The following is a 111,437-nucleotide window of genomic DNA, read 5'->3' as shown; positions in this document are numbered from 1 at the left end:
GCTGGGCGTCACCCGGCTCTTCGAGGTGTTCGAGGACCTGTCCGCGGCGCTCGCGGGCGGACCCGTCGCCATCCCGCCGCAGGCCGGGCCTACCCTGCTGCCCCCGGGGCCCCCGCTGTCCTCGGTGTCCCCGCCGCCCCCGGTGACGCCGCTGCCCCGAACCGCTCCCTGAGCCGGTACTTCAGCACCTTCCGCAGGGTCTCGTTGCGCGGCAGGGCGTCCACCACCTCCAGCTGCTCCGGCAGCTTGTGGACGGAGAGCCCGGCCGCGCGCAGGAAGGCCGTCACCGCGTCCAGGGTGAGCGGCGGGGCGCCCTCGGGCTGCTCGACGACGGCGCAGACCCGTTCGCCCCGCTCGGGGTCCGGGAGGCCGATGACGGCGGCGTCACCGACGGCCGGGTGCGCGTGGAGCAGGTCCTCGATCTCCTTGGCGGAGATGTTCTCGCCCTTGCGGATGATGACGTCCTTCGCCCGTCCGGTGAGGACGAGGTGCCCGCTGGAGGTCAGGTGGCCGAGGTCGCCGGTGATGAGGAAGCCGTCCCCGTCGAAGGCGGCGGCGGTCTGCGCCGGGCCGGACGCCCGTGCCCTACAGCCCGGCGGCGCAGCGCTATGCGCGGTCGCGCAGTGCGCCGTCGGTGAGGACGCGGTTCTCCTGGAGCAGGACGGGCCGGTCGGGGGTGAGCGCGGCTCGGCGCTCGACGAGCTCCCAGAGCGTCCGGGAGGCGCCGAGGGCGTGCGCGGTCCCGGTCTCGCCGCCGGTCTCGGCCTTGGTCACGCTCTCGGTCACGGCGGCTCCCTGGACGACTCGATCTGACTGCTCGTCAGGTGATGGGGAGAGCGTAGGGGGTGGACCCCGGCCGGTCCAGAGGCGCGGAGGGGGCTCCGGGTCCGGCCGGTGCGACCCGGCGGCGGGCCGGCCCGCGAGCCCCGGCCGCGGCCCCCGGCGACCGGGAGAGCAGCGCGGTGGAGGCGATCAGGGGGCCGAAGCGCAGCTGCGCGGGGTTGGGGCCGGGGAGCTTCCTGGAGGCGCGGACGTGCGTCATGGGTGGTTCCGATCGGGTGGGGGGCGAGAGGGGCCGCTCGGGAGTCTCCCCGGACCACTGCGGGCTTTCCAGGGACGGATCGTGCAGACAATCCGCGCGGCGCGCGGCGCGGGCGACCGGCGCCCGGGTCGCGCCCCCGTGCTCCGGCAGGTACTACCCATGCCCGTCCGGAGGCGATGGCTTGAGGGGGCTAGTATCTGACGGTCCATCAAGTATGGGGAGGGGTCATGACGGAGCTGCCCCGCATCATCAGCGTCGACGACCACGTGATCGAGCCCGCCCACCTCTTCGACACCTGGCTGCCCGCGAAGTACCGCGACCGGGGGCCCCGGGCGCTCACGGCCGGGATCGGCGAGCTCGCGTACCGAGGCCACCGTTGCTCACGCGGGGCGCCGGGAGCAGTTCGGGCAGGTCATCGGCGGGTTCCGGGCCGTGAAGCACATCTGCGCGGGAATGCTCGTGCGGACCGAGCTCGCCCGGGCGGCCGTGCACGCAGCCGCCGTCACCGCCGACCCGGTGGAGATCGCGGGGGCGAAGCTGCTCGCCGACGAGGCGGCCGTCGCCAACGCGCGGGACTGCCTCCAGGTGCACGGCGGGATGGGGTTCACCTGGGAGGCGGACGTCCATCCGCATCTGAAGCGGGCCTGGGTGCGGGCCGCCCTGGTGCCGCCGGCGAGCGGGCGGCGGAGGCCGTGACGGCCGCGCTCTGAACCCCCGAACTGGTGACGGAGCGTGTTCGAATCCCGGTGGTCGTGGACGGAATGTCGATACCGGGTTGTGTCCTTCGGAGGGTCGCCACGAGCCGGAGTGGGCCCTCCGCTCCGGTACTCTCCGTGGGATGCGAGTGCTTGTGGGTCCGGGTCGCGCCCCGCGTTCGACTCCCCGCCGCGTGCGTCGCACAGTATGGACCATGCGTACTCCTTCGCGCTGGAATATGCCCGAAGCGCTTGTTGTGGTGACTGTACGTCAACCATGCTGTCCCGCAAGGGAATCACGTTCCGTAAAGGTGTGTTCGCCGGTTCGGATGGTGTGAACGGTGCAGGTGCTTCAGGTTCAGTTGGAGGTCGGGCCCGACCCGGCCGAGGTGGGGCGTGCGCGTCGGTGGGCGCGTAAACGGCTGGCCGGCTCCGGGATAGGCGACGACGAGCCGCTGGCGGAGACGCTGGTGCTGCTCATCTCCGAGCTCGTCACCAACGCGGTGGTGCACACGGGCTGTCCCGCCGTGCTGCGGATGCTCTTCGCGGCGGAGGGCGGGGTGCGGGTCGAGGTCGCCGACAGCAGCGAGCTGCCGCCCCGGCCCCGGCGCGCCGCGGGCGAGGACACCAACGGGCGCGGCCTGGAACTGGTCGACGGCCTCGCCGACCGGTGGGGCTGGCAGTCCGAGGGGCGGGGGAAGAGCATCTGGTGCGAGGTCGACCGGACTCCCTCGGCGATGCCCCTGGCCATGCCGGGGATCGGTGAGGGCATCGGTTCCCCCGGACGGGTGCGCTGTTGACGGTTCGTTCCGTTTTGCCCACCCTGGGGTGAGCGATTCGTGGCGAGGGGAGTCGAGGGCCGCGTGCCCTCGGCATGTGCGGGTCGTGGTCGGGTGGCGGCGGTCCGCGCCGTGCTCGGGGCGCGCGCGGGCGCGCCGCCACCCGTGAACCCATGGCGCGGTGGCGCGCGAACGCCCGGGCCGTGGCCCATGGGTGCGAGGCGCCGTCGGCCTGTCGGCCCGTGATCCCGCGCATCCGTGAGTCCGGGCGCGCGGAGGGGGGCTCAGAGGACGGCGACCGGGGCGACCGGTGTGCCCGTGCCGCCGACGAAGGGTTCCGGCATGGTGGAGAGCGGGAAGGCGTAGCGGCCTTCTTGTGCACAGGCTGTGGACAACTCCTCCAGGTTCCAGTTCTGGCCCTGGAGCATCCCCATCTCGACCAGGTCGAGCGCGTGCACGCCCAGCCACAGGTCCTCGATCTCCGGCGGGAAGATCTCGAAGGTGAGCGTGTCGTTGGCGACGGCCGCGACGTCCCGGGCGTGGAACCACTCCGGCGTGCGGATCGAAAGCCCCGGCGACGGGAAGGCGTACGCGTGCCGGTCCCCGGCCAGGTACAGCCGCAGCTGCCCGGTCCGTACGCGGCGCGGACGTGCGGGGTGACGGTGCCGGCGGGGCGCCCGTTGCAGATCAGGCCCGAGTGCGAGGCGTGCGTGAGGGCGTCCCAGTGGGTGCCCGCCTGCAGGCCGAGGGTCACCGCGTCGTCGCCGGTCGCGACCGTGCCGGGGCCGAAGAGCTCCTGGTTGACCTGGACCACCCGTCCTGCTGGGGATGACCGCGCCCCGGGCGGAGGCGAGCTTCCTGTCGGCCGCGATGTTCCTCGACAAGTCGATCCTCGGCTGCCGCTACGGCTCCTCCCGCCCGCAGAAGGACATCCCGCTCTACGCCGAGCTGTACCGGACCGGCGAGCTGCTCCTCGACGAACTGGTCACCGCCTCCTCTCCGGTGGAGGAGTTCGGCCGGGCCCGGGAGGACGCGGAGGCGGGGAAGGTGGCCCGGGGCGTGCTCCTGTTCTCGAACCCGGCCCGTTCCCCGGCCCGTTCGGGTCCTCCGGAACCCGTTCGAGTTCCCCGCCCCCGCGGCGGTACGTTCGCCGGATGTCGTACCGCTCGCTCCTCACCCGCCCCGTCCTCACCTGGTGCGCCGTCACTACGGCCGCCCGGATGCCCGTCGCCATGGCGCCGCTGGCCCTGGTGTTCCTGGTGCGGGAGAGGCCGGGCGGGTACAGCCTCGGGGCCGTGCTCGCGGCCGTGTACGTGATCGGGGAGATCATCGCCGCGCCGGTGCTGGGCCTGCGGATGCGGGCCGAGCGGGCGCGGCCGCAGATGGCGGGCGGGCTGGCCGTGGGCGCGGCCGGCTTCGCGGGGCTCGGGCTCGCGCCGGGCGCGCACCCGGGCGTCCTGGGGGCGCTGGCGTTCCTGGCGGGGGCCGGGCCGGTCGCCGTGTCGGCGGGGCTGCGGGCCCTGCTCACGGGGATGGTGCCGGAACGGTCCGTCACCCAGGCGCTGAGCCTGGAGTCCATGCTGACCTTCGGGATCTGGGCGGCCGCGCCCGCGCTGACGACCGGCCTCGCGCTCGGCGCGGCCCCCGCCGTACCGCTGCTCCTCCAGGCCGCGCTGATGGCCGCCGGGCTCGCGGGGTTGTGGCTGCTGCCCGCCGGATGGTCGGCGGAGGCGGCGGAGAAGGACGCGCCGGGCAGGCGGCGGGCGTTGCTGGCGGCCTGGCCGGTGTACGTCCTCGGAGCGGCGTCGCTGACGCTCCTGGCGCTCGCCGAACTGATCCTGCCCGCCCTCCTGGAACAGCGCGGGATCGGCATCGGGTGGGCGGGGCCGTTGCTCGCCGGCTTCTCGCTCGGGTCGGTCGCCGGTTCCTTCCTGTACGGGCTCCGCTCCGACTGGCCCGGGCCGCTCCCGGCGCAATCGCTCCTGCTCGTCCTCGGGGTGACCGCGGGGGTGGCGGCGGTGGCGCTGCTGCCGGGCGCCGTCGCCCTCGGCGTCGCGCTCGCGGCGGCCGGGCTGCTCCAGGCGCCGGCGATGCTCACCCGGAACCTGGCCCTGCGGCGGGTGCTGCCGCCGTCGGCGCTGGCCGCCGGGTACTCGATCATGTACGCGGCCGTCGGCGCGGGGTACGCGGCGAGCGGCACGCTCGCGGGCGGGCTGCTGCGGGTGGTCGCCCCTTCGACGGCGATCCTGTGCGGGGTGGGCCTGACCCTGCTGCTCGTCGTGGTCGCGGCGCTCGGCGAGCTGAGGCTCGTACGGAACACGGAGCGGAAGAGGGAGCGGAACCGGGAGCGGGAGGCGGCACGTCCGCAGGAGGAGAAGTCCGGGTCCGCCGCCGTCGACACGAGGAACCCCTGATGCGACTCCGCAAGCCGTCCGTGCTGCTCGTGCCCCTCGCCCTGGGGTCCCTGCTCGTGTCCGGGTGCGGGGGCGGCGACCAGGAACCGCCCGCCCCGAAGAAGCCCGCCCCCACGGCTCCGGCCCCCGAGGCGACGGCCACACCCGCGGCCGCGGTGGCGGAGGAGCAGGCCGAGCGCGCGCGGGAGGCCGTCGGCTCGGTGGACGACCCGGGGTTCCTGGAGGGCGGGAGCGCGCCGGTCGCGGAGGGTGCGCACGTCCGTGCCGTGCTGGAGCCGGGGGAGGCGTACGGGCTCGCCGTGGCCTGCGTCGGCACGGGCGCGGTGACGGTCGTCGTCGAGGACCGGGAGCCGGCGACCGTGCCGTGCGACGGGGTGCCCGTCCGCCGGCGCGTGGCGGACGCCCCCGCGGAACTGCCGGTCGCGATCACCGCCGTGGGCGGGGCGACCGGCGTGGTCGCCTGGCGGATCGACTCCGTCGACCTCGACCGGAGCACGCCGTCCGGGACCCCGGACGGCGCGGGTCAGGCCGCCACGGGTCAGGCCGACGGCACCGACGACGATGACGACGACTCGGGGAAGCCGAGGCGGAAGGTGCGCCGGTAGGCGGTCGGGGTGACGCCGATCGCGGTCATCAGGTGGACCCGCAGCGACTGGGCGGTGCCGAAGCCGGAGTCCTGGGCGACCCGGTCGACGGGCAGGTCGGTGGTCTCCAGGAGGTGACGGGCCCGCTCGATCCGCTGCTGGGTGAGCCACTGGCCGGGGCTGATGCCGACCTCGTCGCGGAAGCGGCGGGTGAAGGTGCGGACGCTGGTCGCCTCCCGCTCGGCGAGGTCGCGGAGCTGGATCGGCTCGTGGAGGTGGGCGAGGGCCCAGGCGCGGGCGGCGGTCGTGCTCTGGGTGCCGGTGTCGGGGACGGGACGGGCGATGTACTGGGCCTGGCCGCCGTCCCGGTGCGGGGGGACGACCGTGCGGCGGGCCACGTCGTTCGCGACCGCCGAGCCGTGGTCGCGGCGGACGATGTGCAGGCACAGGTCGAGGCCGGCGGCGACGCCCGCCGAGGTGAGGACGTCGCCGTCGTCGACGAAGAGGACGTCGGCGTCGACCCGCACGGTCGGGAAGAGCCGCTGGAAGTGGTCGGCCGAGGCCCAGTGGGTGGTGGCGGGGCGCCCGTCGAGGTATCCGGCGGCGGCGAGGACGTACCCGCCCGTGCAGATCGCGACGAGCCGGGTCCCGGGCCGGACGCGGGCGAGCGCGGCGGCCAGTTCGGGGGTGAGCCTGCCCTCCTCGTAGACCGGGCCCAGTTCGTACGAGGCCGGGACGACGACCGTGTCCGCGGTGGCCAGCGCCTCCGGGCCGTGCTCCACGTGGATCGCGAAGTCGGCGTCGGTCCGCACCGGTCCGGCGGCCACGGCGCACGTCACGATCTCGTACAGCGGGCGCCCCTCGGGGTCCAGGGCGCGGCCGAAGATCCGGTGCGGTATGCCCAGTTCGAAGGGGAGGAGCCCCGGCAGGGCGAGGACGGCGACGCGGTGCGGCCGGTGGGGCGCGGTCTCTCCCATGGGCCTCTTCCTCGGTAAAATCAATGGTGGTCCAGACCAGCCGGTGGTACGACTGGCTGCCCGTGACGGACAACACGTACAAGCCCGGGGCCGACGCGCTGATTCCCCTGCCGGCTGCTCCCCCCGCGCTCTGGAACCGTAACTTCAGGCTCTTCTTCACGGCCAGGGCCGCCGCGGTCCTCGGCGAGGGGATGGTCCCCGTCGCGTTCGCCGCCGGACTGCTCGGCGCGGGCCGGCCCGGCTCCTCCGTCGGCTACGCGCTCGGCCTCTGGACGGCCGCCTTCGCCGTCTTCGTCCTCCTCGGCGGCGTCCTCGCCGACCGCTTCACCGCCCGCCGCATGATGATCACCGCCGATCTGCTGCGGCTGCCCGGGGCGGCGCTGCTCGCCGTCGCCTTCGCGGTCGGCAGCCCGCCGCTGTGGGCCGTGTACGGGCTCTCCGTCGTCGCCGGCGTCGGCGCCGCGCTCTTCCAGCCGGGGGTCGCCTCGACGATCCCGCGGATCGCGTCCGACGTGCAGCGCGCCAACGCGGTCCTGCGGGTGGTGGAGGCGCTGATGACGATGGCGGGTCCGGCGCTCGCGGGGCTCCTCGTCGCCGCCTGGAACGCGGGCGCGGCCTTCGCCGCGAACGCCGCCACCTTCGCCGTCAGCGCCGTCTGCCTCCTGCTGATGCGGATCCCGCCGATCGCGGACGGCGGCCGGGTCCGCGGCTCGTTCGGCTCCGAACTCGCGCTCGGGTGGCGGGAGTTCCGTGCGCGGAGCTGGCTGTGGGGGGTCATCTCCATCTGGACGGTGTACGGGCTGACCGTCGCCGGTCCGATGGTGCCGCTCACCGCGAGCCTGGTCACCGGCGGGCACGGCTCGGCGGTGTACGGCGCGCTGATGGCGGTCAACGGCGCGGGCAGCGCGCTCGGGGGGCTGCTCGCGCTCCGCATCCGTCCGCGCCGGCCGCTCGCGTCCGGGGCGGTCGCGCTCCTCGGCCTGCCGGTGAACCTGGCGCTGCTCGGCCTCGGCGCGCCGGTAACGGCGCTGGCGGCCGGGCAGCTCGTGGCGGGCACGGCGTTCGCGTACTGGCTCGTCATGTGGTCCACGGCGGTCCAGACGCACGTCCCGCAGGAGGGGCTGAACCGGATGCACGCCTACGACGTGGCCGGATCCCTGCTGATGATGGGCGTCGGACGCGCGCTGTCCGGGCCGGTCGCGGGGGTGGTCGGCACGGAGGCGGTGCTGCTCGCGGGGGCGGGGATCGCGGTGCTCGTGGTGGCGGCGCTGCTGGCGGTGCGGCCGATCAGGGACCTGCCCAGGGTGTCCTGAGGGCGGGGGACGGCTCGATCGTACGGGGTTGGCCCGATCCGTTGGAAAGCTGGCAGTCGGGCCAATGGCGGGGGCGGGCGGACGGCCGGAATCCTCGATGGCATGGCCCAGACAACGGAGCACCGAGCCTCCCCCTCCACCGCCCGCACCCCGCGCTTCCACCGTGCCTGGTCCGTCGCCGCGGTCACCTTCGTCACGATCATCGGCGCGGCGGCCTTCGCCTCGCTGCCGGGCCTGCTCATCGAACCGCTCCACGGGGAGTTCGACTGGTCGCGCGGCACGATCGGCTTCGCCGTCTCCGTCAACCTCGCCCTCTACGGCCTCACGGCGCCGTTCGCCGCGGCGCTCATGGACCGGTTCGGCATCCGCAGGGTCGTGGCGGTCGCGCTGTCGGTGATCGCGCTCGGCTCGCTCCTGACGGTCTGGATGACGGCCGCGTGGCAACTCGTCCTCTACTGGGGGATCCTCGTGGGCCTGGGCAGCGGCTCCATGGCCCTCGCCTTCGCGGCCACCGTCACCAACCGCTGGTTCACCGCCCGCCGGGGCCTCGTCACCGGCATCCTGACGGCCGCGGGCGCCTCCGGCCAGCTGGTCTTCCTCCCCCTCCTCTCCTGGCTGGTCGAGAACCACGGCTGGCGCCCGGCGGCGGTGACGGTCGCGCTGTCCGCGCTCGCGGTGGTCCCCTTCGTCTGGCTGCTGCTGCGCGACCACCCGGCGGACGTGGGGCTCGCCCCGTACGGTGGCGTGTACGCCGAGAAGCCCGCCCCCGCCACGGGCGCGGCCCGCCGCGCGGTCGCGGTCCTCTTCAAGGCCGCCCGCACCGGGCCCTTCTGGCTCCTCGCCGGGACGTTCGCGATCTGCGGCGCCTCCACGAACGGCCTGGTGAAGACCCACTTCGTGCCGGCCGCCCACGACCACGGCATGCCGGTGACGGCCGCCGCGGGGCTCCTCGCGGTCATCGGCGTCTTCGACGTCGTCGGCACGATCGCCTCCGGCTGGTTCACCGACCGCTTCGAGGCGCGCCGCCTGCTGGCCGTCTACTACGCCCTGCGCGGCGTCTCGCTGCTCTTCCTCCCCATGCTCCTGGCGCCCTCCGTGCACCCGCCGATGCTGTTCTTCATCGTCTTCTACGGCCTGGACTGGGTGGCGACGGTCCCGCCGACGATCGCCCTCTGCCGGGAGCACTACGGCGAGGACTCCGCGATCGTCTTCGGCTGGGTCCTCGCCTCCCACCAGATCGGCGCCGCCGCCGTCGCCTTCGCCGGCGGCGTCGCCCGCGACGTCTTCGGCTCCTACGACCCCGTCTGGTACGCCTCCGGCGCGCTGTGCGCCGCGGCCGCCCTGATGGCCCTGGTCATCCGCCGCCGCGCGGCATGATGGGGGCATGGGGAGTCGGGGGAGGAAACCGTGGGCGCTGTGGGCGGCGCTGGCGCTGCCCGCGGCGGCGACGATCGCGGGGATCGGTACGTACGCCGGAGCCTTGGGCCCGGAGGACCCGCCGAGGCCGTCCCGGGCGGACATGGTGGGGCGGTACGAGGACGGCGAGGGCGGCGCGGTGACGCTGCGGGCGGACGGGACGGCGGTGGTGAGCGGCATCGAGTACACCGCGTACGAGGACGCCACCACGAAGCGGTGCGCGAGCACGGGGACCTGGGCCTTCGAGGAGGCCCTGCCCCGCTGGCACAACAAGGTGCGGGTCTTCACCGCCTGCGGGTACTTCCAGCCCTGGGACGTGGACGGACCCCCGTCCGCCTCGCGGATGACCCACTGGACGGATCCGGGCTACCCCCACGGCCGCCGCGCCCTCACCCGTCGCTGAACCGTCCGAACCGTCCCCGGTGGAAGAGCAGGGGTTCCGTGTCGGTCCCGGTCGCGCCCAGGGCCTCCGCGCGGCCGACGACGATCAGGTGGTCGCCGCCCGTGTGGACCGCGGTGATCGCGCAGTCGATCCAGGCGGGGACGGCGGGGAGGCGGGGGGCGCCGGTGACGGGGGCGGGGGCCACTCCACCCCCGCGAACTTGTCGGCGCCCGGGGCTATTTCCTGGCGATGCGCCGGGCTATGCGTTCCGCGTCGCGGGAGAGTTCGCGGAGCATGCCGCTGATCGGGTTGGTGAAGCCGGTGAAGTAGAGGCCGGGGTAGCCCTCCGGGCAGCGGGGGCCGCGGGCCAGGGGGCGGCCCAGGTCGTCGAGGACGCCGCCGAGGTGGCCGACGAGGGGTTCGAGGGCGCGGCGGTAGCCGGTGGCGGCGATCACCGTGTCCGGGGCGATCCGGGTGCCGTCGGCGAGGACGACCTCGCGGCCGTCCAGGGCCTCGACCGCGGCGACGACCTCGACCTTGCCGGAGCGCACGGCGTCGACCAGGCCGACGTCCTGGACCGGTACCGCGCCGGCCCGGGCGCGGGTGGCGAGGCCGGTGTCCGGGCGGGGCAGCCCGTGCGCGGTGAGGTCGGGCGCGGCGAAGCGGGCGAGGCCCCGGCCCATCAGGTCCACGAGCCCGGCAGGCAGCCGCCGGACGAGGATGCCGGTGCGCTGGGCGGGCCAGCCGGCCGTGGTGCGGCGCACGATGTGCGGGGCGGTGCGGACGGCGATCCGGACCCGGGCCGCGCCGCCCTCGGCGAGGTCGGCGGCGATCTCGGCGCCGGTGTTGCCGATGCCGACGACGAGCACGTCCTCGCCCGCGTACGGCTCCGGGTTGCGGTACTCGCGTGCGTGCAGCAGCCGGCCCTCGTAGGTGTCGAGGCCGGGCCACGCGGGGACGGCCGGCGTGTGGTTGTGGCCGGTGGCGACGACCACGGCCCGGCCGGTGAGCCGCCGGCCGCCGCTGGCGTGCAGCGTCCAGGACCCGATGCCGTTCCGGGCGGGTTCGATCCGGTGCACCTCGACGCCGGTGACGACGTCCAGCTCGTGCTTCTCGGCGTACGCCTCCAGGTAGCGGACGACGTCGGCGCGGGCGACCCAGCGGCCGTACGCGCGGGGGATCCGCATCCCGGGCAGGCCGGAGAGGCGCCGGGTGGTGTGCAGCCGCAGCCGGTCGTAGTGGCCGCGCCAGGAGGTGCCGACGGACCCGGACTTCTCCAGGACCACGGCGCGGACGCCGCGGGCGCGCAGGGTGGCGGCGACCGCGAGCCCGCCGGGGCCGGCGCCGATGACGTACACCGGTTCTTGGGGGGTGGTGACCATGAGTGCTGAGCGTAATGACGTGTACACGCAGTGGGTCTCGGTCGAGAAGGGATTTCGGTTGCGAATCGGTCACGCGCTCCGGCCCGCCCCGCCCCCTTGCGGAGGGCGGGGCGCTCGCGTTGAGCTGACGTATCGTCAGATATGCCCGTGCCCCGGAAGTGGACCCGCCGAGGAGGAACGCCCATGCGGACCGTCTGGCTCACCGGCGCCGAATGGCTCGCCGTCCTCCGCGTGGGCCTCGGCCTGGGGTGGCTGGAGAGCCGGTGCCACAAGGACAGGAAGGGCTGGTTCGAGCGCGGCACCGGCATCGCCTGGGCGGCGGAGGTGGCCGGCGGGCACCGCTGGGGCGCCGTCCGCACCGGCTTCGACAAGGTCGTCGCACCGCGCCCCCGGCTCATGGCGCACGTCGTCGTGTACGCCGAGCTCGCCCTCGGACTCGGCCTGGTCTCCGGCTTCCTCACCCCGGTCGCCCTGGCCGGCGGCCTCCTCCTCAACCTCCTCTACCTCGTCCTCATGATCCACGACCGGGCCGAGCAGGGGCAGAACGCGATGATGGCGCTGATCTCCCTCGTCGCCCTCTTCGCGATGTCCTGGCAGACCTGGTCCCTCGACGCGGCGATCGGACTCTTCCCGTGACGGCCACCCCCCGACATCGACGCCTTCACCCGCGCCTACTGGGACGCCGCCGCCGACGGCCGCCTCCTGATCCGCCACTGCCGGACCTGCGACCGCCCCCACCACTACCCCCGGGAGTTCTGCCCCCACTGCTGGAGCGAGGACGTCGACCGGGTCCCGGCGAGCGGCCGCGCCACGCTCTGCACCTGGTCCGTCGTCCACCGCAACGACCTCCCGCCCTTCGGCGACCAGGTGCCCTACGTGGCCGCCGTCGTCGACCTGGCCGAGGGCCCGCGCATGATGACCCGGGTCGTGGACGTGCCGGAGGCCGACCTCCGGATCGGCATGCGGCTGACGGCCGCCTTTCGGAAGGACGAGGCCGGCGTCACGGTCCCGGTCCTCACGGTCCCGGTCCTCACGGCGGCGCCGCCGGACGTGTAGGCGGCGCCGGGGTCACAGTGCGCCGATGTTGCGCCAGAGCTGGGACGCGTAGCCGCTGGTGCACGTGTAGGACATCACGGCGCCCGGGTTGGCCGTCAGGCACTGGCCGTTGCTCGCGTTCCTGAACTGCCGGCCGGCCGTCGTGGAGGACACGACCTTCCAGGACTGGGAGCTGGAGCCGTTGCACGCGGCGACCGTGACGGCGACGCCGCTGCTGGGCTGGAGGCACTGGCCCGACCTCCTGCTGACCAGCCGGAACGAGCCGTCGGCGTTGGCCCGGTACGTCCAGGAGTAGTTCCCGGCGCTCGGATCGGACCCGCACTCCATCGAGTTGACCGTGACCACCCCGTACGGCTGCTTGTACTCCGTCAGGCAGTTGCCGCTCGTCCCGTTCTCCAGGGAGTACGTCCCCGAGGGCGCCGAACCGCCCCCGCCCGAGGTCGGCGGCGGCTTGGGCGCGGTCGTGGTGGGGCGGGGCGCGGTGGTGGTCGTCCCGCCGGAGGTCGAGCCGCCCGAGGTCGAACCCCCGGACGTCGAGCCTCCGGAGGTCGAGCCGCCGGAGGCCGAACCTCCCGATGTTCCTCCCGACGTGCTCCCCGAGGTGCCTCCCGACGTCGTGGAGGAGCCTCCCGTGGAGCCTCCGGACGTCCCGCCCGAGGAGCCGCCGGAGGTCGACGTACCGCCCCCGCCGCCCGTGGACGAGCCCCCGGCCCCACCGCCGGCCACCGGCGGCAGGGGGGCGCCCGGCGGCACGGAGGCCGCGGGCGCCGAGGCCGAGGCGGACGCGGAGCCCGACGGCTTCGCGGACGCGGACGGCTTCGCCCCCGGGACGGCCGCGGACGGCCGCGGTCCCGCCGGGGAGAGCACGGCCGTGGGCGAGGCGGAGGCCCGCCCGTCCGCGCCCGCCTTGCCGATCTCGTACGGCCCCAGGGTCAGCGTCAGCGTCGTGCCCGTCGTGATGACCACGGGCACGGCCAGCATGACCAGCCGGTTGCGCCGCCGGGGCTCCTTGCCGCCCGCCTGCTTCCCGCCGAGCACGTACGCGGGATCCGTCGCCGGGGTCTGCGGCGTCAGCGGAGCCGTGGCCACGTCCTCCGACGGATCGGCGGCCTCCAGCTCGGCCAGCGCCTCGGCGGTCGGCGCGCCGGCCGCGAAGGCCGTCCGCTCGGCGATCCGCGCCCTGACCGCCTCCGGCCACGCCACCCCCGCCGCCCGCGCGTCCGCGTGCCCGACGAGCTCCGTCGCCGTCGGCCGGTCCGCCGGGTCCTTGGCCAGGCACGTGCGGACCAGGTCGGCGAGGTCCGGGTCGGTCTCCGGGAGCCGTCCGAAGTCCGGCTCCCCGTGCACCACCCGGTACAGCAGGTCGTGCCCCGAACCGTCCCCGAAGGGCGGCCGCCCGTTGGCCGCGTACAGCACGAGGCTGCCGAGGGCGAAGACGTCCGCCGCGCCCGTCAGCACCTTGTCCGCGACGGCCTGCTCGGGCGCCATGTACGCGGGCGTCCCGATGATCATCCCGGTCTTGGTCAGCCGGCTCTGGTCGGCCGCGCGCGCCACGCCGAAGTCGATGAGCGACAGCCCGTCCTCGGTGAGCATCACGTTCGACGGTTTGAGGTCCCGGTGCACCATCTCCGCCGCGTGCACCGTCCGCAGCCCCGCCGCCGCCTCCCGCAGCAGCCGCCACAGCGCCTCCGCGGGCAGCGGCCCGCCGTTGAGCCGCAGCGCGTCGTTGAGCGTCACCCCCGGGATGAACTCGGTCGCGAACCACGGCGGCTTCGCCAGCCGGTCGCTCGCCAGCAGCTTCGTGCTCGCCCCGCCGGGCAGCCGCGCCAGGTTGTCCAGTTCGTGCCCGAAGTGGCTCAGGAAGTCCTTGTCCTCCGCGAGCGAGGGCAGCACCCTCTTCACGGCCGCGTACGTCCCCGGGACCGCGCCCAGGTAGACGCGACCCATCCCGCCGGAGCCCAGCACCCCGAGCAGGCGGAACGCGCCGATGCGGCGCGGATCGTCCGCGTCGAGCGGTATCGCGCCGCTTCCGGCCAAATTAGAGTCGTTTTCCAATTCCCCCTGCATGGGCCACAGGGTAGCCCAGGGAGATGGCCATCTGAATCGCCCCCAACGCCTTGGCATGTGCCGGTCGTTGAACGCCGAGAGCCTCCCTGGCCGACGCCCAGGGAGGCTCTCTCGGAAGGGGGTGGCGCTACACCTGCGCGGTGCCCTCGACGAATGTCGCCCAGGCCGCCGGGGCGACGGTGAGCTGGGGGCCGTGGGGGACCTTGGAGTCACGGACGTGGATGAGGGCGGGGTGAGCGGCGACCTCGACGCACTCGCCGCCCTCGGAGCTGCTGTAGCTGGACTTGCGCCAGTTGTAGGCGACTTCGATGCAGTTGCCGCCCTCGCTGCTGCTGTAGCTGCTTTTGAACCAGGCCAGATCCGCGGTGCTCATCGTTCTCCCAGCAGTTTCTCGATCCAGGTCAGGGACTCCCGCTTGGTGAGTGCCTGTGAGCGCAGGATTCCATACCGCTCGGAGAACAGGCGAACCTCATCCGGGTCGGTGATCAGGCGGGCGTGACCGTAGATCTCCGTGTACGCGACCTCCCGGCGCTTCGGGGGCGTCAGTAGGGTGAAAGCGCCGTCCAAGTAGGGGTGTTCGTCTCTGTCCAGCGGCAGGATCTGTAGCTCCACCGTCCGGCGTTGGCCCACCTCCAGGATGCGCCGCAGCTGTTCCCGGTGGATCTCCGGTCCACCGAATGGCCGGAGCAGAACGGCCGCTTCCAGCAGGAAGGTGAGGGTCGGCGCCGGCCAGCGCTCGAAGAGCGCCTGTCGCGAGATGCGGTCGGCGATTCGTGTCTCGATCGTGGCCTCGTCCAGCATGGGACGGCGGTGTTCGAAGAGCGAGCGCGCGTACGCAGGCGTCTGAAGGATGCCCGGCACCGCCTGCACCTCGTAATAGTGGGCTGCCAGCGCCCGCGCTTCCTCGTTCGCGAAATCCTGGAACCAGTCCGGATGCCGGGTCCGCGCCCGCGAGATCGCCTGCTCCGTGTCCTCCACCGTCGCCGTCAGCACCCCCGTCCCGCCCAGCGCCGCGTCCGCGAGCAGCAGGAAGTCCGGCTGCGGGGTCCGCACGCCGCGCTCGATCGCGGAGATCAGGTCCTCGCTGCAGTGCGTGATCGACGCGAGCTGCGCCTGGCTCAGGCCCGCGTTGGTGCGCAGGACCTTGATGATCTTGCCCAGCGCCTTGAACAAGTGCGCCGTGCCGTCCGATTCGGAGGGCTTCTCGGGCCGCTCCTCGTGTTTCCCCGACATCCGTACCGCCCTCTTGGCGTACCCGTACAGTTACCCAGCGTCGTGGTGTCGCTGCTGTTCAGCGTAGGTCGCGAGCCGCATCCTCGGAGCCATGAAGCCCGAAATCACCACTCCGACAAGTGAGTACGCGCCGGATTTCGCTCTCCGTCTGACACCCACGCCCCGGGGCGCGCGCCTGGCCCGGCTGCTGGCGGCGCACCAGTTGCGGGCGTGGGGGCTGGCGGGGGCCGCGGCGGAGGCGGCGGAGCTCGTGGTGGCCGAGCTGGCGAACAACGCGGTGCGGCACGGGCGGGTGCCGGGGCGGGACTTCGAGCTGCGGATGGAGCGGGAGGGCGGGCACGTACGGGTGGAGCTCTCGGACGCGCGCGGCGAGTCCCGGCCGTTACCGGTCCGGGAGCCGGACGAGGGCGGCTACGGGCTGCTGCTCGTGGCCACCCTCGCGACGGCGTGGGGCGTCAGGGACCGAACGGTCGGCAAGACGGTCTGGGCGACCGTCCCGCGTCAATAGACGTGCACGGTGCCGAGGTCGCTGGAGCTGTACAGGGCCTTCCGGCCGGCGAACGGCGCCAGGCGGTTGCCCGTGCCGGTGTAGACGTAGGGGTCGCCGCCGTAGGGCGTGATGCCGACGAGGTCGGCGTATCCGTCCCGGTCGAGGTCGCCGAAGCCGGTGACGTGGTGGTACGTCCGCCAGCCGCCGCCGATCACCCGGAGGGCCCGGAGGAGGCCACGGTCCGGCCGTCCTCGATCAGCGGGACCGTCGCCTCGGCGTCGGCGGCCGGCAGTGCTCCGGCCGGGGCGGCGGGGGCCGTCACCGCCGACGGGACGGCCGCGACCGCCGGAGCGGTCAGGGCGCCGCCCGTCACCGCGAGGGCGACGGCCACGGCCGCGGTGAGGAGACGGGGGGCGGTGGCTCTGGGGTGGGTCACGGAGGCGTGCCTCTCAGGAGGGAGGGAGAAGGCCGGGGTCAGGACATGAGGTCGTGCTCGTACTGGCCGCCGTTGGTGCGGTAGCTCCGCTGGAAGGGGGCCTTCCAGTCGGCCGTGCCCTGGTGGACGAAGGTCTCGCCGAAGCGGTCCATGGCGACGAGGTCGTTGCGGCCGTCGTTGTTCATGTCCGCCGCACCGGTGATGTCGGTGTACGCGTTCCACCCGCCGCCGATCCTCGTGCGGGGCGCGAAGGTGCCGTCGCCCTTGCCGAGGTACAGCCAGAGGACGCCGGTGCGGTCGCGGGCGACCAGGTCACCGGCGGCGCCGCCGGCGAGGTTGCCGGTGGCTGCGATCCGGTCGTACGCCTGCCAGCCGCCGCCGATCCGCTTGCGCGTGGCGAAGGGCCGGGTGGCGCTGCCGGTGCCGGGGTAGAGCCAGAGGACGCCGGACCTGTCCGTGGCGAGCAGGTCGTTGCGGCCGTCGCCGGTCACGTCGGAGCCGCCGGCGATCTTGTCGTACGCCTGCCAGCCGCCGCCGACCCGGACCCGGCCGAGGAAACCGCCCCGGTTGTTCCCCTGGTACAGCCAGAGGACGCCGTCCTTGTCGCGGGCCACGAGGTCGCCGACGGCGGTGCCGGCGACGTCGCCGGTCGTCTCGACGCGGTCGTAGACCTGCCAGCCGCCGCCGACGGTGGAAGGGACGTGGCCGAAGATCCGCCGGTCGGCGGGGACGTGGTAGGTGTCCAGGCGGGTGAGCGTGCCCACACCGCTGCGCACCAGCAGGTCGGGCGAGCCGTTGTCGTTCAGGTCGCGCGGGTTGACCTTGCGGGTGACCGTGAAGGAGCCCGAGGAACTGACGGCGGGGCCGAGCCCGTCCAGCGGGGTGGCGGTCAACTTCCAGTCGTACGCGCCGTTGAGGGCCCGCTCGATGCCGTACGAGCCGTCCCAGCGGAGGCGGACGGTCTGGGGGCCGGCGTAGTCGTTGTAGGGCGGGAGGAGCGTGGTGGTGAACGTCTTGCCCGTGCGCCGGTGGCGCAGGGTGACCTCGGCCTCCACGTTGATCCGGGACAGCTTCCAGTCCAGGTTCGCCGTGCCGCCGTTCCTGTCGAGGTCGACGACGGAGGGGATCGCCGGGGACCCCAGGACGAGCTTCACCGGCACCTTGTTCGTCGCGATCATGGTCGCGACGGGCTTGCCGTCCGCCCCGGCCCGGATCCGGAACAGTCCCTCGCCCAGGGCCAGCGTCCCGCCCTGCACGAGGAGCGTGCCGTCCGGCTCGCGCACCCCGGCCGCGAAGGTGTCGAGCAGCTTGAACTCGGTCCCGGAGAAGGAACGGGCCCGGAGCGCCTGGAGCGGCGACGGCTCGACGAACGACTTCTGGGCGTCGGCGTACAGCGCCCAGCCGCCGACCACGTGCACCGAGGGGCGGTAGGCGTCACCCAGCTGGTGGGAGCGGGTGGCCATGGTCTTCGGGTCCTGCAGGGTCAGGCCGTACCGGGAGGAGTCCTCCTTCAGCCACGCCCGCAACGTCGCGGAGGAGTCCGCGGACGTGGCGTCGGCGGGGAGCGTCGCCTCCTGCGCGCCGCTCACCACGCCCGAGGCGAGGTCGAGCGAGGCCGTGTACCGCTTGCCGCCGGACGAGTAGGAGAGGCCGACGGACGAGCCCGCCAGGGACCCCGCCCCGATCTCGGTCGCGTCGGCGGGCAGCCCGGTCGCCGAGGAGGCGACGGCGCGCGCGGCGGCGTCGGCGCCGGGGCGGTACAGGACGAGGGTCTCGCGGCCCGTCGCCTCGTTCGGGAAGGCGGCGAGAAGCGTGGATCCGGCCGCTCCCAGGACGTCGGCGCCGTACAGCCGGTTGTTGTCGACGGTCAGGACGACCGCGCCCGTCACCATGTCCCGTACCCTCGCCGGGCCGTAGTGCGTCGTCTCCACGACGCTGTCCGCGCCGTGCACGTACGGGATGAGGCCGTACGGCAGTTCGGTGACGGCCCCGGTGTCGAACCGCACCCAGCTGTACGTGCCCGCGGCGAGGTCGCGGACCAGGTAGCCGGTGGTTCCGGCCCCGGCGACCGTTCCGGCGGGCAGGGGGAGAAGCCGCTCCTCCGTCGCCTCGGCGACGGCGGCCGGCAGTGCTCCGGCCGGGGCGGCGGGGGCCGCCAGGGCGGGGGTGGACGAGCCCGTGGCCAGGACGACGGCGAGCGCGGTGGTGATCAGGCGGGACAAAGGGAACGTTCCTCCCCATGGGTGCGGGCGTGGCGCGACACGCCACGCCCGCATGACCCACGAGGAGATCGAAAGGTTGTACGCCGACGTCAGAAGACGGTCTTGAACGTGTCGTCGGACCGGTGGTGGAGGGAGGTGGGCTTCCCGTAGGGGCGGTCCACCGAGCCGGTGGTCGGGTAGGCGCGGGAGCCGCCGGGACCGATGGCGTACAGGTCCGTCCGGCCGTCGTCGCCGCCGTCCCGCCTCGCGTCGCCGAAGGGCGCGAGGTGGGTGAACTGCTGCCAGCCGCCGCCGATCTTGCGGCGGGCGGTGAAGGTGCCGTCGCCCTTGCCGAGGTAGAGCCAGAGGACGCCGTCCTTGTCGCGGGCGAGGAGGTCGCCGCCGGTGGCTCCGGCGATGTTCCCGGGGGCGATGAGGAGGTTGTAGGTCTGCCAGCCGCCGCCGATCCTGACGCGGGGCTTGAAGGGGCGGGCGGTGTCGCCGGTGGAGGCGTAGAACCACAGGACGCCGGAGGTGTCGGTGGCGAGGAGGTCGCCGCGTCCGTCGGCGTCGAGGTCGGAGCCGCCGGTGATCTTGTTGTAGACCTGCCAGCCGCCACCGACCTTGGTGCGCGGCAGCAGCTTCTGCTTCTCGCCCTTGTGCATCCACAACACGCCGTCCCGGTCCCGGCCGACGATCGTGCGGTCGGAGGGCGAGGCGACCAGCGAGTACGTGTTCCAGCCGGTGTGCAGGACGGTCGGGGTCGGCTCGGCCGTGTCGACCTCGCGCAGCTGCTTGGTCTCGTACGCGGACAACCGGCCGTCGGCGTCGCGGACGAGGAGGTCGGCGAAGCCGTTCTCGTCGTGGTCGCGGGCCACCGCGGGACGCCTGAGGGTGAGGGTGCCGGTCCGCTCGACGTCCGGGCCGACGTTGCCCACCTCCTTGGCCGTCATCTTCCACGTGTACTCGCCGCTGTAGTCGGCCGTCTCCTTCCACCCGCCGAAACCGGCCCACGTGAAGCGGTAGGTCGGCGGCGGGCTGTGGTGGCCGGACGTGAGGATCCGCTGCCTGCCGGTGGCCCTGTGGGTGAGGGTGAGCGTGGGAGACGCGGGGAGGTTGAAGTCCCAGGCGAACACCGCCCAGCTCTCCGCGCCGTCGAAGTCGACGACCGACGGCACCTCCTGCGTGGTCACCGCGAGGTCCGGGAGCCGCCCGCTGCTCGCCACGAGCTCCGCGACCGGCTCGCCGTCCGCGCCGACGGTGACCCGGTAGACCCCCTCCACGCGGTCGAGGGTGCCGTCCACGAGGAACGCGCCGTCCGCCCCGGGCCGCACGTCGCGGACGCGGTCGAGGAGGGCCACGGTCCGGCCGTCGGCGAGGGAGCGCAGGACGAGGCCGGTGTCCCCGCCCGCCAGCCACTCGTCCGAGAGGGCCACCCGCTGGCCTCCGCCGTAGCCGCTCAAGATCTGGACCTTGCCCGTCCGGACGTCCATGAGGTGGAACGATCCGCCGTCGTCCGCGGGCGTGTAGTCGTACCAGGCCAGATGGGTCTTCGACCCGGCGACGGACTCGAAGCCGAGGACGTGGTTGCGGGCCTGGACGGTCCTGACCGCCTTGGCCGTGGCGACGTCCACCAGCGAGAGGAATTCCGCCGAGTCCGTGGACGTCGAGACGGTCAGCACCCCGGCTGCCGTGCCGCGTACGTACGCGCGGCCCGACGGCAGACCGGTCACCGAGCGGCGGACGACCTTGTCGCCCTCCTTGCCCACCAGGTGGATCCCCTGCGCGTCCCGCATGACGAGCGTCGCGTCCACGACGCCCAGGAGCATGCCGGGCGTGGGGACGACGACGAGCTCGGCGTCCGACCCCATGTCGCGCAGGACATAGGTGCCGGCGCCCCGGTCCTCCACGACCGTGTCCGTCCCCGCGGCGGCGAGATAGCGGGCGCCGGGCAGCGGGGTGACGGTCCCGTCGAACGCCGTCCAGAAGTACGGCGCCGCGGTCGTGCCCGCCTTCGCGAGGAAGCCGGTCCTTCCGCCGCCGATCAGCGTGGCGCCCTTCGGGAAGGACGCCACGGACCGCGCGGCCGCCGGGGTCCCGACCGCGGGGGCGACCGCTGCCGCCGGCAGCGTGCCGGTCACCGCCGAGACCGTGGCCAGGGTGAGCAGGGCGGCGGCGAGCCGGCGCCCGAACAGCACGGGTGCGGAAGGCACGGGGTCTCCTAGAAGAAGGTCTTGAACCGGGTGGAGTCGGTGCGCAGCGGCAGGGTGTACGCCGGCTCGAAGGGACGGGTCGTGCTGTCGACGGTGCGGTAGTACGCGGAACCGGAGGGGCCGATGGCGTGGAGGTCGACCGTGTCGGCGCCGTAGGCGTTCCGCCCGGCGGAGATGACGTGGCTGTACTTCTGCCAGCCGCCGCCGATCTTGCGGCGGGCGGTGAAGGTGCCGTCGCCCTTGCCGAGGTAGAGCCAGAGGACGCCGTCCTTGTCGCGGGCGAGGAGGTCGCCGCCGGTGGCTCCGGCGATGTTCCCCGGTGCGGTGAGGAGGTTGTAGGTCTGCCAGCCGCCGCCGATCCTGACGCGGGGCTTGAAGGGGCGGGCGGTGTCGCCGGTGGAGGCGTAGAACCACAGGACGCCGGAGGTGTCGGTGGCGAGGAGGTCGCCGCGTCCGTCGGCGTCGAGGTCGGAGCCGCCGGTGATCTTGTTGTAGACCTGCCAGCCGCCGCCGACCTTGGTGCGTGGCAGCAGCTTCTGCTTCTCGCCCTTGTGCATCCACAGCACGCCGTCCCGGTCCCGGGCGACGACGGTCCGGGCCGAGGGCGTGGCCATCAGGGTGTACGCGTTCCACCCGGTGCCCAGGACCTCGCCGGTGGGGTCGTGCACGACGGGCGGGCAGCCCTCCTCGTAGCACTCGGTGTCCCTCATGCCGATGAGCTGGCGGATGCCGTAGGCGGAGACGTTGCCCGCGCCGTCGCGGACGAGCGCGTCGGCACCGCCGTTGTCGTTGAAGTCGCGCGGCGGGACGGCGCGCCGCACGGTGGTGGTGCCGGTCTGCGACCCGGACGCGCCGTCGCTCGCGCGCAGCGTCCAGGTGTACTCGCCGTTGTAGGCGTCGAACAACTGGTCGAGGTAGCCGTTCCAGCGGATGTAGGGGTTGTAGTAGTTCCAGAGGTGGACCGTGCGGCCGGTGGCCACGTGCGTCAGCTCCAGCGAGACGCCCGGCTCTCCGGGAAGATCCCACGTCACCCGCGGGTCGCTGCCGTCGAACCGGAACACGGACGGCACGTGCGCCCCCGGAGAGGGCTGCTCGGCCGCGGCGGCGGGGGGTGCCGACAGGGCCCCCGCGCCGAGGACGGCGGCGAGGCCGGTGGCCGCCGAGACGGCGAGGCGGCGGCGGGTGTGAGGCACGGGAAGCAAGAGGCCCTCCGGATGACGACGGGATGGCTCGCGAATGAACACGAACCATCCCGTATGACAACCGGTCAGGAGAAAAGGTTGTACGACCCGCTTCGGGACCTCGTCACCGCCCCGTCGCCGCCTCCGACCCCGTTCCCGTCACCTGCCCACGTGTCAGGCGACGTTGGTGAACTTGGTGCCCTCGCCGGCGTAGAGGTTGGTGGCCGTGCGGGTGAAGGGCCGGGTGGTGGAGCCGGTCGCCCGGTACACGTACGTGCCGCCCGCCCCGTACGCGATCAGGTCCGGGCGCCCGTCGCCGTCGACGTCACCGCCGCCGACGAGTTGGGAGAAGGCGCCCCAGCCGCCGCCGATCTGCTTGCGGGCGGCGAAGGTGCCGTCGCCCTTGCCGAGGTAGAGCCAGAGGACGCCGTCCTTGTCGCGGGCGACCAGGTCGCCGGCCGCGGCGCCGGCGATGTTGCCGACGGCGGTCAGCTGGTTGTAGGCGCCCCAGCCGCCGCCGACCCTCGCGCGGGTGGCGAAGGGCCGGGCGCTGTCGCCCGTGCCCCTGTAGAACCACAGGACACCGGAGGTGTCGGTGGCGAGGAGGTCGGAGCGCCCGTCGCCGTCGAGGTCCGAGCCGCCGGTGATCTTGTTGTAGTTCTGCCAGCCGCCGCCGACCTGCTTGCGGGCGGTGAAGGTGCCGTCGCCCTTGCCCAGGTAGTGCCACAGGACGCCGGACCCGTCGAGCGCGACGAGGTCGCCGTGGGCGGCGCCCGCGATGCTCCCCACCGCCTCGATCTGCTTGTACGTGTTCCACCCGGAGCCGATCCGGGTCCGCTGGGCGGTCCTGACCTGGCCGTTCACCGGCCGGTCCCGCAGGTCGTCCCGCCACAGGACACCGGCGGCGTCCCGGGCGAGCACGTCGGTGGAGCCGTTGTTCGTGTAGTCGTGCGGGTTGGACGTGCGGGTGAGGGTCATCTGCCGCGTCGCCTGGTCGCCCGCGCCGGCCCCGTCGTTCGGCGCGGACTCGGCGCGCACGGTGTAGGCGCCGTTCGGCGCGTCCACGTCTTCGAGCAGGCCGTCCCACTCGAAGGTGAAGTTCTCGTCGCCGGCGGGGGAGTGGACGTACTGCTGGTACCACTTGCCCGTGGCGTTGTGGGTGAGGGTGACGGTCAGATAGGCGTCGGCGCGGGACAGCGTCCAGCCCAGGGCCACCCGGCCGCCGGTCGCGTCGAGGTTCACCGTGGCGGGCACCTGGGACCGCAGGATCGCCACGGGCTCGCCGAGGACCTCCTTCGCGACCTGGGTGACGGCCGGGGTGCCGTCCTGCGCGAGCGCGATCCGGAACAGGCCCTTGCCTTCGGCGGCCCGCTCGCCCCGCAGCACGAGGGTGCCGTCGCCGGCGGGCGACGCGGAGGTCGCGCGGTCGGCGACGACCTCGGTCGCGCCGGTCCTCAGGTTGAGGGCCCGGGCGGTGGTCCCGGGCTCGCCGTGGACGAGCCACTCGCCGACGAGACCGGCGTAGGCCTCGCTGTCGCGGGCGCCCAGGAGGGTCTTCTTCCGCTCCTTCGAGACGCGGTCGACGGTGGTGAGGTGCAGGCCGTCGGTGCTGTTGTAGTCGAGCCAGGCGACGTGCGAGTCGGAGAACTGCAGCGAGCTGAAGTCGTAGCCGGACTCGACGGAGGCGTACGTCTCCGACGCCGTCCCGGCCGCCACGTCGACGAAGGCCCGGCCGCCGGTCCGCGCGCCCTGCGGGCCCGTCGCGTAGCCGACGAGCACCTTGCCGCCCTGGACCCGGGAGGCGAGGAAGTCGGAGGCGTCCGCCGGCAGGCCCGTGACCTTGCGGTGGGTCGTCCCGGTGCCCTCCTTGGTCACCACGTGCAGTTCGGTCGTGCCGTCGGCCTTCGCGAGCTGCGCGAGCACGCTGGTGGGGCTCAGCACCGCCACGTAGCGGCCGTTCAGCGGGCCGAGGTCGATCTCCACGCCCGGGGACGACGGGTCGGCCATGTTCCGCAGGGTGACCGCGGTGAACTCGGCGGTCCAGCTCTGGTTGCCGAGGACGACCACGTCGCCGCCGCCGAGGCTCCAGCCCTCGGGCTCGCCGAGCGGGATCGGGGCGCCTCCGTCGAACGGCGTCCACCGCAGCTGCCGGCTGCTGTCCTCGAAGGAGTAGGTGAGGAACCCGGAAGGCGCGACGCCGCCCATCTCGGCCGCCTCCGCGTAACCGGGAAGCTCCTCGGCCTGCGCGGGAGATTCCGCCACGGGACCCGCGGTCGCCGCGAAGGCGGCCGGCGCGGTGGCGAGCGTTCCGGCGCCGAGGGCCGTGACGGCGAGGACCGCCGCGACGGCGGTGGCGAGGCGGGCGCGGGTGGTGCGGTGCTGCAAGTGAAACCCCCAACAGGAAGACCGGGCACGGCACGTACGTGTGTGCCGTGCCCGATCAGACTCACGAGGAGTTCAAGGGGTTGTACGGGTCGCGCGAGGTGGTGGTGCGCCGCCCCGGCGACGGTGACCGGTGAGGGGTCAGGAGAAGAGGTTGTACGACCCGCCCTTGAAAAGAGGCGTGGCGGAGCGGTACAGGTCGAGCGGGGTGTACCGCTGGCCCGTCCCCCGGAAGACGTACGTGGTCCTGGTGCCCGGTTCGACGGCGAGCAGGTCGTTCTTGCCGTCGCGGTCGTAGTCGCCGGAGCCGATCAGCTCGGAGTAGCGGCCGAAGCCGCCGCCGATGCGGGTGCGGGCGGTGAAGGTGCCGTCGCCCTTGCCGAGGTACATCCAGAGGACGCCGTCCTTGTCGCGGGCCAGGAGGTCGCCCGCGGCGGCGCCGGCGATGTTGCCGGTGCCGACGAGCTGGTTGTAGGCGCCCCAGCCGGAGCCGATCTTCTTGCGGGTGTCGAAGGGCTTGGTGGCGCTGCCGGTGGACCGGTACATCCACAGGACGCCCGTCCTGTCCGCCGCGACGAGGTCGGGGCGGCCGTCACCGGTGTAGTCCGAGCCGCCGCTGATCAGGTCGTACGTCTGCCAGCCGCCGCCGACCTTCACCCGGCCCGCGAAGCCGTTGCGGCCGTTGCCCTGGTACAGCCACAGGACACCCGCCTTGTCGCGGGCGACGATGTCGGCGAAGCCGGAGCCGGCGATGTTCCCGGTGGCCTCGACGCGGTCGTAGATCTGCCAGCCGCCGCCGATGGACCCGGAGTCGTGCGTCCGCAGCACGCCGGAGGCGTCGCGGGCGAGGATGTCGGGCGAGCCGTTGTCGTCGAAGTCGTGCGGCTTCTGCGCGCGGGTGACGGTGAGGGTGCCGGACCGCTTGATCGGCGCGCCGAAGCCGCCGCCGGACTCGGCGACCGTCTCCCAGGTGTAGGCGCCGTTGAAGGCGGCCATCGACCCCTTCGGGTCGGAGGCGTTCCCGTCGTTGAGGGTGCCGTCCCAGCCCCAGCCCAGGGGGATGCCGTCGGGGTAGTAGCCCTCGTCGCCGGCACCGACGTAACCGTTCTGGACCAGGGTGTAGGTCCTGCCGGTCCGCACGTGCTTGAGGGTGTAGCGGTACTTCACGCCCATGTGGTTGAAGTACTGCGTGAAGGGGGCGCCGTGCGTCTTGTCGAAGTCGGCCGTCCCGGACGGCAGCCGGGGCGCGCTGACCTCCGCGAGCTCGGCCGGGTAGCCGCCTTCGGCGAGGAACGTGGCCGCGGGCGTGCCGTCCGCGCCGGCCGAGACGCGGAAGATGCCGTCGCCGGTGCCGATCTTCCCGCCGCTGACCAGCAGGTCGCCCTCAGGGGTGGCGGTGATCTCCCGCACGTGGTCGAGCAGCCGGGTCGTGGCGCCGGTCTTCAGGTCCACGACGGTCAGCCGGTTCAGCGGCGACGGGCTGAGCGCCGCGGTGCCGTCCGGGGCGGCGTGGACGAGCCGGTCGCCGAGGAAGGCGATCTGAGCGCGCTCGGCCGCCTCGACGACCTGCTTCTCGGCCGTGCCGCGCGTCTGCACGACCACGGTCGACTTCCCGGTCGCCGGGTCGTGCTCGGTCCAGGCGATCCGGGTGTCGGAGAGCGCGGCCTCGAAGTCCCACTTGTCGGCGAGCGGCGTGGCGTGGTCCTCCGCGACGGCGGCCGAGGCGAGGTCGACGGTGCCCCGGTGCTGGACGCCGTCGGGCCCCCGGTAGCGGAGCAGCGCGTGGGTGGCGGTGCCCTGCCGCACCCGGATGTCCCTGGAGCCGTCCGGGATGCCGGTCACGAAGCGGCTGCCGTGCTCGGCGTCGTACATCCGCAGCTTGCCGGCCGAGGTCCACGGCGTGAGGAAGACCGCGCCGCCGGCGAGCCCGGCGGCGTGCTCCCCGTCCTCCACGGGCACGGTCAGGAGCGTTGCGCCCGTGGTCAGGTTCCGCACGGTGGCGACGCCCACCTCGAACAGCACGGCGGTGTCCCCGACCAGGTTGTTCTCGGTCACGACCTCGTACATGCCGTCCGTGACCGGGGTCCGCTTCCCGGTGTCGTACCGCACCCAGAACTGCTGGTCGCCGCGGTAGCGGTTCGTCGCGAGGAGGAAGCCCGTCGAGCCGGCGGCGACGGCCTCGGACTGTGACTCGACCCGGAGCGGGGCGGGGGCGTCGGCCGCGCCCGCCGACGGGGCGGAGAGGGCGCCGGCGCCGAGGGTCGTGGCGAGGACGACGGCCACGGAGGCGCCGAGGCGGCGTCCGGTGGAGCGGTTGGGCATGAGGTGTTTCCCCTGTCTGGAACGGGCGGCGCACATGCGGGGCGCGCCGCCCTCGTGGACCGGTGGTCAGGCGAGGTGGTTGTACGAACCCCCGGCGAGAACCGTGCTCGCCTGGCGGGCCTTGAAGGGCTCGGCGCGGGCGCCGGTGCCGCGGTAGAGGTAGGTCTTCTTCTCCCGGGCGCTGTAGGCGAACAGGTCGGCCCTGCCGTCGTGGTCGACGTCCCCCGCGCTGGTGATCTCGCTGTAGACCTGCCAGCCGCCGCCGACGCGGGTGCGGGCGGTGAAGGTGCCGTCGCCCTTGCCGAGGTGGAGCCAGAGGACGCCGTCCTCGTCACGGGCGACGAGGTCGCCGCCCGCGGCGCCGGCGATGTCGCCGGTGGCGGTGATCTTGTCGTAGCCGCCCCAGCCGCCGCCGACCCTCTTCCGGTTCCGATAGGGGCGGGTGGCGCTCCCCGTGCCCTCGTAGAGGTACAGGTCGCCGATGGTGTCGACGGCGGTGAGGTCGGCGATGCCGTCGCCGGTGAGGTCGCTGCCTCCGGTGATCTTGTTGTACGTCTGCCAGCCGCCGCCGACCTTCACCCGGGGACGGAAGCCGCCGCTGCCGTTGCTGTCGTGCAGCCAGAGGACGCCGGAGGCGTCCCGCGCGACGACGTCCGCGGCGAGGGCGCGGGAGGGGGAGTACTTCTCCACCGCGCCGACGACCTCGATCTTGTCGTAGCCCTTCCAGCCGGTACCGGTCGACACCGGCGCCCGGCCGTCCCCGGCGCTGTCCCGCCACAGGGCCCCGGCGCCGTCCCGGCCGAGGAGGTCGGGGAAGCCGTCGGCGTCGATGTCGTGGACGAAGGAGGAGGCGGTGCCCTTCCTGGCCAGGAGCCGGGCGGCGGGCCTGCCGTCCGCGCCGAGCGCGACGCGGTGCAGGCCGGCGCCGTCCCGGACCGAGACGCCCTGGACGACGCTCGCCGTCCCGTCGGGCGCGGGAAGCAGGGTCTCGACGCGGTCGAAGAGGGTGACGGTCTCGCCGGTCCGCAGGTGGCGGGCGGACGTGCCGTGCAGCAGCCAGTCACCGAGCAGGCCGACCGGGACGAAGGCGTCGGCCGGGACGCCGGGGAGCGGGACGACGGTCTCCGCGCCGCCGGCCCGGTCGCGGACGACCACGCGGCGCGGGGCGGTGGCGGTGGCCGCCTCGCTCCAGGCCACCCGGGTCGCCGAGACGGCCTCCACGCGCGCGTGCGTCTCCGTGACGGTGGCGGTGGCCAGGTCGACGAGCGCCACGCGCCGCTCGCCCGCGGCGGTCACGTGGTCGAGCAGCCCGACGGTGGCGGTGGCCGGACGCAGGTCCCCGTACACGGTCCCCTGGGGCAGCCCCTTGATCTCGCGGGGGGCCGCGTCCTTCGTGTCGAGCCACACCTTGTGGTGCGCCCGCACGCCGATGGCCGACCCCGCGGTGCCCGCGTACTCGGCGTCCAGCCAGCCGGGCACGCCCTCCATGGAGAACGACTCCCCGCTCGCCATGTCCGTGAGCGAGCCGTCGTACCCCTCCAGCGAGGCGGCCACCCTGTCGCCGGACGTCCAGGTCCTCCACTCGAAGGAGCGGACGTCGTCGCGGGTTTCGCCGCCCGCGTACGGGATCCAGCGGAGGAACTGGTCGTCGTCCGTCTCCGTGGGCATCACGACGATGAAGCCCCGCGTCCCGGCGCTTTTCAGCGAGGAGCCGGGAGGAAGCGAGCGGACCGGCCCCAGGACCGTCGAACCGGCCGTCGGACCGGCCGACGAGGCGGGGGCCGCGAGGGCGGCGGGCGCGGCGAGCGTCCCCGCGCCCGCGGTCAGCGCCAGGACCGTCGCGGCGGCGACGGCGAGGCGGGCGGTGCCGGTGATGCGGTGCTGCAAGGTGAGCCCCCCCGGGAGGGGCCGGGCACGGAGGCACCGTGCCCGGCCGGTGTGCGTCGGTCAGCCGTCGAGGGTCCGCCACGCGCTTGAAGAAGGAGCGGACCGTGTCCCGTACGCGGGTCAGCAGGTGCCCGAGTACGAGACACACAGTGGACTCCCGGTGAACGCGAAGGGTTGTACGGGACCGGCGCCGGTCCTCCTCCCTCCCCCGGCGGGACTCACCCCCCCCGCAGGACTCAACCGCCCCCGCAGCGCTCGACCTCCTCGCAGGACTCACCCCGCAGGACTGCCCCCAGGACTCACCCGCCCCGCCGCTCCAGCAGCCCCCGCACGTACGCCGCCTGGCCCGCGTGCTGGAGGTCGTCCGCGATCACCGAGACCAGCCGGACCCCGAGGGTGACCGGCGGGTCCCAGGCGGTGTCGACGACCCGGTCCAGGTCCGCGTCGGTGACGGGGGCGAGGAGCGAGGCCGTCCGGTCGTGCACGGCGTCGTGGTAGCCGAGCAGCAGCGCCGCCGGTGCCCGGACGGCTCCGGCCTGCGCGGACGTCTGGCCGTAACCGGTCGCGGCGGGCGGGAACGGCAGGCCGAAGCGGTCTCGCCAGCCGTCGGAGCGCCACAGCTGCTCCGTCCCGAAGGCACCCGCGAGGTGGTCGTCCTGGATGCGGGTGAGGTGCCAGATGAGCCAGGCGATCGAGTTGGCGTCCGGGTCGATCCGGGCGGCGAGGTCGTCCTCGCCGAGGCCTTCCACGGCCTCGTGGACCGCCTCCCGGATCCTGCCGAAGGAGTCGAGCAGCAGACCGGCACTGTTCATCACGCCCCCTTGGGGTCGCGCGCCTTCCGCCACCGGGCCAGCTCCGCCTCGACGTCGAACGGCGTCAGGCGCAGCGGCGGTCCGGCCGGCGGGCGGCGCAGGGCTTCCGCGATCTTGGTGTTGATCTCGCCGAGGATCCGCCGGACCTGCGCCTCTGAGGCGGCCGCCGCGACGGCCTCGGCCGCCTCCTCGGCCTCCTTGCGGAGCCGGAGGGCGGGCGGCAGCGCCCCCATGCCCTCGCGGTGCATCTTCTGCTTGATCCACCACAGCTCGTCGTAGGGCGCGGCGTCGTCCGGGAGGGGCTTGCCGAAGCCGGAGAGGCGGCGGAACTCGCCGCGCTCGGCCGCCTCCCGGATCTGCTTGTCGACGAAGGACTCGAAGCTGACGCCGGGCGGTTTCCGATCGGTCATGTGTCCAGCGTACGTATGGGGGCCGGGTCGCATGTGGGCAACGCCGTCTACTGCGGCGGCCGGTCTTCCGGCACCCTGTGGTCGGTCAACGCGCGTAAACCCTTGCCCCCTCACGTCCCGGAGGACGCATGCGTCACCTGCGTACGACGAAGACCCCCGCCCGGTCCACGGGCCGCACCCCCGGCCGGTCCCTCTCCCGGACCCCCGGCCGGTCCCTCTCCCGGACCCCCGGCCGGACCCCCGGCCGGACCACCGCCCGGACCACCGCCCGGACCCTCACCCGGATCCCCGCCCTCGGTGCCCTGCTCGCCCTCCTCGCCGGGCTGCTCACGGTCCTCGGCACGGCCGGCACCGCGCACGCCGCGCCGCTCTTCAAGGCCCCGTTCCCGTGTGGCCAGAAATGGACGTACAGCCACCACTCGGCCGAGGTCCGCCAGGCGCTGGACTTCGTCCGCTCCGACGGCGGCGCCACCGCCGGCGCGCCCGTCCTGGCCTCGGCCTCCGGCACCGCCTACCGGTACGCGCAGCCCTCCGGCGCCGGGAACTACATCGTGGTCGACCACGGCGGCGGCTGGAAGACGTACTACTTCCACCTGGCCGCCTACTCGGTCGCGAACGGCGCCGCCGTCGCGCAGGGGCAGCAGATCGGCACCACCGGCTCCACCGGCAACAGCTCCGGCGCCCACATCCACTACGAGCAGCTCTACAACGGCGTCGGCCAGTCCATCGTGATCAACGGCGTCTCCCTCGCGCCCTACCCGGGCTCCTACGGCTCCAAGCACGTGACCAGCGACAACGGCTGCTCGGGCGGGGGCGGCGGAAAGTACTGGGTGGACACCTTCGCCCAGGCCACCGGTTACGCCGCCGCCAACACGAACGACCCCCAGGGCGTCCTGAACGCCGGCACGAACTACGTCTACTGCAAGGTCTGGGGCCAGGAGATCCGCGACGCCTCCGGCAACTACAACCACTGGTGGCTCCGCACCGACCTGGACACCGTCTACGCCGGCAAGAACGGCTACGGCGCGTACGTCTCGGCGTACTACCTCTCCCGCTGGGGCAACGACGAGGCCCGCGACAACAACGGGACCGTCATCCCGAACTGCTGAGCCCGCCCCGGAAGGAAACGGGCAGGAGCCCCGCTCGTACCGCACCTGCGGCACGGAGCGGGGCTCCTTGGGTACTGCTCTAGAAGATCGAGATCGCCACTACGGCGTTCAGATCGTGGTGACGTTCTCCGCCTGCGGACCCTTCGGGCCCTGCGTGACGTCGAAGCTCACCTGCTGGTTCTCCTCAAGCGAACGGAAGCCGTTCGCGTTGATCGCGGAGTAGTGGACGAAGACATCCGGGCCGCCGCCTTCCTGGGCGATGAAGCCAAAGCCCTTTTCAGCGTTGAACCACTTGACGGTTCCGGTAGCCATGAGCCCTCCTATGGGCCAAAGGGTCGCCCTGCTCCAGAACCTGCAAACAAGTCTGAAAACTACAAAAGCCTGCGGGTCACATGCTCCGCAGGCTCTGTACTGCAAGGGAAACCAAACTGCAACTTGCGTCGAGCCTAGCACGCAGGGTGCGCGCAGCGATAGAGGGAAAGATCACGTCACTCTCATGTTTGATCCCGCTCCCCGCGAGCAGACGCGCCGACCCGATCCGTCCCGAAGTGCCCCGGCGATGTCCACGGTGCGAGACGGAGCTAGCCTCGCGATGTGGACAATGCGAACGAGAACGACGAGAGCCCGCGCAGCCGGCCCCGGGTCGGCCACATCCAGTTCCTGAACTGCCTGCCCCTCTACTGGGGGCTCGCCAGGACCGGGACGCTCCTCGATCTGGAGCTCACCAAGGACACCCCGGAGAAGCTGAGCGAGCGGCTCGTCCGGGGCGATCTGGACATCGGTCCCATCACCCTCGTCGAGTACCTCCGCCACGCCGACCGGCTCGTCGCCCTCCCCGACATCGCGGTCGGCTGCGACGGCCCCGTCATGTCCTGCGTGATCGTCTCCCAGCGCCCCCTGGAGGAGCTGGACGGCGCCCGGGTGGCCCTCGGCTCCACCTCCCGGACCTCGGTCCGGCTCGCCCAGCTGCTGCTCGCGGAGCGTTACGGGGTCGAGCCGGCGTACTACACCTGTCCGCCCGACCTGGGGCTGATGATGCAGGAGGCCGAGGCGGCGGTGCTCATCGGCGACGCCGCCCTGCGCGCCTCGCTGCACGACGCGCCCCGGCTCGGGCTCCAGGTGCACGACCTCGGGCTCATGTGGAAGGAGTGGACGGGGCTGCCCTTCGTCTTCGCCGTCTGGGCCGCCCGCAAGGACTACCTGGCGCGCGAGCCGGAGACCGTCCACGACGTCCACCGGGCGTTCCTCGCCTCCCGCGACCTCTCCCTCGACGAGGTCGCCAAGGTGGCGGAGCAGGCCGCCCGCTGGGAGGCGTTCGACGCCGAGCTCCTGGAGCGGTACTTCCGCACGCTCGACTTCCGCTTCGGCCCCGAGCAACTCGCCGGAGTGCGCGAGTTCGCCCGCCGCACCGGTCCCACGACCGGATTTCCGGCCGACGTCGCCGTCGATCTGCTCCCGCCGGAATAGGACCCCCGTCCGGGGGCCTCCGCCGCCCCGGCAATTCGCCCCGCAATTCCCGTCCGTCGTCCGCCCGGCGCGTTCCCCCGCGAATCCCGGCCCCTCCCCGGGAATCGCGCAATTGAACGTTCACCGGGAATTCACGCGGACGCGGACCCCGGCCCGGCCGCCCACCCCCGCTGGCGTACGCTGGGCCGGTCCGTCGACAAGCCTCCGAAAGGGACGAAACGGTGACCGAGAAGGCCGCGCTCCAGTCCGTTCTCGACCGCGCCGCCGCGGGCGGTCGCATCACCCCCGAGGAGGCGCTCGACCTGTACCGCTCGGCGCCGCTGCACGCGCTGGGCGCCGCCGCCGACGCCGTACGCCGCCGCCGCTACGCCGGCACCGAGCACATCGCGACGTACATCATCGAGCGGAACATCAACTACACCAACGTCTGCGTGACGGCCTGCAAGTTCTGCGCCTTCTACGCCGCCCCCAAGGACACGAAGAAGGGCTGGACCCGCGACCTCGACGACATCCTGCGCCGCTGCGCGGAGACCGTCGAGCTCGGCGGCACCCAGATCATGTTCCAGGGCGGCCACCACCCGGACTACGGCGTCGAGTACTACGAGCGGCACTTCTCGGCCATCAAGAAGGACTTCCCGCAGCTCGTCATCCACTCCCTCGGCGCCTCCGAGGTCGAGCACATGGCGCGGATCTCCGGCGTCTCCGTCGAGGAGGCCATCACCCGCATCCACGCCGCCGGCCTCGACTCCTTCGCCGGCGCCGGGGCCGAGCTCCTCCCCGAGCGCCCCCGCAAGGCCATCGCGCCGCTCAAGGAGTCCGGCGAGCGCTGGCTGGAGATCATGGAGATCGCCCACCGGCTGGGCGTCGAGTCGACCTCCACCATGCTCATGGGCACCGGCGAGACCAACGCCGAACGGATCGAGCACCTGCGGATGATCCGCGACACGCAGGACCGGACGGGCGGCTTCCGGGCCTTCATCCCCTACACGTACCAGCCCGAGAACAACCACCTCAAGGGCCGCACCCAGGCCACCCTCTTCGAGTACCTGCGGATGATCGCCATCGCCCGCCTCTTCCTCGACAACGTCGCCCACATCCAGGGCTCCTGGCTGACCACCGGCAAGGAGGTCGGCCAGCTCTCCCTGCACTACGGCGCCGACGACCTCGGCTCGATCATGCTGGAGGAGAACGTCGTCTCCTCCGCCGGGGCCAGGCACCGCTCCAACCGCCTGGAGATCATCGACCTGATCCGCAAGGCCGGCCGCGTCCCGGCCCAGCGCGCCACCACCTACGAGCACCTCGTCGTCCACGACGACCCGGCGAACGACCCGGTCGACGACCGCGTCGCCTCCCACATCTCGTCCGTGGCGATCGAGGGCGGCACGGCCCACCCCGAGCTCAAGCTCCTCGACGCCAACTGAGGCCCCCGGTGCTCACCCTGCACGCCGCCGAGGGGTCGCCGGAGACCGCCGTCCTCGTCGACGGCGCGCGGATCGCCGCCGTCGGTCCGTACGAGGAACTGGCGGAGGCGCACCAGGACGCCCGCCTCCGCCGCTGGCCGGGCATCCTGCTGCCCGGCCTCCTCAACCCGTACGCACCCGAGCTCCTGGAGCGGACCTACCACCCGGACCCGCGCGAGGCCGACACCTACGGCACCGAGCCGGTCACCGGCGAGCGCGCGGCCGAGATCCTCCGCTCCGACCCCGCCCGCCTCGGCGCCAGCGCCCGCCGGGGCGTCCAGCGGATGCTGGCCCACGGCACGGTCGCCGTCGCGGGGGAGCTGCGGTCGCGGGCGGCGCAGGACGCGGTCCGCCGCGCCGGCCTGGCCGTCGGACAGCGCCCGCCCGGGCTCACCGGCCCGCCGTCCTTCTCCCCGGCCCCTCTGATCCTCCTCCCGCGCCCCGCCCCCGGCGCCCGCGCCCGCTTCGCCGTCTTCGACGTCCCCACCCCGGCCGACCTCGTCCGCCGCGGGGCGTCGACCTGCGTCGCCACCGTCATCGACGGCCGCCTGACCTACCGGGCCCGCTGAGCGTCCCGCCGGGTCAGCCGCCCACGACGGGCGGCGCGTCCTTCTCCTCCACCGGCCGCGCGTCCGCGTCCCGCACCACGTCGAGGAAGCGGGGATCCTCCGCGACGGCGAACAGCTGGCGCGGCGTCAGGCGCGACGGTACGCCCTCGGGCTCCACGGAGATCCGCACGCGGCTCCCGCCGTACAGGAACCGCACGTACGCGGCCGATGTCCCCGGCAGCTCCGTCGCCATCGACTGCAGCCGTGCCTCGCGGTCCCCGTCGAAGGCGACGGTCTCGCAGACGATCCTCGGGTCCGGCCGGTCCGGGCACGGGTCGAGGGCCTTCTCGTCGGTCGGCCGCACCAGCACGGTCAGGCGCAAGGGCGTGCCGTCGGCCGTGATCCGGTACGCGGACACCTCGTCCTTGACCGGCCGGATCTCGGTGACGTACGCGGGCAGCAGCTCGTCCAGCAGCGCGGCCACGCGCTGCTGGTGGACCGCCCGGCGCTCCCGCTCGGCCTCGGACAGCCCGTCGGGGTTGTCGGGCGGCGGGACGCCCGGCGTCTCCTCCACGACCACGGGGGGATAGCTCGCGTCCGGGCGCGCGCTCACCTCCGGGCTCGCGCTCGCCGCCGGCGACGAGGGCGGGGCGGCCGGCATCGCGGGCGCCGGGCCGTTTCCCGGCAGCAGCGTGAGGCCGAGGGCTCCCGCGGTGACCACGCCGAACGCGGCCGCCGCGGTGGCGAACCGGGCCCTGGCACGCCGCCTGCGCCCCTCGCGCACGGCGAGCGGCACGAGGTCGGGCAGCGGCGGAAGCTCCTCGGCCGCACGGTTCAGGGCGGCGCGGAGCGGAAAGGTCTCATCGGTGTCCACAGCGGACCTCAGCTTCCTGTGATCGAGAGCCCGGCGTCGGCCAGGCGTACGCGGAGACGGGCGAGGGAACGCGAGCACTGGCTCTTCACGGTGGCCTCGCTGCACCGCAGCAGCGCGGCGACGGAGGCCACGCTCTGGTCGTCCCAGTAGCGCAGCACCACCATGGCCCGGGCCCGCGGCGGCAGTTCGGCGAGCGCGGCGAGCAGCGTCACCCGCAGCTCCGGATGGTCGGCGGCCGGCTCCGGCACGGTGCCCCCGGTGCGGGTGAGGAGGAGCAGGTCCCGCAGCCGCCTGCGGCGCTCGGCCAGGAAGGTCCGGGTCAGCACGGTCTTGGCGTAGGCGTGCGGGTGCTCGGCCGCGCCCGCCTTCCGCCAGTGCTGGTACAGCTTCGCCAGTGTGGTCTGGGTCAGGTCCCGCGCATGCTCCGCGTCCCCGCAGAGCAGGTACGCCGTCCGGTACAGCCGCTGCTGCGCGGCCCGCGCGAACGCCTCGAACCCGGCGGCCGACCCCACGTCCGGCCCACTGCCCGCGGCCACGTCCGCTCCCGGGTCCCGTTCGGTCGTCAATGCCATCGCACCCCTGCTCTCCTCGCTGCCGTACGGCGCTTCCGCCCCTCCTTGAGCGCGCCCGGGGCCGAAAGGTTGAAGCGGTACGGGAGGAGATTCGGGCGGCTGCTTGAATGGGACGCGTGACCCGAGCCAATCTGGACAAACAGCCGCACGAAGTCGCCTCCATGTTCGACGACGTGGCGGCCAACTACGACCTCACCAACGACGTGCTGTCGCTCGGCCAGGACCGCCGATGGCGCAAGGAGGTCGCCAAGGCGGTCGACGCGCGGCCCGCGCAGAGGATCCTCGACCTCGCCGCCGGCACGGCCACGTCCTCGCAGCCGTTCGCGCGGGCGGGCGCGTACGTCGTCCCCTGCGACTTCTCGCTGGGCATGCTGCGGGTCGGCAAGCAGCGGCACCCGTGGATGCCGTTCACGGCGGGCGACGGCACGAGGCTGCCCTTCCGGGACGACGTCTTCGACGCGGTCACCATCTCCTTCGGCCTGCGCAACATCCAGGACACCGAGCAGGCGCTTCGCGAGCTGTACCGGGTCACGAAGCCCGGCGGCCGGGTCGTCATCTGCGAGTTCTCCCACCCCACGTGGGCGCCGTTCCGGACGGTGTACGAGGAGTACCTGATGCGGGCGCTGCCGCCGGTGGCCCGCGCGGTCTCCTCCAACCCGGACGCGTACGTGTACCTCGCCGAGTCCATCCGGTCCTGGCCGGACCAGCCCACCCTCGCGGGCCTCCTCCAGAAGGCCGGCTGGTCCAGGGTCGCCTGGCGCGACCTCACCGGCGGCATCGTCGCCCTCCACCGCGGCTTCAAGCCGCAGTGACCCGCCGCCGTTCCGTGGGGGGACCGGTCCCCGCCGGTGCGGTGCCCGCCCGCCGCCCCGGCGGGGTGCCGGACCGCGCCGGGCGGGGCGGGGGGTGGGTCTTCGGCGGAGGGCGTGGGGGGCCGTCCTAGACTTCGCTACGACCCTCTTCGCCGACCTTTCGGGAGATCCGCCGTGACCGAGACCCCCCTCTCCGAGCACAGCGCAGACGTGATCGTCGTCGGGGCGGGCCCGGCCGGCTCCACCACCGCGTACTACCTGGCCAAGGCCGGCCTCGACGTGCTGCTCCTGGAGAAGACGGCGTTCCCGCGCGAGAAGGTCTGCGGCGACGGCCTCACCCCGCGCGCCACCAAGCAGCTCGTCGCCATGGGCATCGACATCTCGGAAGAGGCGGGCTGGCTGCGGAACAAGGGCCTGCGGATCATCGGCGGCGGCGTCCGCCTCCAGCTCGACTGGCCCGACCTCGCCTCGTACCCGGACTACGGACTGGTCCGCAAGCGCGACGACTTCGACGAGATGCTGGCGCGGCAGGCGCAGAAGGCCGGCGCGCGCCTCTACGAGCGCTGCAACGTCGGCGCGCCGGTCGTCGACGAGCGGACGGGCCGCATCACCGGCGTCCACGCCAAGCTGGGCGAGGAGAAGACGGAGGTCACCTTCCACGCCCCGCTGGTCGTCGCCGCCGACGGCAACTCGACGCGCCTCTCCCTGGCGATGGGGCTGCACCGCCGCGAGGACCGTCCGATGGGCGTCGCGGTCCGCACGTACTTCACGACCCCGCGGCACGACGACGACTACCTGGAGTCGTGGCTGGAGCTGTGGGACAAGCGCGGCGCCGAGGACCGGCTGCTGCCCGGCTACGGCTGGATCTTCGGCATGGGCGACGGCACGTCCAACGTCGGCCTCGGCATCCTGAACTCCTCCTCCGCCTTCCGCGAGCTGGACTGGCGCGAGGTCCTGAAGGCCTGGTGCGCCTCGATGCCGGAGGACTGGGGCTTCACCCCGGACAACATGACGACGCCGATCCGCGGCGCCGCCCTCCCGATGGCGTTCAACCGCCAGCCGCACTACACGAAGGGCCTGCTGCTCGTCGGCGACGCGGGCGGCCTGGTCAACCCGTTCAACGGCGAGGGCATCGCCTACGCGATGGAGTCCGGCCAGATCGCCGCCGACGTCATCGTGCAGGCCCACGCCCGCGCCACCCCGGCCCAGCGCGAACTGGCCCTGCACAACTACCCGAAGATCCTGAAGGACACCTACGGCGGCTACTACACCCTGGGCCGCGCCTTCGTGAAGCTCATCGGCAACCCGAAGGTCATGAAGATCGCGACCCAGCGCGGCCTCAGCCACCCGGTGCTGATGAGGTTCACGCTGAAGATGCTGGCGAACCTCACGGACCCGACGGGCGGGGACGCGATGGACCGCATCATCAACGGCCTGTCGAAGGTCGCGCCGAAGGCCTGACCCCCGCGCCCGGCACGACGAAGGGCCGTCGCTCCCCCGAGGAGTGACGGCCCTTTCGTACGGTTCCGATCGCGGGGATCAGAGGATGCGGACGGCGCCCGACGGCGTGTCCCAGTCCAGGGAGCGCTCGACGACGCCCGTGGACGGGTTCTGCGCGCCGACGTACTTGCCGCCGCCGACGTAGATGGCGACGTGGTACGAGCCGCTGCGGCTGCCCCAGTAGAGGATGTCGCCCGGCTGGAGGTTGCTCAGGGAGACGGAGGTGCCCATGCTCGACTGCTGGTACGAGATGCGCGGCAGGTCGATGCCCGCGGCGGCGTAGGCGGCCTGGACGAGGCCGGAGCAGTCCCAGGAGTTGGGGCCGGTGCCGCCGGAGACGTACGCGTCGCCGACCTGGGCGCGCGCGAAGGCCACGATGGAGGCGGCGGTGCCGGAGGAGACCTGGGTCGACTCGGAGGAGGAGCCGGCCGAGGAGCCGCCGTCGTTGGACGAGCCGGCGCCCGGGTTCGCGTCCGAGGAGGACGCGGAGGTCGAGGCGAGCTGGGTGCGGGCGGCGTCGCGGGAGGCGCGGGCCCGGGCCTCGGCGCGGGCCTCGGCGGCGACGCGCTCGGCCTCCGCCTTCGCCTCGGCCTCCTTGCGGGCCTTCTCGGCACGCTCGGCCTCGGCCTTGCGGTCGGCCTCGGCCTTGGCCTTCTTGGCGTCCTTGGCGGCCTTCTCCAGGGCGGCGGCCTCCTGGGCCTCCAGGCTCTGGTCGAGGGCCTCCTGCTCGGAGGCCTCGGCGGAGGCGGCCACGGCGCTGGAGAGGTCGGCACCGAGGGAGCCCAGCGTGGGCATCTCGATGGTCTCGGTCACCGGCTCGGCATTCGCCGGTCCGGCAGCACCGGCCACCGCGATGGTGCTGAGGACGCCACCGGCGACACCGGCGCGGAGCGCGAGCTTCGAGGCGCTGCGGCGGGGCTTCCGGTGGCTGGGTATGTGAGCGGTCTGGGACATGGGTACAACCGCTATCAGGGCTTCACGGTTCCCTTCAAGAAACGTGGGTTGCGCCACAGTTACGACCGGAACCCCTCAATCCGCTTGACTGTCGCCCTTATTGACGCCGTAACGGGCAAATCGGGCGCGGCTCATTGTGCCCTTGATCATGGGTTTTCAATGAGATGCCCGAATTGCCCCTCGCTTACCACCTCTTCACACCGTTGGCCAAGCCCCGTTCTTTTCCGGCCTCGCCACGGTGACGCAGGTCACACGCCCGTCTCGTGAACGCGTGCACACGGAGTCGGGCCGTCCACTTGGATCCCGCCGACCCCCCCGGACGGGCGAGGCGGATGTCTATATCACCCGGATGCGTCCACCTCCAATTTGCTTGTACAGCCCATCTCTTGATAGAGCGCCACCTCTCTCACCAGCGATTTCCGGTCCGAATGTCACACCTGGTGATCACCTGGGCGCTTCACGCGACAAGATCACCGCTCATCCGACTTCATGATCCTTCGTCAGGTGGTGGAGATCACAAATCCGTTGGGGACCCCCGTGTCGCAGATCACAGAGGGGCGGGCTTAAGATACGCGGACGTCGGGCTTGTGAACTGCCTCACATGGGGGCGATCTTTCACGGGGCCGACGGTGCGGTCCAACGGTCAAGGACGACTGGAAGGAGCGAGGAGCGTGAATGCGTACGCGCCCGTCCTCGTGCTCGGTGCCCTGGGTGCGGGGTTTGCGATCTTCTCCGTGGTCATGGCCACGCTAATCGGGCCAAAGCGGTACAACAGGGCAAAACTTGAGGCGTACGAGTGCGGCATCGAGCCGACACCCACGCCCGCCGGAGGCGGCCGTTTCCCCATCAAGTACTACCTGACGGCGATGCTCTTCATCGTCTTCGACATCGAGATCGTCTTCCTCTACCCCTGGGCCGTCACCTTCGACGCCCTGGGGCTTTTCGGGCTCGTGGAGATGCTGCTCTTCGTGCTCACCGTCTTCGTCGCCTACGCCTACGTGTGGCGGCGCGGCGGCCTGGAATGGGACTGAGGGGCTGAGGAGCACCCATGGGACTCGAAGAGAAGCTGCCCAGCGGCTTTCTGCTGACCACCGTCGAGCAGGCCGCGGGCTGGGTCCGGAAGTCATCCGTCTTCCCCGCGACCTTCGGCCTCGCCTGCTGCGCCATCGAGATGATGACGACCGGCGCCGGCCGCTACGACCTCGCCCGCTTCGGCATGGAGGTCTTCCGCGGCTCCCCGCGCCAGGCCGACCTCATGATCGTCGCCGGCCGGGTCAGCCAGAAGATGGCGCCCGTCCTGCGGCAGGTCTACGACCAGATGCCCAACCCCAAGTGGGTCATCTCCATGGGCGTCTGCGCCTCGTCGGGCGGCATGTTCAACAACTACGCCATCGTGCAGGGCGTCGACCACATCGTGCCGGTCGACATCTACCTGCCCGGCTGCCCGCCGCGCCCCGAGATGCTGATGGACGCGATCCTCAAGCTCCACCAGAAGATCCAGTCGTCCAAGCTCGGCGTGAACGCCGAGGAGGCTGCCCGCGAGGCGGAGGAGGCGGCGCTCAAGGCGCTGCCGACCATCGAGATGAAGGGTCTCCTGCGGTGACCGACGCACGCGCGGCCACCGGGCCGCAGCCGACGACGAAAGCCGCGCCATCGTGCCGCGCGGGCGGAGAAGGGACCGGGACCACACGGTGAGCGACGAAACCCCGAACCCCGAGAAGGAGCTCTCCGAGCAGAACCTGCCCGGACAGCGCGGCGAGCACGGGGAGGAGGTACGGCTCCAGCGCGGCATGTTCGGCGCGAACAACGGCGGCGACACCTCCGGCTACGGCGGCCTCGTCCGCTCCATCCGCCTCCCCGGCCCCGCCGTCCGCCCCTACGGCGGCTGGTTCGACGAGGTCGCCGACGAACTCGAAGGCGCCCTGGAGGAGCAGGGGCTCGTCCCCGGCAACGCCATCGAGAAGACGGTCGTCGACCGCGGCGAGCTCACCTTCCACATCGAGCGCGAGCACCTCGTCCGCGTGGCCCGCACCCTGCGCGACGACCCGGCGCTCCGCTTCGAGCTCTGCACCGGCGTCTCCGGCGTCCACTACCCGGGCGACAAGGGCCGCGAACTGCACGCCGTCTACCACCTGCGCTCGCTCACCCACGGGCGGCTGATCCGCCTGGAGGTCTCGGCCCCCGACACCGACCCGAGGATCCCGTCCCTCGTCGCCGTCTACCCGACGAACGACTGGCACGAGCGCGAGACGTACGACTTCTTCGGCATCGTCTTCGACGGCCACCCCGCCCTCACCCGGATCATGATGCCGGACGACTGGCAGGGCCACCCGCAGCGCAAGGACTATCCGCTCGGCGGCATCGCCGTCGAGTACAAGGGCGCCCAGATCCCGGCTCCGGACCAGCGGAGGTCGTACTCGTGAACAGCACAGCGTCAGGCCCCCGCGAGACCACCGAGGGGTCCGTCTACACGGTCACCGGCGGCGACTGGGACGAGGTCGTCCAGTCCGCCGCCAAGGCCGACGACGAGCGCATCGTCGTCAACATGGGCCCCCAGCACCCCTCCACCCACGGCGTGCTGCGGCTCATCCTGGAGATCGACGGCGAGACCGTCACCGAGGCCCGCTGCGGCATCGGCTACCTCCACACCGGCATCGAGAAGAACCTCGAATACCGGACCTGGACGCAGGGCACCACCTTCGTCACGCGCATGGACTACCTCACCTCGTTCTACAACGAGACGGCGTACTGCCTCGGCGTGGAGAAGCTGCTCGGCATCACCGACGACGTCCCCGACCGGGCGAGCGTCATCCGGGTCCTCCTCATGGAGCTCAACCGGCTCTCCTCGCACCTGGTGTGCATCGCCACCGGCGGCATGGAGCTCGGCGCCACCACGATCATGATCTACGGCTTCCGGGACCGCGAGATGATCCTGGACCTGTACGAGCTGATCACCGGCCTGCGCATGAACCACGCCTACATCCGGCCCGGCGGCCTCGCCCAGGACCTCCCGCCGGGCGGCGTCGACGCGGTGCGCGAGTTCGTGAAGACCATGAAGAAGAACCTGCCGGAGTACGACAAGCTCGCCACCGGCAACCCCATCTTCAAGGCCCGCATGCAGGACGTCGGCCACCTCGACCTCACCGGCTGCATGGCCCTCGGCGCCACCGGGCCGATCCTCCGGTCGGCGGGCCTCCCGCACGACCTGCGGAAGACCGACCCGTACTGCGGCTACGAGACCTACGACTTCGAGGTCCCCACCGCCGACAGCTGCGACGCCTACGGCCGCTTCCTCGTCCGCCTGGAGGAGATGCGCCAGTCGCTGCGGATCGTCGAGCAGTGCCTCGACCGCCTGGAGCCCGGCCCGGTCATGGTCGGCGACAAGAAGATCGCCTGGCCCGCCCAGCTCGCCCTCGGCCCCGACGGCCTCGGCAACTCCCTCGACCACATCAAGAAGATCATGGGCACCTCCATGGAGGCCCTGATCCACCACTTCAAGCTGGTCACCGAGGGCTTCCGGGTCCCGGCCGGCCAGGCGTACGCGGCCGTCGAGTCCCCCAAGGGAGAGCTCGGCGTGCACGTGGTCTCCGACGGCGGCACCCGCCCCTTCCGCGTCCACTTCCGCGACCCGTCCTTCACCAACCTCCAGGCCATGGCCGCGATGTGCGAGGGCGGCCAGGTCGCCGACGTCATCGTCGCCGTCGCCTCCATCGACCCCGTGATGGGAGGCGTCGACCGATGACCGAGAACGTCAGCCTCGGGATGCCCCAGCTCCCCGCGGCCCCGTACCCGGCGGACGTCCACGCCCGCCTGACCGCGGACGCGAAGGCGATCATCGACCGCTACCCCGACTCCCGCTCCGCGCTCCTGCCGATGCTGCACCTCGTGCAGTCGGAGGAGGGCCACGTGACCCGCACCGGCATGCGGTTCTGCGCCGACATGCTCGGCCTGACCACCGCCGAGGTCACCGCCGTCGCCACCTTCTACACCATGTACCGCCGCAAGCCGTCCGGCGACTACCAGGTCGGCGTCTGCACCAACACCCTCTGCGCGGTCATGGGCGGCGACGCCATCTTCGAGGAGCTCAAGGAGCACCTCGGCGTCGGCAACGGCGAGACCACCGAGGACGGCGCGATCACCCTCGAACACATCGAGTGCAACGCGGCCTGCGACTACGCCCCCGTGGTGATGGTCAACTGGGAGTTCTTCGACAACCAGACCCCCGAGTCGGCCAAGCGGATGGTCGACGACCTCCGCGCGGGCCGCACCGTCGAACCCACCCGCGGCGCTCCCCTCTGCACCTTCAAGGAGACCGCCCGCATCCTCGCCGGCTTCCCCGACGAGCGCCCCGGCGCCGTCGCGGCCACCGGCGGCGCGGGGCCCGCCTCCCTCGTCGGCCTCCGGCTGGCCAAGGGCGAGACCCCGCAGCAGACCCGGATCGTCCACCCGCGCGGCGAAACAGCCGGTCAGGAGGGAGAGTGATGACCTTGACCGCCGAGATCGACTCCAGCAGCCCCGAGAAGCTCCTCTCCCCGGTCCTCTCCGCCTTCTGGGACCAGCCCGACTCCTGGACCCTGGAGACGTACGAACGCCACGAGGGCTACCAGGGACTCCGGCGCGCCCTCGCCATGAGCCCCGACGACCTCATCGCCTACGTGAAGGACTCCGGCCTCCGCGGACGCGGCGGCGCCGGCTTCCCCACCGGCATGAAGTGGCAGTTCATCCCGCAGGGCGACGGCAAGCCGCACTACCTCGTCGTCAACGCCGACGAGTCCGAGCCCGGCACCTGCAAGGACATCCCCCTCCTCTTCGCCAACCCGCACTCCCTCATCGAGGGCATCGTGATCGCCTGCTACGCGATCCGCTCCCACCACGCCTTCATCTACCTGCGCGGCGAGGTCGTCCCCGTGCTGCGCCGCCTCCACGAGGCGGTCCGCGAGGCGTACCAGGCCGGCTACCTCGGCCGGAACGTCCTCGGCAGCGGGCTCGACGTCGAACTCACCGTGCACGCCGGCGCCGGCGCGTACATCTGCGGTGAGGAGACCGCCCTCCTCGACTCCCTCGAAGGCCGCCGCGGCCAGCCCCGGCTCCGGCCCCCCTTCCCCGCGGTCGCCGGCCTCTACGCCTGCCCCACCGTGGTGAACAACGTCGAGTCCATCGCCTCCGTTCCCGCGATCCTCCAGCGCGGCAAGGAATGGTTCACCTCGATGGGCAGCGAGAAGTCCCCCGGCTTCACGCTCTACTCGCTGAGCGGGCACGTCGCCTCGCCCGGCCAGTACGAGGCCCCGCTCGGCATCACCCTGCGCCAGCTCCTCGACATGAGCGGCGGCATGCGCCCCGGACACCGGCTCAAGTTCTGGACCCCTGGCGGCTCCTCCACCCCCATGTTCACCGACGAGCACCTCGACGTGCCGCTGGACTACGAGGGCGTCGGCGCCGCCGGCTCCATGCTCGGCACCAAGGCCCTCCAGTGCTTCGACGAGACCACCTGCGTCGTCCGGGCCGTCACCCGCTGGACCGAGTTCTACGCCCACGAGTCCTGCGGCAAGTGCACCCCCTGCCGAGAGGGCACGTACTGGCTCGTCCAACTGCTCCGCGACATCGAGGCCGGCAAGGGGCAGCTGTCCGACCTCGACAAGCTCAACGACATCGCCGACAACATCAACGGCAAGTCGTTCTGCGCCCTCGGCGACGGCGCCGCCTCGCCGATCTTCTCCTCGCTGAAGTACTTCCGCGAGGAGTACGAGCAGCACATCACGGGCAAGGGCTGCCCCTTCGACCCGGCCAAGTCGACCGCCTGGGCGGACAACCACAAGGAGGTGACGGCATGACGGTCACCACGGCCGGCCCCGTCGGCGGCGGTTCCCCGGCGCTACCGCCCGAGGACCTCGTCACGCTGACCATCGACGGCGTCGAGATCTCCGTCCCCAAGGGGACCCTGGTCATCCGTGCCGCCGAACAGCTCGGCATCGAGATCCCCCGCTTCTGCGACCACCCCCTCCTCGACCCCGCCGGCGCCTGCCGCCAGTGCATCGTCGAGGTCGAGGGCCAGCGCAAGCCGATGGCCTCCTGCACCATCACCTGCACCGACGGCATGGTCGTCAGGTCGCAGCTGACCTCGCCGGTCGCCGAGAAGGCCCAGCACGGCGTGATGGAGCTGCTGCTCATCAACCACCCCCTGGACTGCCCGGTCTGCGACAAGGGCGGCGAGTGCCCGCTGCAGAACCAGGCCATGTCGCACGGACAGGCCGACTCCCGCTTCGAGGGCGTCAAGCGGACCTACGAGAAGCCGGTCCCGATCTCCACCCAGGTGCTGCTCGACCGCGAGCGGTGCGTGCTCTGCGCCCGCTGCACCCGCTTCTCCAACCAGGTCGCCGGCGACCCGATGATCGAACTGATCGAGCGCGGCGCCCTCCAGCAGGTCGGCACCGGCGAGGGCGACCCCTTCGAGTCGTACTTCTCCGGCAACACCATCCAGATCTGCCCGGTCGGCGCCCTCACCTCGGCCGCCTACCGTTTCCGCTCCCGCCCCTTCGACCTGGTCTCCTCGCCGTCCGTGTGCGAGCACTGCGCCGGCGGCTGCGCCACCCGCACCGACCACCGGCGCGGCAAGGTCATGCGCCGCCTCGCGCAGAACGACCCCGAGGTCAACGAGGAGTGGATCTGCGACAAGGGCCGGTTCGGCTTCCGGTACGCGCAGCAGCGCGACCGCCTGACGACCCCCCTCGTCCGCAACGCCGACGGCGTCCTCGAACCGGCCTCCTGGCCCGAGGCGCTGGAGGCCGCCGCCCGCGGACTCGTCCGCGGCCGCACCGGCGTCCTCGCCGGCGGCCGGCTCACCGTCGAGGACGCCTACGCCTACGCCAAGTTCGCCCGCGTCGCCCTCGACACCAACGACGTCGACTTCCGGGCCCGGATCCACTCCGGCGAGGAGGCCGACTTCCTCGCCTCGCACGTCGCCGGACGGGGACGGGACCTGGACGGTTCCGGCGTCACGTACACCTCCCTCGAAGCCGCGCCGGCGGTGCTGCTCGTCGGCCTGGAGTCCGAGGAGGAGGCCCCCGGCGTCTTCCTGCGGCTCCGCAAGGCCTGGCGCAAGCACGGGCAGAAGACGTACGCCGTCGCCACCCACACCACCCGGGGCCTGGAGAAGGCCGGCGGCACCCTGCTCCCCGCCGCCCCCGGCACCGAGACCGAGTGGCTCGACGCCCTCACCTCCCGGGTCGGGCTCGACTCCACCGGCTGGGCCGCCTCCGAGGCCCTCCGCGAGGAGGGCGCCGTCATCGCCGTCGGCGAGCGGCTCGCCGGAACGCCCGGCGCGCTCACCGCCGCCCTGCGGGCCTCCGCCGCCACCGGCGCGCGGCTCGTGTGGATCCCGCGCCGGGCCGGCGAGCGCGGCGCCGTCGAGGCCGGCGCGCTGCCCAGCCTGCTGCCCGGCGGCCGGCCCGCGACCGACCCCCGCGCGCGGGAGGAGGTCGCCGCCGCCTGGGGCGTCCGCGAACTCCCGCACGGCTACGGCCGCGACACCGGCCAGATCGTCGAGGCGGCCGCCTCCGGCGAACTCGCCGCACTCCTCGTCGGCGGCGTCGACGTCGACGACCTGCCCGACCCGGCGCGCGCGCGTGAGGCCCTCGACGCGGCCTTCGTCGTCTCCCTCGAACTGCGCCCCGGCGCCGTCACCGAGCGCGCCGACGTCGTCCTGCCGGTCGCCGCGGTCGCCGAGAAGCCCGGCACCTTCCTCAACTGGGAGGGCAGGGCCCGGATGTTCGAGGCCGCGCTCAAGCCGGAGCAGATGACCCGCCCGCTCGCCCCCGCCGACCTGCGGGTGCTCCACATGCTCGCCGACGCCATGGACGCCCACCTCGCGCTGCCCGACCTGAAGGCGGCCCGGCGCGAGCTGGAACGGCTCGGCCGCCGCGCCGGGGACCGGGCCTCCGAGCCCACCGCCCACGCGGTCCCGGCCCCCCGGCCCGGCGACGGCGAGGCCGTCCTCGCCGGCCACCGGCTGCTCCTCGACCTCGGCCGCCTCCAGGAGGGCGACGCCGCCCTGGCCGGCACCCGCCACGCGGCGGTCGCCCGGCTCTCCGCCGGCACCGCCGCCGACACCGGCGTCAAGGACGGCGACCTCCTGGAGGTCACCGGCCCCACGGGCTCCGTCGCCTTCCCCCTCCAGGTCACCGAGATGCCCGACCGCGTCGTCTGGCTCCCGCTGAACTCCACCGGCCGCGGCGTCCTCGCCGACACCGGTGCCCGCCCCGGCACCGTGGTCCGCATCGGTCCGGCCGCCCCTTCGACTTCGACGGAGGTGCAGGCGTGAACACCCTCCTCGCCGCGGAGGACCTGTCCATGTTCGGGACGGACCCCTGGTGGCTCGTCGCGATCAAGGCGGTCTTCTGCTTCGCGTTCCTGATGGTGACCGTGCTCTTCTCCATCGTGTGGGAGCGCAAGGTCGTCGCCTGGATGCAGCTGCGCATCGGCCCCAACCGGCACGGCCCCTGGGGCCTCCTCCAGTCCCTCGCGGACGGCATCAAGCTGATGCTGAAGGAGGACGTGATCGTCAAGCGGGCCGACAAGGTCGTCTACGTCCTGGCCCCGATCGTCGCCGCCATCCCCGCCTTCATGGCGATCGCCGTGATCCCCTTCGGGCCGGCCGGCAACGAGGTGTCGATCTTCGGGCAGCGCACCACGATGCAGCTCACCGACCTGCCGATCGCGATGCTGTACATCCTCGCGGTCGCCTCCGTCGGCATCTACGGCATCGTCCTCGCCGGCTGGTCGTCGGGCTCGACGTACCCGCTCCTCGGCGGCCTCCGCTCCTGCGCGCAGATGATCTCGTACGAGATCGCCATGGGCGCCGCGTTCGCCTCCGTCTTCCTCTACTCCGGCTCCATGTCGACCTCGGCGATCGTCGAGGCCCAGCAGGACCGCTGGTTCGTCGTCCTGCTGCCGGTGTCGTTCCTCATCTACATCGTGACGATGGTCGGCGAGACCAACCGCGCCCCCTTCGACATGCCGGAGTCCGAGGGCGACCTCGTCGGCGGCTTCAACACCGAGTACTCCTCCATCAAGTTCGCGATGTTCATGCTCGCCGAGTACGTGAACATGGTGACGGTCTCCGCCGTGTCGGTCACCCTCTTCCTCGGCGGCTGGCGGGCCCCGTACCCGGTCTCCACCTTCTGGGAGGGCGCCAACCACGGCTGGTGGCCGATGCTCTGGTTCGTCCTCAAGGTGCAGCTGCTGCTCTTCTTCTTCATCTGGCTGCGCGGCACCCTGCCCCGCGTCCGCTACGACCAGCTGATGAAGCTCGGCTGGAAGGTCCTCATCCCGGTCTCCGTGGTCTGGCTGATGCTGGTCGCCACCGTCCGGGCGCTGCGCAACGAGAACATCGCCTTCACCGAGATCGTGCTGTACGTGGCCGGTGCCGTCCTGGTGGTGCTGCTCCTCTCCTTCGTCGCCGACCTCTTCCGCGACCGGAAGAGGGAGGAGACGGCGGGCGCGGCCGAGCCGGTCGCCTTCGACCCGATGGCCGGCGGGTTCCCCGTACCGCCCAAGCCCGGACAGACCCTGCCGCCCGTGCCCCGGCGCAGGCCCCGCCACCAGCGGGACCTCGTTGTCAGTGGTGGCCCCGATACTGCTACCGAGAGTGACGAAAGGGGGACGGATCGTGTCTGACTTCCAGAATCCGGTGGCCGGCTTCGGCGTGACCTTCAAGGCCATGTTCAAGAAGCGGCTGACCGAGCAGTACCCCGAGCAGAAGAAGACGACGGCGCCCCGCTTCCACGGCCGGCACCAGCTCAACCGCCACCCGGACGGCCTGGAGAAGTGCGTCGGCTGCGAGCTGTGCGCCTGGGCCTGCCCCGCCGACGCCATCTACGTGGAGGGCGCGGACAACACGGACGAGGAGCGGTACTCGCCCGGCGAGCGGTACGGCCGCGTCTACCAGATCAACTACGCCCGCTGCATCCTGTGCGGGCTGTGCATCGAGGCGTGTCCCACCCGCGCGCTGACGATGACCAACGAGTTCGAACTGGCCGACTCCTCCCGCGAGAACCTGATCTACACCAAGGAGCAGCTCCTCGCGGGCCTCGACGAGCAGATGGTCGACACCCCGCACGCGATCTTCCCCGGCATGACCGAGCAGGACTACTACCGGGGCCTGGTCACCGAGGCCGCGCCCGGCACCGAGCGCCAGGTCGCCGTCTCCAAGGGCGAGGAGCCGCAGGAGGCCGCGTCGACCACCGGCGAGAACGAGCCCGCGTCGGGGAAGGTGGTCGGCCGATGAGCGCGCTCGCCGCCTACGCCACCTCCACCGGCGAGGCGTTCCAGTTCTGGGTGCTCGGCACCGTCGCCGTCGTCGGCGCGCTGTGCACCATCCTCATGAGGAAGGCCGTGCACAGCGCCCTGTGCCTGGCCGGCACGATGATCGTCCTCGCGGTCTTCTACCTGGCCAACGGCGCGTACTTCCTCGGCATCGTGCAGATCGTCGTCTACACCGGCGCGATCATGATGCTCTTCCTCTTCGTCGTCATGCTGGTCGGCGTCACGGCCGCGGACTCGCTGAAGGAGACCATCAAGGGCCAGCGCTGGTGGGCCGCCGCCTGCGGCCTCGGCTTCGGCGTCCTGCTCTTCGCCGGGATCGGGAACGCGGCGCTGACCGAGTTCGCCGGCCTCGGCGCGGCCAACGCGGCCCACGGGGGGAACGTGGAGGGACTCGCCGCCCTCATCTTCACCAAGTACGTCTTCGCCTTCGAGATCACCGGCGCCCTGCTGATCACCGCCTCCGTCGGCGCGATGCTCCTCACCCACCGGGAGCGCACCGAGCGGGCCAGGACCCAGCGCGAGCTGGCCGAGCGGCGCGTGCGCGAGGGCAAGCACCTGCCGCCGCTGCCCGCCCCCGGCGTCTACGCCCGGCACAACGCGGTGGACATCGCGGGCCTGCTGCCCGACGGCACCCCGTCCGAGCTCACCGTCATCTCGACCCTGCGCAAGCGGGGCCAGGTGCGGGACGTGTCGACGGAGGCGCTCGCGGACCTCAAGGCCCTGGAGCAGCGCTCCGCGGAGCGGCTCGGCCGCGACCGGGAAGAAGAGGAGGCCGGACGGTGAATCCCGTCAACTACCTGTATCTCGCCGCCCTGTTGTTCACCATCGGCGCGGTCGGGGTGCTGATCCGGCGGAACGCGATCGTGGTCTTCATGTGCGTGGAGCTGATGCTCAACGCCTGCAACCTCGCGTTCGTCACCTTCTCCCGCATGCACGGCAACCTCGACGGCCAGATCATCGCCTTCTTCACGATGGTCGTGGCCGCCGCGGAGGTCGTCGTCGGGCTCGCGATCATCGTGTCCGTCTTCCGATCCCGCCACTCGGCCTCGGTCGACGACGCCAGCCTGATGAAGCTGTGAGGGGCTGACCGTGGAAAATCTCATCGCGCTCCTCATCGGAGCACCTCTGCTCGGCGCGGCGGTCCTGCTGTGCGGCGGGCGGCGGCTCGACAGGACCGGGCACTGGCTCGGCACCCTCCTCGCGGCCGTCTCCTTCGTCATCGGCCTCGCGCTCTTCGCCGACATGCTCGGCAAGGGCGCCGAGGACCGGACGATGCGCCAGCACCTGTTCTCCTGGATCCCCGTCGAGGGCTTCCAGGCGGACATCGCCTTCCAGCTCGACCAGCTGTCGATGACCTTCGTCCTGCTGATCTCCGGCGTCGGCACGCTCATCCACGTGTACTCGATCGGGTACATGGAGCACGACGAGCGGCGCCGCCGCTTCTTCGGCTACCTGAACCTGTTCGTCGCCGCGATGCTGCTGCTCGTCCTGGCGGACAACTACCTGCTGCTGTACTTCGGCTGGGAGGGCGTCGGCCTCGCCTCGTACCTCCTGATCGGCTTCTGGCAGCACAAGCCCAGCGCGGCGACCGCCGCCAAGAAGGCCTTCCTGGTCAACCGGGTCGGCGACATCGGCCTGTCGGTCGCGATCATGCTGATGTTCACCACCTTCGGCACCTTCGCCTTCGGTCCCGTGCTCGCCTCCGCGGGGGAGACCTCCGAGGGCAAGCTGACCGCGATCGGCCTGATGCTGCTCCTCGCGGCCTGCGGCAAGTCGGCCCAGGTGCCGCTGCAGTCCTGGCTCGGGGACGCGATGGAGGGCCCGACCCCGGTCTCGGCCCTCATCCACGCGGCCACCATGGTCACCGCCGGCGTGTACCTGATCGTCCGCTCCGCCGACATCTTCAACGCGGCCCCGGACGCGCAGCTCGTCGTCACCATCGTCGGCGCGGTCACCCTGCTCTTCGGTGCGATCGTCGGTTGCGCGAAGGACGACATCAAGAAGGCCCTCGCCGGATCCACGATGTCGCAGATCGGCTACATGATCCTGGCGGCCGGACTCGGCCCGATCGGCTACGTCTTCGCGATCATGCACCTGGTGACGCACGGCTTCTTCAAGGCCGGCCTCTTCCTCGGCGCCGGTTCGGTCATGCACGGCATGAACGACGAGGTCGACATGCGGAGGTACGGCGGCCTCAGGAAGTACATGCCGGTCACCTTCGTCACCTTCGGCCTCGGCTACCTCGCCATCATCGGCTTCCCGGGCCTGTCCGGCTTCTTCTCCAAGGACAAGATCATCGAGGCGGCCTTCGCCAAGGGCGGCACCGAGGGCTGGATCCTCGGCGCGGTCACCCTGCTGGGCGCCGCCATCACCGCGTACTACATGACCCGCGTGATGCTGATGACCTTCTTCGGCGAGAAGCGCTGGCAGCCGGACGCGGAGGGCCACGAGCCCCACCCGCACGAGTCGCCGAAGTCCATGACCGTCCCGATGATCCTGCTGGCCTTCGGCTCCGTCTTCGCGGGTGGCTTCTTCGGCATCGGCGACCGGTTCGTGAACTGGCTGAAGCCCGTCACCGACTACGAGCACGGCCACCCGCCGATCAGCGCCATGGCCGTCACCTCCGCCACCGTCGCCGTGATGGTGATCGGCGTCGGCCTGGCCTACCTCCAGTACGGCCGCCGCCCGGTGCCGGTGGTCGCGCCGCGCGGCTCGCTGCTCACCCGGGCCGCCCGCCGCGACCTGCTCCAGGACGACTTCAACCACGCCGTCTTCGTGACCGGCGGCACCCACCTGACCCGCTCGCTCGTCTACGTCGACCACAGCCTGGTGGACGGCGTCGTCAACGGCACGGCGGCGGGCGTCGGCGGGCTCTCCGGCCGGCTGCGCAAGCTCCAGAACGGCCACGTCCGCTCGTACGCGGTCTCCATGTTCGGCGGTACGGCGGTCCTCATCGCCGCGACCCTGCTGATGAGGGCGGTGTAACTGCTATGTCCTTCCCGCTCCTGACGGCGACGGCAGCGGTACCGGCGGTCGGTGCGATCCTCACCGCCGCCGTGCCCGCCGCCCGCCGCACCGCCGCCAAATGGCTGGCGCTGCTCGTCTCGCTGGCCACGCTGGTGCTCGCCGCGGTCGTCTTCGTCCGCTTCGAGCCGGGCGGCGAGCGCTACCAGCTGGTCGAGTCCCACTCCTGGATCCGGGACTTCGGCGTCCGGTACGAGCTCGGCGTCGACGGCATCGGGGTGGCGCTGATCGCGCTGACCGCGCTGCTGATCCCGTTCATCGTGCTGGCCGGCTGGCACGACGCCGACCCCCTGGAGACGCAGTCGAAGCGCTGGCGTCCGACGCAGGGCTTCTTCGCCCTGATCCTCATGGTCGAGGCGATGGTGATCCTCTCCTTCGAGGCCACCGACGTCTTCCTCTTCTACATCCTCTTCGAAGCCATGCTCATCCCGATGTACTTCCTCATCGGCGGCTTCGGCGACCGGGCGCACAGCGGCACCGACGAGAACGCGGCGGCGCAGCGCTCGTACGCGGCGGTCAAGTTCCTGCTGTACAACCTGGTCGGCGGCCTGATCATGCTGGCCGCGGTCATCGGCCTGTACGTGGTCGCGGGGAACTTCTCGCTCACCGAGATCGCCGAGGCGCGGGCGAACGGCTCGCTGGAGATGGCGTCCGCCACCGAGAAGTGGCTCTTCCTCGGCTTCTTCTTCGCCTTCGCGGTGAAGGCGCCGCTGTGGCCGCTGCACACCTGGCTGCCGAACGCGATGGGGGAGGCGACCGCTCCGGTCGCCGTCCTCATCACCGCGGTCGTCGACAAGGTCGGCACCTTCGCGATGCTCCGCTTCTGCCTCGGACTCTTCCCCGAGGCGTCGAAGTGGGCGACGCCCGCGATCGTCGTCCTCGCCCTGATCAGCATCGTCTACGGCGCGCTGGTCGCGGTCGGCCAGCGGGACATCAAGCGGCTCGTCGCCTACGCGTCGATCTCCCACTTCGGCTTCATCATCCTGGGCATCTTCGCGATGACCAGCCAGGGCCAGTCGGGCGCCACGCTCTACATGGTCAACCACGGCATCTCGACCGCCGCCCTGATGCTCGTCGCCGGCTTCCTGATCTCCCGGCGCGGCTCGCGGCTCATCGCCGACTACGGCGGTGTGCAGAAGGTCGCCCCGGTGCTCGCCGGCACCTTCCTGATCGGCGGCCTCGCGACGCTCTCGCTGCCCGGACTCGCCCCGTTCGTCAGCGAGTTCCTGGTCCTGGTCGGCACCTTCGCCCGCTACCCGGTGGCGGGGATCGTCGCCACCACCGGCATCGTCCTCGCCGCCCTGTACGTCCTCGTCCTCTACCAGCGGACGATGACGGGCCCGGTGAAGGAGGAGGTGCGGTCGATGCCCGACCTGCGGCCGCGCGAGCTCGCCGTGGTCGCCCCGCTGATCGCCCTGCTCCTCTTCCTCGGCGTCTTCCCGAAGCCGCTGACGGACGTCGTGAACCCGGCGGTCCGGCACACCATGTCGGACGTGCAGCGGACCGACCCCCAGCCCGAAGTCCCCGTCCAGAACGTGGAGGCGGCCAAGTGAACGCCCTCGCTGTCCACAGCCTGTGGACGACGGCTGCCGAGCCGCTGAACAAGATCCCGGCACCGAAGATCGAGTACACCCAGCTCGCCCCGGTCCTGATCGTGGTCGGCGCGGCCGTCCTCGGCGTCCTCGCCGAGGCCTTCGTGCCCCGCAAGGGCCGCTACCTCGCCCAGGTCGTCCTGTCGGTGCTGGCGCTCGCCGCCTCGTTCGCCGCGGTCGTCGGCCTCGCGGCCGGCGGCTACGGCACCACCAAGGCCGGCATCGCGGCCATGGGCGCCATCGCCGTCGACGGGCCCGCCCTGTTCCTGCAGGGCACCATTCTCCTCGCCTCGATCGTCGCGATCCTCACCTTCGCCGAGCGCAGGCTCGACCCGGCCGACCACGGCCACAAGGTCGACTCCTTCGCGGCCGAGGCGGCCGCCGTCCCCGGCGGCGACCACGAGAAGGCCGCCGTCAGGGCGGGCTTCACCACCACCGAGGTCTTCCCGCTCGCGCTCTTCGCGATCGCCGGCATGCTGGTCTTCCCGGCCGCCAACGACCTCCTCACCCTCTTCATCGCCCTGGAGGTCTTCTCCCTCCCGCTGTACCTGCTCTGCGCCGTCGCCCGCCGCAAGCGGCTGATGTCGCAGGAGGCGGCCGTCAAGTACTTCCTGCTCGGCGCCTTCTCCTCGGCCTTCCTGCTCTTCGGGATCGCCCTGCTCTACGGCTACGCGGGCTCCGTCTCGTACGCCACGATCGCGGACGTCGTCGACGGCGCGGTCACCTCGGTGAACCCGGCGCTCGCCGACACCATGGGCAACGACGTCCTCCTCCTGATCGGCTTCGCCCTGCTCCTCATGGGCCTGCTGTTCAAGGTCGGCGCCGTCCCCTTCCACATGTGGACCCCGGACGTCTACCAGGGCGCCCCGACCCCGGTGACCGGCTTCATGGCCGCCGCCACCAAGGTCGCCGCCTTCGGCGCGTTGCTCCGGCTCCTGTACGTCGTCCTGCCGGGCCTCACCTGGGACTGGCGCCCGGTCATGTGGGGCGTCGCGATCGTCACGATGCTGGGCGGCGCGGTCGTCGCGATCACCCAGACGGACATCAAGCGCCTGCTGGCGTACTCGTCGATCGCCCACGCGGGCTTCCTGCTGGCGGGCGTCATCGCGGCGACGCCCAGCGGCATCTCGTCGGTGCTGTTCTACCTGGGTGCCTACTCCTTCGTGACGATCGGCGCGTTCGCCGTCGTCACGCTGGTGCGGGACGCGGGCGGCGAGGCCACCCACCTCTCCAAGTGGGCGGGTCTCGGCCGCCGTTCGCCGCTCGTCGCGGCCGTCTTCGCGGTCTTCCTGCTCGCCTTCGCCGGCATCCCGCTGACCTCCGGCTTCTCCGGCAAGTTCGCGGTCTTCAAGGCGGCGGCGGAGGGCGGCGCCGGCGCGCTCGTCGTGGTCGGCGTCATCGCCTCGGCGGTGGCGGCCTTCTTCTACATCCGGGTGATCGTGCTGATGTTCTTCAGCGAGCCGAAGGCGGACGGCCCCACGGTCGCCGTGCCCTCGGCCCTGACCACCGTCACCATCGCGGTGGGCGTGGCCGTCACCCTGGTCCTCGGCCTCGCGCCGCAGTACTTCCTGGACCTGGCGAGCCAGGCGAGCGTCTTCGTACGCTGACCGCACACGGACGGGGCCCGGCTCGGGGGCGAGCCGGGCCCTTCCGCGTCCCCGCTACTTCTCCGGGCAGGGGCCGCAGTGCACCCGGGGGTTGTACGGGGCGAAGACCCCGGCCGGGTTCTTCTTGTAGATCCAGGCGTGCAGGGAGTAGACCTCCCCGAGCCCCGGGATCGGGTCCGGCCCGTCGAAGTCCCGGTCGAAGGCCCGCGGCACCGGCTGCCCGGTGTCCGGGACGACCCACTCCAGGGCGACCAGCTCACGCTTCCCGGTCCCGTGCTCCTCCGCGTAGATCACGGCCGCGGGCCGCGTCGGGTCGGTGGAGCCGATGTTGGCGGGGTTGACGTAGTGGTACCCCATCCCGCCGAGCCGCGCGTCGCTCTGGTCCTCGACGCACACGTCGGTGCGCCGGAACCCGTCGGCGACGGCCTTCTGCTCCGACCGGTACTTCTTCGTCGCCTCGTACGACTTCGCCAGGTCCGGGTGGGGCCACCCGTGGTCGCCCCCCGCCACCGGGGCGACGGGACCGGCCGAGACGGCCGGAGCGGCGGCCCCCAGGGCCAGCGCGACGGAAGCGGTGAGGGCGAAGGCGGCCCTGAGGGCGCGGGGTCGTGCGGACATCACGGATGTACTCCTCTGGAAGGGGGAAGCGCCCACCGGGCGCCGGGTCCACGGGCGGCTCCTCCCCGAAGCCCGCCGCAAGGAGCATCGAACGCCCGCCTCCCACCCGCACCCGGGGCTGACCCAGCGGAGTGGACACGGGGGGTGACGCCGGGACTCCTGACAGGGCGGGGTTCGCGTGGGATCGTGGAGGGGGCGAATGGTCTGTACCTGTGGGAGGGTTCCGTGCGCGAGACCACCGTCTTACCCGGGACGCCGTGCGAAGCGCCCCGGGACGGGGAGCCGCCGGTGCATCGGCTGGAGGTGCGGCTGCCCGAGCGGGTGCCGTTCGCGGCCGGGGGGTTCGACGCGATGGGGCCCATGTCGCGGGCCGACCATCCGCACCGGCACACCTTCTACGAGATCGTGCACGTCGTGGAGGGGACCGGCGCGCATGTGATCGACACCGAGTCCTACGCGCTGCGGCCGCCGCAGCTCGGGGTGATCCTGCCGGGGCAGGTGCACTGGTGGGAAGGGGTCCGGGGGCTCGAAGGATCGCTGGTGCTGTTCACGCCGGAGTTCCTGGTGGGCGGGGCGGGGGACGAGGAGCTGCTGCGGCGTCTCGGGGAGCGGCCCTGGGTGGATCTCGACGCCGCGGCGCACGCGCGGACCTCACTGCTGATGGGGGAGTTGGCGGAGGAGTACCGGGGCGGGGACGACGGCTTCGCGGGGGTGCTGCGGTCGCTGCTGCACGTGCTGCTCGTGCGGGCCGCGCGGATGCCGGGCGGGCGGGCCGTGGTGCCGCCGCAAGGGGTCGCCCGGGAGTTCCTGCGGCTCGTGGCCGACGCCGGGAGCGGTGGGCTGTCCGTGCGGGAGTGCGCCGGGCGGATCGGGGTCACGCCGGGGCACCTCAACGAGGTCGTACGGGCCGCCACCGGGCGGACGCCCGCCGCGCTGCTGAGGGAGGCGCGGGCCCGCGAGGCGCAGCGGCTGCTGGTCGCCACCGGACTGTCCGTGCGGCAGGTGGGCGCCCGGGTCGGGTTCGACGATCCCGCGTACTTCTGCCGGTTCTTCCGGAGGGAGGTGGGGATGAGCCCGGGGGGCTTTCGAAAACACCATGAGCGCCCTGTTCCGTCCATCGAAGCGGACGCCCCGCCGCCCTAGGTTCGTGCCGACCCCCAGACCCCACCTGAGGAGCCAGGCACATGGACAGCGAAAGCACGACCAGTACCGGGCACGTCACCCGCAAGACCGTGCTGCGGGCGGCGCTCGCGGCCGGGATGGCCGCACCGGCCGTCCTCATGGGCGTTCCGGCGCTCGCCCGCACGCTCGGCGACAGCGACAGCCTCGCGCTCACCCCCGAGTGCGACGACGGCGACGACCTGACCGTGCCGCAGATGGAGGGCCCCTACTTCAAGCCCAACTCCCCGCTGCGGAGCACCCTGCAGGACGGCCCGGGGACCCGGCTGACCGTCAGCGGCTACGTCTTCGGGCGCGCCTGTCGCCCGGTGTCCGGCGTGCTGCTGGACTTCTGGCAGGCCGACGCCAACGGGGCGTACGACAACACCGGGTTCAAGTTCCGCGGGCACCAGTTCACCGGTGCCGACGGCTCGTTCAAGCTCACCACCATCGTCCCCGGGCTCTACCCGGGCCGCACCCGGCACCTCCACGTGAAGGTGCAGGCGCCAGGGCGGCCGATCCTGACCACCCAGCTGTACTTCCCGAACGAGCCCCGGAACAACACCGACACGATCTTCGACCCACGGCTGCTGATGACCGTGCGGGACGCGGGCGGGGGCCGCGAGGCGGCCTTCGACTTCGTCATCGACGTGCCGCAGACCCCCGGCCCGACGCCCACGCCGACCGGCACCCCCACCACCGCCCCGCCCGGCGGCACGTGGACCGCCGGACGGTCGTACGCGGCCGGGGACCGGGTCACGTACGGCGGCGTGGGCTACGTCTGCCTCCAGGCCCACACCGCCATGGCCGGCTGGGAGCCGCCGAACGTGCCCGCGCTCTGGCGGGTCGGCTAGCTACGCCACCGCGGGGGCGATCCGGCCCCGGACCTCGCCCAGGCCCACCCGGGTGCCGTCCGGGCCGGGCGCCCACGCGGTCAGCACGACCTCGTCGCCGTCCTCCAGGAACGTCCGCTTGCCGCCGGAGAGTTCGAGGGCGTCCCGGCCGTTCCAGGTCAGCTCCAGGAGCGAGCCGCGCTGGTTCACCTCGGGGCCGGAGACCGTGCCGGAGCCGTAGAGGTCGCCGGTGCGCAGGGAGGCGCCGTTCACCGTCATGTGCGCGAGCTGCTGCGCGGCCGTCCAGTACATGGTGGAGAACGGCGGCTCGGCCACCACCTCGCCGTTGATCTCGACGGTGATCCGCACGTCGTAGCCGCCGGGCTCCTCCTCCGCCGCGTCGTCCAGGTACGGCAGGAGGGGGAAGTCCCGGGCCGGCGGCGCGACACGGGCCGCGTCCAGGGCCTCCAGGGGCGTCACCCACGCCGACACCGAGGTCTGGAAGGACTTGCCGAGGAACGGGCCGAGCGGCACGTACTCCCACGCCTGCACGTCCCGCGCCGACCAGTCGTTGAGCAGCGTCAGGCCGAAGACGTGGTCCCGGAAGGCGGAGAGCGGCACCGGGGTGCCGAGCTCCGACGGGGTGCCGACGAGGAAGCCGACCTCCGCCTCGATGTCCAGCTTCACCGACGGGCCGAAGACCGGCGCCGCGTCGGCGGGCGTCTTCCGCTGCCCGGAGGGGCGCACCACGTCCGTGCCCGAGACGACGACGGTGCCCGCGCGGCCGTGGTAACCGATCGGCAGGTGCTTCCAGTTGGGCGTCAGCGGGTCGCCGTCCGGCCGGAACATCCGGCCCACGTTGGTGGCGTGGTGCTCGCTCGCGTAGAAGTCCACGTAGTCCGCGACCTCGTACGGCAGGTGCAGCGTCACCGCGTCGAGCGGGTGGAGCAGCGGCTCGATCTCCGGGCGGTGGGCCGGCACCGTCACCCAGGCGGTCAGCGCCCGGCGCACGTCCCGCCAGGCGGTCCGGCCCGCCGCGAGCAGCGGGCCGAGGCTCGGCCGGTCGAGCAGGGAGGCGTACGGCGACCCCAGCGCGTGCGCCGCGGCCCCCGCGTCCAGCACGTACCCGCCGATCCGGACACCGAGCCGGCGCCGCGCCGGCTCGTCACCGGTGGAGAAGACGCCGTACGGGAGGTTGTGCGGGCCGAAGGGATCGCCCTCGGCCAGGTCGAGCGGGCTGTGCTCGGACATCGGTGCGTGCCTCGCTTTCGCGTGATGGGTGAGGGACACGTTACGGGTCGGGGCGGCGGGCGCGGATGACATGGATCACAGAGAAAGCGGCCGGGAAGAGAGCAACTGTCCGGGTGCGGACGGTTTGTGTCGGGGGAGGCGCAGGTACCGGTTCCGAGCTGCGGAAACGGCCCCTGCCGACGGGGTCTTCCGGGGCCTACGATCACGGTGGCGTCGCCCCCGCGTGAGGACTTCCGCGGGCGCGCGCCCCCCTTTCTCTCTTCCCTGACCAGGAGAAGGTCCGCACGTGAAGATTCGCCGCTTGCTCGCGACCGCCGTCGCCGCCGCCGTCACCACCCCCGTCGTGCTCCTCTCCGCCGGGCCCGCCTTCGCGGAGACCCCGAAGCCGGCCGCGTCGAAGGGCGCCACCGCCCGGGACGCCGGCCAGGAGGACCCGGACGGGCTGGACCCGGACGGGCTGGACCTGGCGGAGCTGGAGCGGCTGGAGGCCGCGTACGCCGCCGCGGAGCAGAAGGTCGAGGACCTGAAGGCCGAGCTGAAGCAGCGCCTCAAGGACGTCGACGCGAACGCCGTCGACCCGGCCCTCAAGACCGAGCTGGACGCCGCCTCGGAGGCCGCCGAGGCGGCCGTCACGGCGAAGGAGACCGCCGCGGCCGAGCTGACCGCGGCGAAGGACGCCCTGACCGCGGTCGAGGCCGACCCCGAGGCCACCCCCGAGGAGGTGGAGGCCGCCACCGCGGCCGTCACCGCCGCCGAGACGAAGCTCACCGAGGCCACCGGGGCGGCGGCGGCCGCCGACCTCCGGCACAAGGCCGCCGACAAGGCCTACGAGGAAGCCGTCCTCGAACTGACCAAGGCGTACCACAGGACCGAGGAGAAGCTCCGGGCCGCCGAGCGGGAGCTCGCCGACGCCGAGGCCGCGCTCGACGCGTTCTGGGACGACCAGGGCGGCTTCGAGGAGTGCGTCGTGGACCGCTCCCTCGTCTCCAGGCTCACCGGGCCCAAGAAGGTGGCCGCCGGGTCCAGCGCCGACTTCTCGCTGACCGTGAGGAACGCCTCGGGCGAGGACCTTGACGCGGTGAGCGCCGTCGTCTCCGCGATCCAGCTGCCGGAGTCCTGGGACGACGTCGACGAGGAGCACCCGAACCTCGACAAGTACTTCACCCTGGAGTGGCAGACCGCCTCCGACGGTGAGTGGAACGACCTGACCTCGCAGTTCGACCCCATCGAGCTGGGCCCGATCGCCGAGGGCGGCAAGGCCGACGTCACGCTGCGCCTGACGGTGGACGCGGCGGCCCCGGCGGGCGAGGGCGTCGTCTCCGCCAGCGGCGAGTACGGGAACGAGGACGGCTCCTGCGGCATCAGCGAGCAGTACGCCAGGTTCGACTTCGACGTCGTCGAGCCCGTCGAGGCGACCCCGACGCCGGCTCCGACCGCGACCCCGTCGCCGTCCGCGTCGAGCGCCGCCCCGGCCCCGGTGCGTACGTCGACCGCGTCGAACGCGCCGGTGCAGCAGGGCGGCACCCGTGGCCAGCTCGCCGCGACCGGTGCCGGTGACCGGCTGCCGGAGCTGGGCGCCGCCGCCGGTGCGGCCGTGGTGCTCGGCGCGGGTGCCGTGTTCGTGGCGCGCCGCCGGAAGGCCGACGCCTAGGAATCCCCGCGATCCCCCGTACGGCCCGGGTTCAGCCCGTCGTGCGGGGGATCCGCTTTTCCCAGGTGCGGTGGAAGACGACCTCGCCGCCCTCCTTGCAGACGACCTCGTCGGAGGTGTGGAAGGCGTCGGCGTCGCAGGTGATCTCGGAGCGGGTGTCGACGGTGACGTCCCAGGCGAGTTCGGGGCGGTGGAGCCGGATGTGCCACTCGGAGCGGGTGCGGGCGGAGAGCGGGTCGTCCTCGGTGATCGTGTACGTCTCGACGGCGTCCTCGGTGTACTCCAGGCCGTCCGGGTACACGCGCGTGCCGCCGTGCCGCGGGTCGACCCGGAGGGTCCATTCGCCCTTGGCGACGTCGCGGAGGACGAGCCGTTCGGGGCGGGCCTCCTCGGGGGTCTCCAGGGGCGCCGGCGTCGACACCCCGAGCGGGGCGGACTGCTCGGGCTCCTCGAAGGCGACGGCGTCGTCCGTGTGGGCGCGGACCGGAAGGGTGAGGGAGGAACCGGCGGGGTCGAGGGTGAAGCCGGCGGCGTCGGGCCGGGGCCAGAGCCACGGCCAGTACGCGGAGGAGACGGCGAGCCGGACGCGGTGGCCGGGCGGGAAGGCGTGTCCGATGCCGTTCAGTTCGAGGTCGACGTCCTCCCGTGCGCCGGCCTGCGCGTCGGCGGACCGGTCGCGGTCGTCGCGGGCGGAGAGGTTGAGGGCGCCCCGGGTGACGAGGGTGGAGGAGCCGTCGGGGGCGATGTCGCAGAGCCGGACGGCGACCTGGCCGGTCGGCGCGGGCGCCATGAGGCGCAGGGTGACGCGGGGCCGGCCGAGGATCTCGATCGGCTCGCCGTCGGGAGGCACGGGGAAGTCGAAGCAGGCCGAGTGGGCGTCCTCGTCGCGCTGGTCGGGCGGCAGGTCGGCGTCGTTCCCGGAGGGGAGGAAGCGGCCGGCGTCGATGCCGGTCTGCTGCGGGGAGGCGACGACGACGGGCTCGCCGCCGAAGCCGTACGTGACGGGGACGACGTGCGGGGACGGCCAGGACGGCTCGGCGACCCAGCGGCCGGGCAGCTCCTCGTACACGGTGGCCGGCGGGTGGGACTCGCTGATCCAGGCGCGGAGCAGCGGCTCGGCCATGACGTCGCCCGCGCCGTCGGACGCCGCGGCGCCCTTGAGGTGGTGGTCCCACCAGCGGAGGGTCTCCTGGAGGAAGCCGATGGCGGGGCCGGGCGGCAGGCCGCGGTCGGGGTACTGGTGGGACCAGGGGCCGATGATGCCGCGGACGCGGTCCCGGGGGAGGTGCTCGACCAGCCGGAGGACGGTGTCGCGGTAGGGGTCGTGCCAGCCGCCGACGGCGAGGACGGCGGCCTCGATCGCCCCGTAGTCCTCGCGGACGCTGCCGTGCCTCCAGTGGTCGTCCCGGGTCTGGTGGGAGAGCCAGGTGTGGACGAGGGGCTCGACGGCCTCCAGGCGGCGCGCCCACAGGTCGCGCCACTCCTCGCCGGCGTACCGGGGGTCGGGCGGGCGGCAGACGGAGGCGAGCAGGGCGGCGGCCCAGGCGTGCATGCCGGCGCCGAGGACGGAGCCGCCCAGGTAGTGGACGTCGTTGTCGTAGCGGTCGTCGGTGGAGCAGACGGTGACGACCGCCTTGAGCGGCTCGGGGGCGAGGGCGGCGATCCGGAGGCTGTTGGTGCCGCCCCAGGAGATCCCGAACATGCCGACCCTGCCCGTGCACCATTCCTGCTCGGCGAGCCAGTGCACGACGGCGACGCCGTCGGCGAGCTCGGTGGCGTCGTACGCGTCGCCGGGCAGGCCCCCGCTGTTGCCGTGGCCGCGGACGTCGACCCGTACGGAGGCGTAGCCGTGGCCCGCGTACCAGGGGTGGCGCTGCCAGTCGCGGGGCGCGGTCGCGTCGGTGAGCCGGTGGGGGAGGTATTCCAGGAGCGCGGGGACGGGTTCGTCGGTGACCGGCCGCCACACGCGCGCGTAGAGCGGGGTGCCGTCCGGCATCGGGATGCGGAGGTCCTCGTGCCGGGTCTCGTACGGGAAGTCGGTGCGGATCTTGGTTCGGGACAAAACGCCTACTCCTGGTCGTATGAGCTGATCCCGAACATACCGGGGGTGACGGGAAGGCGCCCACGGTGATCGAAACGTGACCGGATACGCTGGCTTGAGTGAATGGACCGACACATCGACAATCCCAGTCGTCGGCGTGCGGTCCGGAGCGTCAAGGACCAGCGTCAGCAGACGTCAGCAGACAGGAGATCCCCTCGTGACCGTCGTCGGGCCGTTCGGTCTTAGCGTGCGGGACCAGGCTCTCGAGGCCGATGTCCAGACGGGGTTGGCGGCCGTCGAGGCCGGCCTCCTCGACGCCACCAAGAGCGATGTCCCCTTCATCACCGAGGCCGCCCAGCACCTGGTGCTCGCCGGTGGCAAGCGGTTCCGGCCGCTGCTCGTGATGCTCGCCGCCCAGTTCGGCGACCCCTACGCGCCCGGCGTCGTGCCCGCGGCCGTCGTCGTCGAGCTCACCCATCTGGCCACCCTCTACCACGACGACGTCATGGACGAGGCGGCCGTGCGCCGGGGCGTGCCCAGCGCGAACAGCCGCTGGGGCAACTCGCTCGCCGTCCTGACCGGCGACTTCCTCTTCGCCCGCGCCTCGCACACCCTCGCGGACCTCGGGCCGGAGGCCGTACGGATCCAGGCCGAGGCGTTCGAGCGGCTCGTCACCGGCCAGATCCTGGAGACCGCGGGCCCCGTCGACGGCCGCGACCCCGTCGACCACTACCTCGACGTCCTCGGCGGCAAGACGGGCTCCCTCGTCGCCGTCTCCTGCCGCTTCGGCGCGATGATGTCCGGCGCCGACGAGTCGGTCGTCGACATCCTCACCCAGTACGGCGAGCGGCTCGGCGTCGCCTTCCAGCTCGCCGACGACGTCCTCGACATCGCCTCCGAGGGCCACGAGTCCGGCAAGACCCCCGGCACCGACCTCCGCGAGGGCGTCCCCACCCTCCCCGTCCTGCGCCTGCGGGCCGCCGCGGCCGCCCACGGCCGCCCCGAGGACCTGGAGCTCGTCGCCCTCGTCGACGGCGACCTCACCGACGACGAGCGGCACGCCGAGGTGCTCCGGCGGCTCCGCGCCCACCCCGCCCTGGAGCAGGCCCGCCGGGACACCGTGCGGTACGCCGAGGAGGCCAGGGCCATGCTGGCGCCGCTGCCCGACGGCTACGCCAAGTCGGCCCTGATGGAGCTGTGCGACGCGGTGGTGCACCGGGCGGGCTGACGCCCCCCGACGCCCCTCCCCGGGGGATGTCGTCCCGGACCCTAGGGGACGTCATCCCGGAGGGGTACGCGAGGTTGATCCCCCGGGCTGACGATTCCCGGCGCCCGTCCTGGTGGGATGGAGACATCGAGAAGCAGTCCGCCAGGGCACGGAGGGATCACAGACCATGGCAGCACAGCGCAAGGCAAGCAGGTACGTCGTCCCGGTCGCGGTGGCCGGAATCGCCGCCGCGACCATCGGACTCGTCCCGGCGCTCGCCGCGTCCGGCGACCCGGACCTGCCGGAGATCACCGCCCAGCAGCTCATCGAGAAGATCGCCGCCTCGGACACCCAGACCCTGTCCGGCACCTTCAAGATCTCCACCGACCTCGGCCTGCCGGCCCTCGACGGCCTGCTCGGCGGCATCGCGGACGGCATGGCCTCCGGCGAAGCTTCCGGCGCGGGCGAGGGCACCGCGGACCCGTCCGCGCAGCTCGGCAAGCTGGTCGCCGGCACGCACACCCTGAAGGTCGCCGCCGACGGCCCCGAGCGCCAGAAGTTGACGCTGCTCGACGGCAAGGAGCAGTACAGCCTCGTCCACGACGGCGACGACGTGTGGGCCTACGACTCCCGCTCGAACACGGTCTTCCACGAGAAGGGCGGCGCGGGCGCGGAGGAGGAAGGCGGTCCGGCCGCCGGGAAGGAGCTCCCGGCCTCCCCGAAGGAGCTCGCCGACGAGGTGCTGAAGGCCGCCGGGGACACCACCTCGATCACGGTCGGCGGCACGGCGAACGTCGCGGGCCGCGACGCGTACCGGCTCGTCGTCGAGCCGAAGCAGCAGGGCTCGACGGTCGACTCGATCACCATCGCGGTGGACGCGGCCACCGGCACCCCCCTGAAGTTCACCCTCGACTCCACGAGCGGCGGCAAGCCGGTCGTCGACGCGGGCTTCACGAAGGTCGACTTCGGCAGGCCGGCGGCCTCGGAGTTCGACTTCACCGTCCCGAAGGGCGCGAAGGTCACCGAGGGCGACCGGCTGGAGAAGGAGCTCGGCGAGGGCCGCGGCGACCACGGCAAGGCCCCGGAGGACCTGGAGAAGGCCCTCGGCGACTTCGGTCTCGGCGGTCTCGGCGGCGCGGACGCGAACGGCCCCGAGATCATCGGCGAGGGCTGGACCGCCATCGCCGCCTTCGACTCCGGCGCGCCCGCGCCGAAGACGGAGGAGGCGCCGAAGGAGTTCCAGGGCTTCCTGGACTCGCTCGGCGACGAGGTGAGCGGGAAGTTCGGCTCCGGCACCGTCTTCAAGACCAAGATCGTCAACGCGCTGATGACGGACGACGGCAAGGTCTACGTCGGTGCCGTGACGCCGCAGGCGCTGGTGGCCGCCGCCGACGCCGCCGTCTCCGCGAAGTAGCGGAGACGTTGGTGCCCCGGGTGGGCCGGGAACAGGTCACCGGCCCACCCGGGTGGCTGGGTGTCGCTTCGTCGCCTACGGGAACGTCAGCTTGAACCCGTTGACGTAGCCGACGTCGGCGGACGCCACGTCCTGCGCGCGCAGCTTCCACACGCCGTTGGCGACCTCGCTGGAGGCGTTCACCGTGTAGGTCTGCTGGATGTTGTCGGCGCTGCCGCCGCTCCGGTTGTGCAGGTTGTAGACCGTGCCGTCGGGCGCGACGAGGTCGACGACCAGGTCACCGCGGTAGGGGTGGACGATGTCCACGCCCACGGCGAGGGTGGCCGGCGCGTTGCCCGCGACGCCGGAGACGGTCACGGAGGAGGTCACCGCGGCGCCGTTGTCCGGGATGGAGACGTCGGCGGTGTTCTCGAAGACCGTGCCGGTGGGCGGCGTGGCGGTGCCGGACAGGGTCCAGATCGCGTGCGCGATGGCGTCGCTGTTGCGGTCCAGGGCCGTGTCGTTGATGTTCGCCGTGGTGTCGCAGGACGAGTGGTAGCAGCGGTCGAAGGCCGTGGCCGTACCGCCCCACTTGGAGACCTGGGCGCTGGTCTTCACCCGGCTGGCGCCGGTGAAGAGACCGCCGACCGGGATGCCGACGTTCTTGAAGGACGCGTGGTCGGAACGGCCGTCGCCCTCGGTCTCGATCTCGGTCGGGACGCCGATCCCGGCGAAGTAGTTCTTGAAGGTCGCCTCGATCGTCGGGTCGTCGTCGTAGACGAAGTAGCCCGGGTTCGGCGAGCCGATCATGTCGAAGTTGAGGTAGCCCTTGAGCTTCGCCCGCTCGGTGGAGGCGAGGTTGTTCACGTAGTACTTCGACCCGACCAGGCCGAGCTCCTCCGCGCCCCACCAGCCGAAGCGCAGGTGCTTGGAGGGCTGGTAGCCGGAGCGGGCGACGGCGAGCGCGGTCTCCAGGATCGCGGCGGAACCGGAGCCGTTGTCGTTGATGCCGGGGCCCGAGGAGACCGAGTCGAGGTGCGAGCCGGCCATGACGACCTGGTTCGGGTCGCCGCCCGGCCAGTCGGCTATCAGGTTGTAGCCGGTGGTGCCGTTGTACGTGAACTGCTGGACGCTCGTGGTGTATCCGGCCGCGTCCAGCTTCGCCTTCACGAAGTCGATGGAGGCCTTGTAGCCGGGCCGGCCGTGCGCGCGGTTGCCGCCGTTGGCGGTCGCGAGGGACTGCAGGTCGGTCAAGTGCTGCTTGACGTTGGCGACCGGGATGTCCGGTGCGGCCGTGGCGCCGGCGGGCGCGGCGACCGCCGGGACGGCACCGGCGAGGGCACCCAGGACCAGGGCGGAGGATCCGGCCAGGGCGGCCAGTCTCGCGGAGAGCTTCATGTGGGGGCTCCGGATTCCGAACGGGGATGGGACGGAACGTGCGAGCGCCTCGCGCCGTGGGTGACGCGAGGCGTTGGAGCTGTACAGGTGGCACGTGGGGCGCAGGGGTGTTGACGGGGATCCCTACAGCCGGTGTGCGTGTGCTGAATGCTCAGTGACGTGACGATGTCCCGTCAAGACCTGATTCCGGTCAGGCGCGTTCGCTGAACGGACGCCTCTGGGCGCTGACTTGGCGGAGGTACTGCCTCCGGTGGGGTGCCCGGCGGGCGTCGCGTGGGTGTCGGGGTTCGGCGGAGGTACTGCCTCCGGTGGGGTGCCCGGTGGGCGGCGTGTGTGTGGGGCTCGGCGGAGGTACTGCCTCCGGTGGGGCGGGCGGTGGGCGCCTCGCCGGGCGGGAACGCACCGCCGCCTCGGGGGCTGCGTGGCCTTGGGGCGGCGTGGTGCGGCGGTGCTAGGCGGCGGCCGATGCCCGGCAGCCGCCGCACAGGCCCGGTTCCGGGGCGCGGAAGGCGCGGTCGCAGTCGTCGCAGTTCTGGAAGGGGTCCGGGGGTGGTGGGGCGACGGGCCCGGCGGGCAGGGGCGGCGGCATGAGCGCCGCCAGCCGGTGCGCCAGGAGCCCCGCCGGATGCGCGAGGTCGTGGGGGATGGCCGCGCAGAGCGTCCGGCTCACCGCCTCCGGATGCGCCCCGCGCTCCAGCCACTCGGTCACCCCCGGTGCGAGCCGCCGCACGTCCCGCTCCGACAGCAGCAACCGGGGCTCCCGCACCCGAAGCGCGGCGAGGAGCGCGGCGGCGGGGAGATGCCGCTCGGGAAGGGGGGAGGGCGGGGGCGGCGAGGGGGTGGGTGCGAGCGCGAGCGGCGCGGCCGTGTGGGCGGGCGACGTGGGCCGGGGCGTGGGTGGGGGCGGCGTGGTCGTGGGCGCGAGTATGGGCGGCGCGGGCGTGGTCATAGGTGGTGCGGCGGGTGCGGGGGTCGGTGAGGGTGTGGCCGCCCGGGGGACCGGCCGCGGGTCAAGGGCTTCTGGGGCCGGAGCCTTCTCCTGGGCCTCTCGCGCTGCCTCGGGGGCCTGCCGGGTTGCCGGGGTCTCCCGTACGGCGCGGGGCTCAGCCCCCGGCCGGTTGTACGAGATCGTGCGCGGGATGAACCGCCCGTCGGCCAGCCGCTCCCGGGTCCGCGAGAGGAACCCGGCCGCCTCCAGCTCCCGCAGGGCCGCCGCGATCCTCACCTCGCTCAGCCCCTTGGTGCGGGCGGCGAGCGCCTTGATCCCGACGGGCGTGCCGGCGGGCAGCGACTGGATGATGACGGCGAGCCCGACCGCCGGGACGGTCAGGTCGGGGTGCTGGGCGAGGTCGTTGCTGATGACGACGTAACGGCTGGTGAGCCGGACGTTGCGGTGAATGAGCCCACGGTCGTGCGGGCGCGCGTTAGGGTGCTCGGAAGCCATCGGGAAGGGTCTACTTCCTCGTTGGTCAGGCCCTCGGCAGGGATGCCAGTCCCCGCCGGGGGCCGTCGCATTTCAAGTGGAGTGGTGGCTGGAGCATATGCCACGCAACCCGCCCCGAATCCAGGCCAGTTGTCGCAGATCACCCGGGAGAGTGACGGGGCTCCGGCGGGGAGGCTGGAGGGGTTGGGTAGGGGCTTTCCCCGGGATTTGTCTTTTACGTCGCGCACCGCCGCGACGCGAGCCCCCACGTCGCGGCGAAGCCTCATGGCAGCGGGAGTTCGGCCCAGACGGTCTTCTGCGGCGCGGGCCCCTGCCGCACTCCCCACTCCCGGGCCAGCGCCCCGACGAGCAGGAGCCCCCGCCCGCTCTCGGCGTCGGGGGACGCCTCCTCGACACGGGGCGCGTCGTCACCCCGCGTGTCCGTCACCTCGACCCGCACCACCGCGCCGGTCGCCGCGACCCGCACCCGGAAGTCCCGCCCCGGCACGTGCCCGTGCGTCACGGCGTTGTTCGCCAGCTCGGCCACGACCTGCTCCACCGCCTCCCCCATGTGCCCCAACCCCCAGTGACGCAGCTGCTCGACGGCCAGCAGCCTGGCCAACCGCGCCCCTCTGGGCGTCGAGGAGAGCTGGAGGGTGAAGTGGCGTGCGGTCGCCATGAGTTGGCTGGTTTCGGGGTTCATGTGACCAAGCGTGAGGGGCGGTGTCTACGCTGCGCACCGGAAATGTCCTTACGTACGGTCACTGTCCGGGGGGCGTCCCGGGCTGTCCCGGCTTGTCCCGGGGGTCAGAGAGGCGGATACGCGTGGACGCAAACGCGGCCGGGCGAAGCGGTGCGAAGACCGAAGGGCCGACCTGGGACTTGGCGCCCGGTGACGACTCGGGCGCCGCGATCGTGGTCATGGTCGGGCGCCAGATCAAGTTGTGGCGGGAGGCGAAGGGGCTGCGTGCGGTCGAGCTCGGGCGGCTGATCGGATACGGCGAGGACATCGTCCGGAAGGTCGAGCGCGGGGCCCGTATCCCGCGTCCCGAGTTCCTGGACAAGGCGGACGAGGCCCTGGGAGCGAACGGCCTCATCTCGGCGATGAAGCCCGACGTCCTGGCGGTCCGGTACCCCAAGAGACCGCGAGACCTTGCGAAGCTGGAGGGTCAGGCGGTCGAGTTCTCCATGTACACGATCTTCTGCCTGCACGGTCTGCTCCAGACCGAGGACTACGCACGAGCGATCATGCGGACATTCCGCCCGCTGTACCAGCCGAAGGAGCTGGAACGGTACGTGGCCATCCGAATCGGGCGACAGCGGGTGCTGCACCGGCTGCCCGCACCGGAGTTCAGCTTCGTGGCGGAGGAGTGGGCGCTGCGGCGCCCCGTCGGCGGGAGAGCGGTGATGGCCCGCCAACTGGAGCACCTCCTGGAGGTCGCGGACCTCCCGAACGTGGAGATTCAGGTGATGCCGACGGCGAATGCGCAGCACCCGGGCCTGTCGGGCAGCCTCCACCTCCTGAAGTTCCCTGACGGCTCGGCAGCCGGCCGCTCCGAGGACCTCAACGGCAGTCGCCCGACGACCGATCCCAAGGTCCTCAGGCTGCTGGATCTGCGCTACGGCATCATCCGCAGCCAGGCATTGACCCCCACGGAGTCCCGTGACTTCATCCGCAACCTCCTGAAGGAGGCGTGACCGCCCGGCCAGACGCTTGCCTCCGTTACCGGCACGGTGAGGGGTGAGGGGTTCGGGGCCTGTCTCAGCGGGCGGCTGCCCGCGCGGCCTGTTCCACCTTCGCGTAGTGCGCGTCGCGGGTGGCCGCGTCGTGGTCGGTGGCGTGGTGGGGCGTCAGGCCCGTGGTGCCGTCCAGTTGTTCGCGGAGGATGTCGGCGTGGCCGGCGTGGCGGGTCGTCTCGGTGAGCATGTGCGCCAGGACGGTGAACAGCCGGACGTCGGGGTGGGGCCACCACGGGACGTGGCCGGGGGCGTCGAGGGGGAGGGCGGCGATCGTCGCGTCGGCGTGCGCCCAGGCGCGGCGGTAGCGGTCGACGATCTCCTCGCGCGTCTCGTCCTCGGTCGCCCACAGGTCGGTGCCGTGCGTCGACGGGTCGTCCCAGCGGGGCAGGGGCTCGGGGAACGGGCGGTCGAAGACCATGCCGAAGTACGCGGACTCCAGCAGCGCGAGGTGCTTGACCAGGCCGAGGAGGTTGGTGCCCGTCGGGGTCAGGGGGCGCCGGACGTCGTACTCGCCGAGCCCGTCGAGCTTCCAGAGCAGCGCCTCGCGCACCCTGCGGAGGCGGTCGTGCAGGTGTTCCTTCGCGAAGTCGTCGATCACCGTCAGAGCCTCCCAGGCCCGGGGGGCGGCCTCAACCCCCCGCGGCGCTACCAGGGCAGCGGTTCCCCGTCGCGGAAGAAGCCGCCGGTCGGGCCGGAGTCCGGCAGGGTGGCCGCCCAGACGACGCGAGTGGCGCCCTGGTCGACGGGGGCGCCGCCCGGGCCGCCCATGTCGGTGGCGATCCAGCCAGGACAGACGGCGTTGACCAGGATCCGGTCGGCGCGCAGTTCGTCGGCGAGCTTGCGGGTCAGGGCGTTGAGCGCGGCCTTCGAGACGCCGTAGGCGGGCGTGCCGCCGGACATGCCCTCCAGGGAGCCGGATTCGCTGGAGACGTTCACCACGCGCGCGCGGGGCGAACGGCGGAGCAGCGGCAGGAACTCCTGCGTGGTCCGCCAGGCGCCGAAGACGTTGGTCTCCAGGGTGCGGCGGACCTCGTCGAGGTCGACGGAGACGGCCCGGCGGGCCGTGTCGTAGTTGACGGCCGCGTTGTTGACGAGGACGTCGAGGCGCCCGAACTCCTCCTCGACGCGCCGCGCGAGAGCCCGGACGGAATCGGTGTCGGTCACGTCCAGCCGGCACGGCAGCAGCGTGCCGGACCCGCCCGGGGCGACCGGCTCTGCGGCGGCCCGTTCGGCGTCCTCCGAACGGCGGGCGGACAGCAGGACCGTGTGCCCGAGTCCGGCGAGCTGCCGGGCGGTCTCCCGGCCGATGCCCCTGTTGCCGCCCGTGACCAGCGCTACCGGTGCAGCCGTGTTCATGCGCGCTCCCCTCCGGCGGACGATCCGCCGTCGGGCAGCACGCTATGCCGTCGTACCGCCCCGGGAGATCAGGCCCGGGCCGTGGACCGTCCGGGCCTTCGGGCGTACTCCGGAGGTCAGAGCGGGCGTACCGCCTCGGCCTGCGGGCCCTTGGTGCCCTGGGTCACCTCGAACTCGACGCGCTGGTTCTCGTCGAGGGACTTGTAGCCGTCGGTCTGGATCGCCGAGTAGTGGACGAACACGTCCGCGCCACCGCCGTCCGTCGCGATGAAGCCGTACCCCTTCTCCGCGTTGAACCACTTCACGGTCCCCTGCTGCGGCATCCCCGACGCTCCTTCTCCCGGTCGAGCCCGCGGTGCCGATCACCCCGGACGGTCCGTGTCTCCCCATCCGCATGGCCGGTTACACCTCGTCCGTTCGACGGCTCGCAGCTCGGACTGCCTTTGCCTGAAAGGGAGTTGACGGATACGGGAGGAGGTCGTCCAGGCGTCGGAGAAGGGGGGCGGGTGGCCTCCGCCCTCGTCGCCGTCCGGTTCCAGCCCCCTCTACTCCCAGGTCGCCGCGTCCGGGTCGACGCCGTGGGCACGGGCGCTCGCGTCCACGATCCCGCTGAACCAGGCCGCCAGGCCCGGGCGGACCCCGTCGTAGTGCGCGGCGAAGCCCGGATCCGAGGCGTACATGCGGGCGAGGCAGACCTGCCTCTCCCTCGTCAGCGGGAAGTAGGCGGCGAAGACGGCGCGGTGGCGGTCGACGAGGGCGTTCGCCTCCCGGCTGCCCGGCGCGACGCCCGCGTCCAGCGCGGACGCGAGGTCGCGGTCCAGGGCGGCCACCGCGTCGTGGACGGCCTGCCACTCCTCGGGGGTGCGGGTCGCAGCGCGTTCGGCGTACTGCCGCCACTGCGGGGTGTCCCCGTACCGCTCCCGGGCCTTCAGCGGCCCCTCCGGGTCCCAGTCCGGGCCGAAGATCGCGGCCTGCTGCTCGACGGTCAGCAGCAGGCCCCGCTCGTGCGCCTCGATCATCCGGTCCAGGCCCGCGCCGAGCCGCCGGAGCCGCTCGACGCGCTCCGCCACCTGCGCGCGCTGGGCGCGCAGCGCGGCGGGGACGTCGGTGCCGGCGTCGTCCAGGACGGCCCGGATCCGGTCCAGGCCGAGGCCCAGCTCGCGGTAGACGACGACGCGGTGCAGGCGTTCGAGGTCGGCGGCGGTGTAGAGCCGGTAGCCGGCGCCCGTGCGGAGGGAGGGGCTGGCCAGACCGATCTCGTCCCAGTGGTGCAGCGCGCGGACGGTGACGCCGAGGCGCGCGGAGACCTGTCCGACGGTGAGCCCGCCGGTGCCGCCGGTGAGTCCGCCGGTGCCGACAGTGAGCCCGCCGGTGCTGTCGGTGCCGTCGGCCGGATCGGTGCCGTCGGCCGGATCGGCGGGGTCACTGCCGCCGGCCGGATCGGTGAGGTCGCTGCCGTCGGCCGGACCGGTGAGATCGGCCGGACCGGTGAGGTTGGTGCCGTCGTCCGCATCGAAGGGGCCGGTCCGGGGGTCAGTGGCGGGCATGCTCGTCATTCTCGCCGGGGCGGGCCGCGGTGGTCGGTCCGGTGATGCCGATCTCGGCGAGGTTCCGCGCCTCTCTGCTGGCGGGGTCGTACGGCTTCGCTGCCGTGAGGACGATCCGCGCCTTCTCCGGGGTGATCACCTCGACGTCGCGGGTGTTCCAGGGCGTGTCCCGGGGACTGTCGGCCGAGACCGAGTCGGGGCGCACCGCCCGGCAGGCGTCGACGATCCCGTCGAGCTGGCCGAGGACGCAGGAGAAGCCGACGCTCATCGCCGGCGCCTCCGCGGGGGCGGAGTCCGCCGCGACGAGCAGGACGTCCTGGAAGGCCCAGCGGCGCAGGTGCACCAGGACCCCCGGGACGGCGAACAGCTCGAAGAAGCCGAGGCCGCGGGTCCAGAAGTCCACGGAGGCGGCCAGGTCGGCGGTGGGCAGGGAGACGAAGGCGGGCATGCCGTAGATGCCGCGGAACGGCTCCGGCGGCACGGCGTCGGGACCGGGGGCGGGGACGGGGCTGATCTCGAAGGCGTCGTAGTAGCCGACGCCGTCGGCGTGGTGGTCGCTCATGACCGTCAGCCTTCAGCCTCACGTCGCGTGAGGGTCAAGTCCGGGTTCTCGCCGCCCCGGGTCGGCGGGTGTGGTTGGCTGCCGGGGTGACTCAGGACCTGGAGACCATGGCGTTCGATTCGGCCGAGGCGTTCGAGGCGTGGCTCGCCGAGCACCACTCCGTCCGGCCCGGCATCTGGCTCAGGATCCGCAAGAAGACGCCCGGGGTCGTCGCTCTGGACTACGCGCAGGCGCTCGACGTGGCCCTCTGCTACGGCTGGATCGACGGGCGGAAGGCGAAGCTCGACGACGAGTGGTGGCTCCAGCGGTTCACCCCGCGCACGCGGACCAGCAGGTGGTCCAAGATCAACCGCGACAAGGCGACGGCCCTGATCGAACAGGGCCGGATGCGGCCGCCCGGGCAGGCCGAGATCGACCGGGCGAAGGCGGACGGGCGCTGGGAGGCGGCGTACGACAGCCCGAAGACCGCCACGGTGCCGGACGACCTCGCCGCGGCCCTCGCGGCCGAACCGGCCGCGGCGGCCTTCTTCGAGACGCTCGACCGCCCGAACCGGTACGCCGTCCTGTACCGGATCCAGGACGCGAAGAGGGCCGAGACCCGGGCGCGGCGGATCGCGACGTACGTGGCGATGCTGGCGAAGGGGGAGAAGCTCCACCCGTGACGCCCGTGACACCCGGCGCCGCCCGGTTGTCGGAGGGGGCGCGTAACGTGCCGGCCGTCAGAACCGACAGCGCTCGCCTTCGCCCCCGGGAGTACCGCGTGGACATCCTGCTCGTCGCCGGTCTGTGGCTGGACGCATCCGCCTGGGACGACGTCGTCCCCGGACTCGCCGCCCTCGGCCACCGGGCCGTGCCCGTCGCCCTGCCCGGACAGGGGGACGGCGACACGGCCGCGACCCTCGCGGACCAGCGGGCCGCCGTGCTCGCGGCGGTCGACGCGACGGAGGGGAGACCGCTGGTCGTGGGGCACTCGGCGGCGGCGACCCTGGCCTGGCTGGCCGCCGACGCGCGGCCGGCGAAGGTGGGCGGGGTCGCGCTGGTCGGCGGTTTCCCGGCCCCCGACGGGCGGGCGTACGCCGACTTCTTCCCGGTCGTGGACGGCGCCGTGCCCTTCCCCGGCTGGGCTCCCTTCGAAGGCCCGGACGCGGCCGACCTGGACGAGCGGGCCCGGGACCGGATCGCGTCCGCCGCCGTGCCGGTGCCCGAGGCGGTCGCCAGGGGAGCCGTACGCCTCACCGACGAGCGCCGCTTCGACGTGCCCGTCGCCCTCGTCTGCCCCGAGTTCACCCCCGCCCAGGCGCGGGAGTGGATCGCCGCGGGCGAGAGCCCCGAACTCGCCCGCGCCCGCCGCCTCACCTGCCTCGACCTCGACTCGGGCCACTGGCCGATGGCCTCCCGCCCCGGCGAACTCGCCGAAGTGCTGGCGGAGTTCGCCCGTGACCTGCTCGCGGAGGCGTGAGGGGGATCAGTCCGCGGTGACGCCCCAGTAGCCGATCCGCGTCGGTTCGCCTCCTTCGTACAGGACCGTGCAGCGGCCGAGGCCCCGGGAGGGGTAGAGATCGAGGTCGGCGCCGAGGGCGGCCGTCCACTCCGCGGCCGTGGGCTTGCCGTGCGGGCACCAGGCGCGGACCTCCTCCTCGGTCAACGGGCGCATGTAGGGCCCGGTTTCGGGCTCCGTCGCGTCGGCCGTGCGGACCTGGTCCAGGACCGTGGCCGTGCCGCCCGTGAAGATGTACTCGGCCCAGTCCCCGCTCCTCCACAGCTCGTCGATCGTGCGACCCGGGAACCCGCGGTCGTCCTCGGCCAGCTCGTCCTCCTGCGCCCGCCGAAAGGCGACCGCGAGGTCGGCTTCGTACGGCCCCGTCTGCCACCAGCAGTCTCCGCCCATGACCTCTCGCCCCACTTCCTCGCCCGTCGTCCCCTCGGCCGGAGCGTAGGGCCCGGGTGCGACAACCTAGGCTGCTGCGCGTGGACATAGACCTCGGCAACGGAATCCTCGGCGCCGTCCTCGGCGTCGTCTTCGCCACCCTCTTCCAGCAGTCGGCGCAGGACCTCTGGTTCAAGGCGCGGCGCCGCGCCGCGGGGAAGGTGCGGAGCCTGACGTACCGGCCCGAGCAGGGCGGCGCCTGGAGCACGTTCTCGATCGGGCCGCTGCACACCTCCGCGCTGATCGTCGAAGGCGACGGGGAGCGGCCGATCGCCCCCGAGGCCGTCCACGTGCAGGTGCTCGACGGCGCGGTCGAACTGCCTCCGGAACTGGCGCCCTGGCGGGCCGAGATCGAGGCGGAGGAGGCACGGGTCGCCGCGGCCGGCGAGCGGCAGCCGGTCTGGAACGGGGAACGGTACGCGGTCGAGTCCGTCGAGGTGACCCGTACACCCCTCGACGAGGCCCCCGAGGTGCACCTGCGATTGCGGCCCACCGACTACTACACCTTCCTCGCCGCCCAGCAGCTCGACCGGCGGCTGCCCGACGGCTCCACCCCGCGCGGACGCTGGCTGGAACCGGACGCCCCGCTGACCGCGCCCGCCTTCCTCCAGTGCAGCTTCGGCGTGAACATCGCCGTCGTCACCGCCGACGACCTACTGGTGATCAGCCGGCGCGGGGACCGGGTCAGGACCGCGCCCGGCCTGTGGAACTCCTCCGTGAACGAGGGCCTGGCCCGGAACATCGACTCCTCCGGCCGCCACGCGCCCGAGCTGCACGCCGTCGCCCGGCGCGGCATGCGCGAGGAACTCGCCCTGGAACCCGGCGAGTACACGCTCACGCTGCTCGCGTTCGTGCTCGACGTCGAGAGCCGGATGTGGAGCGCGCACTTCACCGCGCGGCTGACCGGCCTGACGGGCGAGGAACTGCGGGCCCGTACGAGCCGGGGCGTCCCGGACCGCTGGGAGCACACCGCCATGGAGTACGTGCCGTTCCGCACGGCCGACGTGGTCCGCCACCTCCTCTCCCCGGAACGGCGCCACCGCTGGGCCCCGCTCGCGCCCGCCCTCTTCCACCTCGCCCTCGTCCACGCCCACGGCCGCGCGTCGGTGGAACGGGCGGAGGCGGCGGTGGTACGGCGCCTGTAGCGGAAGCCGTCGCCGTCGCCGGGAGCGGTGGAGGACCGTACGCTGGAGCGCATGGCATGCCGCATCAGCGAGTTGATCCTGGAATGCGCCGACCCCGAACGGCTCGCCGTCTTCTGGAGCGAGGTCCTCGGGTACGTCGAGATCGGCCGGGAGGACGACGGAAGCATCGAGATCGGGCCACCCGACGCCGGCTTCGGCGGACCGCAGCCGACGCTCGTCCTCAGCCCGAACAGCGCCCCTCGCGCCGAGAAGCTCCGCCTCCACATCGACGTCAACCCGACCGACCGCGACCAGGACGCCGAACTGGAACGGCTGCTCTCCCTCGGCGCGAGGCCGGCGGACGTCGGGCAGACGGGCGAGGAGAACTGGCACGTCCTGGAGGACCCGGAGGGCAACGTCTTCTGCCTCCTGCACCGGCGCATCGATCCGGCCTAGGGGTCCGAATGCCGCCAGCGGCCCGGCGGCGGCGGGGCGAGGGTGGGCGCATGAGCCTCTACACGCCGCGGGCCGTCGAGCCCGCCGCCCTCGCCGCGCTCCGGTCCGTCGACGACGCCGGGCGCCCCTGCGTCCCCTACACGGCGGAGGAGGGCGGCGAACCGCTGCGCTGCTGCCTGCGCCCCGCCCGTCCCGGCGAGCGCCTCGCCCTCGTCGCGTACGCCCCGCTGCGGCGGTGGGCGGCCGTGACCGGGGCGGCGCCGGGGGCGTACGACGAGGTGGGGCCCGTGTTCGTCCACGCGGAGGAGTGCGAGGGCTTCGAGGCGGGCGGGGAGACGTACCCCTTCGAACGGGCGGGTGCGCTGCGGACGGTGCGGCGGTACGGGGCGGACGGCCGGATCCTCGGCGGGCGGCTCGTCGAACTCCCCGGCCTGGACGGGGCGTTCGACGAGGCCTTCGCGGATCCGGCGGTCGCGCTGGTGCACGTGCGGGCGGTCGAGTACGGCTGCTTCCACTTCGAGGTGCGACGCGACTAGCCCTTCGCCGCCGGAGAGGGAGCCGCTGCCGCTACTGCACGCAGAATTCGTTGCCCTCGGGGTCGGTCATCACCACCCAGGAGCCGCCCTGCTCCGCCACCTGCCGCTGTACGGCGGCGCCGAGCTTCACCAGGCGCTCCACCTGGGCGTCGCGGGCGTCGGGACCGGCGTGCACGTCGAGGTGGATGCGGTTCTTCACGGTCTTCTCCTCCGGGACCCGCTGGAAGAGGATCCGGCGGCCGAGGCCGGCGCCGTTCTCCTCCGACAGCGGGTCGTCCGGGTGCCGTACGGCGGCGAGGTCGTGCCACCCGAGGCGCTCCTCCGGCGTCCCGGGGTGCACGGTCAGGGTCGCCTCGGGCGGTACGGCTCCGAAGCCGAGCAGTTTCCCCACGAGGGCGCTGTGGTCCTCCTCGACGTAGCCGAGGGCGGCGGCCCAGAAGGCGGCCTGCGCGTGCGGGTCGCGCGCGTCGATCACGACTTTCCAGTGCAGCGGTTCCATCCCCCACGTATACCGCGCGCCCCCGCGCGCCGCGGCCGGTTTTCCCACAGGGACGGGCACCCTTCTGCGGGTGCTTCCGCTTTGGGCCTGGACCCGCACCGCTACGGCGTCGCACTCGTGGTGCGGGTTCAGGCACCGGAGCCTGGGCGCGGCTGGGCGCGCCGTCCCGTGTGCCCACCCGTCCCGCACCCAGCGAGACGCCTGCCCACACGGGGGTGCGGCGAGGGCGCCGCTCGCGCGCCGGACGGTCAGGAGGTGGCGGGGGGCCGGGCGTCGTAGTGGGCTCGGGCGGCGGCTATCTCGTTCTGGTGGAGCTCCGTCCAGGTGACCAGCGCGCGGATCGTGGTGTGCAGGGTCGCCCCCAGCGCCGTCAGCTCGTAGTCGACGCGCGGCGGCACCGTCGGATGGACCGTCCGGCGGACCAGCCCGTCACGCTCCAGCTGCCGCAGGGTGACCGTCAGCATGCGCTGGCTGATGCCGTCGATCTCGCGCCGGAGCTGCGAGAACCGCACGACCCGGTTCTCCAGGAGCGCGATGACGAGCAGCGACCACTTGTCGGCGATCCGGTCCAGGATCTGGCGGACCTCGCAGTCCTCGCGGGTGTCCCACTGGAAGGGGTCCGCCTCGCCGGCGCCGTCGGGGTGGCAGCCCCGCGTGCCCATGGTTACTCCAGAGGTACCGGGTGACTTCGAAGTGCCTTCTTCCATGCCTCCCGATGCTCCCGCAGGATCGAGGTGGTCACAAGAGGGAACCGGCCCTCAGGGCAGTAACCAGCCCACCCCAAACCCCTTCTCCTCGGAGGCAGTTGTGTCTTCACGTGCCTGGGGCCTGCTCCTCGTCCTCAGCGGTGCCGTCTTCCTCGAAGGCATCGACGTCGCCATGCTCGCCGTCGCCGTCCCCACCCTCCGCGCCGACCTCGGCCTCACCACCGCCACCGCCGCCTGGGTCATGTCCGCCTACGTCCTCGGCTACGCCGGCTTCACGCTGCTCGGCGGCCGCGCAGCCGACCTCCTCGGCAGACGCCGGATGTTCCTCGGCTGGCTCACCGTTTTCCTGCTCTTCTCCGGCCTCGGCGCCCTCGCCGACGACGGCCCGACGCTCGTCCTCGCCCGCTTCGCCACCGGTGTCGCCGCCGCCTTCATGACCCCGGCGGCCCTCTCCGTCATCACCACCTCCTACCCGGAGGGCCCGCAGCGCGACAAGGCCCTGCTGGTCTTCGCCGGCGTCGCGGGCGGCGGCTTCTCGCTCGGGCTCGTCACCGGCGGCCTGCTCACCCAGTTCGGCTGGCGCTGGGTCTTCATCGCGCCCGTCCTGTTCGCCGCCGTGCTGCTGGCCGCCGCCGTCCGCCTCGTACCGAAGGACGAACGGTCACCGGCCCCGCTCCGGGGCGGCTTCGACCTCGCCGGGGCGCTCGTCGCCGCCGGGACGATGCTGCTCCTCGCGTACGGCGTCATCCGCCTGGAGCACGGGCTCGACGGCTGGGCGCTCACCCTCGCCGTCTTCGCCGCCGGGGCCGCGCTCGCCGCCGTCTTCGTCCGCGTCGAGCGCCGGGCCGCCGTCCCGCTCGTCCGGCTCGGGCTGCTGCGCACGCCGTCCGTGCTCCGCGCCGACCTCGGCGCGCTGCTCTTCGTCGGCGCCTTCTTCGGCTTCCAGTTCGTCGCCACGCTCTACCTCCAGGAGCTGCGCGGCTGGTCGTCGCTGCACACCGCCCTTGCCCTGCTCGTCATGGGCATCGACGCGCTCCTCGCGCCGACGGTGACCCCGCGCCTGGTGGCCCGGTACGGCAACGCCAGGGTGGTCCTCGGCGGCTTCCTCGCCGCCCTCGCCGCGTACCTGCTCTTCCTCCCGGTGGGCCCCGACTGGTCGTACGCGGTGATGTTCCCGACCCTCCTCCTCACGGGCCTCGCCTTCTCCCTCGCGTACGGGCCGCTGACCATCGCGGGCACGGACGGGGTGGCGGAGGAGGAGCAGGGGCTCGCGGGCGGGCTGCTGACCACCGCGACCCAGTTCGGTTCGGCGATCGGCATCGCCGCCGTGACGGCGGTGTACGGGCTCGTCGGCGGGGGTCTCGCCGGCTTCCGCGCGGCGCTCGTCGTGCCGGTGGCGATGGCCGCGGCGGGGGCGTTGGTCGCCCTCGCCGGACTCCGCGCCCGCCGCCTCCGCGGCGAGCCGGCCGAGCCCGTGCGGGAGGTGCCGGTCTGAGCCCCGGCCCGGCCGTACGGGAAAGGCCCCGCCCGAGTCGTCGGGCGGGGCCTTCGGCACGAGGCGCGGGGGCGCGGGGGCGCGAAGCGCGGCGTGGGCGGGTCAGGCGCGGGGCTCCCGGGCGGGGGCGGGTGCCGGGACCGTGGCGGGTGCCGTCGCGGCCTCCTCCGCGAGCCGCTCGGCCGCCGACTCCGCGGCGCGGGTGACGGCCGCGCGGCTGCGGCGGGCGGTGCGGAGGGCGTCCCAGGTGAGCAGCGTCAGGGCCAGCCAGACAAGCGAGAAGCCGATCCAGCGCTCGGGCGGCATGGCCTCGTGGAAGTACGCGACGCCGAGGAGGAACTGGAAGGTCGGGGCCAGGTACTGCAGCAGGCCCAGCGTGGAGAGCGGGAGCCGGATGGCCGCCGCGCCGAAGCAGACCAGCGGGATCGCGGTGACGACGCCGGTCGCCGCGAGGAGTGCCATGTGTCCGGCGCCCTCCGTGCCGAAGGCCAGCTCGGAGCGGGAGCCGAGGAAGAGCAGGTAGCCGAGGGCCGGCAGGAAGAGGACGGCGGTCTCGGCCGCCAGGGACTCCAGGCCGCCGATGTTGACCTGCTTCTTCACCAGGCCGTAGGCGGCGAAGGAGACGGCGAGGACGAGGGAGATCCACGGCGGGCGGCCGTAGCCGACCGCCAGCACGAGCACGGCGGCGATGCCGATGCCGACGGCCGTCCACTGGGCGGGGCGGAGGCGTTCCTTCAGGACGAGGACGCCGAGCGCGATCGTCACGAGCGGGTTGATGAAGTAGCCGAGCGAGGCCTCGACGACGTGGCCGTTGTTGACCGACCAGATGTACAGGCCCCAGTTCACCGTGATGACGGCCGCGGCGACCGTCAGCAGGCCGAGCTTGCGCGGGTGGGCGAACAGCTCCTTCACCCAGCCCCAGCGGCGCAGCGCCACCAGGGCGAGGGCGACGAAGACGAAGGACCACACCATGCGGTGGGCCAGGATCTCGCCCGCGCTCGCGGGTTCGAGCAGGGGCCAGTAGAGCGGGAAGAGGCCCCAGATGGCGTACGCGGCGATGCCGTACGCGAGGCCGGCCCGACTCTCGCCCCCCGCACCGCCGGCCGTCTCCGCCGCCCCGCCACCGGGTCCGCCGGTCGTGCTCCCGGTCGTCCCGCCGGTTCCGGTGGCCGTGTTTCTTCCCCAGCCCATGGATGCCTCCTGCCCTGCGCCGCGCTGTCCCGATGACGGTAGCGCCGCGCGGGGCAGACTGTCATGTGTGTACCGCTATACGGTCATGACCTTGAGCGCCTCGGCGACCGTCGTGCCGATCGGGGTGGTCGGGCGGCCGATCAGCCGCGCCAGGTCGCCGGTCCGCACGGCCAGCGCGCCCCGCTCGATCGCCCGGTCCACGTCGACGAGGATCGCCGCGAAGGGCTCCGGGACCCCGGCGCCGGTCAGGATCTCCAGGTGGGTCTCGGCCGGCACGTTCGTGTACGCGATCGGCCGACCGCTGCGGGCGGCGATCTCCGCCGCGTACTCGGCGAGCGACCAGGCCTCGTCGCCGCTCAGCTCGTACGCGCGGTTCAGGTGCCGCGCGTGCTCCTCGTCCGGCCCGGTCAGCACCGCGGCCGCGGCGGCCGCGTAGTCGGCGCGGGTGGCGGAGGCGATCCGGCCGTCTCCCGCGTTGGCGACGACGGCCCCGTGGGCGAGGACGGGGGCGAGGTTGTCGGTGTAGTTCTCGCTGTACCAGCCGTTCCGCAGGAACGTGTACGGCAGGCCGGAGGCGAGGATCAGCTCCTCCGTCGCCTTGTGCTCGGCCGCCAGGTCGAAGTCGGCCTCGGGCCCGCCCAGGACGCCGGTGTACGCGAGCTGGGCCACGCCCGCCGCCTTGGCCGCGTCGATCACGGCGGCGTGCTGGGGCACCCGCTGCCCGACCTCGCTGCCGGAGATCAGCAGCACCCGGTCGCCCGCCTCGAAGGCCCCGGCCAGCGTCTCCGGCCGGCTGTAGTCCGCGATCCGCAGCTCCACGCCGCGGTCCGCGAGGTCGGCGGCCTTCTCCTTGTTCCGGACGACGGCGGCGACGGCCCCGGCGGGGACGGCCGGGTCGGCGAGGAGGGCGTCGACGACGAGACGGCCGAGCTGCCCGGTGGCTCCGGTGACGACGATGCGCATGGGGATTCCTTCGAGGGAGGGGGAGGGGAGGGTTGGAGGAGGAACGAACACACTCACCGTACGTCGGGCACTAACCAATCGAAAGTACCCACTTTGAAGTAAGGTACTGGCATGAAGGTGAGTACCGAGGTCGCGGCAGAGCCGCTCCTGGCGGACGTGGACGGCGCCATGTGCCCGTCGCGGCTCGTCCTGGAGCACGTCACCAGCCGCTGGGGCGTCCTCGTCCTGATGGCGCTCCTGGAGCGCTCGTACCGCTTCAGCGAACTGCGGCGCAGGATCGGCGGCGTCAGCGAGAAGATGCTGACGCAGACCCTCCAGACCCTGGAGCGCGACGGCTTCGTCCACCGTGACGCCAAGCCCGTCATCCCGCCCCGCGTCGACTACACCCTCACCCCCCTCGGCGAGGACGCCGCCGAGCGGATCAAGGCCCTCGCCCTCTGGACCGAGTCCCTCGTCCCCGACGTCGAGGCCGCCCGCGCCCGCTACGACGAGGCCCGCGGCCGGTGACCCGGTGGCGCCCCGGACCCGGTCCCCCGAAGGACCGAGGGGCGCGGCCGGTGACCGGCCGCGCCCCTCGGGGATCCGTGACCGGGCGTCAGCCGACGACCGTCCAGGTGTCGTTGCCCGCCAGGAGCCGGCCGAGGTCGCCCTCGCCCTGCTGCTCCACGGCCCTGTCCAGCTGGTCGGCCATCAGGGTGTCGTAGACCGGTCGTTCCACCGAGCGGAAGACGCCGATGGGGGTCTGGTGGAGGGTGTCGGGGTCGGCGAGGCGGGAGAGGGCGAAGGCCGTCGTCGGGGAGGCGGCGTGCGCGTCGTGGACGAGGATCCGCGCTTCGTTCTCCGGGGTGACCGCGACGACCTCCAGGTCGCCGGTGGCGGGGTCGCGGACGACGCCCTTGCCCAGCTCGGCGCCGAAGCGGATCGGCTGCCCGTGCTCCAGGCGGATGACGGCCTCCGTGGCCAGGTCCTTGTCCTTGAGGACCTCGAAGGCGCCGTCGTTGAAGATGTTGCAGTTCTGGTAGATCTCCACCAGGGCCGTGCCGTCGTGGTCGGCGGCCTGCCGCAGCACCTCGGTGAGGTGCTTGCGGTCGGAGTCCACCGTCCGGGCCACGAAGGACGCCTCCGCGCCGAGGGCCAGCGACACCGGGTTGAACGGGGCGTCGAGCGAGCCCATCGGGGTCGACTTGGTGATCTTGCCGACCTCGGAGGTGGGGGAGTACTGGCCCTTGGTGAGGCCGTAGATCCGGTTGTTGAAGAGCAGGATCTTCAGGTTCACGTTGCGGCGCAGGGCGTGGATGAGGTGGTTGCCGCCGATCGACAGCGCGTCGCCGTCGCCGGTCACCACCCACACCGACAGGTCCCGGCGGGAGGTCGCCAGACCGGTGGCGATGGCCGGGGCGCGGCCGTGGATGGAGTGCATCCCGTACGTGTTCATGTAGTACGGGAAGCGGGAGGAGCAGCCGATGCCGGAGACGAAGACGATGTTCTCCTTCGCCAGGCCGAGTTCGGGCATGAAGCCCTGGACGGCGGCGAGCACGGCGTAGTCGCCGCACCCCGGGCACCAGCGGACCTCCTGGTCGGACTTGAAGTCCTTCATGCTCTGCTGCGCCTCGGCCCTGGGGACCAGCTGCAGGAGCGAGTCGCTGCGCGGCTCAGGCATCGATGGCCTCCTTGAGTGCGGCGGCGAGCTGCTCGGCCTTGAACGGCATGCCGTTGACCTGGTTGTGGCTGCGGGCGTCGACGAGGTACTTCGCGCGGATCAGGGTGGCGAGCTGGCCGAGGTTCATCTCGGGGATCACGACCTTGTCGTACCGCTTCAGGACCTCGCCGAGGTTCTTCGGGAAGGGGTTGAGGTGGCGCAGGTGGGCCTGCGCGATGTGGCCGCCCTCGCGGCGGATGCGGCGTACGGCGGCGGTGATCGGGCCGTACGTCGAGCCCCAGCCGAGGACCAGGGTCCGGGCGCCGTCCGGGTCGTCGGCCTCGATGTCGGGGACGTCGACGCCGTCGACCTTGGCCTGGCGGGTGCGGACCATGAAGTCGTGGTTGGCGGGGTCGTACGAGATGTTGCCGGTGCCGTCCTGCTTCTCGATGCCGCCGATGCGGTGTTCGAGGCCGGGGGTGCCGGGGACGGCCCAGGGGCGGGCGAGGGTCTCCGGGTCGCGCTTGTAGGGCCAGAAGACCTCGGTGCCGTCGGCCTGGGTGTGGTTCGGGCCGGTGGCGAAGGCGGTGCGCAGGTCGGGCAGGGCGTCGACGTCGGGGATCCGCCAGGGCTCGGAGCCGTTGGCGAGGTAGCCGTCGGAGAGCAGCAGGACGGGGGTGCGGTAGGTGAGCGCGATCCGGGCCGCCTCCAGGGCGGCGTCGAAGCAGTCGGCCGGGGTCCTCGGGGCCACGATCGGCACCGGCGCCTCGCCGTTGCGCCCGTACATCGCCTGGAGCAGGTCGGCCTGCTCCGTCTTGGTGGGGAGGCCGGTGGACGGGCCGCCGCGCTGGATGTCGACGATGAGCAGCGGCAGCTCCAGGGAGACCGCGAGGCCGATCGTCTCGGACTTCAGGGCCACGCCGGGGCCGGAGGTGGTGGTGACGGCGAGCGAGCCGCCGAAGGCGGCGCCGAGCGCGGCGCCGATGCCGGCGATCTCGTCCTCCGCCTGGAAGGTCCGCACGCCGAAGTTCTTGTGCCGGCTCAGCTCGTGCAGGATGTCCGAGGCCGGGGTGATCGGGTACGAGCCCAGGTAGAGCGGCAGCTCCGCCTGGCGGCTCGCGGCGATCAGGCCGTAGGAGAGGGCGAGGTTCCCGGAGATGTTCCGGTAGGTGCCGGTGGGGAAGGCGCGGGTCGCGGGGGCGACCTCGTAGGAGACGGCGAAGTCCTCGGTCGTCTCGCCGAAGTTCCAGCCGGCCCGGAAGGCGGCCACGTTCGCCTCGGCGATCTGCGGCTTCTTCGCGAACTTCCGCCGGAGGAAGTTCTCCGTGCCCTCGGTCGGCCGGTGGTACATCCAGGACAGCAGTCCGAGCGCGAACATGTTCTTGCTCCGCTCGGCCTCCTTCCGGGACAGCCCGAACTCCTTGAGCGCCTCGACGGTCAGCGTCGTCAGCGGCACCGGATGCACCCGGTAGCCGTCGAGCGAGCCGTCCTCCAGGGGGCTCTGCGCGTATCCGACCTTGGCCATCGCCCGCTTCGCGAACTCGTCCGTGTTGACGATGATCTCGCCGCCGCGCGGCACGTCGGCGATGTTCGCCTTCAGCGCGGCGGGGTTCATCGCGACCAGCACGTTCGGCGCGTCGCCGGGGGTCAGGATGTCGTGGTCGGCGAAGTGCAGCTGGAAGGACGAGACGCCCGGCAGGGTGCCGGCGGGCGCCCGGATCTCGGCCGGGAAGTTCGGCAGGGTGGAGAGGTCGTTCCCGAAGGACGCCGTCTCCGAGGTGAACCGGTCACCCGTGAGCTGCATGCCGTCACCGGAGTCGCCCGCGAACCGGATGATCACCCGGTCGAGCCGGCGGACTTCCTTCTCGGCGCCGTCACGGCCCTCCACCGGGGCGCTGCGCTGCTCCCCGAGCAAGGCCTCGCCGGCCTCGCTACTGACCTGGCTGGTCACTTACAGGACCTCCCTAGCGGCAAGCGGGACTCTGCGGCCCACCCTACGACGGTGAGGTGCGCCTTCCCGGGACTTCTCACATGGTGGGCCTCTGCTTGAGATGCCCTTCTGTTGTGCATTGTCCCGTTCTGCGGCTACCCGGATTCGTCCGGAACGCGATGTTCCGCCTTATTCCTCCGTTCCAGGCACGCCCCAGCCGCGCACGAGGCGCGCTCCAGATCCGGACAGCCGTCCGAAAAGGGTTGCGTCCGACAGGGTGACGGGGCGGCTCACGACCTGAGGTACGTCAGCACCGCCAGGACCCGGCGGTGGTCGCCCTCGCTCGGCGAGAGGCCCAGCTTCAGGAAGATGTTCCCGATGTGCTTCTCCACCGCCCCGTCGCTCACGACCAGCTGCTTCGCGATCGCCGAGTTCGTCCGGCCCTCCGCCATCAGGCCCAGGACCTCCCGCTCGCGCGGGGTCAGATGCGCCAGGACGTCCTGCTGCCGGCTGCGGCCGAGCAGCTGCTGGACCACCTCCGGGTCCAGGGCCGTACCGCCCTGCGCGACCCGCACCACCGCCTCGGTGAACTCGCGCACCTCCGCGACCCGGTCCTTCAGCAGATAGCCCACGCCCCGCGTGGAACCGGCCAGGAGCTCGGTGGCGTACTGCTCCTCCACGTACTGCGACAGCACCAGCACGGCGAGCTCCGGATACTCCGCCCGCAGCCGCACCGCCGCCCGCACCCCCTCGTCCGTGTGGGTCGGCGGCATCCGCACGTCCGCCACCACCACGTCCGGCAGCGCGCCCGCGTCCGCGAGCTCCGCCACCGTCTTCACCAGCGCCTCGCCGTCCCCGACCCCCGCGACGACCTCGTGCCCCCGGTCCGTGAGCAGCCGCGTCAGCCCCTCGCGCAACAGCACCGAATCCTCGGCGATGACCACCCGCACCCGGTCCGCCACCTCTCCCACGCCCACGTCCGCCGCCCCATGTCCTGCGATAGCCCTGCGATGCCCGATCGCGCGGCCCGTTCGGCGCCGCGTGATCAAGCATCGCAGGAAAGCCGCCGCCCGCGTGCGGGTCCGGCCCGCGGAAGCGGGGACACGGCCCCGGGCCGCCCGGGCGGCGCGGACGCCTCAGGCCCGCCAGGGGAGCTCGGCCGTCACCGTCGTCGGACCGCCCTCCGGCGAGTCCACCGCCAGCACGCCGTCCACCGCCCGCAGCCGCTCCGCGAGCCCCGTGAGGCCCTGCCCGCGCGCCGGGTCCGCGCCACCGGCGCCGTCGTCCCGCACCTGGAGCATCAGCCGCGCGCCCGACCGCCACACGTCCACCGAGGCCCGCCGGGCCCGCGAATGCCGGGACACGTTCTCCAGAAGTTCCGTCACCGTGACGTAGGCGAGGCCCTCGATCGCCGCCACCGGCCGCCCCGGCAGGTCCACCGTCACCGCCACCGGCACCGCGCAGCGGGCCGCCACCGACGACAGCGCCGCGTCCAGACCCCGGTCGGTCAGGACCGCCGGGTGGATGCCCCGCGCCAGGTCCCGCAGCTCCTTCAGGGCCAGCTTCACCTCGCCGTGCGCCTCGTCCACCAGCACCGCCGCCGACCGCGGGTCGCGGGCCAGCGTCTCCCGAGCCAGACCCAGGTCCATCGCCAGCGACGCCAGCCGCGCCTGCGGACCGTCGTGCAGGTCCCGCTCGATCCGCCGCAGGTCCGCCGCCGCCGTGTCCACGACCGCGCCCCGGTCCGACTCCAGCTCCGTCACCCGCTCCGCGAGCCGCCCCGGCCCCAGCAGCCCCGCCGCCAGGACCCGGTCCACCGCCGTCAGCCCCCGCACCAGCGGCGGCCACGCCAGCACCAGCAGCAACCCGATCCCGCAGGTGACGGCGACCTCGAAGGGCGAGTCCAGGTACAGGGCGTGCGTCTCGTCCCCGTACAGCTGGATGCCGTCCTGACCCAGGTACGCCGGGAAGACCCATCGCCACAGCGGATACGTGAGGAACCCCCAGCCCCACGTGAAGAACGCCACCGACACCGAGAACGAGAACACCGCCCACGGGAAGTGCACGACCCCGTACAGCAGGTGCCGCCACGAGGCCCCCGACCGCAGCGACGCCGCCATCCACGAGAACGCCCCGCCCGTCCGCCCCCGCACCGGCTCCGGCGCGGCGACGCGCACCCCGAGCAGTCCCCGCACCCGCGCCCGCTCCACCGCGCCGAACGCCCGGCTCACGGTCAGCGAGGCGGCCAGCACCGGCACCCCGAGGAAGGTGATCAGCAGCCCCACACCCGCGGAGGTGAGGGCGACGGCGAGCGAGAACCACAGCACGCTCAGTGGCAGCCCCACCAGGGTGAAGAGGAACCCGCGCCAGGTCCGCCCCTGGAAGGGCGCCCGGAGCACGGCGGGAACGAGGCTCGAATCCATGGGGAGGTCCTTCTGGTCGTCGCTGGGTACGGATCCAGGGTTCCGCCCGGACCCCCTGCGGCACCATGAGGCGGGTCGGCGTCCCCGCAGGGGGGATATCCCCACCGTCAGGCCTGCCGCGCCCGCCACGGCAGCTCCGCCGTGACCGTCGTCGGGCCGCCGGCGGGGGAGTCCACGACCAACAGGCCGTCCACCGCGCCCAGCCGTTCCGCCAGGCCCGCCAGACCCGTGCCGGCGCCGTCCAGCCGCGCGCCGCCGACGCCGTCGTCCCGCACCTGGAGCAGCAGGCGGTCCTCCGCCCGCCACACCTCCACCGAGGCCGCACGGGCCCTCGCGTGCTTGGACACGTTCTGGAGCAGCTCCGAGACGGTGAAGTACGCGATCCCCTCGATCGCCTCCGCGGGCCGCTCCGGCAGGTCCACCGCCACCGTCGCCGGCACCGTGCACCGGCCCGCCAGCGACGACAGCGCCGCGTCCAGACCCCGGTCGGTGAGGACCGCCGGGTGGATGCCCCGCGCCAGGTCCCGCAGCTCCTGGAGGGCCAGCTTCACCTCGCCGTGCGCCTCCGCGACCATCTCGGCCGCCGCCTCCGGGTCCTCGTGGAGCTTCTCCTTCGCGAGCCCGAGGCCCATCGCGAGGGCCACCAGGCGCGCCTGCGCCCCGTCGTGCAGGTCCCGCTCGATCCGCCGGAGGTCGGCCGCCGCCGTGTCCACGACCACGCCCCGGTCCGACTCCAGCTCGGCGATCCGCCGCTCCAGCTCGTCCGAGGGCGAGAGCAGCCCCCGCACCATGCTCCGGTCCGCCGCGGCCAGGCCCCGCGCGATGAACGGCAGCACCGGCCACAGCGCCACCAGCGAGACCAGGGTGACGGAGAAGGTGACGACCCCCCACGGCAGCCGCATCAGCCCGTACAGCTGCGTCCGCCACGCCACCGGGTCCGTGAGCCGCGTCCACAGCCACGGCAGCGCGCCGCCCGGCCGCGGCAGCGGCGAGGGCTCCGCCACGTCCGCGTCGAGGAGCGCCCGCGCCCGGGCCCGCTCGGACCGGCCGATCCCCCGCGCCCCCGACAGTCCGGCCGCCAGCAGCGGCAGACCGATCACGGTGACGGACAGCGCGGCCCCGACGGCGACCGTGGTGACGGCGTAGACGAAGCCGACGAGGGCCGTGGGGAGGTTGAGCAGCAGGAAGGAGATCTCCTTCCAGGTCTCCTTCCCGTACGCGGTCCGCCGCCGCGCGGGCGGGTCGCCGGCGGCCACGGCGGGGGCGGAAGGGCTCGGGTGATCAGCGGTCATGCCCTAAGCCTGCCGTCCCCCGCCCGCCCCGGGCCATGGGGGAGGTGGGTGTCGGCCCGGGGGGATAACCCCACCCGCGCCTGCTTACGCTCCTTTTAGCAGGGCCTAGACTCGCGTCGGTGAATTCGGCCAGGAAACCGGCGAGGGACCGAGAGGGGCGGCGGACGTGCGGGAACCGACCGTAGTCGCGGCGGGATATTTCGATACGTACTCCGTCGTCGGCCTGCTCGCCGTCGTCGGCGTGCTCTTCGTCGCGGTCGCCTTCGGCGCCGGCCGGCTGCTCCGGCCCGTCGTGCCGACCCCGGAGAAACTGCTGACGTACGAGTGCGGCGTCGACCCGGTGGGGGAGGGCTGGGCCCACACCCAGGTCCGCTACTACGTGTACGCCTTCCTCTACGTCATCTTCGCCGTCGACTCGATCTTCCTCTTCCCGTGGGCGACGGTCTTCGCCGCGCCCGGCTACGGCGCCACCACCCTCGTCGAGATGTTCGTCTTCCTCGGCTTCCTGGCCGTCGGGCTGCTCTACGCGTACAAGAAGGGCGTCCTGGCATGGACGTAACACCCGACACCACCCCCGGGGGCGGCGCCGTCCCCCTGCCGGCCCCGAAGCTCGGCACGCTCTCCCGGCTGGCCCCCGAGCCCATGAAGGTGGTCCTGAACTGGGGCCGCCGCTACAGCCTCTGGGTCTTCAACTTCGGCCTCGCCTGCTGCGCGATCGAGTTCATCGCCGCGTCCATGGCTCGGCACGACTTCATCCGGCTCGGCGTGATCCCCTTCGCGCCCGGCCCCCGCCAGGCCGACCTGATGATCGTCTCCGGCACGGTCACGGACAAGATGGCCCCGGCCGTGAAGCGGCTCTACGAGCAGATGCCCGAGCCGAAGTACGTCATCTCCTTCGGCGCCTGCTCGAACTGCGGCGGCCCGTACTGGGACTCGTACTCCGTGACCAAGGGCGTCGACCAGATCATCCCGGTCGACGTCTACGTCCCCGGCTGCCCGCCCCGCCCCGAGGCGCTGCTCCAGGGCATCCTCAAGCTCCAGGAGAAGATCGCCCGCGAGAACCTGGGCGAGCGGTACGGCACGACGGCACGGCCCTCGGTCTCCCAGCTCACCAGCCCGCTCGTCACCCCGCCGCCGGGAGGCGACGACCGATGAACCGCTACGAATCCCTCCCCGAGGCCGTGACGGACCTGTTCGGCGACGAGGCGGGGGCCCAGAGGGCGTACGACCTGCTGACCGTCGACGTCCCCGGCACGGAATGGCTCGACGCGCTGCGGACCGCCCGGGACGAGCTGGGCTGCACCTTCTTCGACTGGCTGAGCGCGGTGGACGAGCCGGGCACGGGCTTCCGCGTCTGCGCGCACGTCGTCGCCCTCGGCTCCGGCGCCCCGCGGCGCCTGCTCCTGCGCACGACCGTGCCGCACGACGCCCCCGTCCTGCCGACGGCCGTGGGCGTCTTCGCGGGCGCGGCCTGGCACGAGCGCGAGACCCACGAGATGTTCGGCGTCGTCTTCGAGGGCCACCCGAACCTGACGCCGCTCCTCCTCCCCGAGAACTTCGAGGGCCACCCCCTCCGCAAGGACTTCGTCCTCGCCGCCCGCGTCGCCAAGGCGTGGCCCGGCGCGAAGGAGCCGGGCGAGTCCCACGACGGCGGCCCCAAGCGCCGCCAGATGCTCCCGCCCGGCGTCCCCGACCCCAACGAGTGGGGTCCCCTCAAGGGCCAGCTCCCCCCGGCCCCAGAGCGCCCCGCCCGAGGCGCCGCCGCCGACCGCCCCCGCCGCACCCGCACCACCGCGGAGGGCTCGACCACCCAGGACGCCCCGGTACGCCGCACCCGCACCACCGCGGAGGGCTCGGCGACGCAGGACGCCCCGGCCCGCCGCACCCGCTCGGCCTCGGAAGGCTCCGCGAGCCAGACCGCCCCGGACCCGGGAGCGGCCCCCGCCCGCCGTACGCGCTCCGCGTCCGAGGGCTCGGCGAGCCAGAGCACCCCGGCGGCGGCGCCCGCGGCCCCCGACGCCCCCGAGGCGGGAACCCGCCCGCCCCGCCGTACGCGCTCCGCGTCCGAGGGCTCGGCGAGCCAGACCGCCCCGGACCCGGGAGCGGCCCCCGCCCGCCGCACCCGCTCGGCCTCGGACGGCTCCGCGAGCCAGGCCGCACCGGCGGCCCCGGACGCCCCCGAGGCCCCGGCGGCCGCCTCGCCGCCCCCGCGCACCCGCAGCGCGGACGCCCCCTGGCACCACGCCCGCCCGGCGTTCGACGCCCCGACGCAACCGGCCGCCCCGGACCCCGAACCCCCGGCCCCCGAGCCCGCCCCGGACACGAAGCCCGCCACCGGGCCCGTACCGGAGGCGAAGCCCGGCACCGGGCCCGCCCCGGACACGAAGCCCGCCACCGGGCCTGCCCCGGACACGAAGCCGGGCACCGGGCCCGTACCGGACCCCGAATCCCCGGCCCCCGAGCCCGCCCCGGACACGAAGCCCGCCGCCGGGGCCGCCCCGGACGCCGAACCCCCGGCCTCCGAGTCCGCCCCGGACGCGACGTCCGACCCCGACCCCGACCCCGACACCCACCCCGACCCCGCCGGAGGCGATCCGCGTGACTGACGCACTCGATGTCGCCGTGCGGCTGCTGCTCGTCTTCGTCGCGTTCCTCGTGCTGCCGCTCGTCGTCGGGCAGACCGAGCACAAGGTGATGGCGCACATGCAGGGGCGGCTCGGCCCCATGTACGCCGGCGGTTTCCACGGCTGGGCCCAGCTCGTCGCCGACGGCGTGAAGTTCGCGCAGAAGGAGGACATCGTCCCGAAGGACGCCGACCGGCGGGTCTTCCAGCTCGCGCCGGCCGTCGCCCTCCTCCCGTACCTCCTCGTGCTCGTCGCGATCCCGGTCGCGCCCGGTTCCGTCGGCGCCGTCGTCGACGCGGGCGTCTTCTTCGCGCTCGCCGTCATGGGCGTCGGCGTGCTCGGCAGCCTGATGGCCGGCTGGGCGTCCGCGAACAAGTTCTCGCTGCTCGGCGGCCTGCGCACGGCCGCGCAGCTGCTCGCGTACGAGCTGCCGATGCTGCTCGCCGCCGCGTCCGTCGCGATGGCCGCCGGCACCGTCTCCCTCACCGGCGTCCTCGACGCCTTCGCGTGGTGGTGGGTGCCGTGGCAGATCGTCGGCGCGCTCGTCTTCTTCGTCGCGGGCCTCGCCGAGCTCCAGCGCCCGCCGTTCGACATGCCGGTCGCCGACTCGGAGATCATCTTCGGCGCGTACACCGAGTACACCGGCCTCCGCTTCGCGCTCTTCCTGCTCGCCGAGTACGCCGGCATCGTCGTCCTCTGTGCCCTCACCACCGTCCTCTTCCTCGGCGGCTGGCACGGCCCCTGGGGCGAGGACGGCCTCGGCTGGCTCTGGACCCTCCTGAAGACCGCCGTCCTGGCCTTCGTCGTGATCTGGCTGCGGGTCTCCTACCCGCGCCTGCGCGAGGACCAGCTCCAGAAGCTCGCCTGGACGACCCTCGTCCCGCTCGCCCTCGCGCAGATCGCGCTCACCGGCATCGTGAAGGTGGCGATCAGCTAGATGTCCCCCAAGATCCCCGGCTCCGGCCTCGCCAAGGGCCTCGCCGTCACCCTCCGCACGATGACCCGGAAGACGGTCACCGCGCAGTACCCGGACGCGCAGCCCGAGCTGCCGCCCCGCTCGCGCGGGGTGATCGCGCTGTTCGAGGAGAACTGCACGGTCTGCATGCTGTGCGCCCGCGAGTGCCCCGACTGGTGCATCTACATCGACTCCCACAAGGAGACGGTCCCGGCCGCCGCCCCCGGCGGCCGCGAGCGCAGCCGGAACGTCCTCGACCGCTTCGCCATCGACTTCTCCCTCTGCATGTACTGCGGGATCTGCATCGAGGTGTGCCCCTTTGACGCCCTCTTCTGGTCGCCGGAGTTCGAGTACGCCGAGACCGACATCCTGGAGCTGACCCACGAGCGCGACAAGCTCCGCGAGTGGATGTGGACGGTCCCCGAGCCGCCCGCGCTCGACCCGGGGGCCGAGGAGCCCAAGGAGATCGCCGCCGCCCGCAAGGCCGCCGAGAAGGCCGCCGCGGCCCAGGCGGCCGCCGACGCCCCGCAGCAGGAGGGCCCGCAGTGATCCTCGCCGCCCCGCCGGCCCACCCCGGCTTCCTCTCGCCCACCGGGGTCGAGATCGCCTTCCTCCTGGTCGCCCTGGTCACCCTCGGCGCCGCCGTCGTCTCCGTCACCACGAAGCAGCTCGTGCACGCCGCGCTCTGGCTCGTGGTCGCGCTCGGCGGCCTCGCCGTCGAGTACCTCCTGCTGACCGCCGAGTTCATCGCCTGGGTGCAGGTCCTGATCTACGTCGGCTCCGTCGTCGTCCTGCTCCTCTTCGGGCTCATGCTCACCAAGGCCCCCATCGGCCGCTCCCCGGACGCCGACTCGGGCAACCGGCCCGTCGCCCTCGGCGTCGCCGCGGCCGCCGCCGCGGCGCTCGTCTGGGTGGTCTGGGACGCCTTCCGCAAGAGCTGGATCGACCTGGAGGGGCCCGCGCGGGGCTCCACCGGAGTGACCGGCGAGATCCTCTTCCGGCACTGGGTGCTGCCCTTCGAGGCGCTCTCGGTGCTTCTGCTCGCCGCCCTGGTCGGCGCCATCGTCCTGTCCCGCAAGAAGCCGGAAGGGGAGCGGGACTGATGCACCTCGCCTACCCCGCCGTCCTCGCCGCGCTCCTCTTCTGCGTCGGCCTGTACGGCGTCCTCGCCCGCCGCAACGCGATCCTGGTCCTGATGTCGGTCGAGCTGATGCTCAACGCCGTCAACCTCAACCTGGTCGCCTTCGACGTCTGGCTCCGCGACGCCCTCCACGCAGGCCAGGCGCTCACCCTCTTCACCATCGCCATCGCCGCCGCCGAGATCGGCATCGGTCTCGCGATCGTCCTCATGGTCCACCGCAACCGCGGCACGGCCGACGTCGACCGCCTCCGCGACACGGCGGAGCAGCCCGAGCCCGGCGGAACCCCGGAGAGCACCGACGAGAAGGCCGAGGCCGCCGCGTGACCACCACGACCCTCGCCGTCCTCGTCCCCGTCCTGCCCTTCCTCGGCGCCGTCGCCGGACTCGCCCTCGGCCGCACCGCGCCCGGCTTCGTCCGGCCGCTCGCCGTCCTCCCCACGCTCGCCGCCGCCGTCCTCGCCGTCCTCGTCGCGATCCGCCAGGGCGGGAACACGGTGATCGAGGCCGCCACCGAGCTGACGCCCACCGGCTCCGTGCCGATCACCCTCGGCGTCCACATCGACGGCTTCGCCGCCCTCGTCGCCGTCCTCGTCGGCGTCGTCGCGAGCTGCGTGCAGATCTACTCGACCGGCTACCTCCGCGAGGACCCCCGCTACCCCTCGTACGCGGCCCTCGTGTCCCTCTTCACCGCCGCGATGCTCCTCGTCGTCTACTCGGGCGACCTGATGGTCCTCCTGGTCGGCTGGGAGATCATGGGCATCTGCTCGTACTTCCTCGTCGGGCACTACTGGGAGACCCCCGAGGCGCGCTCCGCCTCCCTGAAGGCCTTCCTCGTCACCAAGCTCGGCGACGTCCCCTTCCTCTTCGGGCTCTTCGCGCTCGCCGCCGACGCCGGCACCTTCCGCATCGACGGCATCCTGTCCACCGTCGCGAGCGGCGGCCTCGACCACCCCACCACGGTGGCCCTGCTGCTCCTCGCCGGCGTGGCCGGCAAGTCCGCGCAGTTCCCGCTGCACACCTGGCTGCCCGACGCCATGGCCGGCCCCACGCCGGTCTCCGCGCTCATCCACGCGGCCACCATGGTCGCCGCCGGCGTCTACTTCGTCGCCCGGCTGCTCCCGGTCTTCGCCGCCTCCGCCGCCGCGATGACCGTGCTCGCCGTGATGGCGGCCGTCACCATGGTCGGCTCGGCGCTCGCCGCCCTCGCCCAGGACGACATCAAGCGGGTCCTCGCCTACTCGACGATCGGCCAGCTCGGCTACATGGCGGGCGCGCTCGCCGTCGGCGACCGGGGCGCCGCCGTCTTCCACCTGCTGTCGCACGCCGCCTTCAAGGCGCTGCTCTTCCTCGCCGCCGGCGCGGTCATCCACGCCGCCGGCACCAACTCGCTCACCGCCATGTCCCGGATGGGCGGCCTGGCGAAGCGGATCCCCGACGCGTACTGGACGATGACCGTCGCCCTCCTCGCGCTCGCCGCGATCCCGCCGTTCGCCGGCTTCTTCTCCAAGGAGGCCGTCCTCGTCGCCGCCGAGCACACCGCGCTCGGCGACCGGGCCGGCGTCCCCGCCGGGACCGGCTGGACTGTTCTCGTCGCGGGCCTGCTGACCGCCCTCCTCACCGCCGCGTACGCGCTCCGCCTCTGGCTCCGCACCTTCCGCGGCAGGGGCCCGGAAGCCCCCCATCACGGACACCAGCCGATCGCGATGACCGCCGTCCTCTGGATCCTCGCGATCCCCTCCCTCGGCTTCGGTCTGAGCGCGCTCGTCCTCGACGACTGGTTCGACGGCGAGCAACTGCTCCCGACCCTCACCACCGCCGTCCTCGGCACCGGCCTCGCCGTCGCCGGCGGCGCCGTGACGTACGCCGTCTGGCGGACCCTCGCCACCAGGGCCGTCCCCCCGGTGGCCACCCCGCACGTCGCCCACCCGGACGCCGACGCCGGCCTCGTCGAGGCCGAGGCGCTGCGCCTGCCGCACCCCGCGGAGGACCCGGCCGACCCCGGCCGCGCCCTCCTCGGCCCGCTGCACGGACCGGCCGCCGACGGCTTCCACCTGGACGCCCTCTACCGGAAGGCGTTCGTCCGCCCGGTGCTCGGCGCCGCGTCCCTGGTCCGCTTCCTGGACCGCGAGGTCGTCGACGCCTACGTGAGCGGGGCCGCGAACACCGCCAAGGGCCTCGGTTGGCTCGTCCGCCGCGCCCAGACCGGCAACGCGCAGACCTACCTCAGCGCCCTGCTCGCCGGCTCCGTCGTCCTGGCGATCGCCGCCGTCGCCCTCGCCAACGCCTTCGCCGGAGCCTGAGCCGTGATCGATATCAGCCCGTCCGTGATGCAGTTCCTCCTCGCGTTCCTCGTCGTCGCGCCGCTCCTCGGCGCCGCCGCCGCGCTCCTGCCCGCCCCGCCCGGACTGAAGGGGAAGTCACCCGACCAGGCGGTGCTCCGCCACGGCGTCACCGTCACCGGCGCGATCCTCCTCGCCGCGCTCGCCCTCACCGCCGGCTTCGACCACGACGACCCGTCGAGGATGCAGGCGACCACCGACGTCAGCTGGATCCGGGCCCTCGACGTGCGGATCCACCTCGGCGTCGACGGCATCTCGCTCCCCCTCCTGGTCCTGACCGCGCTGCTGACCTTCCTCTGCGCGCTGTACTCGTACTTCAAGCCGCCCACGGGCCCGTCCCCGAAGGCCTTCGTCGCGCTGCTGCTGGTCCTGGAGGCCGGCACCCTCGCCACCTTCGCCGTCCTCGACCTGGTCCTCTTCTTCCTCGCGTTCGAGACGGTCCTGATCCCGATGTACTTCCTCATCGCCCGCTGGGGCGGCGAGGGCCGCCGGGCCGCCGCCGGGAAGTTCATCCTCTACACGCTGCTCGGCTCCGTCGTCATGCTGCTCGGCCTGCTCCTCGTCGGGATCAAGGGCGGCACCTTCGACATGGTGGCGCTCGCCGCCGACAACGGCCGCGGACTGACCACGTCGGTGCAGGTCACCGCCGTCCTCGCGATCGGCCTCGGGCTCGCCGTGAAGACCCCGATGTGGCCGCTGCACTCCTGGCTGCCGGACGCCCACACCGCCGCCCCCACGGTCGGCTCGGTCCTCCTCGCCGGCGTGCTCCTCAAGATGGGCACGTACGGCTTCGTCCGCATCGCGCTGCCCATCGCCCCCGACGGCATGCACACCCTCGCGCCCTACCTGGCCGCCTTCGCCGCCGCCGGCATCGTCTACGGCTCCCTCGCCTGCCTCGCCCTCGCGCGGCGCGGCGCCAAGGGCGACCTCAAGCGGCTGATCGCGTACTCCTCCGTCGGCCACATGGGCTTCGTCCTCCTCGGCATCGCCACCCTGACCCCCACCGGCGTCAACGGCGCGCTCTTCGCCAACATCGCCCACGGCCTCATCACCGGCCTGCTGTTCTTCCTCGTCGGCGCCGTGAAGGACCGGTACGGCACCGCCGACCTCGACACCCTCGCCGGGGCCACCGGCGCCGCCCTCTACGGCCGCGCCCCCCGCCTCGGCGCCCTCCTCGCCTTCGCCGCCGTCGCCTCCCTCGGCCTGCCGGGCCTGGCCGGCTTCTGGGGCGAGATGCTCGCCCTCTTCGCCGCCTTCGACCCCGCCGACGGGCTCAACCGCCCCGCGTACCTCGTCTTCATGGCGCTCGGCGGCCTCGGCACCCTGCTCACCGCCGCGTACCTGCTGATCGTGGTGCGCCGCGTCTGCATGGGCGGTCCGCGCCCGGCCGGCGAACCCGAGCTCGCCGACGTCCGGGCGTACGAGCTGGCCGCCTGGACGCCGCTCGCCGCCCTCACCGTCCTCGCCGGACTCTGGCCCGCGGTCCTCCTCGGCCTCACCGACCCGGCCGTCCAGCAGCTCCTCGCCGGAGGCACCCAGTGATGACCGCCGACGCCTCGCTCGTCCAGTCCGTCGACTGGGCGACGATCGCGCCCCCCACCCTCACCGCCCTGGTCGCCCTCGGCGTCCTCGTCGCCGACCTCTTCGTGCCCGCCGGGCGCAAGCAGCTCCTCGGGTGGATCTCCCTCGCCGGCCTCGCGGCCGCCCTCCTCCTGCTCCTGCCGCTGCGCGCCGGCGACCGCGCCACCTTCTGCCTCACCCCCGGCGCCCGGACCGCCGGCCACGTCCAGACGACCGGCTGCAGCTACACCGCCGACCACTTCACCCTGGTCATCCAGCTCCTGGTGCTCGGCGGCGCCCTGGTCACCGCCCTGCTCTCGCTGCCCGCCACCCGCGAGAAGCTGCCGGCCGGCGAGTACTGGTTCCTGCTGCTGTCCTCCGCCGCGGGCGCCGCCCTGCTGCCCGCCGCCCGCGACCTCGCCACCCTCGTGGTCGCCCTGGAGGTGGCCTCGCTGCCCGCCTTCGCGCTCGTCGGCCTCAAGCGCGGCGACCGCCGCTCCGGCGAGGCCGCCCTCAAGTTCTTCCTCTCCTCGGTGACCGCCACCGCCGTCACCCTCCTCGGCGTGAGCTTCGTCTACGCGGCCACCGGCACCCTCCACCTCACCGAGATCGCCGCCCGCCTCGACGAGGTCCCCGGCCCCTTCCACACCCTCGTGCAGACCGGCGTCGCCCTCACCCTCGTCGGCTTCGCCTTCAAGGTCGCCGCGGTCCCCTTCCACTTCTGGGTCCCCGACACCTACAGCGGCGCCCCGCTCCCCGTCGCCGCCTACCTGTCGGTCGTCGGCAAGGCCGTCGGCCTCACCGGCCTCATCCTGGTGACGGTCGTCGCCTTCCCCTCGTACGCCGACGTCTGGGGCCCGGCCACGGCGGTCCTCGCGGCCGTCACCATGACGGCCGGCAACGTCGCCGCCCTCCGCCAGGACCCCACCCGCGAACGGAGCGCCGTCCGGCTGCTCGCCTGGTCGTCCGTCGCCCAGGCCGGCTACCTCCTGGTGCCGATAGGAGCCGCCGCGTACTCCAGCGACGAGCAGGTCGGCGCCACCGTCGCGTACGCCCTCATGTACGCCGCCGTGAACCTCGGCGCCTTCGCGGTCGTCGCCCTCGTCGCCCGTACGCACCCCGGCAAGCGGATCACCGACCACGCCGGCCTGTACGCCGGCAGCCCCGCCGCCGCCCTCGCGCTCGCCTTCTTCCTCCTGAACCTGGCCGGTCTGCCCCCGGGTATCATCGGCCTCTTCGCCAAGGTGACCGTCTTCTCGTCGGCCGTCGACGCGGGCCTCGGCTGGCTGGCCGTCGTCATGGCCGTCAACGTCGTCATCGGCCTCGCCTACTACCTGCGGTGGACGGCCCTGCTGTTCCGCACGCCGGAGCACGCCCCGGAGCGGCCCGAGAAGGCCGCGCACCGGGCCCCCGCGCCCGTCACCCTGGCGATCGCGCTGACCGCCGTCGTCGGAGCCGTCCTGTCGGGCTACCCGCAGTTCGTCCTCCACTTCGCGACCACCAGCCTCTTCTGACCCCCCACACCCCCGTCCAGGAGCAACACCCCGTGCTGAACGGATTCAAGGACTTCATCCTCCGCGGGAACGTCGTCTCGCTCGCCATCGGCCTCGCCGTCGGCTCCGCCTTCACCGCCGTCGTCACCGGCTTCAGCAAGGCGTTCATCACCCCGCTCATCGGCCTCGCCACCGGCTCCGTCGGCGACTTCAGCGAGGCGAAGTTCAGCGTCGGCAAGACCGTCTTCCCGTACGGCCTCGCCATCGCCGCCACCATCGCCTTCGTCATCACCGCCCTCGTCCTCTACTTCCTCTTCGTCGTCCCCATGGCGAAGGTCCAGGAGCGGTTCGCGAAGGAGGAGGCCGCCGACCCCAAGTCGGAGAAGCGCGACTGCCCCCGCTGCTACGCGGAGATCCCCGCCATCGCCTCCCGCTGCGCCCACTGCACCAGCGACGTCGAGCCGGTCGCCGACGCCCTCGCCGCGACGGGGCTCGCCCCGGGCGCCCCCGACAAGCTCCCCGCCCCGCGCTGACGGCCGGGATCACCCGGACGGCCCAGCCCCTCCCCGGTGCGGCCGGGGGAACCGCAGCCTCCCGCCTGGCGTTGACCAGTACGTGAGGGTCCACTGGACGCGTGGATCACGAAGCAAAGGGTTCCCCTGCCGCACCACTTGGAGGGCGTACCGTGCACCGCCGGCACAACGGGCTGAGGACCGCCGTACTCCTCGGAGGGCTCTCCGCCCTCATCATCGTCATCGGCAGCTTCTTCGGCCGTACGGGCCTGATCGTCGGACTCGTCGTCGCGATCGGCACCAACGCGTACGCGTACTGGAACAGCGACAAGCTGGCGCTGCGGGCCATGCGCGCCCGCCCGGTCAGCGAATTCGAGGCCCCCGCGCTCTACCGGATGGTCCGGGAGCTCTCCACCCAGGCCCGCCAGCCGATGCCGCGCCTCTACATCTCGCCGACCCAGGCGCCGAACGCCTTCGCCACCGGCCGCAACCCGCGCAACGCCGCCGTCTGCTGCACCGAGGGCATCCTCGCCCTCCTCGACGAGCGCGAACTCCGCGGCGTCATCGGCCACGAGCTGAGCCACGTCTACAACCGGGACATCCTCATCTCCTCGGTCGCCGGAGCCCTCGCCTCCGTCGTGATGTTCCTCGTCAACTTCGCCTGGCTGATCCCCGTCGGCCGCTCCAGCGACGACGAGGGCCCCGGCCTCCTCGGCTACCTGCTCGTCCTCGTCCTCGGCCCGATCGCCGCCTCCATCATCCAGCTGGCCATCTCCCGCTCCCGCGAGTACGAGGCCGACGCCTCCGGCGCCCAGCTCACCGGCGACCCGCTCGCCCTCGCCGACGCCCTCAGGAAGCTCGAAGCCGGCACCAAGCAGCTCCCGCTGCCGCCCGAACCGCGCATCGAGACAGCGAGCCACATGATGATCGCGAACCCCTTCCGCCCGGGTAGGGGACTCTCCAAGATGTTCTCGACCCACCCGCCCATGGCCGAGCGGATCGCCCGGCTCGAAGAGATGGCAGGACCCCGCCCGTGAAGACCGTCCTCAACGTCATATGGCTCGTCCTGTCCGGCTTCTGGCTGTTCCTCGGCTACCTCGCCGCCGGCCTCCTCCTCTGCGTCACGATCATCGGCATCCCCTTCGGCCTCGCCGCCTTCCGCGTCGGCCTCTACGCCCTCTGGCCCTTCGGCCGCACCGTCGTCGACAAGCCCGGCGCCGGCGCCGCCTCCTGCGTCGGCAACGTCCTGTGGCTGGTCCTCGCCGGCTGGTGGCTCGCCCTCGGCCACATCGTCACCGGCCTCGCGCTCTGCGTCACGATCATCGGCATCCCGCTCGGCATCGCGAACTTCAAGCTCATCCCCGTCTCGCTGCTGCCCCTCGGCAAGGACATCGTCCCCACCGACCAGGCGTACGGCCCCGCCCGCGCCGGCTTCTGACCGTGCACCAACCCCGCTACGCGCTCCTCTCCGGCTCCCACGTCCTGGCCCTCTGCCACGACGTCGACGGCCTCTACGGCGACCCCGCCCCGCACCCCCGCGTCCGCCACGAACTGCGCGGCTGCGAACCGCGCGGCGAACTCGCCCGGGCCGTCACCCGGGCGATCGTCGAGGGCACCGCGCCCCTCGGCACCCTCGACGTCGAGACCGCCGACGGCCCCTGGCGCTTCGAGGCCGTCCGCGTCCTCGGCGCCCGCGGCGACGTCGTCAGCATCGAGGCGGCCGGCCCGCCGCGCCGCCTCCCCGGCGGCACCACCGGCGCCGTCCCCTGCGCCCACCTCATCCCGCTCCCCGGCCGCGACCCCTCCCGCACCCCGGTCACCTTCCTCGGCTGCTCCCCGCGCGGCGCGCTCCGCGACGCCCTCGCCACCGGCCCCCGGGACCTCGGAGATGTGCGCTACCAGGTCCTCCGCCGCAGCGGGAACCTCCAGCACGAGGGCGAGGCGGGCCCTGTCACCGGCTGGGACACCGCCCGCGACCACCACGGCCTGCTCGACCTCACCGTGGCCTTCCCCCGCACCGGCCTCGTCCCGCCGCCCACCCGCGAGGTCTGGGACCTCTTCCACGACCACCGGACCCCCGCCGAGCCCGGCACCTGGCGCCGCTTCACCGGCGCGGCCCGCGCGGCCTGGCGGCGCCAGGCCGCCCTCCGCTCGTACGACCTGCCGGAACCCGTCCCCGGCGCCACGTACACCCTCGACGGCCGCGGTGTCACCGACGAGGACGGCTTCGTCTGCGCCCTCACCGAGGCCGTCCACGGCCCCGGCCTCGCCTACCCCTTCGGCTCCCCCCGCGCCCTCGGCGAGGAGCTCTCCGGCTGCACCCTGATCTGGCGGCACGCCGACATCGCCCGCGCCTGCCTCGGTGTCACCCCGCTCCTCGCCGACCCCCGCCCCGCCACCTTCCAGGAATGGGTCGACGGCCTCAGGGCCGCGGGAGTCCGGGTCGTCCTCGACTGACCGCGTACGCCACCACACCCGCCGCCAGCACCCCGGACCCGGCCAGGCCCGACCCCAGCGGCAGCGCCCCCGCCAGCGCCGCGCACCCGGCGAGCCCCAGCACCGCCAGGAACCGGTCCCGGCGGCCCAGCGTCCACGCCGAGGCGTTCGCGATCCCGTAGTAGACGAGCACGCCGAACGACGAGAAGCCGATCGCGCCCCGCACGTCCGCCGTCGCCGCCGCCACGGCCACCACCGCGCCCACCGCGAGCTCCGCCCGGTGCGGCACCCGGAAGCGGGGGTGCACCGCGGCGAGCCCGGCCGGCAGATAGCCGTCCCTGGCCATCGCCAGCGTCGTCCGGGACACCCCGAGGATCAGCGAGAGCAGCGAGCCGAGCGCCGCCACGGCCGCGCCGACCGTCACCACCGGCACCAGCCAGGAGGAGCCCGCCGCCCTCACCGCGTCGGCGAGCGGGGCGGCCGAGTCGGCCAGCGCGAGCGGCCCGAGGACCAGCAGCACGCCCACCGCGACCAGCGCGTACACGCCGAGCGCGATGCCGAGCGCGAGCGGCACCGCCCGGGGGATCGTCCGGGCCGGATCGCGCACCTCCTCGCCGAGCGTGGCGATCCGCGCGTACCCCGCGAACGCGAAGAAGAGCAAACCCGCGGCCTGGAGCACCCCACCCGCGGTCACTTCTCCGTCGAGCCCGAAGCGCCCGTCGGGGGCGCCCGCGAAGGAGGCCGTGACGACCGCCGCGAGCACCGCGAGCACCCCCGCCGCGATCACCCGCGCCAGCAGCGCCGACTTCTGAACACCCCCGTAGTTGACGGCGGTCAGGGCCACCACGGCGGCCACCGCCACCGCGTGCGCCTGGTCCGGCCACAGATAGGCGCCGACGGTCAGCGCCATCGCCGCGCAGGAGGCCGTCTTGCCCACCACGAAGGCCCAGCCGGCCAGATACCCCCAGAACGGACCGAGCCGTTCGCGACCGTACACATAGGTGCCGCCGGACTCGGGGTGGAGGGCGGCGAGCCGGGCCGAGGCCATCGCGTTGCAGTACGCGACGACCGCGGCGAGCGCCAGCGCGACGAGCAGCCCGGCGGAGGTGCCGGCCGCGTCGGCCGCGGGGCCGAGGGCGACGAAGATCCCGGCGCCGATCATGGCGCCGAGCCCGATGACGACGGCGTCGAGGACGCCGAGGGACCGGCGCAGTGGTGCGCTCACGAGCGACCTGTCTCCCGCAGAGTGAGGTTGAGCCGCCCGGTGAGCCCGAGCGACGGGTCGGCGGTGCCGGGGAACACCCTCGGCACACCGTGGTACACCCAGCGCGATTCCCGGCCGAAGACGAACAGGTCCCCGGACGCCAGTTCCACATCGTTCCACGGGCGCCCGCGCCCCTCGGCGTTGCCCAGCCGGAAGACGCAGCGGTCCCCGAGGCTCAGCGACACCACCGGCGCCCCGGACCGCTCCTCCTTGTCCCGGTGCATCCCCATCCGGGCGCCGTCCCCGTAGAAGTTCACCAGCGCGGTGTCCGGCGCGAAATCGCCGTCGTCCCCGTACGCCTCGGCCACCGCCGCCCGCCCCAGGGCGACCAGCCACTCCGGCAGTTCGACGGCGACGGCGTCGAGATACCGGTACGGCACCCACTGCCGGCCCAGGCACAGCGACCGCACCGACATCACGCCCCCGCCGGGCAGGACGGTGTGGCGGTACGTCAGCGGCCCGCGCCCGAACTCCCGGCAGGCGGCGACCAGCTCGCGCTGCCGCTCGACGCTCAGCCAGCCCGGCACGTGCACCGCCCCCGGCGCGATCTCGGCCCGCTCGCGCGGAAACAGCCCCTCGGTCACCCGAGGGCCCCCTCCAGCGCGAGCAGCGCCCGCTTCCGCTCGATCCCGGCCGCGTACCCGCGCAGGCTCCCGTCCGCGCCGATCACCCGGTGGCAGGGCCGCACCACGAGCAGCGGGTTGCGCCCGATCGCCGTGCCCACCGCCCGCACCCCGGCGCCGCCGGCCCCGACCCGCCGCCCGATCTCCCCGTAGCCGACGGTCGCCCCGTACGGGATCTCCTCCAGGGCCGCCCAGACCCGCCGCTGGAACTCCGTCCCGGCGTCCGCGGCCAGCGGCACCTCGAACCGCTCCCGCCGCCCGGCGAAGTACTCCTCCAGCTGCGCCGTGACCTCCGCGAAGGCCTCCTGGTCGCGCACCCAGCCGGCGCCGACCGCGACCGCCCCCTTCTGCTCCGGCAGCGAGAGCGACCGCAGCGCGAGACGGCCCCCCGTCGAGACCTGCCCGGTCAGCAGCATCTCGCCCAGGGGGCCGCCGGCGTACGCGTACACGGTGATGTCGTCCATGACTCCAGTGTGCGAGCCCCGCCGGCCCATGGACCGGCGGCTTTCGGACATGGACTTACCGGTAGTTGACGAACTGGATCGCGAAGTCGAAGTCCTTGCCCTTGAGCAGCGCCTGCACGGCCTGGAGGTCGTCCCGGCTCTTCGAGCTGACCCGCAGCTCGTCGCCCTGCACCTGCGCCTTGACGCCCTTGGGGCCCTCGTCGCGGATGGTCTTCGCGACCTTCTTCGCGTTCTCCTGCGAGATGCCCTCGGTGACCGACGCGAAGAGCTTGTACTCCTTGCCGGACAGCTGCGGCTCGCCCTCGACGTCCAGCGACTTGAGCGAGATGCCCCGCTTGATCAGCTTGGACTGGAAGATGTCGAGGATCGCCATCACGCGCTCCTCGCCGTTCGCCTGCATCAGGATCTTCTCGCCGGACCAGGAGATCGAGGCGTTGGTTCCCTTGAAGTCGTAACGCTGGGAGATCTCCTTCACGGCCTGGTTGAGGGCGTTGTCGACCTCCTGCCGCTCGACCTTGGAGACGATGTCGAAACTGGAGTCGGCCATGACTCGTGGCTCCTTGCTCGGATGCTGTGGGGTACCCCCAAAGCCTAGGGGGTGACCCGGCACCCGAACCGCTGATCAATCCGGTGGCGGACCACCCCCGGGGATCAGGTATTGTTTACGTCGTTGCCACGGAGCACCGCCGAAAAGCGGGAAACCACGGCGACGGATCCCATGGCGGTGTGCCCGAGTGGCCAATGGGAGCGGACTGTAAATCCGTCGGCTTAGCCTACCCAGGTTCGAATCCTGGCGCCGCCACGTTGGAGAGAGGCCCCCTGATCTGCGGAAACGCAGATCAGGGGGCCTCTTGCGTCGGGGGCTTACACGCCCCCCGCCTCGGTGTGTCTCAGCTCACCTCGCCCTCTAGCGCGTGTGGACGGAGCGAGGACGAGACTGGCCGGCGGCGGCATCGTGAGAGCGTCGGCTGAGACGGGTCTCGGCGGGGCGCCGGGCTCCGGCTAGCCTCCTGGGGTGATCACGAAGTCTGGGGAGGGAATCGTGGCGACGAGGTTGGGCGAGGACCCTGAGTCGATCCTGGCGAGCGTTGAGCTCAAGCTGAAGAAGTACCAGGAGGTACTGGGCAGGCTTCAGGGTGCCGAGCTCGAACAGGACTCTTGGCTGGAGTCGGCGGCCGAGCTGGGGGTGCACGCTGCCGCGATGCGCGATCGGCTCTCCCACGTCAACAAGGGCATGGGCATCAGATCGGCCCAGGCGGCCATACTCATGTACTTGCGAAACCACGTCGGAGAGTCGGTGCCGGGAGCCGCCCTGGCCGGCGTGGCGGGCATCAATGAATGGGCGCGACGAGTTCGCGAACTGCGTGTTGAGCACGGGTGGCCCATCGAGTCCGGTGTCACTCGCGAAGACATGGACTACGACCACTACAAACTTACCTCCGACGAGACGGACAAGGACCTTGCGGAGGGGTGGAGGATCGCAAAGAGGGCTCGTGGTCTAAAAAAGGAGAACGGGAAGCCGGAGTCTGGGAAAGCTCGCCTTCTGTATTACTTCAAGGAGATCTCGCCCCGTCCGGCCGACAAGGAACAGCTTGCCTACGTCTCACAGATCAAGGAGTTTCCTCGACGGATCCGTGAACTCGAAGAGGAAGGGTGGCACATCGACTCCAACATCGATGACCCTTCTCTCCCGCCGGGCTCTTACCGGATGCCGACGTTGGATAAGCGGCCCCCGCGAGTTCGTGAGGCGATCAAGCTTCGATACAAGATCCTTGAGCGGGACGAAAAGAAGTGCCAGGACTGTGGAAATTCCCCTGCAGAGGGCGCCGTTCTGCAGGTCCATCACATTCTTCCTGTCCATCAGGGAGGGAATAACGATGAAGCGAACCTCGTCACTCTCTGCTCGCAGTGTCACGCAGGCCGTCATTCACTGATGGGAGGATCACCCAAGGACGAGCTGCTCAATCCGGAGCTGGAATTGGATCTTCGTGGGTGACGGCTGCCGCAGCGGACCAGGTGATCTGTGTCATCCGGCGGGCAGGCCGACCGCTGACACATAGGTTGGACCGTAGCTGCCATCCTCGCGACAACCCTCCTTTGTCGGTGCTGCAAGGTACGCTGCATGGTCGCCGTCGGTGGAGGAAGCGTTCGTGAGCAAGCGCCGCCGACGGTGCAGTGTTGACCTTGAAACGATGACTGGAGACCACGTGCAGCCCGCCAAGATTGTGGACTTGTTCGCTGGCCCCGGCGGGATGGACGTGGCCGCGGAGAAGCTCGGTGTGCCCACGGTGGGTATCGAGTGGGACGCATCGGCCTGCACCACGCGGCGGGCGGCTACGTTGGAGACGGTCGAGGGCGATGTCCGGAAGTACGGCCCGGCCGACTTCCCGGAAGCCGATGTCCTCGCGGGCGGGCCGCCCTGCCAGACCTTCACGGTTGCCGGCTCCGGCGTCGGACGCAGGGATCTTGACGTCGTACTTGAGTTCGTGAAGCGCATGGTGGCTCGTGAGGATCGAAGTGAGATCGCTCAGGACCTCATGAAGCTTGATGACGAGCGCACAGGCCTGGTGCTTGAGCCACTTCGTTGGGCTCTTGAAGCAATTGATGAACTCGGCAAGCCGTATCGAGCGATCGTGTTGGAGCAGGTGCCGGCTGTCCTTCCCGTGTGGGAGGCGTACGCAGAGGCGTTGCGGGGCGAGGGGTACTCCGCTGTTTGCGGTGTGCTCCGGACCGAGTCGTACGGGGTCCCTCAGACCCGTAAGCGGGCAGTTCTTCTTGCGCGCTGGGGAGACGTCGAGATTTCGCTTCCGAGTGAGACGCATCGAAGCTACCGCAAGGGGATCCCCCGTGAGGCGGGGGAGCAAACTCTGGCTCCGTGGCGCACGATGGGCGATGTCCTGGATCGAGATTATGCCTTTGAGGTCATCTCCAACTATGGGACGGGAGGCGACCCTAAAGCGCGCGGCCGTCGTCGTTCGTCTGAGCCTTCTGCGACCGTGACCGGAAAGATCTCGCGCAACCGAGTCGTGGACTCGGCGGGGAATGACCGTGAGCGTTTCGAACCACAAGAAGCCGGTCGCCTGCAGACCTTCCCGAAAGACTACCCGTGGCGTGGCCGTGATGTCGGACAGCAAATCGGGAATGCGGTGCCGCCGCGCCTGGGAATGCATATCTTGAGCGCTGCGTTCGGTTGGCCTGCCCCGACCGATGAAATGCTTGAAAAGCTGGACCACTGGGGCCTTTTTTCTGCGGATGAGGTCGATGCATCGGAGCGGGATCCGATCGCTGTGCCCGTTTGAGTGGTGCAGCGCGGAGGCGTCCCCGGCGCACTTGGGTACGCCAGGGACGCCCAGGTCCTTCCGAGCGCTTGGTTACACCCTGGCGAGTCGAGCGGAGATCTTGGCATTCGTGGCCTCATCTCCGCCCTCCAGGGACGTGGCGTAGACCCGGAACAGCATGGCGAACGAGTGGCCGGCTCGGTGGGCGCCAGCTGCGGCTCGACACCAGAGCTGAGCCATGTCGAGACGGCCACGCGGCGAAGGTCAAACGGTCGCTTGGCCGGCTTCCGATTCCTGCTCGGACGGGCTCTGCGCTTCCTGCCGCGCGCTCGCACAGACCTCCCCGTATCCGCTCTCCTGCACCATCCCGCCGCGGGCGGTGCGTAAGGTCCGGCCGTCCGCGTGAGTCCCGTACAGGGTGAGGGGCTAGCGCGGCATTGCAACAGCCCGGGTGGGATCGGAACGGGTCGGACGGCCTTCCGCGTCCGGTGCTTCAGGCCTTGCCGGTCATGGGCCCCGCCGCTGTCCGTCCAGGAGCTCCCGGACCGCGTAGGGCTCTCCTGGAGACGAACGAGGCCCCACCCACGCCGGGGCAGGACGAAGCCCTGGAGCCGGCGCCCGCCCAGTTCGCCGGGCGGGCGCCGGCGTAATACAGGCGCCCGAAGATGCGGCCAGGGTGTCGCGCCCGCCGAATCCCTTGCCGGCCGACGGCGGTGAGGAGCGCGGCGGCACGCACCGGGTCGGGCACGGCCTCGGGTCGACTTCGTCCTCCACCCGCTCAGGCGCCTTCCACTTCAGCGTTGCCATGGGGTTCTCACCCAGCAGCTCGGGGTCCACGGCGATACCAAGGGTCTGATAGAAGATGGCGCTGCCGGGCGATGACCGAGCCGGGCGATGCCTTCCCGGCCAGCCGTCAAGCGCAGGCGTCGAGGGCCTGACGGACGAGCATCAGGTCGGAGCTGCGAGGTGGGGACGGACTCTCGCTCGACCCAGGCGAGGAGCGCAGCCAGGTCGGCCGGCGTCTCCTCTTTCCACCGGTTCCCGTTGAAGTCCCAGGTGTGGAGGGCGCGGGGTACGGCCTTCTGGCGGGGCATGACCCTGGACGAGGTAGGCGAGCGGCTCGGGGTGTCGGCCAAGACGGTGGAGCGCTGGATCAACAACCCCAAGCGCCAGCCGAACCGCAGCTACACGTAGCGACGGCATCGCTCCTTCCGTGCGAGGTGTCCTACATCTGGCCGGAGGAGCGGACGTCAGCCGAAGTCACTCAGGCGGGCAGTGCCGAGCTGGTCCAGCTCTACCAGCATCGTTCCGTCGTACCGAGCCGGCTCTGGCCGCAGCTCTACGCCGGCGCCCGGCGGCACTCCGACGTCCTGGTCCACTCGGGCTTTCGTACCGATCAGGTACATGCTCGGCGACCCCGACTCGGCCGCGTTCGCCGTACGAGGGGTCGACGAGGGGATCCGGGGCACCATGGCGAGCAAGATTCGCATCGGGCTGGTCAACTACGCAACGCTGTCCGGGCTCCCCGGAGTCGATTCCGGGGAGGGGACAGGGGACGGCGGGTCAGTTGCCGGCCACGTCCTTCACCGCGACCACGACCGGAGTCGAGCCCGAGACCAGTTCCAAGGTCAGGCCGGCCGTGCCGGGGGAGTCCACCAGCTCGGCCAGGACCGCCGCCACGTCGTCCCGGGGAACCGGCCCGCGGCCCGTGCGGGCCTCCAGGCGCACCAGGCCCCGAGCTGCGTCGTCCGTCAGCACGCCGGGGCGCAGCACGGTCCAGTCCAGACCCGGACGGGACCGGATCGCGTCGTCCGCCGCGCCCTTCGCCCGCAGGTAGACGTCGAAGACCTCGTCCCCCTCGTGCCCGGCGTCCGCGCCCATCGACGAGACGATCACGAAGCGCCGGACGCCCGCCCGCTCCGCCGCGTCCGCGAACAGGACCGCCGCGTCCCGGTCCACCGTGTCCTTGCGGGCCGCCCCGCTGTCCGGGCCCGCGCCCGCCGCGAAGACGGCCGCGTCCGCGCCCCGCAGGACCTCCGCGACCTCCTCCACCGACGCCGACTCCAGATCGAGCACGACGGGCTCGGCCCCCGCCGTCCGCAGGTCCTCCGCCTGCTCCGGGCGGCGGATCAGCCCGACCGCCTCGTGTCCGCCCGCCGAGAGCAGCCGCTCCAGGCGCAGGGCGATCCGACCGTGTCCTCCAGCGATGACGATGCGCATGTTCCGACCGTACGACTCAGCGGGCCGCCGGGCCTCCCGGATCCGTGCGCGCCTGCCGCGGCAGGTCCAGCGCCGCCGCCGAGTCGCAGTACTCCCGCACCGCGCTCGTCCGCGCCACCACCCGCCCCCGGTGCACCACGATCCGGCTGTACGCCAGCGACAGCACGCCCGCGAGCCGTTCGCCCCGCACCGCGAGCAGCTCCGCCGGGAAACCCGCCTCCACCCGCACCTCCGGAAGGCCCATCGCCTCCCGCGCCCGGGAACTCACCGCCCCGTACGCCTCCGCCGGCTCCAGGCCCTCCAGCGAGGCCAGCAGGAAGGCCGCCTCCAGCGGGTCGCCGCGCCCCACCGGGTTCGCCGCGTCCCGCAGCGCCCCGCCGCCCGCCGCGAGCCGCACCCCCGCGGACCGCAGCAGCCGCACCGGGGCCGTACCCCGCCGCTCGGTCCCCGCGCAGCCGCCCTGCGGCAGGCACGTCACCGTCACGCCGGCCGCCGCGAGCCGGTCCGCCGCCCGGCCCGCCACGCCCTCCGGCAGCCGCGCGAGCCCCGCGCACGGGCCGATCGCCACCCCGGGCCGCAGCCCGCCAGCCATCGCCGCGAGACGGGCGAGCCGCGCCGGGTCGTCCCCGTCCGTGTGCAGGTCCACCGGCACCCC

At 72.8% G+C, this 111,437-nt stretch carries 108 protein-coding genes, 1 tRNA gene and 6 pseudogenes (2 of these 115 cut by a window edge); 64 read left to right on the top strand and 51 right to left on the bottom strand.

Going from position 1 to position 111,437, the window contains the following annotated elements:
• Window positions 1-172, top strand: partial view of an STAS domain-containing protein gene (locus tag ACFZCF_RS10515; protein ID WP_388438035.1) — the final stretch only. The gene continues 293 nt to the left of window position 1, outside the view; only the last 172 of its 465 coding nucleotides appear in the window; the start codon falls outside the window, past its left edge; the stop codon is at window positions 170-172.
• Here the strand turns inward: ACFZCF_RS10515 and ACFZCF_RS10510 are convergent.
• The 3 genes and pseudogenes from ACFZCF_RS10510 to ACFZCF_RS10500 form a co-directional block, all read right to left on the bottom strand.
• A pseudogene (locus tag ACFZCF_RS10510) lies at window positions 90-560 on the bottom strand (cyclohexanecarboxylate-CoA ligase); the annotation flags it as partial. The gene ACFZCF_RS10515 and the pseudogene ACFZCF_RS10510 overlap by 83 nt on opposite strands.
• 46 nt (window positions 561-606) lie before the next feature.
• Window positions 607-786 (bottom strand): hypothetical protein, encoded by a 180-nt coding sequence (locus ACFZCF_RS10505; RefSeq protein WP_391285901.1) that lies wholly within the window; start codon window positions 784-786, stop codon window positions 607-609.
• 34 nt (window positions 787-820) lie between these two features.
• Complete coding sequence (locus ACFZCF_RS10500; protein ID WP_391285899.1) at window positions 821-1,042, bottom strand: hypothetical protein; 222 nt, start codon at window positions 1,040-1,042, stop codon at window positions 821-823.
• Window positions 1,043-1,269: 227 nt separating this feature from the next.
• Between ACFZCF_RS10500 and ACFZCF_RS10495 the strand changes: the two are divergent.
• From ACFZCF_RS10495 to ACFZCF_RS10485, 3 genes and pseudogenes are all read left to right on the top strand, one after another.
• Window positions 1,270-1,413, top strand: a pseudogene (locus ACFZCF_RS10495) (amidohydrolase); the annotation flags it as partial.
• Window positions 1,388-1,752 (top strand): annotated as a pseudogene (locus tag ACFZCF_RS10490) (acyl-CoA dehydrogenase family protein); the annotation flags it as partial. The pseudogenes ACFZCF_RS10495 and ACFZCF_RS10490, both read left to right, overlap by 26 nt.
• Before the next feature lie 326 nt (window positions 1,753-2,078).
• Window positions 2,079-2,537 (top strand): ATP-binding protein, encoded by a 459-nt coding sequence (locus ACFZCF_RS10485; protein ID WP_388438029.1) that lies wholly within the window; start codon window positions 2,079-2,081, stop codon window positions 2,535-2,537.
• Between the two features lie 263 nt (window positions 2,538-2,800).
• Here the strand turns inward: ACFZCF_RS10485 and ACFZCF_RS10480 are convergent.
• A pseudogene (locus ACFZCF_RS10480) lies at window positions 2,801-3,360 on the bottom strand (cyclase family protein); the annotation flags it as partial.
• Here ACFZCF_RS10480 and ACFZCF_RS10475 point away from each other — a divergent pair.
• The 3 genes and pseudogenes from ACFZCF_RS10475 to ACFZCF_RS10465 all read left to right on the top strand — a co-directional run.
• Window positions 3,324-3,587, top strand: a pseudogene (locus tag ACFZCF_RS10475) (Zn-dependent alcohol dehydrogenase); the annotation flags it as partial. The pseudogenes ACFZCF_RS10480 and ACFZCF_RS10475 sit on opposite strands and share 37 nt — an antisense overlap.
• An 83-nt stretch (window positions 3,588-3,670) precedes the next feature.
• The gene (locus ACFZCF_RS10470; RefSeq protein WP_391285896.1) at window positions 3,671-4,930 is read left to right on the top strand and encodes an MFS transporter; all 1,260 of its coding nucleotides are present in this window, start codon (window positions 3,671-3,673) and stop codon (window positions 4,928-4,930) included.
• Window positions 4,930-5,535 (top strand): hypothetical protein, encoded by a 606-nt coding sequence (locus ACFZCF_RS10465; RefSeq protein WP_391285894.1) that lies wholly within the window; start codon window positions 4,930-4,932, stop codon window positions 5,533-5,535. Before ACFZCF_RS10470 ends, ACFZCF_RS10465 begins: the two co-directional genes overlap by 1 nt.
• Here ACFZCF_RS10465 and ACFZCF_RS10460 read toward each other — a convergent pair.
• On the bottom strand, window positions 5,469-6,491 hold the full coding sequence (locus ACFZCF_RS10460) for a GlxA family transcriptional regulator (RefSeq protein ID WP_388438019.1): 1,023 nt from the start codon (window positions 6,489-6,491) through the stop codon (window positions 5,469-5,471). The genes ACFZCF_RS10465 and ACFZCF_RS10460 overlap by 67 nt on opposite strands.
• A 23-nt stretch (window positions 6,492-6,514) precedes the next feature.
• Here ACFZCF_RS10460 and ACFZCF_RS10455 point away from each other — a divergent pair, with 23 nt between their 5' ends.
• The 3 genes from ACFZCF_RS10455 to ACFZCF_RS10445 all read left to right on the top strand — a co-directional run bounded on the left by ACFZCF_RS10455 (window position 6,515) and on the right by ACFZCF_RS10445 (window position 9,623).
• The gene (locus ACFZCF_RS10455; protein ID WP_391285890.1) at window positions 6,515-7,804 is read left to right on the top strand and encodes an MFS transporter; all 1,290 of its coding nucleotides are present in this window, start codon (window positions 6,515-6,517) and stop codon (window positions 7,802-7,804) included.
• A gap of 102 nt (window positions 7,805-7,906) precedes the next feature.
• Window positions 7,907-9,181: an MFS transporter gene (locus ACFZCF_RS10450; RefSeq protein ID WP_391285888.1), complete on the top strand. Its 1,275-nt coding sequence runs from the start codon at window positions 7,907-7,909 to the stop codon at window positions 9,179-9,181.
• Window positions 9,182-9,188: 7 nt separating this feature from the next.
• Complete coding sequence (locus ACFZCF_RS10445) at window positions 9,189-9,623, top strand: hypothetical protein (RefSeq protein WP_391285886.1); 435 nt, start codon at window positions 9,189-9,191, stop codon at window positions 9,621-9,623.
• On the opposite strand, the pseudogene ACFZCF_RS10440 reads toward ACFZCF_RS10445, so the two are convergent.
• Both ACFZCF_RS10440 and ACFZCF_RS10435 read right to left on the bottom strand, forming a co-directional pair.
• Window positions 9,610-9,833, bottom strand: a pseudogene (locus tag ACFZCF_RS10440) (flavin reductase family protein); the annotation flags it as partial. The gene ACFZCF_RS10445 and the pseudogene ACFZCF_RS10440 sit on opposite strands and share 14 nt — an antisense overlap.
• A gap of 5 nt (window positions 9,834-9,838) precedes the next feature.
• Window positions 9,839-10,984: an NAD(P)-binding domain-containing protein gene (locus tag ACFZCF_RS10435; protein ID WP_391285884.1), complete on the bottom strand. Its 1,146-nt coding sequence runs from the start codon at window positions 10,982-10,984 to the stop codon at window positions 9,839-9,841.
• Between the two features lie 183 nt (window positions 10,985-11,167).
• Here ACFZCF_RS10435 and ACFZCF_RS10430 point away from each other — a divergent pair, with 183 nt between their 5' ends.
• Entirely contained in the window at window positions 11,168-11,620 is a 453-nt protein-coding gene (locus tag ACFZCF_RS10430; protein WP_391285882.1) for a DoxX family protein, read from the top strand.
• Between the two features lie 15 nt (window positions 11,621-11,635).
• Window positions 11,636-12,040, top strand: coding sequence for an OB-fold domain-containing protein (locus ACFZCF_RS10425; protein ID WP_391286023.1), 405 nt, complete (start codon window positions 11,636-11,638; stop codon window positions 12,038-12,040).
• Between the two features lie 12 nt (window positions 12,041-12,052).
• On the opposite strand, the gene ACFZCF_RS10420 is transcribed toward ACFZCF_RS10425, so the two are convergent.
• From ACFZCF_RS10420 to ACFZCF_RS10410, 3 genes are all read right to left on the bottom strand, one after another.
• Window positions 12,053-14,107 carry a protein kinase gene (locus tag ACFZCF_RS10420; protein WP_391285880.1) on the bottom strand — a complete coding sequence of 685 codons (2,055 nt, stop codon included), beginning with the start codon at window positions 14,105-14,107 and terminating at the stop codon, window positions 12,053-12,055.
• A 127-nt stretch (window positions 14,108-14,234) separates the two neighbouring features.
• On the bottom strand, window positions 14,235-14,480 hold the full coding sequence (locus tag ACFZCF_RS10415) for a DUF397 domain-containing protein (RefSeq protein WP_391285878.1): 246 nt from the start codon (window positions 14,478-14,480) through the stop codon (window positions 14,235-14,237).
• Window positions 14,477-15,340 (bottom strand): Scr1 family TA system antitoxin-like transcriptional regulator, encoded by an 864-nt coding sequence (locus ACFZCF_RS10410; RefSeq protein WP_391285876.1) that lies wholly within the window; start codon window positions 15,338-15,340, stop codon window positions 14,477-14,479. Before ACFZCF_RS10410 ends, ACFZCF_RS10415 begins: the two co-directional genes overlap by 4 nt.
• A 91-nt stretch (window positions 15,341-15,431) precedes the next feature.
• Between ACFZCF_RS10410 and ACFZCF_RS10405 the strand changes: the two genes are divergently transcribed.
• Window positions 15,432-15,848 (top strand): ATP-binding protein, encoded by a 417-nt coding sequence (locus ACFZCF_RS10405; protein ID WP_391285874.1) that lies wholly within the window; start codon window positions 15,432-15,434, stop codon window positions 15,846-15,848.
• On the opposite strand, the gene ACFZCF_RS10400 is transcribed toward ACFZCF_RS10405, so the two are convergent.
• From ACFZCF_RS10400 to ACFZCF_RS10355, 10 genes are all read right to left on the bottom strand, one after another.
• Window positions 15,842-16,045, bottom strand: coding sequence for a hypothetical protein (locus tag ACFZCF_RS10400; protein ID WP_391285872.1), 204 nt, complete (start codon window positions 16,043-16,045; stop codon window positions 15,842-15,844). The two genes, ACFZCF_RS10405 and ACFZCF_RS10400, sit on opposite strands and share 7 nt — an antisense overlap.
• The gene (locus ACFZCF_RS10395; RefSeq protein WP_391285870.1) at window positions 16,042-16,266 is read right to left on the bottom strand and encodes a hypothetical protein; all 225 of its coding nucleotides are present in this window, start codon (window positions 16,264-16,266) and stop codon (window positions 16,042-16,044) included. The genes ACFZCF_RS10400 and ACFZCF_RS10395 overlap by 4 nt, the downstream gene beginning before the upstream one ends.
• 38 nt (window positions 16,267-16,304) lie before the next feature.
• Window positions 16,305-18,488 (bottom strand): FG-GAP-like repeat-containing protein, encoded by a 2,184-nt coding sequence (locus ACFZCF_RS10390; RefSeq protein ID WP_391285868.1) that lies wholly within the window; start codon window positions 18,486-18,488, stop codon window positions 16,305-16,307.
• An 89-nt stretch (window positions 18,489-18,577) separates the two neighbouring features.
• On the bottom strand, window positions 18,578-20,680 hold the full coding sequence (locus ACFZCF_RS10385) for a hypothetical protein (RefSeq protein ID WP_391285866.1): 2,103 nt from the start codon (window positions 20,678-20,680) through the stop codon (window positions 18,578-18,580).
• Between the two features lie 8 nt (window positions 20,681-20,688).
• On the bottom strand, window positions 20,689-21,873 hold the full coding sequence (locus ACFZCF_RS10380) for a hypothetical protein (RefSeq protein WP_391285864.1): 1,185 nt from the start codon (window positions 21,871-21,873) through the stop codon (window positions 20,689-20,691).
• 162 nt (window positions 21,874-22,035) lie between these two features.
• Window positions 22,036-24,246, bottom strand: a complete 2,211-nt coding sequence (locus ACFZCF_RS10375; protein WP_391285862.1) for an FG-GAP-like repeat-containing protein — start codon at window positions 24,244-24,246, stop codon at window positions 22,036-22,038.
• Between the two features lie 138 nt (window positions 24,247-24,384).
• A complete protein-coding gene (locus tag ACFZCF_RS10370) occupies window positions 24,385-26,565 on the bottom strand; it encodes an FG-GAP-like repeat-containing protein (protein ID WP_391285860.1) in 2,181 nt (726 codons plus the stop codon).
• A 66-nt stretch (window positions 26,566-26,631) separates the two neighbouring features.
• Window positions 26,632-28,452, bottom strand: a complete 1,821-nt coding sequence (locus ACFZCF_RS10365; RefSeq protein WP_391285858.1) for an FG-GAP-like repeat-containing protein — start codon at window positions 28,450-28,452, stop codon at window positions 26,632-26,634.
• Between the two features lie 299 nt (window positions 28,453-28,751).
• Window positions 28,752-29,264 (bottom strand): DUF664 domain-containing protein, encoded by a 513-nt coding sequence (locus ACFZCF_RS10360; RefSeq protein WP_391285857.1) that lies wholly within the window; start codon window positions 29,262-29,264, stop codon window positions 28,752-28,754.
• Window positions 29,264-29,674 (bottom strand): DnaJ family domain-containing protein, encoded by a 411-nt coding sequence (locus ACFZCF_RS10355; protein ID WP_391285855.1) that lies wholly within the window; start codon window positions 29,672-29,674, stop codon window positions 29,264-29,266. Before ACFZCF_RS10355 ends, ACFZCF_RS10360 begins: the two co-directional genes overlap by 1 nt.
• 128 nt (window positions 29,675-29,802) lie before the next feature.
• Here ACFZCF_RS10355 and ACFZCF_RS10350 point away from each other — a divergent pair, with 128 nt between their 5' ends.
• The gene (locus ACFZCF_RS10350; protein ID WP_391285853.1) at window positions 29,803-30,783 is read left to right on the top strand and encodes a peptidoglycan DD-metalloendopeptidase family protein; all 981 of its coding nucleotides are present in this window, start codon (window positions 29,803-29,805) and stop codon (window positions 30,781-30,783) included.
• A gap of 108 nt (window positions 30,784-30,891) precedes the next feature.
• Here the strand turns inward: ACFZCF_RS10350 and ACFZCF_RS10345 are convergent, their stop codons facing one another.
• On the bottom strand, window positions 30,892-31,095 hold the full coding sequence (locus ACFZCF_RS10345; protein WP_043227793.1) for a cold-shock protein: 204 nt from the start codon (window positions 31,093-31,095) through the stop codon (window positions 30,892-30,894).
• A gap of 282 nt (window positions 31,096-31,377) precedes the next feature.
• Between ACFZCF_RS10345 and ACFZCF_RS10340 the strand changes: the two genes are divergently transcribed.
• From ACFZCF_RS10340 to ACFZCF_RS10330, 3 genes are all read left to right on the top strand, one after another.
• Window positions 31,378-32,250: a menaquinone biosynthetic enzyme MqnA/MqnD family protein gene (locus tag ACFZCF_RS10340; protein ID WP_388437959.1), complete on the top strand. Its 873-nt coding sequence runs from the start codon at window positions 31,378-31,380 to the stop codon at window positions 32,248-32,250.
• Between the two features lie 221 nt (window positions 32,251-32,471).
• Window positions 32,472-33,671 carry a cyclic dehypoxanthinyl futalosine synthase gene (gene mqnC, locus ACFZCF_RS10335; RefSeq protein WP_388437956.1) on the top strand — a complete coding sequence of 400 codons (1,200 nt, stop codon included), beginning with the start codon at window positions 32,472-32,474 and terminating at the stop codon, window positions 33,669-33,671.
• Between the two features lie 8 nt (window positions 33,672-33,679).
• Window positions 33,680-34,279, top strand: coding sequence for a hypothetical protein (locus ACFZCF_RS10330; protein WP_391285851.1), 600 nt, complete (start codon window positions 33,680-33,682; stop codon window positions 34,277-34,279).
• 13 nt (window positions 34,280-34,292) lie between these two features.
• On the opposite strand, the gene ACFZCF_RS10325 is transcribed toward ACFZCF_RS10330, so the two are convergent.
• Together ACFZCF_RS10325 and ACFZCF_RS10320 are read right to left on the bottom strand one after the other, a co-directional pair.
• The gene (locus ACFZCF_RS10325; protein ID WP_391285849.1) at window positions 34,293-35,132 is read right to left on the bottom strand and encodes a hypothetical protein; all 840 of its coding nucleotides are present in this window, start codon (window positions 35,130-35,132) and stop codon (window positions 34,293-34,295) included.
• An 8-nt stretch (window positions 35,133-35,140) separates the two neighbouring features.
• Entirely contained in the window at window positions 35,141-35,704 is a 564-nt protein-coding gene (locus tag ACFZCF_RS10320) for a SigE family RNA polymerase sigma factor (protein ID WP_391285847.1), read from the bottom strand.
• 116 nt (window positions 35,705-35,820) lie between these two features.
• Here ACFZCF_RS10320 and ACFZCF_RS10315 point away from each other — a divergent pair, with 116 nt between their 5' ends.
• Window positions 35,821-36,516, top strand: a complete 696-nt coding sequence (locus tag ACFZCF_RS10315) for a demethylmenaquinone methyltransferase (RefSeq protein WP_388437947.1) — start codon at window positions 35,821-35,823, stop codon at window positions 36,514-36,516.
• A gap of 174 nt (window positions 36,517-36,690) precedes the next feature.
• Complete coding sequence (locus tag ACFZCF_RS10310) at window positions 36,691-37,977, top strand: geranylgeranyl reductase family protein (RefSeq protein ID WP_388437945.1); 1,287 nt, start codon at window positions 36,691-36,693, stop codon at window positions 37,975-37,977.
• Between the two features lie 78 nt (window positions 37,978-38,055).
• On the opposite strand, the gene ACFZCF_RS10305 is transcribed toward ACFZCF_RS10310, so the two are convergent.
• Complete coding sequence (locus tag ACFZCF_RS10305) at window positions 38,056-38,970, bottom strand: C40 family peptidase (RefSeq protein ID WP_388437942.1); 915 nt, start codon at window positions 38,968-38,970, stop codon at window positions 38,056-38,058.
• A 671-nt stretch (window positions 38,971-39,641) separates the two neighbouring features.
• Here ACFZCF_RS10305 and ACFZCF_RS10300 point away from each other — a divergent pair.
• The 14 genes from ACFZCF_RS10300 (at window position 39,642) to nuoN (ending at window position 55,513) form a co-directional block, all read left to right on the top strand.
• Complete coding sequence (locus ACFZCF_RS10300; RefSeq protein ID WP_019888619.1) at window positions 39,642-40,001, top strand: NADH-quinone oxidoreductase subunit A; 360 nt, start codon at window positions 39,642-39,644, stop codon at window positions 39,999-40,001.
• Window positions 40,002-40,018: 17 nt separating this feature from the next.
• On the top strand, window positions 40,019-40,573 hold the full coding sequence (locus ACFZCF_RS10295) for an NADH-quinone oxidoreductase subunit B family protein (RefSeq protein WP_018528252.1): 555 nt from the start codon (window positions 40,019-40,021) through the stop codon (window positions 40,571-40,573).
• An 88-nt stretch (window positions 40,574-40,661) separates the two neighbouring features.
• On the top strand, window positions 40,662-41,393 hold the full coding sequence (locus ACFZCF_RS10290; protein WP_388437937.1) for an NADH-quinone oxidoreductase subunit C: 732 nt from the start codon (window positions 40,662-40,664) through the stop codon (window positions 41,391-41,393).
• Entirely contained in the window at window positions 41,390-42,712 is a 1,323-nt protein-coding gene (locus ACFZCF_RS10285; RefSeq protein ID WP_388437934.1) for an NADH-quinone oxidoreductase subunit D, read from the top strand. Before ACFZCF_RS10290 ends, ACFZCF_RS10285 begins: the two co-directional genes overlap by 4 nt.
• Window positions 42,709-43,452 carry an NADH-quinone oxidoreductase subunit NuoE gene (nuoE, locus tag ACFZCF_RS10280; protein WP_388437930.1) on the top strand — a complete coding sequence of 248 codons (744 nt, stop codon included), beginning with the start codon at window positions 42,709-42,711 and terminating at the stop codon, window positions 43,450-43,452. The genes ACFZCF_RS10285 and nuoE overlap by 4 nt, the downstream gene beginning before the upstream one ends.
• Complete coding sequence (gene nuoF / locus ACFZCF_RS10275; protein ID WP_391285842.1) at window positions 43,452-44,801, top strand: NADH-quinone oxidoreductase subunit NuoF; 1,350 nt, start codon at window positions 43,452-43,454, stop codon at window positions 44,799-44,801. The genes nuoE and nuoF overlap by 1 nt, the downstream gene beginning before the upstream one ends.
• The gene (locus ACFZCF_RS10270; RefSeq protein WP_391285840.1) at window positions 44,798-47,287 is read left to right on the top strand and encodes an NADH-quinone oxidoreductase subunit G; all 2,490 of its coding nucleotides are present in this window, start codon (window positions 44,798-44,800) and stop codon (window positions 47,285-47,287) included. The genes nuoF and ACFZCF_RS10270 overlap by 4 nt, the downstream gene beginning before the upstream one ends.
• Window positions 47,284-48,642, top strand: coding sequence for an NADH-quinone oxidoreductase subunit NuoH (gene nuoH / locus ACFZCF_RS10265; RefSeq protein ID WP_391285838.1), 1,359 nt, complete (start codon window positions 47,284-47,286; stop codon window positions 48,640-48,642). Before ACFZCF_RS10270 ends, nuoH begins: the two co-directional genes overlap by 4 nt.
• Window positions 48,602-49,252, top strand: a complete 651-nt coding sequence (nuoI, locus tag ACFZCF_RS10260; protein ID WP_373305341.1) for an NADH-quinone oxidoreductase subunit NuoI — start codon at window positions 48,602-48,604, stop codon at window positions 49,250-49,252. Before nuoH ends, nuoI begins: the two co-directional genes overlap by 41 nt.
• Window positions 49,249-50,073 (top strand): NADH-quinone oxidoreductase subunit J, encoded by an 825-nt coding sequence (locus ACFZCF_RS10255; protein WP_388437917.1) that lies wholly within the window; start codon window positions 49,249-49,251, stop codon window positions 50,071-50,073. The genes nuoI and ACFZCF_RS10255 overlap by 4 nt, the downstream gene beginning before the upstream one ends.
• Entirely contained in the window at window positions 50,070-50,369 is a 300-nt protein-coding gene (gene nuoK / locus ACFZCF_RS10250; protein ID WP_043227770.1) for an NADH-quinone oxidoreductase subunit NuoK, read from the top strand. The genes ACFZCF_RS10255 and nuoK (ACFZCF_RS10250) overlap by 4 nt, the downstream gene beginning before the upstream one ends.
• A gap of 10 nt (window positions 50,370-50,379) precedes the next feature.
• A complete protein-coding gene (nuoL, locus tag ACFZCF_RS10245) occupies window positions 50,380-52,275 on the top strand; it encodes an NADH-quinone oxidoreductase subunit L (RefSeq protein WP_388437913.1) in 1,896 nt (631 codons plus the stop codon).
• Between the two features lie 5 nt (window positions 52,276-52,280).
• Window positions 52,281-53,867 (top strand): NADH-quinone oxidoreductase subunit M, encoded by a 1,587-nt coding sequence (locus ACFZCF_RS10240; RefSeq protein WP_391285835.1) that lies wholly within the window; start codon window positions 52,281-52,283, stop codon window positions 53,865-53,867.
• Window positions 53,864-55,513 (top strand): NADH-quinone oxidoreductase subunit NuoN, encoded by a 1,650-nt coding sequence (gene nuoN / locus ACFZCF_RS10235; RefSeq protein ID WP_391285833.1) that lies wholly within the window; start codon window positions 53,864-53,866, stop codon window positions 55,511-55,513. Before ACFZCF_RS10240 ends, nuoN begins: the two co-directional genes overlap by 4 nt.
• Before the next feature lie 54 nt (window positions 55,514-55,567).
• Here nuoN and ACFZCF_RS10230 read toward each other — a convergent pair whose 3' ends face one another.
• Window positions 55,568-56,131, bottom strand: a complete 564-nt coding sequence (locus ACFZCF_RS10230; RefSeq protein WP_391285831.1) for a hypothetical protein — start codon at window positions 56,129-56,131, stop codon at window positions 55,568-55,570.
• A gap of 225 nt (window positions 56,132-56,356) precedes the next feature.
• Here ACFZCF_RS10230 and ACFZCF_RS10225 point away from each other — a divergent pair, with 225 nt between their 5' ends.
• Window positions 56,357-57,274: a helix-turn-helix domain-containing protein gene (locus ACFZCF_RS10225; protein WP_388437901.1), complete on the top strand. Its 918-nt coding sequence runs from the start codon at window positions 56,357-56,359 to the stop codon at window positions 57,272-57,274.
• A gap of 41 nt (window positions 57,275-57,315) precedes the next feature.
• Entirely contained in the window at window positions 57,316-58,143 is an 828-nt protein-coding gene (locus ACFZCF_RS10220) for a carbohydrate-binding protein (protein ID WP_388437898.1), read from the top strand.
• Here ACFZCF_RS10220 and fahA read toward each other — a convergent pair whose 3' ends face one another.
• Window positions 58,144-59,373: a fumarylacetoacetase gene (fahA, locus tag ACFZCF_RS10215; RefSeq protein WP_391285828.1), complete on the bottom strand. Its 1,230-nt coding sequence runs from the start codon at window positions 59,371-59,373 to the stop codon at window positions 58,144-58,146.
• 286 nt (window positions 59,374-59,659) lie between these two features.
• Between fahA and ACFZCF_RS10210 the strand changes: the two genes are divergently transcribed.
• Window positions 59,660-61,024: a hypothetical protein gene (locus ACFZCF_RS10210; RefSeq protein ID WP_391285826.1), complete on the top strand. Its 1,365-nt coding sequence runs from the start codon at window positions 59,660-59,662 to the stop codon at window positions 61,022-61,024.
• A gap of 31 nt (window positions 61,025-61,055) precedes the next feature.
• Here the strand turns inward: ACFZCF_RS10210 and ACFZCF_RS10205 are convergent, their stop codons facing one another.
• Window positions 61,056-63,020, bottom strand: a complete 1,965-nt coding sequence (locus ACFZCF_RS10205; RefSeq protein WP_391286020.1) for a CocE/NonD family hydrolase — start codon at window positions 63,018-63,020, stop codon at window positions 61,056-61,058.
• 262 nt (window positions 63,021-63,282) lie between these two features.
• On the opposite strand from ACFZCF_RS10205, the gene ACFZCF_RS10200 reads away from it, so the two are divergent.
• Together ACFZCF_RS10200 and ACFZCF_RS10195 are read left to right on the top strand one after the other, a co-directional pair.
• A complete protein-coding gene (locus ACFZCF_RS10200; protein ID WP_391285824.1) occupies window positions 63,283-64,293 on the top strand; it encodes a polyprenyl synthetase family protein in 1,011 nt (336 codons plus the stop codon).
• Between the two features lie 166 nt (window positions 64,294-64,459).
• Window positions 64,460-65,686, top strand: a complete 1,227-nt coding sequence (locus ACFZCF_RS10195; RefSeq protein WP_391285822.1) for an outer membrane lipoprotein carrier protein LolA — start codon at window positions 64,460-64,462, stop codon at window positions 65,684-65,686.
• Between the two features lie 75 nt (window positions 65,687-65,761).
• Here ACFZCF_RS10195 and ACFZCF_RS10190 read toward each other — a convergent pair whose 3' ends face one another.
• From ACFZCF_RS10190 to ACFZCF_RS10180, 3 genes are all read right to left on the bottom strand, one after another.
• The gene (locus ACFZCF_RS10190) at window positions 65,762-67,063 is read right to left on the bottom strand and encodes a M28 family peptidase (protein WP_391285820.1); all 1,302 of its coding nucleotides are present in this window, start codon (window positions 67,061-67,063) and stop codon (window positions 65,762-65,764) included.
• A 451-nt stretch (window positions 67,064-67,514) separates the two neighbouring features.
• Window positions 67,515-68,507 carry a helix-turn-helix domain-containing protein gene (locus tag ACFZCF_RS10185; protein ID WP_391285818.1) on the bottom strand — a complete coding sequence of 331 codons (993 nt, stop codon included), beginning with the start codon at window positions 68,505-68,507 and terminating at the stop codon, window positions 67,515-67,517.
• Window positions 68,508-68,769: 262 nt separating this feature from the next.
• On the bottom strand, window positions 68,770-69,189 hold the full coding sequence (locus tag ACFZCF_RS10180; protein ID WP_391285817.1) for an ATP-binding protein: 420 nt from the start codon (window positions 69,187-69,189) through the stop codon (window positions 68,770-68,772).
• Window positions 69,190-69,305: 116 nt separating this feature from the next.
• On the opposite strand from ACFZCF_RS10180, the gene ACFZCF_RS10175 reads away from it, so the two are divergent.
• Entirely contained in the window at window positions 69,306-70,184 is an 879-nt protein-coding gene (locus tag ACFZCF_RS10175) for a Scr1 family TA system antitoxin-like transcriptional regulator (RefSeq protein WP_391286018.1), read from the top strand.
• A 64-nt stretch (window positions 70,185-70,248) separates the two neighbouring features.
• Here ACFZCF_RS10175 and ACFZCF_RS10170 read toward each other — a convergent pair whose 3' ends face one another.
• The 5 genes from ACFZCF_RS10170 to ACFZCF_RS10150 form a co-directional block, all read right to left on the bottom strand.
• Window positions 70,249-70,824 carry a DUF664 domain-containing protein gene (locus ACFZCF_RS10170; protein ID WP_391285815.1) on the bottom strand — a complete coding sequence of 192 codons (576 nt, stop codon included), beginning with the start codon at window positions 70,822-70,824 and terminating at the stop codon, window positions 70,249-70,251.
• Window positions 70,825-70,871: 47 nt separating this feature from the next.
• Window positions 70,872-71,582, bottom strand: a complete 711-nt coding sequence (locus ACFZCF_RS10165) for an SDR family NAD(P)-dependent oxidoreductase (RefSeq protein ID WP_391285813.1) — start codon at window positions 71,580-71,582, stop codon at window positions 70,872-70,874.
• Window positions 71,583-71,698: 116 nt separating this feature from the next.
• A complete protein-coding gene (locus ACFZCF_RS10160; protein WP_391285811.1) occupies window positions 71,699-71,905 on the bottom strand; it encodes a cold shock domain-containing protein in 207 nt (68 codons plus the stop codon).
• Between the two features lie 222 nt (window positions 71,906-72,127).
• Window positions 72,128-73,129 carry a TipAS antibiotic-recognition domain-containing protein gene (locus tag ACFZCF_RS10155; protein ID WP_391285809.1) on the bottom strand — a complete coding sequence of 334 codons (1,002 nt, stop codon included), beginning with the start codon at window positions 73,127-73,129 and terminating at the stop codon, window positions 72,128-72,130.
• Window positions 73,116-73,691, bottom strand: a complete 576-nt coding sequence (locus ACFZCF_RS10150; protein ID WP_388437852.1) for a VOC family protein — start codon at window positions 73,689-73,691, stop codon at window positions 73,116-73,118. The genes ACFZCF_RS10155 and ACFZCF_RS10150 overlap by 14 nt, the downstream gene beginning before the upstream one ends.
• Window positions 73,692-73,798: 107 nt before the next feature.
• On the opposite strand from ACFZCF_RS10150, the gene ACFZCF_RS10145 reads away from it, so the two are divergent.
• Together ACFZCF_RS10145 and ACFZCF_RS10140 are read left to right on the top strand one after the other, a co-directional pair.
• Window positions 73,799-74,353, top strand: coding sequence for a YdeI/OmpD-associated family protein (locus tag ACFZCF_RS10145; protein ID WP_391285807.1), 555 nt, complete (start codon window positions 73,799-73,801; stop codon window positions 74,351-74,353).
• 98 nt (window positions 74,354-74,451) lie between these two features.
• On the top strand, window positions 74,452-75,150 hold the full coding sequence (locus ACFZCF_RS10140) for an alpha/beta fold hydrolase (protein ID WP_391285806.1): 699 nt from the start codon (window positions 74,452-74,454) through the stop codon (window positions 75,148-75,150).
• A 6-nt stretch (window positions 75,151-75,156) separates the two neighbouring features.
• Here ACFZCF_RS10140 and ACFZCF_RS10135 read toward each other — a convergent pair whose 3' ends face one another.
• Window positions 75,157-75,579, bottom strand: coding sequence for a hypothetical protein (locus ACFZCF_RS10135; protein WP_391285804.1), 423 nt, complete (start codon window positions 75,577-75,579; stop codon window positions 75,157-75,159).
• Window positions 75,580-75,659: 80 nt separating this feature from the next.
• Here ACFZCF_RS10135 and ACFZCF_RS10130 point away from each other — a divergent pair, with 80 nt between their 5' ends.
• The 3 genes from ACFZCF_RS10130 to ACFZCF_RS10120 are packed head-to-tail and all read left to right on the top strand — an operon-like array spanning window position 75,660 to window position 77,734.
• Window positions 75,660-76,763, top strand: a complete 1,104-nt coding sequence (locus ACFZCF_RS10130) for a hypothetical protein (protein WP_391285802.1) — start codon at window positions 75,660-75,662, stop codon at window positions 76,761-76,763.
• 51 nt (window positions 76,764-76,814) lie between these two features.
• Window positions 76,815-77,198 (top strand): VOC family protein, encoded by a 384-nt coding sequence (locus ACFZCF_RS10125; RefSeq protein ID WP_391285800.1) that lies wholly within the window; start codon window positions 76,815-76,817, stop codon window positions 77,196-77,198.
• 50 nt (window positions 77,199-77,248) lie between these two features.
• Window positions 77,249-77,734 (top strand): DUF1203 domain-containing protein, encoded by a 486-nt coding sequence (locus ACFZCF_RS10120; RefSeq protein WP_388437834.1) that lies wholly within the window; start codon window positions 77,249-77,251, stop codon window positions 77,732-77,734.
• A gap of 31 nt (window positions 77,735-77,765) precedes the next feature.
• On the opposite strand, the gene ACFZCF_RS10115 is transcribed toward ACFZCF_RS10120, so the two are convergent.
• Window positions 77,766-78,233 carry a VOC family protein gene (locus ACFZCF_RS10115; RefSeq protein WP_388437831.1) on the bottom strand — a complete coding sequence of 156 codons (468 nt, stop codon included), beginning with the start codon at window positions 78,231-78,233 and terminating at the stop codon, window positions 77,766-77,768.
• A 248-nt stretch (window positions 78,234-78,481) separates the two neighbouring features.
• A complete protein-coding gene (locus ACFZCF_RS10110) occupies window positions 78,482-78,940 on the bottom strand; it encodes a winged helix-turn-helix transcriptional regulator (RefSeq protein WP_391285797.1) in 459 nt (152 codons plus the stop codon).
• Between the two features lie 100 nt (window positions 78,941-79,040).
• On the opposite strand from ACFZCF_RS10110, the gene ACFZCF_RS10105 reads away from it, so the two are divergent.
• The gene (locus ACFZCF_RS10105; RefSeq protein WP_391285795.1) at window positions 79,041-80,435 is read left to right on the top strand and encodes an MFS transporter; all 1,395 of its coding nucleotides are present in this window, start codon (window positions 79,041-79,043) and stop codon (window positions 80,433-80,435) included.
• Between the two features lie 102 nt (window positions 80,436-80,537).
• Here the strand turns inward: ACFZCF_RS10105 and rarD are convergent, their stop codons facing one another.
• Entirely contained in the window at window positions 80,538-81,626 is a 1,089-nt protein-coding gene (gene rarD / locus ACFZCF_RS10100; RefSeq protein ID WP_391285793.1) for an EamA family transporter RarD, read from the bottom strand.
• Window positions 81,627-81,701: 75 nt separating this feature from the next.
• Entirely contained in the window at window positions 81,702-82,589 is an 888-nt protein-coding gene (locus ACFZCF_RS10095; protein WP_391285790.1) for an NAD(P)H-binding protein, read from the bottom strand.
• 111 nt (window positions 82,590-82,700) lie between these two features.
• On the opposite strand from ACFZCF_RS10095, the gene ACFZCF_RS10090 reads away from it, so the two are divergent.
• A complete protein-coding gene (locus ACFZCF_RS10090; RefSeq protein WP_388437815.1) occupies window positions 82,701-83,096 on the top strand; it encodes a winged helix-turn-helix transcriptional regulator in 396 nt (131 codons plus the stop codon).
• An 88-nt stretch (window positions 83,097-83,184) separates the two neighbouring features.
• On the opposite strand, the gene ACFZCF_RS10085 is transcribed toward ACFZCF_RS10090, so the two are convergent.
• The 5 genes from ACFZCF_RS10085 to ACFZCF_RS10065 form a co-directional block, all read right to left on the bottom strand.
• Window positions 83,185-84,249: a thiamine pyrophosphate-dependent enzyme gene (locus ACFZCF_RS10085; RefSeq protein WP_391285788.1), complete on the bottom strand. Its 1,065-nt coding sequence runs from the start codon at window positions 84,247-84,249 to the stop codon at window positions 83,185-83,187.
• Entirely contained in the window at window positions 84,242-86,179 is a 1,938-nt protein-coding gene (locus ACFZCF_RS10080; RefSeq protein ID WP_388437809.1) for a 2-oxoacid:acceptor oxidoreductase subunit alpha, read from the bottom strand. Before ACFZCF_RS10080 ends, ACFZCF_RS10085 begins: the two co-directional genes overlap by 8 nt.
• A gap of 269 nt (window positions 86,180-86,448) precedes the next feature.
• Window positions 86,449-87,108 (bottom strand): response regulator, encoded by a 660-nt coding sequence (locus ACFZCF_RS10075; RefSeq protein ID WP_388438917.1) that lies wholly within the window; start codon window positions 87,106-87,108, stop codon window positions 86,449-86,451.
• Between the two features lie 186 nt (window positions 87,109-87,294).
• On the bottom strand, window positions 87,295-88,581 hold the full coding sequence (locus ACFZCF_RS10070; protein WP_391285785.1) for a sensor domain-containing protein: 1,287 nt from the start codon (window positions 88,579-88,581) through the stop codon (window positions 87,295-87,297).
• A gap of 107 nt (window positions 88,582-88,688) precedes the next feature.
• Window positions 88,689-89,873 carry a sensor histidine kinase gene (locus tag ACFZCF_RS10065; RefSeq protein ID WP_388437802.1) on the bottom strand — a complete coding sequence of 395 codons (1,185 nt, stop codon included), beginning with the start codon at window positions 89,871-89,873 and terminating at the stop codon, window positions 88,689-88,691.
• A gap of 166 nt (window positions 89,874-90,039) precedes the next feature.
• On the opposite strand from ACFZCF_RS10065, the gene ACFZCF_RS10060 reads away from it, so the two are divergent.
• The 14 genes from ACFZCF_RS10060 (at window position 90,040) to ACFZCF_RS09995 (ending at window position 102,954) form a co-directional block, all read left to right on the top strand.
• Window positions 90,040-90,432: an NADH-quinone oxidoreductase subunit A gene (locus ACFZCF_RS10060; protein ID WP_189948350.1), complete on the top strand. Its 393-nt coding sequence runs from the start codon at window positions 90,040-90,042 to the stop codon at window positions 90,430-90,432.
• Window positions 90,423-91,028 (top strand): NADH-quinone oxidoreductase subunit B, encoded by a 606-nt coding sequence (locus tag ACFZCF_RS10055; protein ID WP_388437799.1) that lies wholly within the window; start codon window positions 90,423-90,425, stop codon window positions 91,026-91,028. The genes ACFZCF_RS10060 and ACFZCF_RS10055 overlap by 10 nt, the downstream gene beginning before the upstream one ends.
• A complete protein-coding gene (locus ACFZCF_RS10050) occupies window positions 91,025-92,479 on the top strand; it encodes an NADH-quinone oxidoreductase subunit C (RefSeq protein ID WP_391285782.1) in 1,455 nt (484 codons plus the stop codon). The genes ACFZCF_RS10055 and ACFZCF_RS10050 overlap by 4 nt, the downstream gene beginning before the upstream one ends.
• On the top strand, window positions 92,472-93,434 hold the full coding sequence (locus ACFZCF_RS10045; RefSeq protein ID WP_391285780.1) for an NADH-quinone oxidoreductase subunit H: 963 nt from the start codon (window positions 92,472-92,474) through the stop codon (window positions 93,432-93,434). Before ACFZCF_RS10050 ends, ACFZCF_RS10045 begins: the two co-directional genes overlap by 8 nt.
• On the top strand, window positions 93,435-94,001 hold the full coding sequence (locus ACFZCF_RS10040; protein ID WP_388437790.1) for a NuoI/complex I 23 kDa subunit family protein: 567 nt from the start codon (window positions 93,435-93,437) through the stop codon (window positions 93,999-94,001).
• The gene (locus ACFZCF_RS10035; RefSeq protein ID WP_388437787.1) at window positions 93,998-94,555 is read left to right on the top strand and encodes an NADH-quinone oxidoreductase subunit J; all 558 of its coding nucleotides are present in this window, start codon (window positions 93,998-94,000) and stop codon (window positions 94,553-94,555) included. The genes ACFZCF_RS10040 and ACFZCF_RS10035 overlap by 4 nt, the downstream gene beginning before the upstream one ends.
• Window positions 94,555-94,917 (top strand): NADH-quinone oxidoreductase subunit NuoK, encoded by a 363-nt coding sequence (gene nuoK / locus ACFZCF_RS10030; protein ID WP_388437784.1) that lies wholly within the window; start codon window positions 94,555-94,557, stop codon window positions 94,915-94,917. Before ACFZCF_RS10035 ends, nuoK (ACFZCF_RS10030) begins: the two co-directional genes overlap by 1 nt.
• On the top strand, window positions 94,914-96,893 hold the full coding sequence (locus tag ACFZCF_RS10025) for an NADH-quinone oxidoreductase subunit L (protein WP_391285777.1): 1,980 nt from the start codon (window positions 94,914-94,916) through the stop codon (window positions 96,891-96,893). Before nuoK (ACFZCF_RS10030) ends, ACFZCF_RS10025 begins: the two co-directional genes overlap by 4 nt.
• Window positions 96,894-96,896: 3 nt before the next feature.
• A complete protein-coding gene (locus tag ACFZCF_RS10020; RefSeq protein WP_388437778.1) occupies window positions 96,897-98,474 on the top strand; it encodes a NuoM family protein in 1,578 nt (525 codons plus the stop codon).
• Window positions 98,474-100,006 carry an NADH-quinone oxidoreductase subunit N gene (locus tag ACFZCF_RS10015; protein WP_388437775.1) on the top strand — a complete coding sequence of 511 codons (1,533 nt, stop codon included), beginning with the start codon at window positions 98,474-98,476 and terminating at the stop codon, window positions 100,004-100,006. The genes ACFZCF_RS10020 and ACFZCF_RS10015 overlap by 1 nt, the downstream gene beginning before the upstream one ends.
• 32 nt (window positions 100,007-100,038) lie before the next feature.
• The gene (gene mscL / locus ACFZCF_RS10010; protein ID WP_388437772.1) at window positions 100,039-100,518 is read left to right on the top strand and encodes a large conductance mechanosensitive channel protein MscL; all 480 of its coding nucleotides are present in this window, start codon (window positions 100,039-100,041) and stop codon (window positions 100,516-100,518) included.
• Between the two features lie 152 nt (window positions 100,519-100,670).
• Window positions 100,671-101,534, top strand: coding sequence for a zinc metalloprotease HtpX (gene htpX, locus ACFZCF_RS10005; RefSeq protein WP_388437769.1), 864 nt, complete (start codon window positions 100,671-100,673; stop codon window positions 101,532-101,534).
• The gene (locus ACFZCF_RS10000) at window positions 101,531-101,935 is read left to right on the top strand and encodes a YccF domain-containing protein (protein WP_388437766.1); all 405 of its coding nucleotides are present in this window, start codon (window positions 101,531-101,533) and stop codon (window positions 101,933-101,935) included. Before htpX ends, ACFZCF_RS10000 begins: the two co-directional genes overlap by 4 nt.
• Before the next feature lie 2 nt (window positions 101,936-101,937).
• Complete coding sequence (locus ACFZCF_RS09995) at window positions 101,938-102,954, top strand: hypothetical protein (RefSeq protein WP_388437763.1); 1,017 nt, start codon at window positions 101,938-101,940, stop codon at window positions 102,952-102,954.
• Here the strand turns inward: ACFZCF_RS09995 and ACFZCF_RS09990 are convergent.
• Genes ACFZCF_RS09990 through ACFZCF_RS09975 form a run of 4 tightly spaced genes read right to left on the bottom strand, consistent with a single transcriptional unit; the run spans window position 102,920 to window position 105,831 of the window.
• Window positions 102,920-104,158, bottom strand: coding sequence for an amino acid permease (locus ACFZCF_RS09990; RefSeq protein ID WP_391285773.1), 1,239 nt, complete (start codon window positions 104,156-104,158; stop codon window positions 102,920-102,922). The two genes, ACFZCF_RS09995 and ACFZCF_RS09990, sit on opposite strands and share 35 nt — an antisense overlap.
• The gene (locus ACFZCF_RS09985; RefSeq protein WP_391285771.1) at window positions 104,155-104,781 is read right to left on the bottom strand and encodes an alpha-ketoglutarate-dependent dioxygenase AlkB; all 627 of its coding nucleotides are present in this window, start codon (window positions 104,779-104,781) and stop codon (window positions 104,155-104,157) included. Before ACFZCF_RS09985 ends, ACFZCF_RS09990 begins: the two co-directional genes overlap by 4 nt.
• Window positions 104,778-105,284: a methylated-DNA--[protein]-cysteine S-methyltransferase gene (locus ACFZCF_RS09980; protein WP_388437753.1), complete on the bottom strand. Its 507-nt coding sequence runs from the start codon at window positions 105,282-105,284 to the stop codon at window positions 104,778-104,780. The genes ACFZCF_RS09985 and ACFZCF_RS09980 overlap by 4 nt, the downstream gene beginning before the upstream one ends.
• Before the next feature lie 55 nt (window positions 105,285-105,339).
• Complete coding sequence (locus tag ACFZCF_RS09975) at window positions 105,340-105,831, bottom strand: YajQ family cyclic di-GMP-binding protein (RefSeq protein ID WP_031009290.1); 492 nt, start codon at window positions 105,829-105,831, stop codon at window positions 105,340-105,342.
• A gap of 173 nt (window positions 105,832-106,004) precedes the next feature.
• On the opposite strand from ACFZCF_RS09975, the gene ACFZCF_RS09970 reads away from it, so the two are divergent.
• The 4 genes from ACFZCF_RS09970 to ACFZCF_RS09955 all read left to right on the top strand — a co-directional run bounded on the left by ACFZCF_RS09970 (window position 106,005) and on the right by ACFZCF_RS09955 (window position 109,756).
• Window positions 106,005-106,086, top strand: a tRNA-Tyr gene (locus tag ACFZCF_RS09970).
• Window positions 106,087-106,299: 213 nt separating this feature from the next.
• Window positions 106,300-107,280, top strand: a complete 981-nt coding sequence (locus ACFZCF_RS09965) for an HNH endonuclease (protein WP_391285769.1) — start codon at window positions 106,300-106,302, stop codon at window positions 107,278-107,280.
• 154 nt (window positions 107,281-107,434) lie between these two features.
• Window positions 107,435-108,583: a DNA cytosine methyltransferase gene (locus ACFZCF_RS09960; RefSeq protein ID WP_391285767.1), complete on the top strand. Its 1,149-nt coding sequence runs from the start codon at window positions 107,435-107,437 to the stop codon at window positions 108,581-108,583.
• 1,023 nt (window positions 108,584-109,606) lie between these two features.
• On the top strand, window positions 109,607-109,756 hold the full coding sequence (locus tag ACFZCF_RS09955) for a helix-turn-helix domain-containing protein (protein ID WP_391285766.1): 150 nt from the start codon (window positions 109,607-109,609) through the stop codon (window positions 109,754-109,756).
• A gap of 369 nt (window positions 109,757-110,125) precedes the next feature.
• Here the strand turns inward: ACFZCF_RS09955 and ACFZCF_RS09950 are convergent, their stop codons facing one another.
• Together ACFZCF_RS09950 and ACFZCF_RS09945 are read right to left on the bottom strand one after the other, a co-directional pair.
• Entirely contained in the window at window positions 110,126-110,782 is a 657-nt protein-coding gene (locus ACFZCF_RS09950) for an NAD(P)H-binding protein (protein WP_391285764.1), read from the bottom strand.
• A 16-nt stretch (window positions 110,783-110,798) separates the two neighbouring features.
• A protein-coding gene (locus ACFZCF_RS09945) for an amidohydrolase family protein (RefSeq protein ID WP_391285762.1) crosses the window boundary here: on the bottom strand, window positions 110,799-111,437 show its 3' portion. 621 nt of this gene lie beyond the right edge of the window; the window shows 639 of its 1,260 coding nt (coding positions 622-1,260); the start codon falls outside the window, past its right edge; the stop codon is at window positions 110,799-110,801.

Source organism: Streptomyces sp. NPDC007945, from assembly GCF_042958885.1.
Taxonomy (GTDB): Bacteria; Actinomycetota; Actinomycetes; order Streptomycetales; family Streptomycetaceae; genus Streptomyces.
The sequence above is the reverse complement of the archived record's forward strand: the minus strand, read 5'-3'. Positions and strand labels throughout refer to the sequence as shown.

Bases quoted from the DNA above. Each gene is read 5' to 3' on its own strand.
- ACFZCF_RS10500 (WP_391285899.1), bottom strand. From the start codon at position 1,042: ATGACGCACGTCCGCGCCTCCAGGAAGCTCCCCGGCCCCAACCCCGCG.
- ACFZCF_RS10470 (WP_391285896.1), top strand. From the start codon at position 3,671: ATGTCGTACCGCTCGCTCCTCACCCGCCCCGTCCTCACCTGGTGCGCC.
- ACFZCF_RS10465 (WP_391285894.1), top strand. From the start codon at position 4,930: ATGCGACTCCGCAAGCCGTCCGTGCTGCTCGTGCCCCTCGCCCTGGGG.
- ACFZCF_RS10460 (WP_388438019.1), bottom strand. From the start codon at position 6,491: ATGGGAGAGACCGCGCCCCACCGGCCGCACCGCGTCGCCGTCCTCGCC.
- ACFZCF_RS10455 (WP_391285890.1), top strand. From the start codon at position 6,515: ATGGTGGTCCAGACCAGCCGGTGGTACGACTGGCTGCCCGTGACGGAC.
- ACFZCF_RS10450 (WP_391285888.1), top strand. From the start codon at position 7,907: ATGGCCCAGACAACGGAGCACCGAGCCTCCCCCTCCACCGCCCGCACC.
- ACFZCF_RS10445 (WP_391285886.1), top strand. From the start codon at position 9,189: ATGGGGAGTCGGGGGAGGAAACCGTGGGCGCTGTGGGCGGCGCTGGCG.
- ACFZCF_RS10435 (WP_391285884.1), bottom strand. From the start codon at position 10,984: ATGGTCACCACCCCCCAAGAACCGGTGTACGTCATCGGCGCCGGCCCC.
- ACFZCF_RS10430 (WP_391285882.1), top strand. From the start codon at position 11,168: ATGCGGACCGTCTGGCTCACCGGCGCCGAATGGCTCGCCGTCCTCCGC.
- ACFZCF_RS10420 (WP_391285880.1), bottom strand. From the start codon at position 14,107: ATGCAGGGGGAATTGGAAAACGACTCTAATTTGGCCGGAAGCGGCGCG.
- ACFZCF_RS10415 (WP_391285878.1), bottom strand. From the start codon at position 14,480: ATGAGCACCGCGGATCTGGCCTGGTTCAAAAGCAGCTACAGCAGCAGC.
- ACFZCF_RS10410 (WP_391285876.1), bottom strand. From the start codon at position 15,340: ATGTCGGGGAAACACGAGGAGCGGCCCGAGAAGCCCTCCGAATCGGAC.
- ACFZCF_RS10405 (WP_391285874.1), top strand. From the start codon at position 15,432: ATGAAGCCCGAAATCACCACTCCGACAAGTGAGTACGCGCCGGATTTC.
- ACFZCF_RS10370 (WP_391285860.1), bottom strand. From the start codon at position 26,565: ATGCCCAACCGCTCCACCGGACGCCGCCTCGGCGCCTCCGTGGCCGTC.
- ACFZCF_RS10360 (WP_391285857.1), bottom strand. From the start codon at position 29,264: ATGAACAGTGCCGGTCTGCTGCTCGACTCCTTCGGCAGGATCCGGGAG.
- ACFZCF_RS10355 (WP_391285855.1), bottom strand. From the start codon at position 29,674: ATGACCGATCGGAAACCGCCCGGCGTCAGCTTCGAGTCCTTCGTCGAC.
- ACFZCF_RS10350 (WP_391285853.1), top strand. From the start codon at position 29,803: ATGCGTCACCTGCGTACGACGAAGACCCCCGCCCGGTCCACGGGCCGC.
- ACFZCF_RS10345 (WP_043227793.1), bottom strand. From the start codon at position 31,095: ATGGCTACCGGAACCGTCAAGTGGTTCAACGCTGAAAAGGGCTTTGGC.
- ACFZCF_RS10320 (WP_391285847.1), bottom strand. From the start codon at position 35,704: ATGGCATTGACGACCGAACGGGACCCGGGAGCGGACGTGGCCGCGGGC.
- ACFZCF_RS10305 (WP_388437942.1), bottom strand. From the start codon at position 38,970: ATGTCCCAGACCGCTCACATACCCAGCCACCGGAAGCCCCGCCGCAGC.
- ACFZCF_RS10295 (WP_018528252.1), top strand. From the start codon at position 40,019: ATGGGACTCGAAGAGAAGCTGCCCAGCGGCTTTCTGCTGACCACCGTC.
- nuoE (WP_388437930.1), top strand. From the start codon at position 42,709: ATGACCGAGAACGTCAGCCTCGGGATGCCCCAGCTCCCCGCGGCCCCG.
- nuoF (WP_391285842.1), top strand. From the start codon at position 43,452: ATGACCTTGACCGCCGAGATCGACTCCAGCAGCCCCGAGAAGCTCCTC.
- ACFZCF_RS10270 (WP_391285840.1), top strand. From the start codon at position 44,798: ATGACGGTCACCACGGCCGGCCCCGTCGGCGGCGGTTCCCCGGCGCTA.
- ACFZCF_RS10255 (WP_388437917.1), top strand. From the start codon at position 49,249: ATGAGCGCGCTCGCCGCCTACGCCACCTCCACCGGCGAGGCGTTCCAG.
- ACFZCF_RS10240 (WP_391285835.1), top strand. From the start codon at position 52,281: ATGTCCTTCCCGCTCCTGACGGCGACGGCAGCGGTACCGGCGGTCGGT.
- ACFZCF_RS10230 (WP_391285831.1), bottom strand. From the start codon at position 56,131: ATGTCCGCACGACCCCGCGCCCTCAGGGCCGCCTTCGCCCTCACCGCT.
- ACFZCF_RS10220 (WP_388437898.1), top strand. From the start codon at position 57,316: ATGGACAGCGAAAGCACGACCAGTACCGGGCACGTCACCCGCAAGACC.
- fahA (WP_391285828.1), bottom strand. From the start codon at position 59,373: ATGTCCGAGCACAGCCCGCTCGACCTGGCCGAGGGCGATCCCTTCGGC.
- ACFZCF_RS10205 (WP_391286020.1), bottom strand. From the start codon at position 63,020: ATGCCGGACGGCACCCCGCTCTACGCGCGCGTGTGGCGGCCGGTCACC.
- ACFZCF_RS10195 (WP_391285822.1), top strand. From the start codon at position 64,460: ATGGCAGCACAGCGCAAGGCAAGCAGGTACGTCGTCCCGGTCGCGGTG.
- ACFZCF_RS10190 (WP_391285820.1), bottom strand. From the start codon at position 67,063: ATGAAGCTCTCCGCGAGACTGGCCGCCCTGGCCGGATCCTCCGCCCTG.
- ACFZCF_RS10185 (WP_391285818.1), bottom strand. From the start codon at position 68,507: ATGGCTTCCGAGCACCCTAACGCGCGCCCGCACGACCGTGGGCTCATT.
- ACFZCF_RS10180 (WP_391285817.1), bottom strand. From the start codon at position 69,189: ATGAACCCCGAAACCAGCCAACTCATGGCGACCGCACGCCACTTCACC.
- ACFZCF_RS10165 (WP_391285813.1), bottom strand. From the start codon at position 71,582: ATGAACACGGCTGCACCGGTAGCGCTGGTCACGGGCGGCAACAGGGGC.
- ACFZCF_RS10160 (WP_391285811.1), bottom strand. From the start codon at position 71,905: ATGCCGCAGCAGGGGACCGTGAAGTGGTTCAACGCGGAGAAGGGGTAC.
- ACFZCF_RS10155 (WP_391285809.1), bottom strand. From the start codon at position 73,129: ATGCCCGCCACTGACCCCCGGACCGGCCCCTTCGATGCGGACGACGGC.
- ACFZCF_RS10150 (WP_388437852.1), bottom strand. From the start codon at position 73,691: ATGAGCGACCACCACGCCGACGGCGTCGGCTACTACGACGCCTTCGAG.
- ACFZCF_RS10145 (WP_391285807.1), top strand. From the start codon at position 73,799: ATGGCGTTCGATTCGGCCGAGGCGTTCGAGGCGTGGCTCGCCGAGCAC.
- ACFZCF_RS10135 (WP_391285804.1), bottom strand. From the start codon at position 75,579: ATGGGCGGAGACTGCTGGTGGCAGACGGGGCCGTACGAAGCCGACCTC.
- ACFZCF_RS10125 (WP_391285800.1), top strand. From the start codon at position 76,815: ATGGCATGCCGCATCAGCGAGTTGATCCTGGAATGCGCCGACCCCGAA.
- ACFZCF_RS10120 (WP_388437834.1), top strand. From the start codon at position 77,249: ATGAGCCTCTACACGCCGCGGGCCGTCGAGCCCGCCGCCCTCGCCGCG.
- ACFZCF_RS10115 (WP_388437831.1), bottom strand. From the start codon at position 78,233: ATGGAACCGCTGCACTGGAAAGTCGTGATCGACGCGCGCGACCCGCAC.
- ACFZCF_RS10110 (WP_391285797.1), bottom strand. From the start codon at position 78,940: ATGGAAGAAGGCACTTCGAAGTCACCCGGTACCTCTGGAGTAACCATG.
- rarD (WP_391285793.1), bottom strand. From the start codon at position 81,626: ATGGGCTGGGGAAGAAACACGGCCACCGGAACCGGCGGGACGACCGGG.
- ACFZCF_RS10095 (WP_391285790.1), bottom strand. From the start codon at position 82,589: ATGCGCATCGTCGTCACCGGAGCCACCGGGCAGCTCGGCCGTCTCGTC.
- ACFZCF_RS10090 (WP_388437815.1), top strand. From the start codon at position 82,701: ATGAAGGTGAGTACCGAGGTCGCGGCAGAGCCGCTCCTGGCGGACGTG.
- ACFZCF_RS10085 (WP_391285788.1), bottom strand. From the start codon at position 84,249: ATGCCTGAGCCGCGCAGCGACTCGCTCCTGCAGCTGGTCCCCAGGGCC.
- ACFZCF_RS10070 (WP_391285785.1), bottom strand. From the start codon at position 88,581: ATGGATTCGAGCCTCGTTCCCGCCGTGCTCCGGGCGCCCTTCCAGGGG.
- ACFZCF_RS10065 (WP_388437802.1), bottom strand. From the start codon at position 89,873: ATGACCGCTGATCACCCGAGCCCTTCCGCCCCCGCCGTGGCCGCCGGC.
- ACFZCF_RS10055 (WP_388437799.1), top strand. From the start codon at position 90,423: ATGGACGTAACACCCGACACCACCCCCGGGGGCGGCGCCGTCCCCCTG.
- ACFZCF_RS10050 (WP_391285782.1), top strand. From the start codon at position 91,025: ATGAACCGCTACGAATCCCTCCCCGAGGCCGTGACGGACCTGTTCGGC.
- ACFZCF_RS10040 (WP_388437790.1), top strand. From the start codon at position 93,435: ATGTCCCCCAAGATCCCCGGCTCCGGCCTCGCCAAGGGCCTCGCCGTC.
- nuoK (WP_388437784.1), top strand. From the start codon at position 94,555: ATGCACCTCGCCTACCCCGCCGTCCTCGCCGCGCTCCTCTTCTGCGTC.
- ACFZCF_RS10015 (WP_388437775.1), top strand. From the start codon at position 98,474: ATGACCGCCGACGCCTCGCTCGTCCAGTCCGTCGACTGGGCGACGATC.
- ACFZCF_RS09980 (WP_388437753.1), bottom strand. From the start codon at position 105,284: ATGGACGACATCACCGTGTACGCGTACGCCGGCGGCCCCCTGGGCGAG.
- ACFZCF_RS09975 (WP_031009290.1), bottom strand. From the start codon at position 105,831: ATGGCCGACTCCAGTTTCGACATCGTCTCCAAGGTCGAGCGGCAGGAG.
- ACFZCF_RS09950 (WP_391285764.1), bottom strand. From the start codon at position 110,782: ATGCGCATCGTCATCGCTGGAGGACACGGTCGGATCGCCCTGCGCCTG.